Raw genomic sequence first — 115,343 nt, 5'->3', positions numbered from 1 at the left:
TACAGGTTGGTTGTGGTAGTAAGTAATAGTAATTGGCTCTCCTTCATTATTAGGAAGATATGTCTTCTGATGGAAGTTACCATCTTTATCATAATAGTTATGATGATAGAACTTTCTATAGAGGTAATTGTAAGATTCACCATTTGTTGGAATTTTATTAGAAAGATTCTTGCCCGGTGATTTGGTTTGAGTTACATCAGGATCTGGAGTAACCCAATCAGTAATAGTTGGGTTTATCTGTCCATCAAAGATAATAATAGAATTCATATTACCTTTATTATCTGTCATCCCATCAGGAATACCAGAAGCTACATTATACGATCTTTGAACCGTTTCATAACTCACATAGTGATGACCATCTTTTTCTAAATTAAAGTTATTTACCACTGGATTATTTTTAGAACTGGTTACATTTGAATGACCTTCCTGGATCACATCTGGAGAAGCAACACTATCAGAACCGGTTAGACCATATTTTACATAATGAATAGTGCGTGAAGTTATTACCCAATATGGTTCATTATAAAGGCGAGTTTCGGTTCCCAAATTGATAGTGTAGGTACCTCCATTTGTTAATGGAGCATTCGATAATGAATCAATCTCTACAGTGTAACCCGCAAAAGGATAATTCTTTTCTTTATTTTTACGCCAATCGTCATAGGCTAATTTCATACTAGGATCAGTGATACTGTCTTCAGTATTTCCACTTAAATAATCTCCCGAATCTTTAGGCGTTGATACTAATGGGGAAACTTCATACTTTGAATTATCTGTAGTTATTAAACCTTGAATGTATTTACCTACATCTTGAAGAGTATCATCATTTTTACCTTTATAAGTAATGCTTGGAAGATTTTCTGTCTCTCCGTTTTCATTAGTCCAGTTTAAATTAATAGTAGCTGAAAGGTCATCTTGCGCTTTACTTTCAGTTAAAGCTTTAGCTGAAAGTGGAGTTGTACTAGCTAATTTGAGAGCTTGAGTTTGAATCTCTTGAGTTTCAATCCCCTTCTTATCAGAAGTTAAATCTTTGTGAGACTCAGATTTAACTTCTACTGGATTTGCCTTTTCAACTTTAGATTCACTAGTCTTATTTGCTTCACTCTTGTTTTCTAAGGAAGTCTTTTGTTCTTCTTTATTATCTGTTGCGGTAGAACCAACAGATTGGTCCTTCTTTTCTAATGATTCAGTCTTCTTATTATTAATTTCTTGAGTTGAGGTAGTTCTACCTTCCGTAGAACTCTTTGCTTCTGCAGGAGCTTGAGGTGTATGGCTAACTTCTACCCCCCAATTTGGTTTTGGGAATCTTCACTAGTAATAGCACCTGAAGCAGTAGTATCAGCGTAAGCAGTCTGACCTGCACCAAACAAGAATGTAGTACCCAGCAATACACTAGCAGTACCTACAGTTAACTTGCGAATTGAAAAACGTTGTTTTTCTTTAACGTCCCCTACGTCTAAATTGTGTAAGTCTCTTCTCATAACTATTTCTCCTTTTTAACTCCGTATGTATATCTGAACATAATATGTAATTACAGTTATTAACCATAAAAACACAAAAGAAGCTCTAGTTCTCCTATGTGAACTCAAAGCTTCTTATCTAAGTACATTATACAATGAACTACAGCTTCACAGTTCCATATATGCTCATTTATATCCTTAAATAGTGTTTTTGTTATTTTAATCCCCTACATATATTGTTACATAAGTACATTGACTATTGTATCATTGTTATTTTATAAATTAAATACCTTTTGTAATTTTATTTGCAAAAAAATAAGACTTTCTTTCTCCAGAAAGTCTTATCCTCAATATCTATTTCATTTTATTGCAATGCATCTGTTGCAAAAGATCTATTCTCAAGTGCCGTCAATAGCGCATCTGCAGTATCTAATGCCGTTAATAACGGTACATTTTGCTGAATAGCCATCTGTCTAATAATAAAGCCATCAGAATTCTTTTCAATATCATGACCCATTGTATTAATAACCAAGTCAATCTTATTGTTTCTCAATTCATTCAAGATGTTATCATCAGCTTGTTCATCTTCATGGACCTTAGTTACTAGATCTACATGTAAGTCGTTCTTTTTTAAGAAGTCAGCTGTACCCTTTGTTGCAAAGATACGATAACCAATTCTGGCAAAACGTTTAGCAATTGGCAAAATTTTATCCTTATCTCTATCTTCAATTGTAAGTAGTACATTACCATTTTCAGGTAGTTGCATCTTAGCTCCAGCAAAGGCCTTGTATAATGCCTTGGCAAAAGTATGGTCACTGCCCATTACTTCACCAGTTGACTTCATTTCTGGTCCTAAGTATGAGTCAACATCAGCTAATTTACTGAAACTGAAGACCGGTGCCTTAACCGAAATCATGTCTGGTTCTGATGCCAATCCATCACCATAACCTTGCTCCTTCAAGCTTTCACCCATAATTACTCTTGTAGCTACCTGTGCCATTTCAATTCCGGTAATCTTACTTAAGAACGGTACAGTTCTACTTGCACGTGGGTTTACTTCGATGACATAGACTTCACCGTCTCTAACAATAAATTGAATGTTCATAATTCCCACACAATTTAAAGTTAAGGCTAACTTCTTAGTCACTTCAGTAATCTTTTCTTTAATTTCATCAGTGAAAGTTTGTGGTGGATAAACTGCCATTGAGTCACCTGAGTGAACACCAGCATGTTCAATGTGCTCCATAATTCCTGGCAAGAGAACATCGTACCCGTCACTAATTGCATCAACATCACATTCACGGCCATCCAAGTAATCATCAACTAAGATTGGGTGATCTGCAGCAATATCAACGTGATCCTGCAAGTATTCTTCAAGTTCCTTCTTATTATAGACGATCTCCATTGCCTTGCCGCCTAAGACATAACTTGGACGAACCAAGACTGGATAACCCAGTTTTTCCGCAGCTTCAATAACTCCTTCATGTGTAGTTGCGGTTAACCCTTGAGGTTGGTTAAGCTTCAATTCCTTAATAATGTCATCGAACAACTTACGATCTTCTGCACGGTTAACATCCTTAACTGTGGTACCCAAGATCTTAACACCGTGTGCTTCAAGACCAGCAGCCAAGTTAATTGAAGTTTGACCACCGAATTGTACAATCACACCCTCCGGCTCTTCCAAATCGCAGACATTTAGGACATCTTCAAGCGTTAATGGTTCGAAGTAAAGCTTATCAGATACTGAAAAGTCAGTTGAAACAGTTTCTGGATTAGAGTTAATTACGATTGCTTCATAACCCATTTTTTGCAAAGCTTTGACGCAGTGTACAGTTGCATAGTCAAACTCTACCCCTTGACCTATTCTAATTGGACCAGAGCCAATAACAATAACCGACTTTTTACCTGATCGATGTGATTCATTTTCTGCATCGTAAGTTGAGTAGAAGTATGGCGTTTGTGATTCAAATTCAGCTGCACAGGTATCGACCATCTTATAAACCGGGATAATCCCATGTGCTTTTCTGAAGTCTCTTACTTCATCTGCAGTTTCACCCCATAAGTTGGCAATAGTTGGATCACTGAACCCATATTTCTTAGCTAAGCGCAAAATATCTACTTCATCTTTATTTTCTTTGAGCTCTTTTTCCATTTCAATCATGTGCTTAACGATATCTAAGAAGTAAAAATTAATCTTAGTTAATTCGTGCACATCTTCTAATGAATAGCCACGTCTAAATGCTTCTGCCAAATAGAATAAACGGTCGTCTTGGGCTTTAACCAATTTTTGTTCTAACTTATCATCGCTTGCTCGATGAGCTTCTTCAGAATAAAGATCCTTTTCATCAATTTCAAGTGATCTTACCGCCTTTTGCATTGCTTCTTCAGCTGTACGCCCAATGGCCATTACTTCACCAGTAGCCTTCATTTGTGTACCCAAAGTTCGATCGGCTTTTTGGAATTTATCAAATGGCCAGCGAGGAATCTTGCAGACGACATAATCTAATGCTGGTTCAAACTCTGCATAGGTAGTTCCAGTTACTGGATTCTTAATTTCATCAAGTGTCATCCCCACCGCAATCTTTGCAGCCATCTTAGCAATCGGATAACCTGTTGCCTTAGAAGCCAAAGCACTAGATCTGGATACTCTTGGGTTAACTTCAATTACGTCATAATCAAAGCTGTTAGGATCAAGGGCAAGTTGCACATTGCATCCCCCTTCAATCTTCAATGCTCTGATTAATTTCAACGAACAATCCCGCAACATTTGATATTCTTTATCTGACAAAGTTTGACTTGGTGAAAAGACGATAGAATCACCAGTATGAATACCAACCGGGTCAAAGTTTTCCATACAACAAACGATCATTGCATTATCATCATGATCGCGCATTACTTCAAACTCAATTTCTTTATAACCGGCAATTGATTTTTCAATCAAACATTCAGTTACTGGTGAAAGTTCCAAACCATTTTTAGCAATTTCAGCTAGTTCTTTGCGGTTATGACAGATACCACCACCGGTACCACCCATCGTGAAGGCCGGACGTACGATGATTGGATAACCAATTTCATCCCCAAATTCTACGGCAGCTTCAACTGTATTCACAGTCTTAGATGGTGGAACTGGTTCACCTAATTCTTTACATAAATTCTTAAATTGTTCACGATCTTCGGCTTGCTCAATTGACTTAAGCTTAGTTCCTAATAATTCGATGTTAAGTTCATCCAAAATGCCAGTCTTAGCCAAGGCTAAAGCCATATTTAAACCTACTTGACCGCCCAAGGTTGGTAAGATAGCGTCTGGATATTCTTGACGAATAATTCTTGAAATTGAATCAACAGTTAAAGGTTCAATATAAACCTTATCTGCAATAGTTGTATCCGTCATGATCGTAGCTGGGTTAGAGTTAACTAACACCACTTGATAACCTTCTTCTCGAAGAGCAAGACAAGCCTGGGTACCAGAATAGTCGAATTCCGCAGCCTGACCAATAATAATTGGACCAGAACCAATCACCATAATCTTATGAATATCTTTTCTCTTAGGCATGACGCTCTTCTTCCTTTCTTTGGTCAATCATTGACATAAAATCATCAAATAGTGAATCTTCATCGTGTGGTCCTGGAGTTGCATCCGGGTGAAATTGAACTGAAAAGGCTGGATATTTCTTATGACGCAATCCTTCAACGGTACCATCGTTTACTTCAACGTGGGTAATCATCAAATTATCTTTATCAATTGAATCGCCATCTACAGCATAACCGTGGTTTTGTGAAGTGAAACCAATATTACCAGTTGCGATTTCACGAACCGGATGATTGAAACCGCGGTGACCAAATTTCATCTTATAAGTTTTAGCACCGTTAGCCAGAGCAAATACTTGATGGCCCATACAAATACCAAATAGTGGGACATACTTTTCGACTTCTTGCACCATTTTTACAGCATCTTTCATTTCCTCTGGATCTCCTGGGCCGTTAGAAAGAAGCACACCATCTGGATGAAGTTCAAGAACTTCTTCAGTCGTTGCCGTATATGGCAAAACGATACAATTACAATCACGTTCAGCTAGTTCACGCAAGATACTATGCTTAATCCCAAAGTCAATCACAACGATGTTACGCTTAGAACCTGGAACTGGATATGGACTCTTAGTAGATACTCGACTAATTACACCTTGAGTAATCTTCTTCGTTTGCAAAATTTTAGCAATTTTTTCTGCATCGTTTTTAGAATTAGCAATCTTACCTCTCAAAGTTCCATGTACTCTAAGTTTTCTAACTAATTCACGAGTATCAATTCCTTGAATACCCGGGATATTTAATTGTTTTAAAAATTTCGGCAAAGTAGTTTGCATTCTCCAGCTATCTGGACGTCGAGCAACTTGATGACAGATTACTCCCTTAATTCTTGGTTCAAGAGATTCATAATCAGCTAAAGTAATGCCGTAATTACCAATCAATGGATTAGTAAAGACTAAAATTTGGTCTGCATAACTTTGATCAGTAATTGCTTCTTGATAGCCAGTCATCCCAGTCGTAAAAACAACTTCACCGCTTGTCTCACGGTCACTACCAAAGCCTTCACCGGCATAGATACTACCGTCTTCTAAAATTAAATAGCGCATTTACTTTGTCCCTCTCTGATATACAACTTTGCCATTAACCATGGTCATTACCGTCTCACCGTAGACCTTTTGCCCAGTAAACGGGGTATTAACACCCTTTGACTTGTAATCTTTTTCTTCAATTGTTGCTTCGTGCTCGATGTCAAAAATCGCAATGTCTGCATTTTTGCCTGGTTCAAGTACGCCTGCATCCTTTAAACCGAAAGCTTCAGCTGGCTTATCGCTAAGCCATGACAATAATTGTTCTAGCGTGAAGACCTTGTCTTTTTTAACAAATTTAGTATAAAGCGTACTAAAGGCTGTTTCACTACCGGTAATACCAAATGCAGCACCTTTCATTCCTCCTTGCTTTTCTTTTTTAGCATGAGGAGCATGATCGGTAGCGATTAGATCAATTGTGCCATCAAGTAACCCCACTAGTAAGGCTGCTTGATCTTCCTTATTTCTAAGCGGCGGATTCATCTTGTAGTAACCGTTGTCCTTAGGAATATCATCATCAGTCAAAAGAATATGGTGTGGGGCAACTTCACAAGTAACATTGATACCACGCGCTTTGGCCATACGTACTAGTTCAACACTGGTCTTAGTTGAGACATGGCAAATGTGATAATGGACACCAGTTTTTTGAGCTAAGAGTAAATCCCGAGCAATCTGGGTTGTTTCTGCTAATTCCGTTACAGGCGGAAGATTTAACTCTTCTGCCTTCTTTCCCTCATTTACAATACCGTGATTAAATAACGAATCATCTTGTGCATGAGTGGCAATAATCAAATTATTTGCTTTAGCTTTTTGCATTGCCAAATACATCGTTTGTGCAGTTTGTACACCATGACCGTCATTACTTAAGGCAAAAGCACCTGCTTTTTTTAAAGCTGCGTAATCTGGAATAATGTCAGTTGTTTCATCATTAGTAATTGGACCATATTGAAAAATGTGAACGATACCTTTTTCTTGGTTTTTTTAACCATCTTTTCCATTAATTCTGGCGTATTAGGCACAGGAGTAACGTTAGGCATGGCACCTACAGTGGTAAAGCCGCCGCGTGCTGCAGCTTCACTACCAGTTCGAATATCTTCTTTGTAAGTTTGACCTGGTTCACGATAGTGGACGTGAACGTCAACTAAACCAGGAGCAACTAATTTACCTGTTGCATCAAATTCCTTATCACCAGTTAAATTAGTGCCGATTACCTTAATTTTTTGATCTTCAATTAAAACATCTGCATGAATTAAGCGTCCATTTTGATAAACGGTACCGTTCTTAATTACTGTTTTCATTATTCAAGTCCTCCAAGCTTTCTTCCGCGTAATACTGCTTCAATCATAGCCATTCTCATAAAGACGCCATTTTGCATTTGACGAACAAACATACATTTCTTACTTTCAACCAAATTGCCGCTGAGTTCGACATCATGATTGATTGGGCCTGGATGCATGATAATCGTATCCGGCTTTAATTCCTCGTAGCGTTTATGATTAATACCGTATTTTTCGTGATATTCTTGAGCATCAAATGCTTTTTCATTAGGATCGTCTGCATGGCGTTCATGTTGTACTCTCAGCAGCATCATAACATCCATGTCAGGGATTAATTTATCTAATTCTTCAAACTTGCCATACTTGTCGAATTCCTTGTCGTACCAATAGCTTGGACCTGAGAAGTAAACTTTAGCACCTAATCTAGTTAAAAGTTCCATATCGCTTTTAGCTACTCTGGAATTAGTAATGTCGCCGACGATGGCTACCTTTAAATCTTTAAAATGACCGAAATGTTCATGGATCGTCATCATATCGAGCATACATTGACTCGGATGTTGGCCGCTACCATCACCTGCATTGATAATCCCCATATTTAAATGTTGATGTTCTTTTAAATCAATTAAATCGTTGTAGTATTCATTTCGTGAATGACGAATTACTTCAATATTTACGCCTAACGCATCCATGATTAAAGAAGTGTCATATAAAGTTTCACCTTTATTAACCGACGAGTGTGCAGGATCAAATGGAATAACTATTAAGCCTAACTTTCTTTCAGCCATTTCAAAACTAGTGTGTGTTCTACTAGAATCTTCAAAGAACATATTGGTAATATAAACCGGTGTAGTTAAGCGAGGGGTCGCACCGCCTTTTTTGAAGTATTCTGCTCTCTTAATTAAGGCTTCAACTTCTTCAACATCTAAATTTTCAACATTCACAAAATGTGGTAAACTGACAAGATTTAAATTTTCCATTTTTTATTCTTTCTAACAAAAAAGCCTGAAGCATTTAATTACTCCAGGCCTTTTTCCGTATTTTGGTATACGAAAAACTAAGCAACCTTTCTGGCCCTCTCTGGAGTCAATTAAATGGTTGGGTATTAAATTTTTTATTTTTACTTTGGTAAAGCCTTCAATTCGATTGAATCTTTACCATCCTTTTCAACTACATTAACAGCAACTTGCTCGTCAGAAGAAGTAGGGATATTCTTTCCGACAAAGTCCGCTCTAATTGGCAATTCACGATGCCCGCGGTCAACTAAAACTGCAACTCTGATTGAACTTGGTCGGCCAACATGCATTAAAGCGTCCATCGCAGCTCTAATCGTTCTACCGGTATAGATAACGTCATCAATTAAGACAACATGCTTGTTATCAATATTGATGCCAACGTTATCTGAGTTAATAACTGGATCTTGCTTAAGTGTTGCATCATGACGATCATCGCGGTAAAGGGTAATGTCTAGCTCACCGACTGGTACATCTACACCTTCAAGTTTCTGAATTCTGTCATGAATACGGTTAGCCAAATAAACGCCACGTGTCTTGATTCCTACTAATACTAAATTATCAGTTCCCTTATTTTGTTCGATAATTTCGTAAGTAATTCGAGTCAAGGCCCGTTTCATTGCTAATGCATCCCATAATTCTTTTGCCATTAAAGTTCCCTCCTAAATTCTTGCCCATGAAAAAAGCTCCCAGTCTACTTTGAGACTAGGAGCTTTCAGTAAAGTCAAAACTTTTATTTAAGCCTGCCTTGCTAGCCTCACGGGACTAATTTTAAAGGACATTCATTGCATTTAAAGTTACTGTAATCGGCAACGTTTGTCAAGTATTAATTAAATTTAACCTGACCAACTAAATCATTAATATCATCAATACCTAATTTTTCAAGTTCTGCTGGCAAACTATCTGCAATATGTTTAGAGGCGATACTATCATTAAAGTGTGCAGTCCCTACAGCTACTGCACTTGCACCAGCTAGCATGAACTTAATCACATCTTCGGCAGAACTAATCCCACCCATTCCGATAATTGGCAAGGTTACATTTTTGGTAAACTTGGGAAATCATTCTGATAGCAATTGGCTTAACTGCTTCACCAGAAAGTCCACCTACGTTGTGACCAAGTACCGGTCTTCTTGTTTGCACATCAATATCCATCCCTAAGACAGTATTAATCATAGATATGCCATCGGCACCACCCTTTTCTGCCGCTTGAGCAATTGCAACAATATCAGTTACGTTTGGCGTTAATTTTACGTAGATCGGCACATCAACCACGTCTTTAATTTTTTTAGTTAATTCTTCTACCACATCGGGATGCACCCCAAAACTCATACCACCTTGAGCTACATTAGGACAAGAAACATTAATTTCTAACGCATTAACTAAGTCGGAATCAGACAGTTTTTTAGCTACTTCAACATAGTCACTTTCGCTATCGCCGCCTACACTAGCCATTATTGGCAAATTGGGATATTGCTTTCTCAAAGGCACTAATTTTTCGCTAATTACTTGATCGACACCAGGGTTAGTCAAACCAACTGAATTTAAAACACCGTCATCTAAAACGGCAATCTGTGGTTGCGGATTACCGCTAGTTGCCTTAGGCGTAGTTGTCTTAATAACCATTGCTCCTAAATCATTTAAATCAAATTTCTTAGCAGCTGGCACATCACCAAAACCAAATGTGCCACTTGCTGGCATCACTGGGTTCTTTAGATCTAAGCCGGGTAATGTTATATGTGTATTTATCATAATTTTCCTCCAAAATGAATGCTCACGGACATTCGCTTATTTTTCAAAAAATGATTGTACACGCTTTTGCATTTTTTTCAAAGCAAAAAAATTATTTGTATTTCTAACTCGATGGTGTTAAACTTCACCTTGATCAAACTTTAAACGGTACAGAGAGACCGCAAGTTCACAATATTGGCTTAAATTTAGATAGTGAAAGTCTATACTTAGTGTCTCTCTGCGCTTGGTATAGACTTTTTTTGTGGAGGAAATATGGACAGACCCGTAATTGTTGCTCTAGATTTAGATAATGAAGAACAACTAAATAAGATCTTAAGTAAATTAGGCGACCCGCATGATGTTTTTGTCAAAGTTGGCATGGAACTTTTTTATAATGCAGGCATTGATGTAATCAAGAAGTTAACGCAGCAAGGCTATAAGATTTTCTTAGATTTAAAAATGCATGATATTCCAAATACTGTTTATAACGGAGCTAAAGCTTTAGCTAAACTTGGCATCACCTTTACAACGGTTCATGCACTTGGTGGTAGCCAAATGATTAAATCCGCCAAAGACGGTTTAATTGCCGGAACACCTGCTGGTCATAGTGTACCGAAATTACTTGCAGTTACTGAATTAACTTCGATCTCGGACGATGTTTTGAGAAATGAACAAAATTGCCGTTTGCCAATGGCTGAACAAGTATTGAGCTTAGCCAAGATGGCTAAGCATTCTGGAGCCGATGGGGTGATCTGCTCACCACTTGAAGTAAAAAAATTGCATGAGAATATCGGTGACGATTTCTTATATGTCACTCCAGGCATTCGTCCAGCTGGCAATGCTAAGGATGATCAATCCCGTGTGGCTACACCAAAGATGGCTAAAGAATGGGGCTCAAGCGCAATCGTGGTAGGTCGGCCCATTACTTTAGCAAGTGATCCCAAGGCAGCATATGAAGCAATTAAGAAGGAGTTTAACTAATGCATAAAGATCAAATTATTTCTAAACTTATCGAAGAAAAAATTATTACAATCTCACCAGACAAGCCATTTACTTACGCTAGTGGAATGCTTTCACCGATTTACACTGACTTGCGTCTGACAGTTTCTTATCCAGAATTACGCGATATGATTGCTAGTGACTTAGCTAATTTAATTGCTAAAGAATTTCCTGAAACAACCATTATTGGTGGTGTTGCTACAGCTGGCATCCCTCACGCTGCTTGGATTGCTGACAAGCTCCATTTGCCAATAATCTATGTACGTCCTAAGCCCAAAGATCACGGCAAGGGACGCCAAATCGAAGGTCGCTTTAATAAAAATGACAAGATTGTTTTAATCGATGATTTAATTACCACAGGTGGTTCAGTTTTAAATGCTGTTAAGGCTACTGAAAAAGATGGCGGCAATGTTATCGGTGTATCATCAATTTTTACCTACTACTTACCAGATGCAAAAGAAAACTTCACTAAGAGCGGTGTTAAATATGCGCCACTTCTTTCCTACCTAGAACTTCTTAAAAAAGAAAATGAATCAGGCCATATTTCAAGTAAACAATACGATGTATTGAAGACTTGGCACGAAGATCCATGGGCATGGGGCAAGAAGTTTGAAAAATAAAATTAATCCAATCTAAAAAGAAAGGTGAAATCTATGTTTGGTTTCACCTTTCTTTTTTCATCTAATAATTTAATACCAAGCTGGTTTATCGCCATCAGTATTTGGCTTGTTAAGTCCAATGTTACCACGGGCATCCTTACTTGGATCTTTAACCAAGTCATTGATGTAACTTGCTACACTCTTACGTGATACCTCAGTACCCTTAAATGCAGTATGTGCGCCACGAGTAACTTCATAATCTACTTCATCTTTATTAGTAAGCCATGCAGGACGAATAATTGTGTAGTCCAAATCACTAGCAGTAATCACATCGGCGGCAGCACGATAAGTGGTGAGATATGAACCTAAGATATTCTTGTTCCATTCACCAAACTTACCAGGAACTTCATCATATACACCTAATGAAGAAATCCAGATAAGACGCTTAATGCCATCTCGATCCATCGCCTTTACCACTGCTTTAGCTTGATCTTCAATGTTACCACCAGCTAAGTTAGCATATACAAGGTCGACGCCCTTAATAGCCGCAGCAACTTCATCTACTTTACTTGCATCCCCCACAATAATCTTTTCACGATTTTCATCGATTTCAGACTTGTCTAACTTGTTAGGATGACGCAAGAACAAGATCAATTCGTTATCTGCATCCTTTAAGAAAAATTCTTCTGCCAACTTAGCAATTTGTCCACTAGCACCTAATACAGCAATTTTAGTCATTTTTATTCTCCTTATTAAACCGATTATCAAAAAAACTAGCTATTTTTTAATCAGCCAAGAAGTAATTTAGCTGATTAGCGCGCAGTGCAAACTGGAATAATTTCTGTTAAAAACATCATATTCTCCTTTTATAAAAGCGTTTTCTAACTTACAAATACATAGTAACACTAACTATTTATTAGTCAATGTTTTTTGATAATTTGCTTAGCAAAATCTTATGTATATTTTTTATTGCCAAAATTAATTACGTATGATTTAATTTTAATATACATATAGGGAGTAACCGACAAATATACTTTGTATTTATGGCGTCATATCACGAAAGCAATTTCCGCTATAAATTTAAATGGTGAGACTATGCATAAACTATCTTAGTTTAGGCGTAGTCTCTTTTTTTGTTCGAAACTTGCCTAACTTATGGAGGGTCTTATGGAAAAACAGTATTATTTACAGACTAAAGATGAAGTTCTCAAAGAATTTCATACTTCTAGCGATGGTCTATCGACTAAACAAGCTGAAGAAAATTTAGCTAAATACGGCAAAAATGCCTTAGTCGAGGGGAAAAAGAAAACCACCTTCCAAGTCTTTTTAGAACAATTCAAAGACTTAATGGTGATTATTTTAATCATCGCTGCAGTTATTTCAGCCTTTACCGGTGAATTAGAAAGTACGCTGGTAATTATTGCTGTTTTAATTTTAAACGCAGTATTAGGAACTGTTCAGCACATTAAAGCTGAAAAATCACTCGAATCATTGAAGTCACTGTCTTCACCTAGTGCTAAAGTTTTGCGTAACGGTGAAAAGATCGAAATTGATTCTAAAGATGTCGTTCCTGGCGATATCATGCTTTTAGAAGCAGGTGATATGGTTACTGCCGATGGACGGATTTTAGATAACTTCTCTTTACAAGTAAATGAAAGTTCTTTAACTGGTGAATCAACCAATATCGACAAGGCTGATGTAGATTTTGATCATGAAATTCCTTTAGGCGATCGCCTTAATATGGTTTACTCTAGTTCATTAGTTACTTACGGTCGCGCCAACGTCTTAGTAACTAATACAGGAATGGATACTGAAATTGGTAAGATCGCTTCCTTAATGAATGAGACTAAGGAACGTCGTACACCTCTTCAAGTATCACTTGATAAATTCTCATCTAAGTTAGCCACTGCGATCTTGATTATTTGTGCACTTGTTCTTGGATTGCAAATTTGGCGCGGTCAACCTATTATGGATGCCTTGCTCTTTGCAGTAGCCCTTGCCGTGGCTGCAATACCTGAAGCATTAAGTTCAATTGTTACTATTGTGCAAGCAATGGGTACACAAAAGATGGCTAAAGAAAATGCCATTATTAAAAACCTAGCCGCCGTTGAATCATTAGGTTCAGTTTCTGTTATTTGTTCCGACAAAACCGGTACTTTAACTCAGAACAAGATGACCGTTGAAGAAATTTATATCGGTGGTGAAGTTTTAAAACCAAATCAACTTAACTTAGACAACCAACTCCACCGCTACCTCCTTTACGATGCAGTATTAAACAATGACTCAAGCCTAAAGGATGGCAAAAGTATTGGTGACCCTACAGAATCTGCCTTACTTGAAATGTACCGCCAAGTGCCCGGCATCGATTTAGGTAATAATCAACTTGGACTGTCTGAAAGTGACTTACGTGGTTTATTAACTCGTCAGCAGGAAGTACCATTTGATTCTGACCGAAAGTTAATGAGTACTAAGCACTTGATTCACACTGTACCAACTATTTTTGTTAAAGGTGCAATCGATGTCTTGCTTGATCGCTGCGACAATATCCGGATCGGTGACAATGTCCGTCCAATGACCACAGAAGACAAGAAGAAGATCTTGGCACAAAATGAACATTTTTCAGAAAATGGTTTACGAGTTTTAACCTTTGCCTACAAAGAAAAAGACGAAGACTTATCTCCTGAAACAGAAAATGGCTTTACTTTCATCGGTTTGGTTGCTGAAATGGATCCACCTAGAAAAGAAAGTGTTGAAGCAGTTGCCCGTGCTAAAAAGGCCGGCATCCGTACTGTCATGATTACTGGTGACCACAAGGTTACCGCTGTAGCAATCGCTAAGAAGATCGGTATCTTTACTGAAGGCGATATCGCCGTAACTGGATTAGAACTTGACAAGATGAGCGATGAAGAACTTGAACAAAAGATTGAAAAGATCGCTGTTTATGCTCGTGTATCGCCAGAAAACAAGATTCGGATTGTTAACGCATGGCAAAACAAAGATAAGATTGTTTCAATGACTGGTGACGGTGTTAACGACGCTCCAGCTTTAAAGAAAGCCGATATTGGTGTTGCAATGGGAATTACCGGTACAGAAGTATCTAAAGATGCGGCCAGCATGATTTTGGCTGATGACAACTTTGCCACAATTATTAAGGCAGTCGCAAATGGTCGTACCGTTTTTGAAAATATTAAAAATGCGATTATGTATCTGCTTTCCGGTAACTTATCTGCTATCATTACTGTGCTCTTTGCTTCAATTGGTGGTTTTTCCGTACCATTTATTGCAGTTCAGCTTTTGTTCATTAACTTAGTAACAGACTCGCTTCCAGCCTTAGCCATTGGTATGGAACCTGGTGCACCAGATGTTTTAGATAGAAAACCACGTGATCCTAAGGTAGGTATTTTAGACAGAAATTTAGTTACTAAAATAACTTTGCAAGGTATTATTATTTCTGTAGGTGTCATCACTGCTTTCATGATTGGACGCAATACCAGTCCTGCAGTTGCATGTACTATGGCTTTCTCCACTCTAACATTTGCTCGTTTGCTTCACGGTTTTAATTGCCGTTCACAACACAGTATTTTCAAGATTGGTTTTAAAAATAACTGGTACAGCTTAGCTGCTTTTGCTGTTGGAACATTATTGTTAGCTTTAATTCTTTTTGTTCCTGCATTGCACGTTTTATTCGCTGTAACTCCTTTGACTAACAGCCAATATCTCTGGATTTTACTTTTAGCACTTATGCCAACTATTCTTATTCAAATTGTTAAAATAGCTAACGAAAAAAGAAAATAATTTTTATATTGAAAACAACCCTGATTATGGGTTGTTTTTTTGTTAGTATATAAATTGTATACTATGTATGAGGATAAAAAACAATGATAAAAAGTGCTAAACAAATTCTGAGAAAACCATTTTCTAGTCAAATGTCTTATAGGCTATTTAGAGCCATTTCTGTTGGGTTAATAACCGGATTAATTGTCAGTATCTTTCGTTGGATTATTGACCATACAATGCAATTTCTTTACTTTATATATCCCAAAATGGTAGCTCAGCCTCTATGGCTTGTGCCATACGTCATCTTAATGATAATCATTTCACTTGTATTAGGGAAAATTACTAAACCATATCTTAGTGAAGTTATCGGTTCAGGTGTACCACAAGTTGAAGCTGTTTATTTAGGTGAAAATAAAATGCCTTGGTGGCCTATTCTTTGGCGTAAATTCGTGGGTGGTCTTTTGGCAATCTGTCCTGGATTAATGCTGGGTCGTGAAGGTCCATGTATTGAAATGGGTGCAATGATTGGACAAGGATTAGCCGAAAAAACATTTAAATTAGATTCTGAACAGTCAACCGAATTATTGGAATGTGGCGTAGCCGCAGGGCTTTCTGCTGCTTTTAGTGCTCCAATGGCTGGAGCAATGTTCTTAGTAGAAGAAATTTCTTTTAGCTTCAGACCCAAAAAAGTAGTAGCAGTTTTGGCTGCAAGCTTCTCCGCTGACTTTATGACAATTTTATTCTTTGGCAATAGACCTTGTTTATACCTACCTGTTCGTGGTTACTTTCCTATATATGCTTACTGGACATTACCACTAATCGGTATTTTACTTGGATTACTTGCCTATGTTTACCAATATGTATTACTCAGCTTAAAACCGTGGTTTAGCAAGATAAAAAAAATACCTGCTGCTTACCACAGTATTATTCCCTTTCTCTTGATTATTCCAATTGGTCTTTGGAATGCACAATTGCTTGGGGGCTCTCACGTTTTAATTACCGATTTATTTAATCACAAAGCTGATATGCAATTACTTCTTGGACCATGGAGTCTTGTATTAATTCCAATTATTTTATTTGGAGTTAGATTTGTATTTTCAATGCTATCTTATGGTTCATCAGTACCTGGTGGTATTTTTATGCCTATTCTAGTTCTAGGCGCATTATTAGGAATGATCTGTGCTAATGCAATGATTAAAACACATATTATTCCATCAATGTACTTCGTTCATGTTTTAGTTATTTCAATGGCTGCCTACTTTGGTGCAATCGAAAAAGCGCCATTTACCGCAATCATGCTTTTAACTGAAATGGTTGGTACTGTACAACAAACTTTGCCATTAATCATTGTAACGTTTGTTTCTTATTATGTTCTTGACTTACTCGGCGGTAAGCCTATCTATGAAGCACTGCGCTTGCAGATGAATTACAAAAAAATAAACAGTTAGAACCAAAAATATTATCTCAAGATTTTGAGATAATATTTTTTTGTTAAAACTAAATAATTAATTTAACTATTTTTATAAATAAGAAGTATATTTAATTCAACTTAAAGAAAGTAGATATATATATGAAAAAACATAAATTCTTAAAGAAAATAATCATTTTAACCATGTTACTAGGAGGCTTTGCCAATAGCGCACCAGTAATTACTTCCAGTTCAACGGCAGAAGCTGCAACTAAAGTTAAAACGAAAAAGAAGACAACCAAGAAATCAACTCAAAAGAAAACTAAGATAAAAGTTGATTCTAACCGAAAAAAGAAAAATAGAGCTGTCAAATTTGTCAAAAAGACAACTAAAAACCAAATTCCAACTGCCAGCATCTTTATCTATATCAACCAGAATGATCCTAATTATCAAACAGTTCAAGATGCAATCAAAGCTTGGAATGCCACAAAAGTAATCAAATTTAAGCAAGCTTTTAATTATCAAAAAGCTCAGATCATCGTAACTGCACATGACTACGGAGACACTTCTTGGGCAGGATTAACAGAAATACCTGACACACCACGTGGTTATCTTTACGGCTCAGTTGTTTATTTAAACAACTTTTACCTTCGTCAATCTACTCCTCAAGTTGCATTATCTGTAGCAGAACATGAACTGGGCCATGCAATCGGCTTGCAACACAATGATACTCAACCTTCAGTAATGAATTCTTCAGTTACTGAGCAAAATGCTTACACGATTCAACCATGCGATATCGCAGCCGTTAAAGCAATTTATAATGAAAAATAATTTTTAAAGTAAATGGACAATAATTGTCATCGATATTGATACAATTATTGCCCTTTTTTATTTTTTAGCCACAAAAAAAGGCTCGAGCCTTTCGATTCGAGTCTTCAAAATTAATTATTTGTCTTCTTTTCTACGCTTCTTGACACCTGCAAGTCCGATTAAACCAAGTGAGACTGCTGCGCCACCTAAAAGTGCTGCTGCAACATCATTAGTTTGATCATCGCCTGTTTGTGGCAATTTAGTGTAGTGAGCTTTACCATTTTGATCAACATAACCAACGACTCTATTATCAGAAGTTACAATGTTACCCCTTTGATCGACATGTTGACCATGAGGAGCTGTCCAATTATTACCAGATTGACCATGTGAAACCACCTTTGGATTGTCATTATTCTTTTGAACAATGCTTTCGCCATGAGGTTTTACATTATTATTTTCTGGTTCTGGAGTTGGGGTTACATTATCTGGAATATCTGGAGTTGGAGTTGGTGTATTTGGTTCAACTGGAGTATTCTCCGGCTTTGGTTCCGGACTAGGTGTTGGAGTTGGTGTCGGTACAGCCGGAACATTTGGTGTGTAAGTTACTGTTACTGTCTTATGTAAGTCATTAGGAGTTACAGTAGTGCCTCCAGCAGTTGTCTTATCAGCATGGTAGCCATCAATTACAGGAGTTGCTTCAGAACCAAATGTATGACTGGTTACATTCCAACCAGAATCATTAATAATCTTACCAGTTACATTATCAAAGGTAATTTGCTTAGTAAATTCGAAGCTTTGAGTATTATCCTTTGGAGTCTTATCACCTGCACCAATGTAATGGATAGTTTGTGTACCAGTTACCTTTAAGTTATTTTCACCGGTACCTTCTGGATACTTAGGACCATCTGGATTATTAGGATCAATTGGATCACCAGGTTTGCCCGGTTTATCTGGAGTAACAGTAGTTGTACCGTGCTTTACATTAATTACCACACGTTGATCACCATCTGTAAATTTAGTTGGAATTGTTGGTAATTCACCATCAAGAACATAGCCTTTGCTTTCCAAGGCCGGTAAATCTTTAGCATTAGGATTATAGCTAAAGCTTGTACCCTCATCTTCCTTAATCCGACTCTGACCATATCCTGGAATATCTACATTATCAGTAGTGTCATGGTAAATAATCTCAATTGTTCCTTGCTTTACAGGAGTTGGAACATTGTTCTTATTGTAAGTTACAGTTACTTCTACATTACCTGAATCTGGAGTAATGTTATTGATTTCCTTAACATTCTTATTTCCATCATCATAACCAGATTGAACACTTGGAGTATAACCTTCAAGAGTTGGAGTTACCACTACTGCAAACTTATTACCATTTTCAGCAGTCCAAGTAACATTCTTAGATTGATCTGATAATTCATTACCGTTTGCATCAGTCCACTTCTTAGTTACTGAATCATAATAAGCTGTACCAGTAAATTTCAAACTAGTTGTTTTATCTGCTGGAGCTTCAGTAGCACCACCGTTTACAACATAGTGAACAGTTTCGGTAACCGTCTTATTAAGATCGTTTTCACTTAATCCATTGCCTGGCTTATCTGGAGTTACTGGAATCACATTATGATCTACATAGATAACAATATGTTGATCAATATTAGATACCTTAGTTGGAATATCAACATTAGGATTAATTACCTTGTAACCTTTGTTCTCAAGATCAGTAATTGTAGTGGTTTTATCATAAGTAAAGCTTGTACCAGTATTTTGTTTGCCACTATCTTTATCATAGCCTGGAACATCTTGGTTAGTCTTTACATCATGAACAGTTACTTTAATTGAACCTTGCTCTGGAACTGGAGTTGGTACATCTGGTTTCTTAGTCAAAGTAATAATAATTGTACTATTTTGACTATTTGGAGTAATTGTTTCACCAGCTACCGCACCTGTATTTGTATCTACATTAGCTGTAGTGTTATTTTCACTAACATTTGAAATGTAGTAACCATCGTGATCAATTGCATCGATTGCATCGAAGTTATGACTGTCTGCATTCCAAGTAATCTTACCTGCACCAGTGATCTTGCCGTTTTCAACAGTTACTAATTGACCTGTCACAAGATCAATTACACCGTTACCGTTAAAGGTAAATGTTTGATGTACTGGAGCACTAGCTTGACTACCATCTGCATAAACATAAGTTACATCACGAGTTACAGTATGAGTCAAAGTTTGTGGTACAAAGTTGGCAGGAATAGTGTGTGGGTGTTCTGGATCATTTGGATTTGGAACTTCTTGACCTGGCTTACCCGGATTTTCAGGGGTAATTGGTGTAGTCGCATGTACCAAATGAACTTCAAACTTGTTGTCACCTTGTTTGAATGTTTCGTTGCCATCAGTGAAGTTGTTGGATACAACATCATAACCCTTGTTTACGTAATTAATAATTCTATCCGCAGTAGTGTAATTGATCTTTTGTCCAACACTACCACTGAAACCAGCGCTTTCAAGAGTTGTTCCAGTAGTATCATCATAATACGTAATTGAACCATTTGCTGGAATTGGAGTTTCTGGTTTGTTTGCCAAAGTGATGACAACTGCACTATTTTGACTATTTGGAGTAATTGTTTCACTAGCTACTACACCAGTATCTCTGTCAACATTGGCAGTAGTATTACGTTCGTTAATACCTACAATTTGATACTTAGTTGTATCAATTGCTTTAGTTGCACCGAAGGTTTGACTTTCATTATTCCAAGTAGTCTTTTCAGATCCAGTTACTTTATCACTAGTAGTTTTACCAGTAAATGTAATTGTTTGTTGTACTGGAGTATCAGCCTGACTACCATCTTCGTAAACATAAGTTACATCACGAGTAATAGTCTTAGTTGCATCCTTAGTTTCAGTCACATGAGTTAAATGAACTTCAAACTTATTTTCACCTTGTTTGAATGTTTGGCTGCCATCGGTGAAGTTGTTAGATACAAGCTTGTAGCCTTTACCTTGATAGTAACTAATTCTATCTGCAGTAGTGTAGTCAATCTTAGCACCAACAGTACCACCGAAAGTAGCATTCTCAAGGTTATTACCAGTAGTGTCATCAATGTAAACAATTGAACCATTTGCTGGAACTGGAGTTACTGGAGTCTTAACATAAACAACTCTAATTGTTGAACTTGGAGTATCTTTAGTAACTGTTTGTTGACCAACTGTACCATCTTGACCAACTGTGAAGCCTGAAATTCCATTGCCGCTTACAGAAGATACATGGTAACCTTCAATATTCTTTGCACCAATTTGGTCAAATGTTGAATCTTGATCTGGAGTCCAAGTTAAGCCTTGAGCCAAGCCAGTGATCTTACCATTTTCAACAGTTACCCACTTGCCTGTTACATTATCTAAGTAACCTGAACCTTGGTAATGTGCTTCCTGATGTACTGGAGCAGCAGCTTGGCTACCATCTTCGTAAACATAAGTTACATCACGAGTAATTGTACGATCAAGGTAATCCTTAGTAAAACCATCTTTATCATCTGGATGATCAGGATTTACTGGAGTTACACCATGAACTAAGTTAATTACCCATTTTTGACTAATGCCATTCTTATCATCAGTGTTGTCATAATTACCAAAGTTAATACCAGCATAGTTAGTAGCTTCTAAGTTAGTACCGTTATATGAAGCACCATCCCAAACGTAACCTTTGTTCAATAAGTTTTGAACAAATTCTTGAGCACTACTAAAGCTAATTGTATCGCCTTCAAGACCAGGTTGAGTGTAATTACCTAAATCCATTTCTTGACCAGGAGTTACATCTCGAACAGTCAATTGAGCATTTTGTTGAGTCTTAGCTGGTGTTTCATCCTTAGTTAAGTAGATAGCAAATTGTTGATCACTATTATTTGTAGTTGCAAAGTTACCAAAGTTTAACTCATTGTATGACTTACCAGTCATTTCTTTATTGTTGGTTACATCTTGAGCGTGATCAAATTTGTAACCATTAGAAATGTAAGCCGCAACAATATCAGAAGCACTACTGAAGTTAATAGCAGTATCCTTAGCACCAGTTACACTCGCAGTACCTACTTGATTTCCATTTGCATAAATAGTTAATCCAGCCTTGTGAGTTTCAACTGGGTTTGCCTTGTAGTAAACAGTAGCTTCTACGTTACCGTGATCGTAAGCAACATTTTGGATTTCCTTAATGTCATTACCATCAGCTAATTCACTTGGTGTAGTCTTAGCAGCATCAATTGTGTAACCAGCAATAGTTGGTGAAGTTACTTTTTGCAAAGTAGTCGGAGTTGACCAAGCAAAGTCACTTAACTTAGCACTACTGATATCAATTTCATTGGCTACATTGTAATCATAAGTAATTTGACCATTTTCAATGCTCTTGATCTTAAGCATCTTACCAGTTACCTTATCAACTCTACCTTGACCCTTAAATGTAAGAGTATTGGTGTAATCAGTTGCAACAGGCTTATTAGTAGCTTCATCAATGTAGTGAACAGTTTCAGTTACTGTTTGAGTTAAATCAGTTCTACCATAGGCATTTTCTGGATTAATTGGAGCGTAATCGTGTTCTACATATACATAGAATGATTGATCTACACCAGGTTTATCGTCAAACATCCATTGACTAGCAGCACTTGAATATTCAGTGCCATATTTAGTTGGGTTATTAGGATCACTAGTTGCTTGAACAATGCTGTTAACTTTATAACCACCCTTGATCAAGGCATCGACAGTAGTTTGTGCGCCATTGAAGTTAATTGCAGCATTATCATCACCAGAATCATTAAAGTTAGCAATTTCTTTGTTGTTATCGCTAAGGTCAATAATATGTAAGTTAGCATTTTCAGCTTGCTTTACAGCATCCTTAGCATATACAACATTGACAGTGTAATCGGAACCAGTGTGGCTAACATTAGATGAAGCAACATTAGTACCATCAGCATCTTTATCAACACTTACTACATGATAGCCTGGAATCTTTGGACTATTTACACCATTAAATGTTTGATCTTCTGACCAAGTTAATGGAGTAATCCATTCACCAGTTACCTTGTCAAGTACGCCCTTAGCAGTGAAGTGTACTGGTTGCTTAACATCATTTGGAGTGTATTCATCAGCACCTGAATAATGAACAGTACGAGTAATGTCCTTAGTAAGGTCAGTTTCACTAGTACCAGTTGGATACTTAGGTTGTTCACTTCGTGGACGTGGATCGTTAGGGTTGATTGGCTTATCTGGAGTACCTGGATTGTCTGGGGTTACTGGAACGGTGTCATGTACCAAGTGAACTTCAAAGCTGTTCTTAGAAGCATCCTTATTAAAGATTTCCTTACCATCAGTGAAGTTGTTAGATACTAACTTGTACCCCATGTTGATGTAATTACTGATCTTATCTTGAGTAGTGTAATCAATATTAGCATCAACATTACCACTAAGCGAATCAGTCCTTAAAGTATTCTTAGTAGTATCATCGATGTAAGCTACTTTTCCAGTTGTAGCATCTGGAGTTGGAGCAGCATCTTTTGCATACTTAACAGTTACTGTGTAATCAGCCCCTGTGTGGCTAATCTTAGCACTATCAACGTTTTGATTATCAGTTGTATCCTTATCAACACTTTCTACATGGTAGCCTGGAATTTTTGGACTATTTACACCATTAAATGTTTGATCTTCTGACCAAGCTAATGGAGTAATCCATTCACCAGTTACCTTGTCAAGCACGCCCTTAGCAGTGAAGTGTACTGGTTGCTTAACATCATTTGGAGTATATTGATCGGCACCTTCGTAATGAACAATACGAGTAATAGTCTTATCAATAGAAGCCTTATCAGTTCCTGTTGGATACTTAGGACCATTTGGATCTGGATCGTTAGGGTTAATTGGTTGATCTGGAGTACCTGGATTGTCTGGAGTTACTGGAACAGTACCATGTTTTACGTGGATAGTTACAGTAGTGGTCCCCTTAACAATTGATGAAGGAATATTACCATCAGTTGATACATAAACATAACCCTTATTTTCAAGATTAGTTAAATCAGTACTTGGATTGTAAGTGACTTGAGTACCAACATCTTGAGTACCAGTATCAGTACCTACACCTGTCAAATCCTTGTTATCAGTATCATCATGGAACTTAACAATTAAGTTACCTTGTTCAGCAACAATTGGGTTGTATTGAACTACCACGTTAATATTGTCGCTTGTATGAGTAATACCAGTGTAGCTCTTAACATTACCGTTACCATCGTCAGCACCGTTAGTCACAACCTTGGAAGTGTAACCATCAATATGCTTAGTTGGAACTAAGTTAAAACTACCTTCATCCTTAGTACCATCGGTAATCGTCCAAGTAATCCCCTTAGTTTGATCACTTAATTTCTTACCATTTGCATCAGTCCACTTACCAGTTACCTTGTCTAAGTAACCTGTACCTTGGAAGTGAAGAGTATCAGTTACAGGACTTGGAGTTTGGTTGCCAGCACCTTCGTAAGTAACAGTACGAGTTACATCTTTAGTTAAGCTAGTTTGATCAGTGCCTGATGGGTATTTAGGACCATCTGGATTATCAGGATTGATTGGTTGATCTGGAGTACCTGGAGTTGTTGGCGTCACAGGTTGAATACCATGCTTAAAGGTTACATAGAATGTTTGAGTATTACCGTTAACATTGTCAAAGCTTGGCTTAGTACCATTTGCATCAAAGCCGTTTGATACTAATACGTAACCTTGTTTTTCGTATTCATCAATCTTATTAGCAGTGCTGTAGTTAATGCTATAGCCTGCTTGACCAGTTAATTGATCACTTTGACCTAAATCAACCGGATGAGCTGGATCATTTACGTCTTGGTAAACAACCAAAGCATTTTGTCGATCTGGAGTTGGAGCATCCTTAGTGTAAACAACATTTACAACTTGGTTAACACCACGTTCTGGAGTAGCAAATTTTACAGTCTTAGTACCTGGAGTGTACCCAGTTACTGTTGGTGAATCAACATCAGTAAAAGCATTCTTATCAGAAGACCAAGTACCTTCATTTATAGTTGCACCAGTTACTCGGTCAACAGTGTTAGTCTGCGTCCAGTTAATAGTTTGAATTGCACTATCATCAGGAGCCTTAGTACCATCTGCCATGATGTAGTGAACATGAGCAGTAGTAGTTGCAGTTGCAGTCTTATTAGCAGTTGCGTGTTTCAAGTAAATCTTGAAGCTTTGGTTAGATTGAGAATCATTATCAAAGCTTGGGTAAGTGAAGCCATTTTGGGCATCCCCACTCATACCTTGACCTTCATACTTTTCAAATGTATAACCATTGTTCAAGTAAGTTTGAAGTTGAGTGTTTGAACCATCAAAGCTAATTTGCTTACCTGATTCGCCACCTGCTGAGTAAGTTGCCAATACACGTTGGTTTTGTGGATCATTGTCGTCAATGATTTGTAAATCAGCAGCTTGAGCAGAACGGTTGTAAACAACAGTTACACGTTGGTTTACATTACGCTCTGGAGCATTAAATTGAACATTTTCAAGACTCGGAGTGTAACCATCTTTAGAAAGATCTGGTGATTTTACATCAGTAAAGACACTCTTATCAGCTTGCCAAGTACCTTCATTTACAGTTGCGCCAGTTACCTTATCAACTCTATTAGTTCTAGTGTAAGTAATAGTTTGAAGATCACTATCTGCTGGAGCTTGTACACCATTATCAGCAACAACATAGTGAACTTGAGCAGTTGCTGTAGCAGTTTCAGTCTTATCTGCAATATCGTGAATCAAGTAAATCTTGAAGTCTTGCGTAGTATTACCGTAAGTAGGGTAAGTGTAGCCACTTTGAGCATCTCCACTAAGGTTACCAGCAGTCTTTTGAACCTTGTAGCCTTGGCTTAAGTAACTTTGAAGGATTTCATTTGAGTTAGCGAAGTTAATTTGATCTTCACTCTTACCTTCATTACTGAATGAAGCTAATTGCTTAGGTGCGTTAGTATCGTTGTTATCGATAATTTCAAGAGTGGCCTTTTGAGTAACTTCAGGTGACTTGTTCTTAGTGTAAGTGACAGTTACATCGTTAATTTTTTGACCTGGGTAAACAGTTACGCCCCCAACAGTTGAAATGTCAACCTTGTCATAGCCTACTTCACTAGGAGTCTTAGAAGCTACAGAATCCATGTTTTGGGTTGTTGGCGTCCAAGCACGGTCCTTATCAGTTATAGTTACATTAGTAGTGCCATCAGTACTGTAGCCCAAAATTTGACCAGTTACCTTATCGATCACGGCATTACGTTCAAAGGAAACGGTTTGAGTATAAGTATTCTTACCATCTGGTGAGCCATTTACTGGAGTAGTAGTTCCGTCTTCATTCACACCAACATAGTTAATGTGACGAGTTACTTCAGTAGTTAAAGCTTCCTTAGTTAAACCATCTGGGTAAACTGATGGCTTATTACGTGGATCATTAGGGTTAATACTTCCACCAGGATTATGTGGAGTCTTTGGTGTAATTACTTCAGTTTGGTGACCGTAGTAAACATTAACCACAGCATCCTTAGTGTTTGCATCAACAGTTACTTGATCAGCTTGAGCTAAATCTGGAGCAGTGTACCCTGCGTTTGAAAGATCTGGTGAAGTTACTTGAGCCCAGTCACCAGTGTTCCAACCATCAACAGTTGTCGCTTTAGTAAATGTCTTACCATCAGCACTAACAGTCCCATAGCCCATGTCTTGACCAGTTGATGAAACAACATGAGTACGTGATAAAGTTACGTTTTGAGTTGTTGGATTATCACTAATTAAGTTAGCTGGAATCTTTTCACCAGTTACCTTGTCATAGTAGTTGATTGTACGAGTTACAGTCTTATTCTCGGTAGTACCCGTGTAAGTTGGTGCTTCTGGAGTCTTAGGATTGTAAGTAACAACAGTTGTTGGGTTTTGATTTGGATCTGGAGTTGGTGCTGGAACATTAGTCTTATCTGGAGTGTATCCATCAAGATTTGGCGTTGGTACATCCGTATAGTTGTCCGGAGTAGTCCAGTTTCCAGTTGGAGTTGTTACACCTGTGACCTTATCCTTAGTTCCTGGACGAGTCCAAGTAATCGTTTGAGTATTATCAGATGGTGGGTTAGTCTTACCATCTGAAACAACGTAGTGAACAGTTGAAGTAGTAGTCTTCTTATCTGTTACGTTTTCAGTATCGTGAACTAAGTACAACTTAAAGTGTTGGTCACTAGCACTATTATTATCGAAGTTACTGAAACTGATTTGATCATATGAAGTTGGGTTAGAAGTTTGGTTTTGATCATTTACAAAACTATCAATCTTGTAACCTTTAGCAATTAAGTCAGCAACGTAATTTGCAGAACCACTAAATGAAATTTGAGTACCAGTTTTACCACTATTATCGAAGTTGTTAAGTTCCTTATTATTATCAGTCTTGTCATAAACAACTAGGTCAGCTTTTTGAGCAACTTCTGGATTTGGATTATATACAACAGTTACTACTTGATCACGGTTAGGCTGTGGTGTAGTAAAGTTAGCAACAGCTTGATCTGGAGTGTAATTAGTAAGATCAGGTGAAGTTACACTAGTAAAACCGTTCTTGTCTGGAGTCCAAGTTCCTTCAGTAGTTGCACCAGTAACCTTGTCAGTAGTGTTAGTTCTGGTCCAGTTGATTGTTTGAGTTGGACTATCTGCCGGAGCAGCTGGCTTATTAGCTTCGTTGCCTGCTACAACATAGTGAACATGAGCATTAGTCGTTGCCTTTTCAGTCTTAGTATCAGTTCCGTGAACCAAATAAATGTTAAAGCTTTGAACATTGCCATCAACACTATCAAAGTTTCCAAAGGTAATGTTTGAGGCAGTACCAATTGAATTACCATTGGCATCAGTTGCACTATCAAATACGTAGCCTGAATTTAAGTAAGCTTGAAGGGTTTGTGGTTCACCGTCAAAGCTGATTGCACTACCCTTTGTACCATTGTTATTTTCAAAATTAGATAATTGCTTATTATTTTCAGTCTTATCGTAAATAGTAACCTTAGCTTTTTGTGGAGTATCTGGAGTCTTAGCATCTGGAGTGTAAACAACAGTTACATCAATATCGCCAGAATCTGGGTTTACCGTAACGGCATTCGCACTACCATCAGCGTTAGCATTTACGTTACCAGTAATGTGGTAGCCGGCAACAGTTTGACCAGCAACTTGAGCTAATGTACCAGTCGATGGAGTCCAAACAGTATCACCGGTCTTGCCAGTTACTAAGTCCTTAGTAGCAGTTCCAGTAAAGGTTACTTTTTGATCTGCTTGAGGAGTTAAATGGCTTTCTGGCGTAGTGCCATCAGTAAAGATGTAGTGGAAACGACGCGTTACATCTTCATTAGTAGTTACTTGTTGAGTTTGGTGACCGTAGTAAACATTGTAAACGAGATCTTGAGTAGTTGGAGTCACTTCATGAGCTGCTACAATGCTTGCATTAGTTCCATCTTGGAATTCAGGAGCAGTGTAGTTATATGCACTAAGATCACTTGAACGCTTAGCATCAAATTGAGTACTACTTTCACCAGCAGCAGTATGCCAATCTTGATTTCTAAATGATTTACCATCAGTTGAAATAGTACCGTAACCTACAACCTTACCATCTTGATCCAAAACTTGAGTACGAGTGAAAGTTACTGAATCAGTAACTGGGTTTTGTGAAATTAAGTTAGATGGAATCTTTTCACCAGTTACCTTATCATAGTAGTTAATTGTACGATTGATGGTCTTAGATTCCTCAGTACCTTGGCGGTAAGTAGTAGTTTGTACTGGGTTCTTAAAGTGAACAACAAATGCTTGGTTGGTGTTGTCATCGTTATCGTAAGCTGGAAAACCAACACTAGTAAAGCTACCACCAGCTGATCCATTAGTTACGCCATTACCAGTTGTACCGTTGTAAACGTAACCTTGGCTAATCAAGTTAGTAACAGTAGTACCTGCATTGTCAAAGGTGATTTGACTACCTGCATCCCCACTAGAATTTTGTTGTGGACTTAAACTTGCACCAGTATCATCGTTAACGAAAGTAATGTTAGCATTTTGCTTGTTTGCTTCAGCATTATATAGAAAGATAATATCACGATTGCCTGGGCGAGTACCATTGTAGAAGGCCCCTGAACCACTAGTGTCACCAGCACCCATAACTGTTTGGCCTGGAGCAACATCAGCTTGACTTAATCCAGTATTCAAGTTACCTCTAGTAGAACCTGGATCAAAAGTATAAGTGTTTAAATCAATAGTTCCGTCAGTCTTTGTTTGGAGACGCATATATGCGCGCGTTCCTTGAAAATTAGTAATAGAACCTTTAATATTACCAATTCGACCATCACGTAAAGTTCCTTTAAGAGGAGTAGATAGAACATCACCAATAGTAATTGGTAAACCATTATTAGTAGCTAATTGCTTATTTAAAATATCACTAAAGTCACTTGGATCATAAAGCCCATCAGAGCCTCTATCAATTAACTGATAAGCTTTACCGTCTTTACTAATTGTTTTCACGCCATTATCAGTTGAATCATAACTAGAGCCATTGAAAGCTTCGTCACTAGTCTTATGACTAAGAACTTTACCTGTTTCAGCATCAACATACCAAATATTTTGAGTAACTTTATCTGGGATGTTGGAACCTGCACTATTCCAAGTCTTTCCTGAAACAATACCTTCTATTGGAAGACCTTGATCCCAAGTAGGTGTAATTCGATGAGAATTATCGGTTACAAAAGCACCTGTACCATTGTCTACTGGAGAATTACTACTACCAGCAGTAATGTCAATACGCCCAATCTTCAAATTACCAATTCCAGGAAAGTTTACAGTGTCTGTTTGGTTAAGAGACCAGTTATAGGTACCGCCCTTATATGTTGAATTACTTGCAACACCAGCAGTGGTAAAAGTACCTTGTAAACTTGGTCTATTTTTTACTACACTACCACTTGCATTGGTCTGGGTATCTCTGGTCATTTGGTAAACAAGTTGAGCACTACCATTTCTAACATTGTAGAATCTAATATTGTTACCAATATTATTACGATCTGTTGTAACTACAATCTTTTGACCAGTACTTACTACTTCATAAGATTGAAATGCATATTGATCAGCCGGAATTGCTGCAAAATATTGCTGATAGGCTGGATTTTCGGTGAGATTAAAGTCAGGCTTATATGTATCAATATTTACTGCACCGTTATTACCTGTTCCAGTGTTTTGTGTTGCAATAAATGAAGCAGCAAATAATTGAGCAGCACGTAAGCCACTAACTTGGTTAACATTAACTTCATTACTGTTAGAGTTGTTATTATAAGATTTAATCAACTCACTTACAGGCAAATCAGTAGTTTCCGGAATCTTATTAGTTTCAATTCCCTTTAAGCCAATATTACTCAAATCAGCAGTATCGTTATTAGCCTTTTTATCATTAGTTGAATTATTAGCTTCAACTTGAGTAGTAGAGTTAATTGCCTGATTTTGTGTTAAATCAGCATTGGAACTAACTTGATTAGCAGAAGAAGCTGCACTGCTCTGTTGAGTAGACTTTGCTGTATCTGCATTACTTTTAGCAGCTACATTTGATTCTGCTTTTTCTGTATTTACTGTATTGTTATTTAAAGTAGAATTTTGAGCTGTTTTAGCTGATTTTTGCTCAGTTGATTCACTCTTTTTTACTTCATCTGATGACTTAACAGTAGATTGAACAGATGCATCTTTATTATCAACAGTTAATCCCTTGCTAGTATCTTCTGAAGCAGTTACTTCATTATTAGTATCATTAGTTTCTGCTCCATTATTACCAGCATTTACATCGTTAGAAGAAGTTATATTGCTGTTTGATTCAACAACTACTTTTGTATCATCATTAATGCTCGGCGTTTCAGTATTGCTCTCTGTAGCTTCATGTGCATCATTGTCACTGTTATCAATATTCTCAGCATGCACACTACTTGTATTTACACTCATCCAAAGTGTTGTACTCAAAAGAACAGAAGCAGCACCAATCGTTAATTTACGAATACTAAAATGTGGTTGGCGCTCTGCAACATTTTCCATTTGCTTTGCACGATTATTTTTTGAAACCATATTTTTCAGCCCCTTAAGTCTTAATAATCACTTTATCGTTTAGTTCAACTATAACTTCCCATAGTCGTCCCTATTCAACGTATTTAGTCTACCATGTTCTTTTAAAAAAAGTATCAAAAAAGACATTATTTTATAAAAGTTATGTAGAATGAGTACCATTATAAAAAAACACTGCATTTTAAGTTCACCCACCGTCGGGTACTGATATTATAAAGATAAAAAAGGTTTAAATAACATTTTAAAAATGTGATTTAAGTTTTTTAATAACAAAAAGTTTCATCTGTACTCAGCAATTATAAGCGCTATAAATTTAACTCATATGCCAATCGTTTGGGATCACCTTTTTCATCAACCATGATAATACCGCGATACTTAAAACCATTTTCTTTCGCCAAAGCTTGCATTGGTTTATTCAAACGATGCGTATCAACCCGAAAGTTTCTAATACCATTTACGTATTGCAAACTGATAATATCTGACAAAAAGATTTTGCCTAGACCTTGTCCTTGATAATTTGCACTTAAACAAATACGGTGAATTGTCGTATAAAGATCATCTTTATTCCAACTACCATCAATTTCTTGATAAGTTGGCTCAACACCAGTAATTGCCGCAGTATAACCAGCCACCTTTTCTCCTGCAATCAATACATAAGCATTCTTATTTTTAATATCATCTAAGATAACTTCTTCATTTGGGTAGCCACCTTGCCATTGCGTACTTCCTGATGCTTTCAAAAATTTCTTAGCATCCCCTATAATCGCCATAATCTCAGTTAAATCATTTTCGTTCGCTAATCTAGTGTATTTTTGCATTAATAAACCCTTCCTTTTAACTTAAATAAAAACGAATTTGCAAGATAGTTATGCAAATTCGTTTTTATGAGTTATTTTTTCATGTAAGGTTCGATGATGTCAAGCAGCTCTTGCAATGCTTCCCAATCTGATATATCTTGTACGGAAAACGGTTTACCTGGCTCTGCCGGTGTACCATTATCCAAAAACAAGTATGCATATCCTTTAAAAATATCGATATTCACACCAAAACTATTTGCGCTCGTATTAGTTTGACGCAACATCAATGCTGGATATCCTAACTTATCCTTTAAGTGATGATATACACTCCAATTTTCTGATTCTTTGACGCTTTGTTCAATCTTTTGAACAATTTTTTTATCTTCCATCGTTCTCTTCCTTTTCTTTAAACTACGTCAAAATATACTTTTTACTACTTTTATCATACCATTCTTAATCATTGACAGACTGAATTAAGATTCAAATTTTTATTGACATCATTAAAATGAAGTTATAAATTTATTGCAATAATTAAAAAATCTTGATGAACAGAGTAACTAAAAATACTTTTTTCAGAGAATTGCTGGTTGGTGTGAAGCAAGAAAAAGCTTTTAGTGAAAATGGGTTCAAAATGATTGTACTGGTGATATTTAGCCAATAACGGGGTTGCGCTCGTTAACAACGCAAACTATTGTTAGATAGTTCAAAGGTTATTTGCGTGAGCAGATAATGAATAAAGGTGGTAACACGAAGCACTCGTCCTTTTTTGGACGGGTGCTTTTTTAATTGCAAAGGAGAAAAATATGAGAAAACGAAGACGCCGTAATGAAATTATACTTAGTTCATGTACCTTGTTAATTTTAATCGCTGGATATTTCAGCTTTTTCTACTCTCCCACTAATCGCGGTCCCCAAGTAGTTAAAGTGGGGATCGTTGGTGCAAGTAAAGGTGATATTGCGATTTGGAAAAGCGTTGCTAAAACTGTTAAGCAAAAATACGGAGTAATTGTAAAGACTTCCAGCTTCGACGGCTACGATCAGCCTGATAAAGCTCTAAAATCTGGAGATGTACAGCTTAATGCTTTTCAACACTATGCCTTTTTAAAAGAATGGAACAAGGCTAATCATGGTGGTATTAGCGCAATTGGTAAAACTTACATCGCCCCAATTCGTCTATATAGTAAAAAATATCATCATCTTAATGACTTGCCTGAAGGGGCTACTATTGTAGTTCCTAGCGATTCAACCAACGAATCACGCGCCCTTTTTGTTTTAAAAAATGCTGGCTTAATCAAACTTAAGCCCAATAAAGTCTTAGTCTCGGTTGCCGATATTACTGACAATCCTAACCACTTCAAGATCAAAGAAGTAGCTTCTGAACAGACGAGCCGTGTAATCAATGACGTCGATGCTGCCGTAGTCAACAACGACTTCGCAGCTCCAGCTGGCCTGGGCGATAAACAAACTATCTTCGTTGAACCACTGAACAAAGATTCTAAACAATGGATCAACATTATCTGTGCTCGCACTAAGGATAAAAACAAAAAGATTTATCGCGAAATCGTGAAAACTTACCAAACTAAGAAAACTAAACAAATTTATAAAAAGTACTATGGTAATAAACAAATTGCCGCATGGGATGTTACTTTGAAATAGAAAAAGCAGCTTAGCATAATGCTAGGCTGCTTTTCCATTAGAATAATCTAGTCATGTAGTCGCTCACTGCACGTTGTTGCATTTCCTGCCAATTTTCAAATTTGGTTTCCTTTTTTACAAAATTATCAATCACGTCTTGAGCTACACTTTCAATATCTTGAAATTCTTTTAAGCCAAGTTCTTTTACAAAAACATCAATAGTAGTAAAGTTAGTGTTTTTTTGCATAAACATTGGATTGAATAAATCAACGTAAGATACGGCTTGTTGGTTGCCACGCTCTTCAGCTACTTTTTCCAAATTTCGCTTTAATTTATCTTTTTCATTAGTCATCTGCTTTATCCTTTTCTAAAACTTCTGTAATTCTTTGCCACTAAATTATACTGAAAAGATGCTAAAAGAAAAACTACTGTTCAGTAATTATAATCACCTTATTTTTTTAACAAATTAATGTTAATTGAACATAATCCGTTATAATTAGAAACAAGAATAAATATAGGGGAATTTATGATGGAGAATCGTTATAAAAGCGTTTTTGATATAATCGGTCCGGTCATGGTAGGGCCATCTAGCTCTCATACTGCCGGTGCTGTAGCAATTGGTCGTGAAGGAAATAAACTTTTTGGTGGTGTTCCTAAAAAAGTCACGGTTCATTACTACGGATCATTTGCTCAAACGCATCGCGGCCATGGCACTGACTATGCCATTGCTGCAGGAATTTTAGGTTTTAATACTGATGACTTGCGTGTGCCTAAAGCACCTGAAATTGCTAAAAAACGTGGAATCGATATTCGCTTTGTCGAAGAAGAAGGCGAAAGTCCAATTCATCACCCTAACACAGCCATTTTAGACATGACAGATGGCACTAAGAAAGTTCAACTATCTGGCTGTTCAATCGGCGGTGGAGCAATTGAAGTACGCAATATTGTTTTACATGGTATTAATATTGAGCCAGCCGGTTCTCTACCTATTGTTATCTTGGTTGACTATGAGAGAAAATTAAATCATGAACAATCATTAAGTGATTTTTTAAAGTTAAAGGCACCTTTTATGCAAAAGCATATCTATAAATCACCAACTTGTTACATCTATGAATATGACATTAATAACTACTTCAAACCATCATTAGTCGGTGAATTGAAAAAGAAGTATAAGAACATTATTTGTTTATAGGTAGGAAGATATTATGTATAACCATATTAAAGAAATCGTTGCCGACTCTGAAAAAACTGGCAAACCAATCTCCGAATTGATTATTGAACAAGAATGCAAAATGTCTGGGCAGCCCCGTGAAAAGATCTGGAATAGAATGAAATATAATTTGGAAACTATGCGTGAAGCGGTAAAAAAAGGCCGCACAGGCAACGGAGTTTATTCCAGCACCGGTCTGACTGGCGGTGAAGCGGTAAAAATTAAAAAGTATCGTGAAAAAGGCCACACCCTTTCTGGTGATACAATAATGTCTGCTGTACAAAATGCAGTAGCAACCAATGAAGTTAATGCCGCAATGGGCGTTATTTGTGCAACACCTACAGCCGGATCATCCGGAACCTTACCCGGTGTATTATTCATGCTAGAAAAACGGCTAAATCTTACTGAAGAACAAATGATTCGCTTTCTTTTTACTGCGGGAGGCTTTGGCATGGTGATTGCTAACAATGCTGAAATTGCTGGCGCAACCGGTGGCTGTCAAGCTGAAGTAGGTTCGGCTTCAGCTATGGGGGCTGCTGCTGCAGTTGAAGTAGCCGGTGGAACAGCCGAGCAAAGCGCACAAGCATTATCAATTGCCATGTCTAATTTACTTGGATTAGTTTGTGATCCAATCGCTGGTTTAGTTGAAGTACCTTGTGTAAAAAGAAATGCGATTGGTGCTAGTAATGCATTAGTTGCTGCAGATATGGCGCTTGCGGGATGCACTAGTGTAATTCCAGCAGACGAATGTATCGATGCAATGAAAAAAGTTGGCCACCAGATGCCCGCATCCCTACGTGAAACAGGAATTGGCGGCTTGGCTGGCACACCAACTGGTCAGGCAATTAAAGCAAAAATTTTTGGTGAAGATGCTTAAGGTGAAAATATGCGCGATAGTGAAACAATCAAAAATGATATCATTGCACAACTTGCTACAGTGATTGATCCTGAGTTAAATGTCGATGTAGTCAACTTAGGCTTAATCTATGAAATCGATCTTGATGAAGATGGTATTTGTTTAATCAACATGACGTTAACTACCCCAGCCTGTCCATTAACCGAAGTCTTGATTAGTGGAATTACTGAAGCTGTTAAAAAAGTTGATGAAGTTAAAAATGTAGATGTAGAATTCGTCTGGTATCCTGTTTGGTCACCAGATCGCATGAGTGATGCGGCTAAGAAATATTTTGGATATAAGTAAGAAAGAAGAAACTAATTAAAGGGAGTTATATGAGTATTTTTTATGAAATTGGAATCTTTGTAGGGTTAATTTGCATTGGCTTAGCACTGCACATCTTTAAGAGATGCCGCAAAAGTGGCTACCCTTCTAATATAATTAATTTTACTTTTTCAATCTCGATCTCAACAATTGGAATTTTTATCATTATTGCTAGCCTTGCAGCAATCCAGCCACACAATTGGTACACCAGTAGTCAACTTTGGAAGATGCTGTTAGTTGGCTAAAAAGACTTAAAAACACTCACTTAAGTGAGTGTTTTTTATTTATCAAAACTCTATTTGGCATAACCCACCTTATACCAAACACTGTTAGCAACTGCTGGCTTGAGTGAATAGTTAACTAATTTATTATTTACAGCTTGAATTGCATATGAATTAGTAAGCGGCACAATATAAGCTTCATCATTCATATATTGTTGCCATTTATGGAAAGCAGCGACTCTGTATTTATGGTTGAACGCCTTAGTAGAGTCAATCTTGTCAAGCAACTTATTATTTTCTTTAGTAGCAAATCTTGAATCGTTCATCGGATTAGTTTCACTATACATTCCTCTTGGTGAAGGTTTAGTTGAAAGTGACCATGCAGCCATAAACATATCAATTCCCTTATCATCGTGATCCAACTTATCATAGAAGGAATTGAATTCTATTAATCTGCCACCAGCTAAATTAACATGTAAACCAATCTTTCTCCATTGTTGAATGTAGTTCTGAACGATTGGCTCTTGAACTGCACTACCACTCATTGCCAAGAAGTGAATGTGGAGAGGCTTACCATTTGGTTGGACTCTCCATTTTCCCTTCTTCTTGTAGCCAGCTTTATCAAGCAATTCATTGGCTTTTTTCAAATTATATGGGAAACCTTTGGTATTTTTATCAAAATAATCCCCAAATTGAGCTGGAATTAAAGTTGGCACTCTGAAAGTTAAACCTTGAGTGTACCTCTTTTCAACTTGGTTGATATTCATGGCATAAGCCATTGCTTGCCGTAAAGACTTATTGTTCATCTTGGAATTCTTGTCCATTACATTCTTGCCATTTTCCCACTTACCAACTTTAAAGCCTAAATAACTATAAGCTAGTGGAATTCTAGCTACGAAGTTAACATTTTTAGCGTCTTTAACCGCTTGCCACTGTGAATTTACCACATCGGCAATATCAAACTTATGGCTCTTAATTGCTTGTGAAGCAGAATTCGTTGAGACAACTTGCGCCACCATTTTACTTAGCTTTGGTGTACCTCTCCAAGAGTACTTGTTTGGCACCCAGGTTACTGATTGCCCTCTTACTACTTTACTTACCTTGTATGGCCCAAAGAAAAGCGGATCTTTTCTAATTTGATCAGAAGAAACTAATTTGCTAAAAGGAACATCTTTTAAGTAGTGGTAAGGTGCTGCAGTTTCAATGAAGTAATCATTACCTGATTGGAGCATCCCCGGCTTCATTGATAAGAAGTGGATGACAATAGTTCTACCGTTTTCTCCATCAGGGTAAGTAATTCCAGAAATCGTCTTAGCCTTGCCAGCGTGGTATTCTTTCATCCCTACAATATTTGCTAGTGAATCTGAATATCTCAAACTATTAGTTGCTTTGTTAGCAGTCATTTCATATGGATATTCAAGATATTTAGCAACAACCTGCTTGCCATCTGACCATTTAACACCCTTTTTGATTGTAATCGTAGCTGTTTTTTTCTTTAAATTAAGCTTAAAAGTTGCCGGGCCTTTATTAGTAATCTTGTAGCTATTGTCAGTATCAAATAATGCTTCATTACCAAATTGCATTACATCAGAATCAACTTGATCAACAGACAATTGACTGTCAAAAATTCCTTTGAATGGAGTATCTGTTTCAATAGCATAATTTAAAGTACCACCATTTTTAGCCGTCTTTTGGGGCGTTTGTTCTGGGAATTTTTCTGCACTCTTAGTATCAGATTTAGTATTTTGACCACAAGCAGCTAAACTTAAGGCTGCACCAATAATTAAACTTGCTGAACTTACTAACTTCATTGACTTCATAGCTTTTACTCTCTTTTCAATAAAAAAAGACCCACATCCCAATTAGGGATGTGAGTCCTTGCTTAATAATCGTTCAATTAATTATTTAACAAAAATCGCCGCACACCATAATTTAGAATCACAAAATAGACCATCATTTTGGTGGCGGCGTCGTAATTCTACTGTTAATACGCTTTGTGATTCTAACATGATATGTAGCTCCTTTCTTAAATAAATTTAATATTATGCTAATCTTACTAATGAAGTTTGTCAACAAGAAATTTTATTTTTTAAAATCTAGCTAAACCTAAGGCATGTTGTGCGGCTAAGTTGAGTAAGCTCCATTGGCGGTCAAATCCGGGTTGGAAGAAGAAATCTTGCTCAGCCAAATCTTCAAGAGTCATTTTATGACTGATTGCCAAAGCCAAAACATTGCCTTGAGCAGTAACGTCATATTTAGAAAGAACAGCACCACCCAAAATTTGATGGTTATATGGATTGAAAGTTAAACTTACATAAACCTTAGGATTATCCTTTTCTGGAATATAAGCTGGACGCATTGAATCTTCATAAAAACTAGTTCCATATGGAATATCATTCTTTTCAGCTGAGAATTGATTCAAACCTGCTGTAGCAAAATGATAATCAAATACGCTTAATGCAGAAGCACCAATTACACCTTTGAATACTTGATCAGGTTTAGCTTCAAATAAGTGATCGACTAAATATTGTGCTTCACGACGAGCAGTTGTTGCTAATGCAATTGGCATTGGTTTACCTGCAGGAATTGAATATGGCAAAATAGCATCTCCAATTGCATAAACATCTTTAACATTAGTTCTCAAGTATGGATCAGTCTTAATCCAGCCTCTTTGATCAAGATCAACAGTGCCCTTTAACCAATCAGTGTTAGGACTTACACCAGCAGAAACCACAACTAAGTCAGCAGATACATCACCGTTGTCTGTCTTGACACTTTCAACTTTATCAGTGCCATTAAATCCCTCAATCTTAACGCCCATTTTAAGATCCATATGATCCTTAAATGTTGGTTCTAAGATATCCAATAATTCAGGATTAAGGTAAGTTCCTAAAGGACGATCAATCATATCCATCAAGGTTACATGCTTGCCTGCTTTGGCAAATACTTCGCTAGCTTCAGTACCAATGTAACCTGCACCAATGATAGCTACGTTCTTAATTGCTGGATCAGTGGTTGCCGCTTTTAACTTAGAAGCCCAGTCACGTCCACGCATTAAGTAGATATTCTTTAAATCACTACCTGGAACAGGCAAAACTTTTGGCGTTACACCAGAAGATAAAATTAATTTATCATAACTAACTTCTTCTTCAGAATCATTAGTTAAGTCTTTTACAGTAACTGTCTTCTTGTCGGGATGAACAGCAGTCACTTCATGATTGGCATAAACATGACCGCCTTTTTTCTCAATATCTTCAGGTGCAAAGTTTCTTACATCATCTTCTGCAGTAACTTTATTTTCAAGGAATAATTGCATCCCGCATGACATGAATGAAATGAAGTCACCGGCTTCGTAAATAGTTACGTCAACGTCATCGTACTTGTCTAATAACTCAATTGCTGATTCATGACCACCATGTGAAGCACCAACAATAATTACTTTTCTCTTATCCAAAATTCCAAACCTCCTGTTTATTACTTAACAGTTCTATTGTAACCTCTTTCATAAATTGATACAGTTTTAACGCTTGAATAAAATCAGTAAAATATGCATTTATTACTACTTATTATGCTAATTATTCCCTATATATTAAGTTATTTGGATAAAAAAATTTATTGATCTTATTGTGATTTAATTTTCTTTTATTATCGGTTAAAGATATTATCAACATACAAAACTATAAATAAAAGACCCTCGGTTACTAATTAACTGAGGATCTTCTATTTATGATATTTCTTTAAACTATTTTGATTTGGAAACAATCGATCATGTGAGCCGACTCGCACACCAACTGCAATTAATTCATTACGTTCTACGTACCAAATCACTAATACATCATTAATATCGTTTGGGTGCTTTCCGTGAGGGGTATCACGAACATGAAATTCTCGATATCCAGCTAGCCGTCGCTTAAGTGGATGATCGTCATACTCATCAGGTAATACGCCATTTTCTAATAATTCATCAATCGCTGCTCGTACATCATCAATAATAGTTGGATCAAGACGTCCTAAGCGTTTTAAATCAGCGTTGAAAGTAGCACGTGGCCTAAATTGTAATCTTGCCATTATTTAAACTGCTCCCAATAATCATCATTCGATTTTACAACAGGATCATCTGGTAATACATGACGTTGAATTAATTGATCACGAGCAATAGCATAATCTAAAGAATCCTCCTTAGCTTGCAACGCTTTTTCCATCCAATATAATTTTTCCTGAGAAAGGACAGCAACTGAGCGGCTATTAGATCTAGCAACATATACTACTTCATCATCGTCATTTACTTGATCTAAATATTTTTTTATGTGAGCTCTAAAATCACTTTGTGTTAATGCTAAGGTCATATTAATTACCTCCCTATATTCTTGTACTTAATATTGTACTTAATTTTGTTAATTAATCAACGAATATTATTTAAGCCTGACTTAAAGCATCATCAATTGGCGTATCACCTTCACGCATCTTGATGATCTTATGGCTCGTGTTTTCGTATTTCAAAATATCAGCCAAAGTTTTGGCAACATCTTCAGCGGGATTATAACCAAACTTACCTTCATCAATAGTAATCTTGCCAGTGCCAGGCTTGTCGGTCATCACCGTTAGTTGCAAAATCGTGTAATTCAAATCAGTATCATGAATTAAATAATTATCAGCAAAAAACTTAGCAATATTGTAATCAGTTAATCCATCGAGGCCTTTAACAGCTCTCCACTTAGTTGGTTCAAGTAAAAACAATGCACTAAGCATCATGAATCGCTTGATACCATCCTTTTCAGCAGCTTGCATCAACTTAACTGCACCAAAAGCGTCAACTTGGAGTAAATCTTTTGCACCCGAACCTGCAGTAAAGCAAATTACATCGGCACCTTTAATAGCTTCAGCCATTTCTGCGACGCTTTCGTGAAGATCAAACTTAACTGAAGTGACGTGATCATTCTTTTCTATTCTCTCAGGATGACGAGCTCCAGCGATAATTTCATGTCTATCGTCTAGTAAGTCTTTAGTTAAAAGTGTGCCTACACGTCCAGTTGCACCTGCAATAAAAATCCTCACCTTTTTCATACCACCTATTCATTTAACGTTTCTATTGAAATTATAGGTGTTACGGTTAATTTGAAAAATTACTAATTTTTGATATGGGTATACGGGGAATGCATAGTGAAAATATTTATATGATATTGGTTACTTTTCTTCAAACTTTACCAAAAAATAAAAGCCTATATACTGTATTTAAAGCAGACCAGTAATAGGCTTTATAAAAGACTACTCAAATAAGAGCAGTCTTTTTATTTATATGTTAATGCGATTTTTTCAAGAGCTTCTTCCAAAAAAGCTTTCGGAACGCTACCGACTTTGCTGTATTCACGAGCCACTGATGAAGAATCTATAGTTCGTTCTTGCGACAATAATACTTGTCCATGAACAGGTAGACCATCAGGCAATTTCATATTTAATGGAAATTCTTTAATTTCGCTAGTAATTGCTACAACTTTAATTAATCCACCACATAACTCATTAAAGTCATCATTTGAGACTACCAAAGCTGGTCTAAAACCTCTCTGTTCATGACCTCTCGTAGGGTTGAAGTCCATCTTGATTAAATCCCCTTGATAAAATCTTCTTGCCAAATCATCACCTCATTTCAAAGAAGATTTCACAACTAAGCTAAAATAATTCTCTTCCTACTAGTTCATCAGAATCAATTTCTTTAGATTGATTTGGATGTTCTTTTTCCCAGTCAGACCAATATTTTTTTATAATCAAAACCGTCAAAAAGTTCCTTTAAGCTTTCAGGCTTTTTTGTTTTTTTAAAACTATTTCATTATCTTTATTAACTTCAATATCAAATTTGGTTGGCAACATCCTAAGATAAACAAAAATGCTGATAATCTCTGCTTAGTAAGCTTTGATACATCAGCATTTTTAATCTAATTTTTTCTTTTTCTCTTTGGCGTATAAATTAACGGTTGCACTTCTGATTCAAATTCTTTCATGCTAATTGGCTTGATAAGATCATCGTCGACATTGAAGAGCTTTAGCTGGCCTTTCACATGAATTGGCTTAATCACATCGGCAAGTTCAATATGCCAATAGTAAAGATCTTCCCATGAAGAATATTGGATATCCATTAAATTCACGACACAAATTGCATAACCGGCTGCAGCACCTGCCACTTTCTTGGCAGTTGAACACATCAGAAGCGGCCCGCGGTAATTCGTCTTCCACGTTCTATATTCAATTTTCTTTTTACCTGCAATCATGTCCATAATGTAATCGCCACGCACCGATAATGCCTTCATTGTTGCCTCCGTTAATTCATTACTTAACAGGAATACGAATAACTGTCTTCAAATTTTCTATCTTTGTTCTGCGCGGATCAGACAAGTAAATCTCGTGATGACTGCGCTTTTCAGAATAATCTGGCACCACACCATTTTGCTTCGCAAATTCTTTCATTTTCTCAATCGTAGCTGGCTCATCATCATAAGCCCCCACATGCATCACTTGAACGCACTTACCTTCTTCCAAAGTAATTAATTTAACCTTAGAAAAATCGCTATCTTTCTTTTCACTAGCTTCTTTGATCGCCCAGTCAAGTACATCTTGAGTAACGAAATCCGGCACCCGAATCATAGAAATAAACTCGAACTTTTCCTTATGCGTATAGTCAACTCCATTATTGCCATCTTGCCACCAAAGACCTTCAAGTGGCGGCACCACAAAGTCAAAATAATCTTTGATCTTATGTGTTCCCTTTTTGCTCATCTTAATGGTATAAGCAATACCGTACAAAAGTTGAATCGTCCTTTTATACTCACTATCGTCAACATTTGGGTTACCCTTGCCACGTACTACAATATACGTCATTTTTGGGACATCAATCAGTTCCGGCTTTTTGCCTGGTTTATAAAATTGTTTTTGTTCTTTTTTGAAATCGTACGTCATAAGAATTCACTTTCTATTAAATCGCTTTCTTTTAATTGTATCTTAATTGCTATTTTTTTAGTATTCTTTTTAAATTCCTTATAAATACATATATGTGATTAACGAATATACTATAGTTTTAGATGATTGGTAATAGAATTTTCTAAATCGAAAATTTATATTATTTATTAATTAATCATTTGCTAGTTATTTTTTTGATGCTTATGTACCTTACGTGGTTTCCTTATTTTAATTACTTCCCAGATAATTGCAACAATAGCAATAACCAAAACAATGCCACTTATTAGTATTACTGGCAAATTATTACTTTTTTGTTTTACCTTAGTTTTATCTACTTTGGCTTTAGTTGTTTTCTTTGGTTTAGCTTCATTTTTAGTGAAATTTGACTTTGGTTCAACCGATGAAGATGAGGCTGAGGACGATTCTTTGATTGAATTCGAGGAATCTTCAGATGAACTAGATGTATTTGAAGATTTCTGGCTTTGATTAGCATTTGACGTTGCGTGATTACGTCTCAGCTCTTCTTGAGAAGAATAATGTGCAGAATTATGAACTGAAGAACTACTATGATCATTTTGATATGAAGCAACAGATTTTTTCATTGCATAAACTTTCATTTCAGTTATTCCACTCGGATTGTTCCAATCAACGGAGACCACCGGTGCATTCGAAGTATAATCATAACCAGCAATCTGGGGCAATTGACTATAACTAAACATTCTCTGTGGACTATCTGTATAGCCATTTTCTATATCAAGTAAATATCTACCTAAAAAGCGTCCCGTTGACTGATCGTAAACATTCGCATAGAGCTTTTGCACACTGACTGTTCGATTAGTATCGGTATTTTGATCAGAATTTTCTACTGCTCTAACATAAGTTGGGTGACAATATTGACTAAGTGAAATAGGCGTTGCTAACGCTGCCGTAATAATCATTGCATTAATAAATTTTCTATTATTTTTAAACATGATTACTTTCTTCTTTTCATGAAATCAAAAATAAGTTATCTATTATCTCTATTTTATTATTTAAAGATAGGATGGGCCTAATTTTATTAGTATTAAAATTATTGTTTTATAGACAACTTAATTAAATTCTCGCTTTATTGTCTCAATCAATTTCTGACATAATTCACTAGAATCAGGACGATAGTACAAACCATAATCAATCTTCAAATCCCAATCTACTTTTTTAACCAAATTAGGATTAGCTAATGTACCTAAATAATCAGGAACTACCAAAATTTCATCTCTTATTTGTGCATTATTTACCACAGCAGTAGTCAAAGAATTGTATTTTTCTAATTTGATATTTGAAATTTTATCCTGTAAAAATTTTTCTATCTCATGCATGGATTTATATGCTGAATCATCAGGAATAACTACTTGTCTTTCCTTAAGATCTGAAATTCTTAATTCATTCCTTTTAACTAGAGGATCACTTGGTGGCATAATTGCTACTAGCTTTGATGTAGTGCATTTACAAAAAGAAAATCCTTGTCGCAGAAATGGCTTTTCAGCATAGCATCCCTCAAATAAATCAATATTCCTCGACAAATTTTCATAATCTGCTATTTCTATAAAATCTATCCTGCTTTTAGGATTTATTTTCAAAAATTGATGCCAAATTTTCTTAATTAAAATCGGTGGATTCAAAAATCCTGATCCTACAAAAATAGTATTTTTATATCTAGCTAAATTCTGATCAATCTGTTCAGATAATTCCAATATTTTTTGTGCTTCTTCTACAAAAACTCGTCCCGCATTTGTCAAAGTCACTCCATGAGTCGTCCGATTAAACAGTGTTAAGTCCAAATGTGATTCCAATAAGTTAATCTGTTGCATTACTGCATTTTTAGAAACATACATTTCCTTAGCTGCACCAGAAAAACTCCCATTCTTAGCTACTAATAAAAATGTATTTAATTCATTGTTATACATATTTTTTCTCCGAGTTAAGTCAGTCCTTCACGCTGTATCTCTATAATAGCACAAGCACTAATAGCGCTTACAGTTATAATTTAAAGTAAAAGAAAGAAGGTATCCTCAATGAAATATACTAAAGGAACTTACTCTAGCTCAGCTAAAGGTCACAGCTCAAATGTTAACTTAACCGTAAATTTTGATTCTGACAAAATAAAAAATGTTTCTATTAATGTCGAAGGTGAAACTAGCCAACGTAATAAAGATGTAGTTTCCCAACTGAGCGCACAAATTTTAAAAAAGCAAGATGATTCACTTGATGCAGTTACTGGTGCAACTGAAACTAGTAACGCAGTAAGACGTGCACTCACTGATTGTATTAAGCAAGCTACTGGTGACACGGAAAACCAAACTAAAACCCCATTAAAAGATGGTACTTATACAGAAACTGTTCCATCTTACAGCCTTATTGCTCCAATGACAGGTGAAGTTACTATCAAAAACAATAAAATCAAAAATATAAAAATTACTTCTGAAAAAGATTCCCAAACTTCACCTTGGTTCCATGTAGCTGAAAAGAAATTTATTCCCAGACTAATTGAATCTCAATCACTTGATACTGATGCAGTTACAGGTGCCAGTGTATCTTCAGGTGCTATTAAATCAATCGCTGAAAAAGCTATCAAAGATGCTGGCGGAAATAACGATGAATGGCACACTCCTGTAACTAAAAAGAATGATACTGTTGAAAAGAAAGACTTTGATGTTATCGTTGTGGGCCTTGGAGGTTCTGGTATTTTAAGTTACTGTGCTGCCGCAAAGTCCGGTGCTAAAGTATTTGGCTTAGATATAGCCGCTGGAATCGGTGGTAACTCCATCTCAACTTCAGGTCCAATGGTTGTTAACTCAAAGATTCAATCTAAGAAATACAACGATGGTAAAGACAATATCGATCCTGAAGATCTTTATAATACTTGGATCGACTACGTCAAAACTGATAAGAAGGCTGCAGTAATCAAAAAAGCCATCTACGAAGATGGCCCTGCACTAGATTATTACATGAAGAATTTTGGTTTTAGCTTCGATAGCCCTGCCTTTGGCATGCCAGCTGGTTACTTCCCTTCATTTGTAAGACAAGATTGGACAAAAGAATGGGCGGTTTATACGGCTAAGGACAATAAGTGGTATTCTGCTGGTCAGCCTGTACATATTGATCAATATCAAAACGCCCTTGATAAGGCAAAAGGCATGAATCCTGTTAACGATTACCAATTGGAATTAGCCGCTAAGGACTTTATCAAAGATGATAGCGGTAAAGTCATAGGCGTTAAAGCAGTTTCATATGATGGCACTACCTATAACATTTATGGTAGGGCAGTTATTCTAGCTAGTGGCGGCTTTGTTGGGAATAATCAAATGATGAAGGATGTTTATGGTCATACTTGCCACACCTTTGGTTCTACTACAGCTAAAGGTCAAGGAATCAAGATGGGACAAAGCATTGGCGGTAATACTTACGCATTAAGAACTTTGCCGATGATTCATATTTCTCAAGTACCAAATATTATCCGTGATGATTCATTAACCCCAGATCAAAAAGCCACTCTTTCAGCACTTGCCATCACTTCTGATGCTAAGCAAATTGATGAAACTGGGAACATTTTAGGCAGTAAAGATGAAAGCGGTATTGAAGAATCTAAGTTAACAGTCGGTATTGCTTATGCTCCTGGATTCCACTACTTCAATGCTTATACTAAGGAAGACTTGGATAAGATGAAGAATGAAGGAGTATCTGAAACCACTTCTAAAGTTGTAGTAATTATTCTTGATCAAGGTGGTAAGGTTCCTGCTGCTCATACTCCAATTAAGGATATTGATAAAATTGTTGACGAAGCCATTAAGCATGGGGATGCATGGAAAGGCACTCCTAGTGAGTTAGCTAAACAATTGAACATGGATGAAGCAAAGTTAACCAAATCATTGGGTGATCCAAACAAAGAATACTACCTCTTTGAAGCTGCTGGTTATGCATATGCTACATGTGGCGGTCTTGATGTTGATGAAGATATGAACGTATTACGTCAAGACGGTAGCAAGATTGAAAACGTCTTTGCGGTTGGTCAAGATTCAGAAGGTGTAGAAAACCGTAATGATGAAGCCTACACGCCATGGGGTGGTCAGGCTCAAGCCTGGACTTTCGTTTCAGGCAAAATCGCTGGTGAAAATGCGGCGAAGATTTAGTAAATTATAGTGAATATAACGAAAAAGGGATGCAATCCGCATCCCTTTTAATTTGGCCAATAAACTAAATATTCAAAAACATTTTGTTAATAATATGTATGATCAGACCGAGTAACAATGCAATATTAGCACTAATCATATATTTTTGTACTTTTTTATCTAGATGTTGTTTAGGATAAAAGTTATTCATTTTTGTTTTTCCTTTATTTTATATATCTGCTAAAAAATAGTAGTTTACAAACCACCCTAAAAACCATTTCTATTCTTTTGTGTTAATCTTTTACACTCAAGAAGCTCTTGTTTTTTATGTTCATCTTTATCAAATACTACATAAACTTGATCAAAATCTTTATTTTTGTTTACGCTTTTTCTGCACTCTGTTAATTCATATACTTTATCCATCGTAGCTCGAATTCTTGTATCATGATTAACTAACTCTAATTCCGTAGCTAGACAGACTAATATAGTTTAATTTTACTCTGAACTATTATTTTAAAACAAGTGTCGTCCTACACCTATCACTTTTCTATTTCTATATAGTTTTAATCTCAAACGTCATTTAATAAAAATTAAAATTATATTAATCTAGCAATTATGGTTATTCAAATATATTTTTTGTTTTCCAATAATAGCTAGTTATTTATCATCAGTCCAAAATAACAACGCTAATCAACTACCATTTTCTTCATTGTTATTTTACGTACCCTATTTTTACAAAATTATGAAGCAAGCCTTAAAATCGAGAACTATTTTCCTTACAAAAATGCTGGATATCCAAAAAAAGTGTATAGTTTATCTCTGAAAAAATTATATTTATATACATTAAACAACATTTTTTATTAATAAATTTAAGAAATGAGGTTTTAAACCGTGTTTTTTCAAGTCTTAAGCTCAATTTTATTTCTTCCATTTTTAGTTATGAGCATGATAATTGCTCAAGTCCACTTGGAAGGATATTGGGATTCTAAAATTACCAAGTGGCGAGGAAGACAATGGTCTGTTTTTTATATTATATTTTTATACATAGTTCAAGAAATATGTATCATGGAACTAACGCTACTAAATTTGAACATTATGGCTTTTATTTATGTTATCCCCATCACAATGATTTTAAGAAATAAACATCAAATTTGGTGGGGCCTTTTTGCTCTGACCCCTGTTTTAGCATGGATGTTAGATGCATATTTAAAACGATATCAATTTATAAATTTAAGAGCGACTTTATTACAACTTGCCCTAATTGGCCTAGTTTGTTGGTCTGTCTTACATAATAAGAGACTTTCCTACTATTATAAGTATACAATAGCTTTATACAGTAACTGCTTTATTCATATGTTACATTTATATCTTGAACATCAGCTTCAACTTGATTTCACAGTTAGTATACTAGCAGGAACTTTTTTCATTATCATAGCTGAAAATTCAAGAATGTATTATGAACAAAAGCAAAAAGAAGAAATTGAAAAACTACATTACGAAAGTGTCCGTGACGACCTAACGGGTTTACTCAACTATCGAGCCTTTGATGAAGAAATGCAGGGATTATCAAAAGACGAGAGCAACATGCCTATTTTTATTGCAGTTCTTGATATTGATCACTTTAAGCAGGTTAATGATACTTATGGTCATCTAAATGGCAATACCGTTTTGAGTACTTTTTCTAAAAAATTAAAATTAGATATTCACCATAACTTTGATCCTCATTGTGCTGTATATCGCTTTGGCGGTGAAGAATTCACCATCTTAATTAAAACTAAAGATAATACTAAAATTATTAAAATCCTTAATAGTATCAATAAATATTACTCAAAGCATCCCGTTATAACAGATGAAGGACAAAAAATCTTTTTCTCTTTCTCAGGTGGTTTAACCGAGCATCATAATAATGAAAAGTTCACTAAAACCCTTGAAAGAGCCGATGAGTTAGTTTATCAAGCAAAAAAGACAGGTCGAGCAAAAATCCTAATTGGTTAACCAAAATGATTATTCTATCGAACTAACAGATTTCAATTATAATAGATTATAAAGATACGACTAAGTTTACTTTTAGGTAAAATAATATTCATAGGATCTTGCTCACCTTAAGTAATTGAAAGGAGAAAAAATGTATAAGTGGCATAATGTGTTTCAACCTATTTTTCAGATAGATCAAAACATGAATCATAAAGTTGACCACTACGAGATGTTATTACGTGATGAAAACGACCAATTCCCTAATCATGATTTTTTCAGAATCATTAGTACTGAGGAAGATAATCAAAAATGGATCCAAATAGAAGAAAAGTCATTAAAAAATCTATTTTCCCTTCATCCCAATATTCATGTAAATTTAAATGTTGAACCCATTCAATTCGCTTATCCAAGCGTATGGGAATTCTTAAGACGAATTTATGATAAATATGGTCAAAAGGTAATTATTGAAATTACTGAGCGTCAATTACAAGCTGGAAATATTGGGAATCGCCAATTCGATTGCGCTTTTCAAAGAATTAATGATATTGGATTTAAAATTGCTTTAGACGATGTTGATTCCGGTAGTAATAGTTTTAGTTTTGTCAATCATCATGTTAATCAGATCAGTGTGATTAAACTTTCATTACTTATCTTCGATAATGTTTCTTCAGGAACTACCATTAGTTTTATTGATTCTTGGGCAGCCTTTGCTAAAGAAAAACACTTAGATTTAGTGATAGAAGCTGTTAGATCAAAAGAAATTGCTAAGCGTTTTGCCGGCAACAAGCATATTTTCCAACAAGGCTATTACTGGGAAAAAGCACTCAAATTAGAAGACATTTATTAATATAACAAGAAAGAGTCCGGGAAAAATTCCCAGACTCTTATTTAATTTGTTGTGGCTTTTGATAATGATAACCTTGACGATAATTTACCTTCAATTGCTTGGCTAAGGTAGCTTGATTTTCATCTTCGATTCTTGCCAGTACGTCTTTGACACTATACTTTTTTAATTTTCTTTGCCATTGAGCTAAGGTGACGTCAATCCAATGATCATTAGATTTATTAAAGGCAGATGCATTAAACTTAATATAATCTACCCAAGGTAAATATTTAATCAATTTTTTATAATGATATTTTGACGAATTTACCCCTTCAATCGTAACTTGAATATTAGGATAATTGCGTGCCAAAATCTCTAAATCTTTCATTAAGCGTCGTCGTCGCCATAAATTAGAATTCAATACGTCATTAATATCCAACTCAAGCACAATAATCTTATTGGGGAGAACACCCATCACCCAATTCAAAAAATTTCCAGCCCGATAATCGGCTAATTGACTGACTGTCATATTAATCGTTAACATTCCAACATCATCAGCAAATTGATGATGTTGTTTTTCAACAGCTTCAGCTACTAAATTCAAAGGGAAATTATTTACATCTTTAGGTAATTGCCACTGCTTTTCTTGATAATTATATTCTCGCAATAATAATTCATAAGCTGTTAATTTATCATTCTTATCATAAATTTTTTGAACAAAATATTTATAATTATTAGTATAATTTTTATCTTCATCTATGCCTGTTTTTTGTCGATAACGAAAATAAGCTTCAATACAAAATAGAATACAAATAATCGTGAAGATAATAAAGACAATCGTTAAAATAGATATTAATTTAACCATTAATCTACCTTCCGCTTAGGACTAATCCACTTACCGCTTCCATGCCCCATAATTGTTTGAACAGCTCTAACAAAAGTTGTCACAATAGTTAACGGATTAACTATCCAAGTAAAGATCAGATAAATCGGAGCAAATAACAAATACTTAAATTTAACGCCATTAAAGTCCAAAATCAGTGCTGCTAATACTTGCAATATACCTGCAATCATTTGGAAATTAACATATATCAGGGACATAACTATGCCATGATAAACTCTCTCCCAATTACCTGCGACTGCAAAGCAAATCATAGAAATAATAAAGATAATTGTTGTAATCCAGAAAAAAACGACCAAACAATCGATAAAGTTGTATCCGTCATCATCGGAATAACAAATCTATTTTTCCAGGGGTGTTTTAATACCTTAGCAAAGTTGGTCAGCCATACTTCTGTTCCACCTTGAGCCCACCGTTTTCTTTGGTGATATAAGTCGATTAATCCTTCCGGCACATTCATATGAAAAACAATATCAGGTGCAAATTTGGGCGTTAAATTATTAAAAGTATGATCCCAAGCAATACTAATGTCCTCCGTTGCTCTATCTTGTCTAAATCCGCCAACTGAAATTAAAAAATCGCGTCGATACATAGTATTAGCACCACTATAAGCATACATAGTATCATTAACCGCAGTTTGACTTCGTTTAATAATCCCTACAATACTAGAAAATTCCACAGTTTGAGATTTGCCTAAAATGCTTGAACGATTGTAAACATCCATGTTAGCTGTAATTGCTGCATAGTTTAAACCCTTGGGACTAGTAAAATAGAGCATATATTTATTCAGAACATCACTTTCTGGCACAGTATCTGCATCATTACTTAAAATATATTCGCCTTTTGCGAAAAACATTCCAATATTAAAAGCATGTGCTTTACCCGAATTTTTCTCAACTCGAATGACCCGCAATTTTGAATATTGCTCTTGCATTCTATGTAAAATTTCTGGCGTCTTATCAGTACTACCATCATCCATTACTAGAACTTCATAATTGTGATAATTAAGCTTGGTTAATAAATATGTCAGCGTATTTTCAATCACTATTTCTTCATTATGAGCCGGGACCATAATTGTAATGAAAGGTTCATGATCCAGTTTCTTATCCTTGGGTAATTCATCTTTACGCCGAAAAATCACATAAGCCACAGCTCCCCAGAACCAAAACATCGCCCCAAGAATTGGATATAAACTTAAAATTGTAATTATAATTACTTCAGTCGTATTAAGAAAACTCACTTTTTATCATCTTCTTTATTAATTACATCTTTTAATTGAGACTTACCCAAATTTTGTTCAGGCTCTACTTCATAATATCTAACATTCTGTCTTAGCTGAGGTTCACCAAAACGTTCGGTCATAAAATTTTCAGCATTCTGTCTTTTATTTTTATTTTCAGAAATATCATACATGGGCCATTTAGTAACTAATCCCTTTGCACGCTGATATTGCACGTAACTAAACGAAATACAAAAAACGGCTATCATTGCTAAGGCAAATATTAGTAAGATTATTACTAAATTTATCATGTCAAATCCTTCACTGTAATACCAAAAATAGTGACCATATCGTCCACGTGTCAGATATGCTAGATAGGTTGATATTGTTATCACACAAGGCGTAAAGAAAAAAATCCATCCTATAATTAGCACGATAGTTTGCCAGATTTTTAATAATATATGGCCTGATTCAAAATAAGCATCACGATAATTTTGATTAGTTCCTTCGACATCTTTATCTATGTTCACTTTTTTAATAACACATCCTATTTTTTATAATTCCTTATTTTTGGATACCCTCTATTATAGTAAAAAAATTCAAGCTGAGCTGCTAATTTAAGAATATCTATAAAAAAACAGTTCTGAAAATTTCTTCAGAACTGTGCTTAATTCTTTAGTTTTTTATTTACTTCATTTCATCACTATCAACATAAGTCATTTCAGACCAGGCACCTGGCTTTGTGTGGAGTGATTTAATATTTTCATCACCTGTAAGTGGATTGCCAACTCTGGCTGCTGAAAAATTGTCAATCATTCCTTGAGTCATACCATTTTTCTTAGTCTGCTCAATCGTAATTTTATCGATGATTTCATCTTCATGACCAGTCAGAATCTTTTCGGCAAATAATGGATCAATGATATTTTCACGTCCAACCGCTACTAAGTCAGTGTACTTCATTGCATCCCTAGCCTTTTGAGGACTATCAACACCACCAACAATAATTTCCTTGGTGCCTTCGCCTAAAACAGGCCTAAACAATTCCGCAAAAGTCTTGTCACTATCCTCTGGCTTTTGATCATAAGCTGGCAAAGATAAGTAAATATAATCAAGATCAAATTTATCTGTAATTGCCTTAATCAATTGCGTCGACTCATGCCAAGTGTAGCCAACACTATTTGGATTGATTTCTTCAGGACTAATGCGGTAGCCCACAATAAAGTCCTTGGGTGCATACTTCTTAACGGCATTTACGACAGATTCAACTACAGCAAGCGGGAAGTTCATTCTCTTTTCCAAACTGCCACCCCAATGATCTGTTCGCTGATTTGAATAAGCTGAGAAGAATTGCTGGATCAAGTAATGGTTTGCACCATGGATTTCTACACCATCAAATCCGGCTTTAACTGCACGTTTAACGGCTCTACCAAAGCCTTTTATCACATTATGGATTTGCTCATCGCTATATTCATGTACTTTATACGGTAAAAATGGGAAGTCCATAGCAGTTGGAGCATATACAGGCTTGCCATAAAGGGCTACGCGACCACTCGCCTCACGACCAGTATCAGCAATCTGCATAATTGCCTTGTTGCCGCTGCTCTTCATTGCAGCAGCTACTTTCTTAAGTTGCGGTACGAATTTATCATCATAAACAGCAAGTTGCGTACGATCTTTTGCCCAAGAAATTGCGGGGCCACCTTCAGGAGTAACATAAATATATAGTTAGAAAAAATGTATTAATTGCTATCACTTTGTTTCATTTGATCTAATTATGCTACACTTTTGCCTTAATGCAACCAGGTTTTAAAGTAAACTAAATATATTTTAAAACATATGTTCTTTTTGCCTTCCTTTTGATATAATTATTTCAAAAAGGAGGCGAACAAATGGTCAAGAATGGAACAGTTTCTAGAAATGGTACCCAATATGAGCAGCTTGCCAGTGAATATCTGATTCCAGCTGCGCCTTTATTGGATGAAGCGGCTACTCAGGCACATAATCTGTACAACCGTGCCCTGTATGACGTTCGATAAGCTTTCTTTAAGCGTCAGTACATTAACAGTTTTACCGACTTGAATACTCTGTTTAAGAAACGCTATGAATCAAAGGAAAATATGCTTTATCACAAGCTGGGCTACGTTCAAAGCGCTCAACAGACTTTGCGAGAAGTGATGACTATCTGGCAAGCCTGGTTTAAGGCACTAAAAGCTTACCGCAAGAATCCGGCTAGGTTTACTGGCAGACCCAGAATGCCCAGATACCTGCACAAAAGTCAGCGCCACACTTTTTATGTGACCAATCAGAATGCCCAGATCGTTAGAAAAGATGAACAGGACAAGGGCTACTTGGTTATTAAAAAGCTAGGTATTAAAATCAAGCTGGCATCGGCAGATATTAAAAAGATTGGCAGAGTGGCCTTTAAGCCGGTAGCTAATGGTTATAAGGTAATCGTACCATATAAAACTAAGCAAAAAATTAAGTATCTGCCTGATAACGGCAAATATCTTGGCATCGACCCTGGCATTGATAATGCTTTTGCTTGCGTAAGCAATACTGGCGCTCGCCCTTTGCTTATCAACGGTCGTGGAATTAAATCAGTCAACCAGTACTACAACAAAAAGCGTAGCGAGCTAAAGCGACTGCAAGCTAAGTATCATCAGTTAGAAAAGCTGATTAGTACTAAGCAAGGCTTAAAGCCAGTTTATCAAGAGACCAAAGCCATGAAAAGAATTACTGCTTGGCGTAATGACAAGATTAGACAGTTTGCCCACAAAGCATCCAAACGTATAGTAGATTATGCGTTAAGCTGTGACGCAAACACGATTGTCATTGGCAAGAACAAGTCTTGGAAAAGGTCATTCGAGATGGGTAAGCGAAACAACCAGAACTTTATCGGTATTCCGCATCAGGTGATGATTGACATGATTAAGTATAAGGCTAATCTGGCAGGTATTACCGTGATTCAGACTAACGAGTCCTATACTAGTCAAATTAGCGCACTAGATCATGAACAGCCTTGTTGGAACAATGGCAATAAGAGCCGTAAAAAACAAAGAAAAAGCCCTGTCAATCGCAGAATTAAGCGCGGCCTGTTTAAAGCAGACAACGGCACTTTAATCAATGCGGATATAAACGGAGCTTTACAAATAATTAAAAAAGTATTCCCGAATTTTTCATTAGATGACGGGATAGTGGGCGCAGTGTTGCGACCTTTTAAATGGAGTCCGACCATTTAGGAGGGTACCAGCTAAGTATAAACTCTCATTTGAGTCTATAATTAGTAAATGAATATGAGCTTTATCCTTGCGCAGTTGGTTGAAGCAATCGTAAAGTTGTCCTGTCAGTATCGAAAGAGATTATTCTTTTTTGGTGCGTTATAAAGCAGGTTGAGGCGAATATTGACGAAAAAGCGAGGATAAAAGTGTAGTAAATGTCTTCAAGTGGATAGATATGGATACATTTACCTAATATTTTCTAACATTCAGTAATTAACATACCACCCGACTTTGAGTGATGTCTCCAATAATTAATTGTGTCTTCACTTGCTTCGCCATCGATACCACTGTTTGTCAACATCGGCGGTTGAACGAAGCGGTTAGAGATTTTTGCGCCATGTTTAAAAGTCAAAGAATCGTTTAATTCAGCCATATCAGTTTCTTCTTACTTTTTATCAGTTAAATCACTCATATTATATCACTAATAAAAAGTAAGAACTAAAATCATTAACTAATTAATAATAGCTAACCTTTTTTATTTTTCTATCTAATCTACAACCTTAGCACCCAAACAAGTCTTAAAATGATTCAATGCCCACTTATGACCATTTTGATCAAAGCTAGCTACGCCATTTTCATGTACAACCAAGTTATAGCAATGATTATAAGCATCCATTGCAGTATGCAAAACACAAATATCAGTGCAGACACCAGTCAAATGCAAAGTATCGATCTTACGCTCACGCAAAAGCAGATCAAGTGACGTACCAGCAAAAGCAGAATAGCGAGTTTTATCCATCAAAATTACATGATTATTATCTTTGTGAGCTTCATACCACTTTCCTACTTTCCCATATAATTCGCGTCCCCAGGTATTAGGCAAATTATGTGGTGGAAAAAGCTTCGTTTCAGGATGATATGGATTATCCTTAAAGTGCTTGTCAGTTGGAAAGATCACCCACTTGTCCTCTTTTAAAAATTTATCAGCCAAATTGGCAATAGTATCGTCTAATTCTTGTGCTGGCTTGCCACAAGTGAGTGCACCCTTGTCGTCTACGAAATCGTTAGTATAATCGATGATTAATAAAGCTTCATTTGTCATATTTATTTCCTTTGTAAAATCAAATTACGTTTTCATTCATTGTACAAAAAAGAATCAAACCATCCAAATGATTGAATTTGATTCCTTCTAATTTAATCTAGCGGTCCAACGCCGCGGTCATCGCTTGCGTCATCTTTATTTACTTCATCATCTAATTTTTTACCAACAAATAAAGCGAACAGACTAACAAGCAAGGCACTCACGCCTAATTTAGTAGTTCTTTTCATTTAGATCACCTACTGATTCTTTATTAATTAATTTAACAAATAATCAATAAATACTAAATAAATCTGCTTATTCTTTTTATAATGCGGCTTTATCTTTGCGCTCACGATATGCATAATATACCCAAGCTACAATACCAAATGCAACTGGACCAATTGCAGTCCAGAATGATGTTTGATAATCTCCTGTAAATAAAGGTTCAATACAAGTAAAGATAATACCAATTGCGACGACTAACCAAACAACAATAGTGGTTGCCCAAACCTTCTTTTTGCCTTCAATGAAAACAAATGGACGATCAATATCCTTTTTTGCCTTAAAGAATGGATAAGCTGCAATCAAGAATAAATATGGCGCAGATGAAGATACATTCATCATATCCATCAAGATTGTGTAGAATTGATTGGCAGCATTACCACCAAATGAAATAAACAAAATAATTACACTAACAATAATTGCTTGTAGCCACATTGAACGTTCTGGCATCCCGTGCTTATTAAGTTCAACCAATTTTTTAGGTAAAAGTCGTGGATCACAACCTTCAATAAATGACTTAATTGGTGAGTAAACCATCAAAAATGCAGCAGCGATACCTGATAAAACATCAGCAATACCAGCAAAGTGTGAAAATGCTGAACCGATTGCCAAAGATGCTGAATGAGACAAGCCTAAGCTCTTACCAGTGACCACACCAAGATTGTTAATCAAAACATATTCAACGTTAGCAAGGTCAACACCTTTAACACCTAAGTCCTTATTCCAGTTAACAGCTACCCCACACATAAAAATATTTACAACATAAAGTGCAGTCATCATAATCATCGCAATGATCAACCCCTTAGGGTAAGTCTTTTCAGGTTTATCAACTGAGTCAATCACACCAGAAGTAGTTTCAAGACCACCATAAGCAAATAATGCATAAACAATGAATGAAACAACTGCAATTGGGGATTGGAATGATGGATTTGGTGAATGAACCAAATTCTGGGAAGTAATAGGTTCAGCCAATTGGCCATGATTTAAAAAGAACACCAGCAATGAAACAACTGTAAAACCAATAGCAATCGCCAAAGTAAAAATCCCACCAATATTATTGATCGCCTTTATTTTGTCGATTCCCTTTGCGGCACAAAAAGTAACAACTGCTAAAAAGATAACTTCAAGAATCCCTAATAATTGTGTTGAAGTTAATCCTCCCAAATGCCAACTTTGAGTAGTATCATGTCCGAATATAGCGGTTGAAACCGATACCAAGAAAAACTGAGTAGAAGATACCAGCCAGACAACCCAGGCAGATAGCCAAATAAACGTTCCGATAAATGCTACCTTTTCATTAGTAGAACCTTCAAGCCAAGAAAAGATACCACCTTTAATCCCCTTAAAAGCTGCACCGTATTCCGCAAAGATAAGTGCGGATGGCAAGAAGAACAAAACGGCAGTTACAATATACCAAATGATACTTGAATATCCCATCTGGTAAAAGGCCGTCAATGAATTACTAAATCCAAAAATAGAAGAGAAAATCATTAAGACTAAACTGCCTAGTTTAATCTTAACGTGATTATCTTGCTTCATAAATATAAAACAACTCCTTTAAAAAAACAGACAGTATTTATTATGAACTTTTAGAAGAACTTTTTCAAAAGAACATAAAAAAAGACCTAATTCCGCAATATATCAGAATTAAGTCTTTAAATACAATAGATTATTTCCACAAGAAGTTGGAAATTGCTTGGTTTACTTCATTATTATTGTGCAACTTACTATGTTGTGCATTGCTGCCGCGAATCATCAATTCACGGTATGACTTTGCACGACCATTTAACAAGTAACGTAATGATCTTGATGATGCATTAGAAACTGAACCATCAGAATTAGTACCATTTTCTAAGTTGCCATAGATGTTTAACACACGCGTATTTCTTGGGAATGTTTTTCTAAGTGATAATAAACCGCGATATTCTGGTTGCATGCGGCTTGGCTTACCAGTCTTAGAATTAATTTTCAATTGGTTAGCCTTATCGTTCATGCCAAGAATACCATCATAGTGACCAGCGATGGAAACAAAGTGTTCTACTGGAATTTCATTACCGTAGTTTTTAAAGAAATAGGCCGTTTCAAGATTACCCATTGAATGAGCCACGATGTTTACTTTGCTGAAGCCACACTTTCTGTTAACAGTTCTAATAGCATTTCTAACATAGCGTGCGCCGGCTGTCTCATAACCACGAACATAATCATTACCGTAGTCGCTTAACTTATTATCATCAAAATTTACTTCAATAATTGGATTTTGGGCATTCTTTTTAAACTTCCCATGCAAGATAACCTCACCACTCCTAGTTACGTTAACACGAATTACACTGTTAGTAATACCAGCATTTCTAATTGCTTGCACCATCTTTTCTTCAGCGTGATAGCTACTGCCCCAGCCATGGAAGAAGTAAGTTGGGGGTACTTCTTGATACCACTTTTATCGGCTTAATATCTTGCACTCTTTCATCACGTTGCTTATTAATAAAAAATGAACCAAGCGTAGCAAGTAAGACAACAATAACTGTACCTGCACTGATCAACAGACTTTTCTTTTTCATGAATATCCCCTTCTCGTCATTTATTGATTATTAATTTACCACGTTTGATTTTTGAAGTGAAATACTTATTATATGTAAGTTCAATACTTATAAAGCATTAAAAAACTCGCCGATGTATTACACATTGACGAGTTTCTTCATTAATAGATTAGTTATTAACGATTAAATTCTTAATATCATCTGGTAAGTTAAGTGGTGAGTACTTAACATTGGTTACTTTTACAGCAGTTGATTTAAGATATCTCTTCTTACCAATATATACATATCTACTCTTACCATTCTTAACAATCATTGATGACTTATATTTCTTGCCATATTTGATCTTCTTATTGGTTGCTTTGAAGACAATCTTCTTTGATTTTGCGCTCTTTTTATAAGCGTAATAGATTTTGGCGCCCTTTTTGGATTTTGGAGTGACAGTAATGGACTTGATAGTTCTATTTGCATAAGCATCTTGAATAGTTTTAGCATCATTTTCAGCCGTCTTTTGGAATTCTTCTGCTGTTGGCACAGTTGAAGCTGGTGTTACAGAAGTTGATGGAATAAGTATCATACAACTCTTGCCATCTACTGTTCTATTTTCAAGGAAGTAGAAAGTAACGTTTTGGCTTGTACCATTAGCAGTAGATGTAGCAGTAATAGCATAGTAAACTGGAATAGTTTGACCTTTTACATATGTTGAATCAAGAGCCTTAACAAACTTATTAGTAGATGGATCATATGCAATAAGTTGAGGCTTATCAGAATTTACTGTAGCAGTTACTGATCTACGTCTAATACTGATTGAACTACCGGATTGAGTAGCAGCTTGTGCTGGTTGGTTTGTCATTGCAGTACCCACACCAGCTAAACCTGTAGAAAGCATTACAGCCGCTGCCATTGAAGTAATTAATTTTCTTGTATTCATTTTTAATATCTCCTAAAAACTAACTATTATGCTTTAATTATAACATCTTTTATCTATTTTTTATGGATAGACATGCTTATGTATAAGTCTATTTTTATTTTACTTTTGAGCAAAAAGTTGACCAATTGTAGCTAAATCTTCAGCATTAATAGTGAAGTTAATTCTTGGATTTTCTACTACATCTTCAATTTCAAACAATGGAACAATACCCTTTTGACTGAAATAGCGCATGACTAATTCGACAGAGCTGGTACCATAATGACTAGCAATTTCAGCTAAAGCATTAATATCACCATGAACTGGAATTTCTACTTGAATTCTATTTTCACGAGCTAAGTTAATTAATCCTTGATCTTCATAACTAATTTGCGCTACACATGGTCTAACCTGAGTATGATTTAATAATTCATTCAATGCATCGACGCTGATATTAATAACACCAATATTTTTAATCCAGCCTTGAATTTTTAATTGCTCTAATTCTTGCCAAATCTGACCATTTTTTTCCTTATTATCACTTAGCTTCAATAAGCACAGATCAGCATGATGGTCTATAATATCTTGTCTAATCTTTTTAAAATCATCACGAGTAATCACATCTTCTGGGACCTGAACTTCCACATATAGTTGCGGATTTTCAGCTTTCAATTTTGTTTTTTGATCAAGGCTGCAGTCAATTAATCTATAACCTGCTTTAATTGCATCATCTGCTGGTTTATTACCTACAACAACACCAACTTTTGGCATCAAACTACCATCATTCAATACAACGGCTTCATCTAATAAAGTCATTCTTTCACCTCTTAGGTTAATTCTACATAAATTTTTATTGCTTCTTTAATAGTTTGGTAAATCGTAGATACATGTAAAACATGAGCTAAAAACTCTTCTTTTTCTTCCTTTGACATTTCTGAGTCAAAAGAGACTTCAATTCTCATCTCAGTAACTACTGATTTACCATAACCCATTTTTTCAGTCTTGGCATAATTTTTTACATTAAAATTCTTTACATCTAATTGATGTGCTTTAGTGATCATTCCTGCTGACATTACAATACAAGAATTTACACTTCCACATAAATATTCAACCGGATTAGGACCAGCATCGTACTTTTTATCATTAGCATCACAAATAAAGTTGTGATCACGGACATGATTAGAAATTTGCCATTCTTTATTTTCTAGTTGAGATTTTACTAAATAATCACTCATCGAATTTCTACCTTTCTTTAATGGTGATCTATCGCACCATTCAATCTCTTGCGCCAAATAAAGTAAACTAAAAGTATAAATGGAATTAAGATTAATTCGATCGGATAAAACCATTTAATAGGAAAAGTACTGTCAATTACACCACTAATCATAGGACCAAAAGCCATAGCAATATCCAATCCTAAATAAAAAGTTGAGCTAGCTAATCCCTGTTCTTCAATTGGTGCAAGAAGTAAAGCGGTTGATTGTAAAACTGAATAAATAATGCCGTACCCCATGGCCATCCCAGCAGCTGCTAAGGCCATTTGCCAATTATTATTCATAACCGCCAGCAAAATAATATAAGCAGCTGTTGACACCAAGCTAATCCAGAACCACACGCCAAAGCGCACAGTATCAAAGTAGCGTTTGAATCCAATTCTAATAATTAAGAGTACAATTGCATAAATCAAGAAATATGATCCTACTGCAACACTTAAATGCATTTGTTCAACATAAGTTACAATATCTGCTTGGGTAACAAAATATGGTATTGCAAATAAAGTGGTTAAAATAGCTACCGGTAAAACATTTACTTGAATAATCTTAAAGTGCTTTTTAGCAGCTCTTTGGCACATTTCTGCATTAGGCTTAGCATGATTACCTACAAATTGAATAGAGATAACCATCAATAAAGCTGAAATAGCCGATGCAATCAGACTTTCACGATAACCAATTTTTTGATAAATATTAATTGAAAGTGCTGGTGCTAATGCCATTGCCAAGGCATTCATTAAGCCATAGAAACCCATTGCTTCACCAACGTGTTGCCGTGGAACCAAAAATGCCAGCCAAGTTGTCATACAAACAGTACATAAAACATACCCCGTACCATTAATCAGTCTAAATAACAGCAACCAACCGCTTGAAGGAGTAAGGATATATCCTACTATTCCGATTAATATTAAAATTCCACCAATAAAGGATAAACGATACTTAGAAAATTTATCAGTTAAATTACCAGCAACGGGGCGTAAAAACATAGCGGCCACACTCATAATACCTACGATAATTCCTGCAAAAGCACTACTTGCTCCTAAATTTTTGGCATAGCCATTAATCAACGGATTAACAAACATAGTACTGAACATGAAAAAGAAGGACGCTGCCATAACTAAAATAACGTCTTTAGTATAAATTGATTTTCTTTTTGCCAAAATAATTCCTCGATTCTTTAATTGAAATTATACAACTATCAAGAACATCTATTTGACAATTTTTAGACTAACACTAAAAACGATATTTTCTTCTCTATGATTTACTGAAATTTTACCGTGGAAAGTATGAATTAATTCTTGAGCCATAGCTAATCCAATACCAAAGCCACCTTTTTTAGAATTGTGAGATTCATCTTCACGATAAAAACGATCAAAGAAGTGCGTATAGTCTTTATTTTTTCCTTCCTTATAAGTATTAATTACTCGTAAAATTGCATTTTTACTTAGCGTACTTTTGACTAACTCTACTTTTACTCTGCCATGTGGATCACAATATTTTCTAGCATTATCAAGTAAAATATTGACCACTTCAGTTAAAGAATGCTTTTCTGCAATTACATTAATCCCCTCACGAATGGAAACCTGATACACTAAATCATTTTGCTTCATAACCGATTTAAAATTTTGTGTCACATCTTCAACAATCTGTGAAAAATCCACTTTACTTAAAGCAACTTCACCATTTTCACCAGTTCTAGCCAAAGAAATTAGACGATTAATTAACTCAGATAATTTTTCAACTTGCTCTTTTGTACTTTCATTCCATTCAGAATTATTGCCTAGCATCTCTTCCATTTCAGTATTAGCTGAAATAACCGCTAGTGGTGTCTTTAATTCATGACCCGCGTTGGTAATAAATTCTTGTTGCTTATGATATGTATCAACAATCGGCTTAATTGCTTTACCAGAAACCAAGATTAAAACTGCTGCAAAGATCAATAATGCAAATGCTCCTAAAACAAGTGACACTCTAAATAACAACCAGAATCGATTAAAAATAAGTGTTTCATTCAAGAAAACGATCATTGTCTGTCCAGCAGCGTTTTTATCAACTCTATATGCGTATCGGTTCTGCCCAATTTTTACATCTCCAAATTGATCTCGATTAGCTAGAGCTCTTTTTGTAACACTCTTTATTTCAGTATTATTAATCTTATAAACATTATTATCATTAATCACATTTATTCGCTGCGTAGGATCTACAGTTACTGCAAAATAACGGTACTGATACACAGCCTCCGGATTATATTGTCCGCCTAAAAAATTACGATTAATAATATCTTTTTGATTACCAAAAGCTGGTTGTGCATTACGCGGCGATAAATGACCTTCATTTTTTACCAATGCTGTCAGCACGCGATTAACTTCATTTTGGCTTTGAACACGAGTAATACCGACCAATCCGCCTAAAGTAATTATCAAAACTAGTAGTAATGCTGCAACAGAAGCTCCAATAAACTTCCAGCGAAATTTCTGAATCATCCTTATCACCTACTCAACTAATTCATAATTACCACCTTTTTCACCCTCAATTTTTACCGAGCTGCGAATTGATTGTAATTTTTGTCGCAAATACGATACATAAATCCAAACAACATCTGAATTAGCATCCTCATCATTTTTCCAAACATGATTCAATAATTCATCAGTTGAAAGTTCTTTACCTTCATTTAATAAAAAGTAATTCATTAGTTGCGTTTCTTGACCGCTTAATCTGATTGAATTGTGACTCGCTAATTCTTGCTCAGAAACGTTCAGTGAAACATCACCTACTTTTAATTCATTAGGTGTAAAGTCTTCTTCACGTCGCTCTTTTGAGCGCAATCTTGCTAATAATTCTTTTAATGAAAAAGGCTTAGTAAGATAATCGTCAGCTCCACTATCCAATCCAGTTACACGATCATCAATTTCAGCTTTCGCTGTTAACATTAAAATATAAGTCTTATCACCACTTTCTCTAATTTGTTTAAGAGCGGTAATTCCATCCATGACGGGCATCATGATATCCAAAATGATCACGTCATAGCAATTTTTTTTGGCATGTTCCACAGCCTTTAAGCCATTATCAACTGGATCAACCTCATATCCTGCTTTTTGCATAGCAACTGTTAATACACGTAGTAGCTGCGGTTCATCTTCTGCCACTAAAATCTTCATTATTTTTTCAATCCTCTTCTCTAATTAGCTGACGGATAGTTTGCATACTTACATCACAAGAAGCTAATTCATCAGCTACCCGCTTTAATTCTCGTCCAATCATTTCTGGATTTTTAATTTGATGCTTGTATTTCATTTCATGTTCCAAACTTGCCCACGTATCCATTGCAATTGTCCTAAGCTGAACTTCAACGAAATAATGACCGGGTACATTACCGTCAACATCTTCATCCATTACAGTAACATCCAAAATCATATGATAAGAACGATAACCATTAGGCTTAGCATTAGTAATGTAATCTTTCTCTTTAACAATAGTTACATCATCCCAACTTCTAATATAAGCAATAAACTTATAAATATCGTCAATAAAGTTGCAGATAACTCGCAGCCCTATACTATCGCGATTATCTCTTAAAGCAGATCGCGGCGTTAAGGGCAAATTCTTTCTTTTACATTTTTGTTCCATGCTGGCTTCACTTTTAACTCGACCACGCAAGTGTTCATATAAACGTTCATGATGAACTTGTTCATAATTTTTATTCAATTCATCGAAACGATTAAGCAACTGGTTGAGTATCCTATCCAGTGCTGGGGCGTATTTTCCGTAAATATTCAACATTGTCCTTTCTTTCGTTTACGCCATTATAGCAATGATTTTTGATTTTTCTTTGAAAGTAACAGGAATATTATAAAAGTTATAACTTGCTATAAAATTATTTTAAAATTGTAAAAATCACGTTTACTTAATGAAACATATGACAACATGTCATATGTTTTTAAATTTATAAGTTATTGCGTTATAATCTATTTGTAAGCGATTGCATTTTTGCAAAAGGAGAAATTATGAAAAAGATAATTAATGATCCACATAATGTTGTTCCCGAAATGGTCATGGGAATGACTCGTTCTTATCCTCAATTTATTGAAAAAATTCCTGACACAGAAGCTGTCGTAAGAGCCGATAAAGATTCTATGAAAGGAAAAGTTGGTATTGTCAGTGGTGGTGGTTCAGGTCATGAACCAACCCACGCAGGCTATGTTGGTAAAGGAATGCTTAGCGCCGCTGTTTGCGGTCAAGTCTTTACTTCTCCTACTCCAGATCAAATTTATGCTGCAATTAAGGCAGTAGATCAAGGAAAAGGCGTTTTTCTGGTAGTTAAAAATTATTCTGGCGATGTAATGAACTTTGATATGGCTAAAGATTTAGCGGAAATGGAAGATATTCCTGTTAAGTCAATCGTTGTTGACGATGACATTGCTGTAGAAAATAGCCTTTACACTCAAGGACGTCGCGGAGTAGCAGGAACTTTATTTATGCATAAAATTTTAGGTGCTGCAGCTCAAGAAGGCGCAAGCCTAGATGAACTTGAAAAGTTAGCTAAAAAAGTTTTGCCAAATATTAAGACTCTTGCCGTTGCCTTATCTGCAGCAACTAACCCAGAAGTTGGTAAGCCCGGTTTTCTTCTAAAAGAAGATGAAATTGAATATGGTGTTGGTATTCATAGTGAACCAGGTTATCGCCGCGAAAAGATTAAGCCTTCTAAGGAATTAGTTGAAGAATTAATTGGTAAGTTAAACGACGAAATGAATTTAGATGGCAATAAAAAATATGCTTGTCTCATTAACGGGATGGGCGCAACTCCATTGATGGAACAATATGTTTTTGCTAACGACGTTTTAAATAAACTTGAAGAATTTAACATTAAGCCTAGCTTTATGAAGGTCGGCAACTATATGACTTCAATCGATATGGCCGGTATTTCCTTAACTCTTTTTGAAATTAAAGAAGACAAATGGCTAGACTATCTAAATTACCCTGTTCAAACAATTGCATGGTAGAAAGGATTAAAGATGACTTTAACTGTTGATACATTAACAACTTGGATGAATAATTTTGCGGATAAAGTTGAAACAAATAAGCAATATTTAAGTGATCTGGATACGCCAATTGGTGATGGTGATCACGGTTTTAACATGAGTCGCGGGATGCAAGCTGTTAAAGAAAAATTAGCTACTAAACCAGCCGATGTTCCAAGTGCATTAAAAACAATTGCTATGGCACTTATTTCTACTGTAGGTGGAGCTTCTGGTCCTTTATATGGAACTGCCTTTTTAGAAATGGCTAAAAAGAGTAGCTCAACTGATAATGTAGGTGAATTACTTGATGCTGCACTTGCTGGGATCCAAAAACGTGGCGGTGCAGAACCCGGCGATAAGACAATGGTTGACGTTTGGTATAAGTTGGTTCCTGATATAAAAGATGGCAGTCTATCCGAAGATAAAATCAAAGATGCTGTTGAAGCAACTAAAGATATGATTGCCAAAAAAGGTCGTGCAAGTTACTTAGGTGAACGTTCTAAAGGTCATATCGACCCAGGTTCTGAATCAAGCGGCTATCTTTTTGAGACGCTGCTTGAAACGGAGGGTTTATTATGAATCTAGGAATTACTCTTGTTTCACACGTACCAGAAATCGCCGAAGGTTTACCCCAATTATTAAATCAGGTAGCTAAAGACGTGCCAATTACCAAGGCTGGCGGTACTAATGATAATGATATTGGCACCAGCATGGAAAAGATTATGCAAGCTTTTGCAGATAATCAAGCTGATGAAATTTTGGCTTTTTATGATCTGGGAAGCGCAAAAATGAACCTTGAAATGGCGATAGAAATGAGCGATAAGAAAGTTCACTTATATGACACTGCCTTTTTGGAAGGAGCTTATACCGCGGCTTCCTTAATTCAAGCAGGAGTTAACTTAGAAGATATTGAAAAACAACTAAAACCATTAACAATTAAAGATTAACTAGAAAGAGGCCCATCATGTCAGGTTTCATTGGTGAGTTCCTAGGAACTATGGTATTAATCGTTTTAGGAACCGGATGTGGCGCAGCGATTAACTTGAATAAATCCTACGCCAAAGGTTCCCACTGGCTATACGTAACCATTGCTTGGGGTATGGCCGTTACATTTGGTGTTTATGTTGCTGCAAACTTTGGCTCACAAGGTCACTTAAATCCAGCTGTCACAATTGGGTTTGCGGCTTTCGGATTTTTCCCTTGGAGCGGAGTCTTACCTTATTTATTAGGTCAGTTTTTAGGTGCTTTTGTCGGTGCAGTACTTGTAATTATTCAATACTACCCTCACTTTAAAGCAACCAAAACTACCGAAGAAGGTAATCAAGTAGGTATTTTCGCTACAGCACCGGCTATTAAGAATAATTTATTCAACTTCCTAAGTGAAACAATCGCAACATTTATTTTTATCTTTGCTTTACTTAACTTAGGTGATTTTGATAAAGGTCTTAAGCCATTAATTGTTGGTTTATTGATTATGGTAGTTGGACAAGGTCTAGGTGCTACTACTGGATTTGCTTTAAACCCCGCTCGTGATTGGTCACCAAGACTTGCTTATACAATCTTGCCTGTACCGAATAAATCAAGTGCTAATTGGCAATACGCATGGGTACCAATGTGTGGTCCTATCGTTGGTGGTCTTTTAGCTTCAGCATTACAATACTTCTTAAAATAATATCTAATCAAAAAGCGTCTGGGAAAAAATAATTCTCAGACCATGAAAAAAACGATGAACTTCGTTATGAAGATCATCGTTCTTTTTGTATACTTCAAAACCATTCCTTGATATTCACCACACAAAAACAATAGAACGAAAAAACACAGGAATTCACTAAAAATAATGAATTTCTGTGTTTTTATATCTGGACTAAAAATCTAGTTTTTTCCCAGACACATTTTTTATATACAGTTGATACTGTTTATTTAAAAGTTAATAACCTCATTATTTACAGTCACTTGATAAGTTAAATTTTTTAAATTAATAACAGCTCTTGCTTTTCGAGTTTTATCTTTATTCATACGAGTTATTTGAATCACGTTTTCATTAGGCGTAGTGATTTCAATGGATCCATCAAGATCAAAAGCTGCTTCATTGTTTCTAAAATTAAACAATTTCAAGAGTGCTGCTACTAAAGGTCTTTTAGTTTCTTCAGCTACTTCTTCTCTGCCATAGTAATGACGATTAATGTTTCTACCTTCTTTAGTCTTTTCGAGGAGTTCGATATCGTTTTTACCAGCCAGCATTCCTACATAATAGACTTGCGGAATACCAGGCGCAAACATTTGAATAAGTCTCGCAATAAAGTATTTTTTATCATCATTGCCTAAAGCAGAATAATAAGTTGTATTAATTTGGTAGATATCTAAATTATGATATTCGGCACTAGAATATTTCTTTTTAACATTAGCTCCAACTTTATACAATTCATTACTTGTGTATTTAATTTCGTCAGGGGAGAGAATATCACGAGCATCAACAACACCGATACCATCATGTGTATCTAAGGTAGTGAACTGTTTCATTGGACATTTCTTAAGCCAATCAGCTAAGCGATTGGACTTACCTGAATAAAGTGAATATAAAGTTACCATTGGTAAAGCAAAGTCATAGATATAATATCCATGCTTTGAAATCTTAAATGGCATTGAATAGTGTTCATGTATTTCTGGTAGAATCATTGCACCTTTATCAGAAATATCATCTTGTACTTGTTTTAGTAAATCCCAAATTTCTGGCTCTACAAAGAAATCATTAGTATCTAACTTCTTTACAGCATACGCAAAAGCATCTAACCGAATAATATCAGCACCATGATCAATTAATGCTCTCAACGTATCTTTAATAAACTTCTGTGTCACCTCCTTTCGAACATCCATATCGATTTGCTCTTCACCAAAAGTATTCCATAATTTTTCTTTACTGCCATCTGTAAAAGTAATTTCTTGATATGGAGCACGATCTTTTCGTTTATAAATTAAATCAATATCTTTTCGAGTTGGACGACCTTCCGGCCAAAATTTGTCCCAGCTCAAAAATAAATCGGCATACTTACTTTTATCTTTCTTTTGTTTGAAATCTTTATAAAATTTTGATTGACGAGAAATATGATTAATCATAAAATCAAACATCAAATAATATTTCTTACCTATTTTTTCAATGTCTGACCAATCACCAAACTTAGGATCTACTTCTGTATATCCAGTCGGAGCAAATCCACGGTCACCAGTTGATGGGAAGAATGGCAATAAGTGAATACCGCCTACAGCCCCCTTCAAGTCTTCACTTAAAATTTCATCTAATTCTTTTAAATTTTTACCCAAACTGTCTGGATAAGTAATTAACATTACTTTATTTTCAATTGGCATAATTGTCTCCTAATTGATAGCCTTAAAATGATACATTTTGGCTTTAAAATCACCACGTTCAATAGGATCATAAAAGCCAAGGTGCATTAGCTCGTCGCCACCAAAAACTTCATCAGTTTCTAAATTCTTGTATCGTTTATCTGGATCAAGACCAGCTAATTTTGTCTTCGTACAATATGGTTGAGCGTGAGCCATTACATTGACGACAGTTACAACTGCTTCATTCTTATTAGAATCAACCATCATCCATGCACATTGATTGCTTGCTGAAGCCTTTAAACGATAAAGCGTACCAAACTGGGTAACTTCTCTAATTTTCTTATATTCTGTGACTTGTTTAACAACTTGATCACTTTCTTCATCACTCATCTTGGTTAAATCAAGTTCATAGCCTAAGTCGCCCCACATTGCTACAGCCCCACGTGTATTAAATGGAGTAATTCTTCCATTCTGTTCATTAGGTGATACTGAAACATGTGATGTCATCATTGATTGCGGATAAACAAGGCTAGTACCGTATTGAATCTTTAATCTTTCAATAGCATCAGTATTGTCACTAGCCCAAATTTGTGGTGTGTAATAAGCTTGTCCGACATCAAATCTACCGCCACCACCAGAGCATCCTTCAAATAAAATATCAGGATATCTAGTTACCAATTTATTTAATAAATCGTAATAACCTAATACATAACGATGATATGCTTCTCCTTGTTGATCAGCAGGTAAATCCGATTCATAAATATCAGACAAACTACGGTTCATATCCCATTTAATATAATCAATCTTTTTACTATCTAGGATTTTTACCATCTGCTCAAAGATATTATCACGAACTTCTTTACGACCAAGTTCTAGGACATATTGATTTCTTGACGGACACGGCTTTCTACCAGGTACATGCATTAAATAATCTGGATGTTCTTTATATAGATTTGATTCATATGAGATCATTTCTGGTTCAAACCATAGTCCAAACTTTAATCCTTGTTCATGAACATAATCTGCAAAATGTCCTAATCCATTAGGAAACTTCTTCTTATAAACTTTCCAATCTCCTAAAGAACTGTTGTCATCGTCACGATGACCAAACCAACCATCATCTAAGACAAACATTTCTAGGCCTAATTTCTTAGCCTTATCGACAATAGTTTTTAATTTATCTTCATTGAAATCAAAATAAGTTGCTTCCCAGTTGTTAACCAGAACAGGTCTAATTTGATCCTTAAATTTACTACGCATAATACGTTCATGGATCAAGCTATGAAATGCCTGACTCATTTTATTTAATCCTTGATCAGAATAAACCATCAAAACTTCTGGAGTTTGAAATTCTTCATTTGGATTCAATTTCCATTTAAAATTGTAATCATTAATTCCGGTATTCACGTGGATTTGACCAAATTGATCACGTTCAACTTCAAATTTATGATTACCGGAATATGCTAGTGCAAAACCATAAGCTTCACCCATAAATTCATTGGTATCATGATCTACTAATGCCATGAAAGGATTCATTTGGTGACTTGATGTGCCACGATAACTAGAAAACACTTTAATTCCTTGACCAATATTTTCTCTTTGCACACGCCTCTCATTTGCATGAGCACCCGGTAAAGTAATGACTTCAAAATCCTTATCTACATAATCCATTTGCATAGAAGCAACTTTTTCGAGATATACTGCTTCTTCACCATGATTATGAACTTGAACTGAACGTACAATTACAGGACGATCTCGATAAATTGTATATAATAAGTCATATTCTAGCTTGCTTACCTTATCTTCAAGAGTAACTATTAACGTTTGCGCTTCGTCATCTTCTTTTGTCCAAGAGTGTGGTAATCCCTTTAAATCTGGCTTACCATCTTCGATTTTGTATGACTTATAAGCTAAAAACAAAGCATTTGAGCCATCTGGATTACGTACTATTGTAGCAGGAGTATGAAAGTCCATTTCACCAGCACTACTATATTCTTTTGGAAGTGAATCACGTGAAAATGTACGATCAAGCGATTCAGGCAAATTTCCTGAAAATCCGCGGTCTAATCTAGGATACTTTAATTGATTATTGTAATTTTTAACAGCTCCACCAAAGTATAAATGACTTAATGTGCCACCATCTTCAATAGAAAGCAAATATGATATTTGCTTGTTATGTAAATGAAATACTTTATTTTGATCATCAAATTTAATTAAGTTACTGGTCATAATTCATTTCCTTAATTCTCAACAACTTTTTCTGTTTCTGGATCGAAAAAGTGAGCCTTGTTCATTTCAAATCCCATTCGTACTTCAGTACCTGGCTTAGTGAAGTCACGAGCATCAACCTTTGAAACTAATTCAGTATCGCCTACTTTGGTGTAAAGTTGAGTTTCTGCGCCTAAAAGTTCTGAAACGACGACTTTAGCAGTAACAACTTGATCAGGGAAACTTTCCAAAAATACTTCTTCAGTATGAACATCTTCAGGACGGATACCAAAGATTAATTCTTTACCATTGTAGCCTTTGTCCTTCAAAACTTTTAATTTACCTTCTGGAACGGGGATTTCAAAGTCATGGTGTTCTTTATCGATGATCTTTCCATCTTTTAAAATTACACGGAAGAAGTTCATAGCTGGTGAACCAATAAAACCAGCGACAAAGACATTAGCAGGTTTGTTGTAAACTTCTAGAGGAGTACCAACTTGTTGTTGAATACCATCTTTAATAATTACGATGCGGTCTGCTAAAGTCATAGCTTCAGTTTGATCGTGAGTTACGTAAATAGTAGTAGTCTTCAATTGTTGATGTAATTTAGCAATTTCGGCACGCATCGTTACACGAAGCTTAGCATCAAGGTTGGATAGTGGTTCGTCCATTAAGAAAATAGGTGCATCCCGCACAATTGCACGACCTAAGGCAACACGCTGTCTTTGACCACCAGAAAGTGCAGCTGGCTTACGCTTCAAGTAATCTGACAAGCCCAAAATTTTGGCAGCTCTTTTTACCTTTTTATCAATCTCCTCTTTTGTTGTATGACGTAGTTTTAATCCAAAAGCCATGTTGTCATATACACTCATATGGGGGTACAAAGCATAGTTCTGGAATACCATGGCAATATCACGATTCTTAGGAGCTATATCGTTCATTACCTTACCGCCAATTTTCAACGTTCCTTTGGAGATATCTTCAAGTCCAGCAATCATCCTTAAAGTAGTTGACTTACCACAACCTGATGGACCAACGAAAACGATAAATTCTTCATCTTTAATATGTAAATTAAAATCTGTAACTGAATTCTTATCATTACCGTCATACTTTTTGTAAACGTGATCTAAATCTACTCTAACCATCTTTTATTACCTCAATTATTAATTATTCTAATTACTTAACAGCACCGTTACTCATACCAGCAATAATATTCTTTTGGAAGATCAAATATACAATTGTGATAGTGATAATACCGATTACGTATGATGCGAAACTTGGACCATAGTCATTGAAGTATTGACCTGTGTAGTTGTATTGGAATAATGGTAAAGTCCACATCTTTGAGTCTTTGTTCAAAATCAATAATGGAAGCATGAAATCGTTCCAGAACCACATTGCATTAATAATTAAAGTTGTGGCATGCATTGGTTTTAATAATGGGAAGATAATTTTAAAATAAGTGGTAATCTTATTAGCACCGTCAATTTCTGCAGCTTCATCCAAACTATCAGGCACACTTTGCTTAATGTAGCTAACGTATAAGAACAATGTCTGTGGTACCGCATATGTTAAGTACAGGATGATCAACCCCCACATATTAGCTAGGCCGATTTTACTCATCATAACTGTAATAGGAATCATGATAACTTGGAATGGAACAAAGATACCTATAATTAATAGAATGTACATCCAGTTGAAAGCTGTCCTTTTAGACATATTTCTTGCAATAGCATACGCAGCCATTGGTACGAAGATCATTACTAAAACAATTGAAAGAACTGTGATGATAATTGAATTACCGAAGTAATTCATTACTCCGTCAGCAAATAACCTCTTAAAGTTTGCTGTTGTCCAAGGATTAGGCCAAGCAAAGAAATGTTCCATAATTTGCTTAGTTGTCTTAAATGAACTTAAAAATGTATAAAGTAAGGGAATTAATATGGGGATTCCGCCTACAATTAATAAAGCGTAATTCCAAAATTTCTTTGATTTATTTTCTTTCTCCATCATTGTTCTCCTTTAATCAACAGCATACTTATTTGAAATCTTAATTTGAATGAACGAAATAATTGCAATTAATAAGAACAATACAATTGCGATCGCATTAGCATAACCAAATGAGTTATTGTTAAATGCATAATTATAAACAAGCAAACCTAATGATGTAGTTGAATTGTTAGGCCCACCACTAGTCATGGCGAAGATTTGGTCAAATGCTGTTAAGCCTGACTTAAGAGCCAAGATAAATACCATTGAAATACTTGGTAACATGTAAGGGAGTTCAATCTTCCAGAAAATTTGACGATTATTAGCACCATCTACTTCTGCAGCTTCCTTAATTTCATCTGGAATACTTTGAAGACCCGCCAAGAAGATAATGATTGGCATAGCAACACCTTGCCATAAAAGAACAAAGATTGTGGCAATAACTGCACCTATATCAGTACCAAGCAAACTAGTTTGAAGCCAACTAATGTGTAATGCATTACCAATTGCTGGTAAGCCATAGTTAAATACTTGCTTGAAGATCAAAGCAACAGTTAATCCTGATAAAACAGCTGGGAAGAAAAACCAAGCCCTAAAGAAAGTTCTACCTTTGATTTTGGCATTTAAAGCTCTTGCGACTAAAATACCAATCGCAATTTCACCTATAATTAGCGACAGTGTCAAAATGATCGTAAAGCCAATCGATTTTGCAAAGTTTTGATCCATGAATAATAATTTATAGTTATTCAAACCAACAAATTTGTAATTATAAGTTAATCCTGTCCAATTAGTAAAACTGTAAAAAGCACCTTGAACTAATGGGAAATAGAAAAATACGATTTGTAAAATAATTGGAACAATTAGGAATAGCCAGCCCCAATATTTTTCAATAAAATTCTTTGATTTCATTTTTGTATCCTTCCTAGTCAGCAGCCTTCATTGGGTTAAAGAAAGTATTCATATCATTAACCATTTGTTGTTTATTACCTGTCATCAAGTAACTGGCAGTTAAGTTGAAGAAATCATTTTCACTTGTCCAGTCTTGTGCCAACCAAACCATGTCGTGCTTAGTAAATGCTAAGCTTGATAAACCACCTAATTGAGAGTCAACTCCTTTTTGCTTTACTCCTTTAACTGCAACTGGACTACCATCTACGTTGTAGTATTTTTGCATTGCAGCTGGTGTAGTCATGTAGGCAACAAACTTTTCGGCAGCCTTTTTATGTTTACTCTTAGAAGAGATTGACAACGCAAGATCACCAGAACCGACGGTCATTTCATGTCCTGCCTTTGCAGCTGGGAATGCGAAGGTTCTTACCTTAAATTTAGGTTTTTGTTGGTTAATCAGTGGCAAAGCCCATGAACCGTTTGGCATAATCAAACTCTTACCAGTAGCAAATGAAACAACAGCATCGTTGTAACTAGCACCACGCCAGTTATTTTGTGCATTTTCACGAAGTAAATTCAAACGAGTAAAATCTTTTTGAATATAAGGATTATTTACCTTAATTCCGTTTGGAGCTGAGTATCTAAGTAACTTGTTAGCTTGCTTGGCACCACCGGTTACAGTTGCTAAAGATAATTGATGGTAACCATTTAAAGTCCAAGGTTCAGTTCCTGCTACAGCAAATGGTGATTTTCCACTAGCCTTTATTTTCTTAACTACTTGCTTGAATTCATCCCAAGTCTTGGGTGGTTTAATACCTAACTTTTCAAATTCTGTCGCATTGTAGAAAAAACCGTAAACATTAGCACTAAGCGGTGCACTATAAATTTTGCCGTTTACTTTAAATGAATCCGCATAATTATTTTTAATGTTCTTTATGTATGGCGCCTTAGTCATATCTTCAAAATATCCAGCTTTGGCCCATTCTTGGAAGTCGATATTTTGCGGATAAATATTCATTACATCAGGTACATCCCCTGATAGAATTCTAGTTTTCAACACTGTACCAGCAGTTGGTACATCGACTTCTTTTACATGAATGTCAGGATTCTTTTTTTCGAAATCTTTAATAATTTCCTTTAAAGTACCTGCCATCTCCTTCTTTTGATTAAAATACTCAATAGTAACTTTTTTGCCTGAGCTACTATTTTGCTTATCACCACAAGCTGATAAACTTATCACTGTAGCCATCATGACTCCAATTAGAGTTATATTTTTCAGCCATCTCTTCATAAGATCACTCCTCAATAACTAAATAAATAGCATTCAATTTTAAGCGCTTTCATAAATTACATATTTAATTATTGCGTATTCTATGTATGTAAACCATAGTATTTTCATTAGCATTATTGTCATTTGGCCTTATAAACATTTTGACATATTTAATTTACTAATCGGTGTATTGTAAGCAATAAAAGCAAATGTTAGAATACATGATGACATATATTACATGATATTTTTTATATAAGGAGTTCTATGGAAGGCGAATATAGAGCATTAAATGATATTAGCTTAGAAAGCAACGTTCTATTTTTTGGAAAAGAAAGTTGTTTACCGAATTATTTCTATCCGGGCAATAACGTTAGAAAAAATTATGTTATTCACTACATTCTAAAAGGAAAAGGCACTTTCTCATCTGCCAACCATCCTTCAATTGAACTAAAAGCTGGTGACATATTTATTTTGCCTAAAGGGATACCTTGTTTTTATAAAGCAGATGGTAAAGAGCCTTGGACCTATCTTTGGATTGGATTTTCAGGATTAAAAATTAAAAACATTTTATCAAGATCTCTTCTACTCTCTCAGCGTTACTTGCATCAAGTACAAAATTCACACTTCACTGATAGCTTATTAAAACTTTTTGATGCATTACACAATCCAGATACTTCTACTAATAATGATCTTTTAATTGAATCACTTATCTATCAAACTTTTTATTACTTAAATTCAGAATATCCTGCTCAAAATAAAACTAATATTAAAAGCTCAATTCGATTAAAAACTGCTACAAAATATTTGTATGATAATTTTACTGATAATAATTGCTCAATCTATTTATTATGTAACAAACTAGGTGTTTCCAGAAGTTATTTATATAACATCTTTAAAGAAGGGATGAACTTATCACCACAACAGTTTTCAATTAAACTGCGAATGGAAGAAGCAAAAAACAAGTTAAAAAATAGTCAAAATTCTATTCAAGAAATTTCAACTTCAGTTGGCTATACAGATACTTTTACTTTTTCAAAAGCCTTTAAAAAATATTCAGGATTTAGTCCTAAAAATTATCGTCAAATAAAAAGCAGTGAAAATTAAAAGCGAAGTTCTTTAAAAACATGAACTTCGCTTTTTTTATATTTCGATAACTATATCTTATTCTAATTCAAAATGACTACCATTTTCATCAACAATGCCTATTACTTCAGCCTTTTTATCTCCTAATACCACCTCACCCATTTTCATCTTGCCGTAAGCTTTTTCTTCATCAGTAATTTCCACATCATCAAAAGCATCATGCAACAATCTGCGTCCAATCATACTTTTAACGCGAACTTCTTTTGACTTCTTAACAGCAGCTTCTAGTGTATAACCAGCATCAAGTTGATCTTTAATAAAAGCAATTAAATATACCGTTGCCAAACTATAATGTCGTACGCCGGATTCTTCATTGATCGGTTTAATATATCCTTTTTTCTCCCAGTATCTTAATTGACGTTGAGAAACACCGATACTGCTACTTACGCCGCCGATTCCAATTTCCAAATTTTCAAAAAGCTGGTGTAATTTATTTTTCTTTATATTTTCCATTATCTCTGCCTCACTAATTAAAATTAATTATATTAATTTATGTTAAATTTTTCAACTTTAGTGTCATATTATGTATCATATTTGTAAGATTATTTGACACAGATTAAAATTAGGACTATATTAGTTAACGATCTTAATTTTCACAAAAGGGGGATGACACATGAATAAACAACCTGTTGATATTCATGGTAAACACTACAATCGTAACTTATTGGTACTAGTATTGATCGTCGGCTCATTTTGTACGGTATTAAACGGGACACTTTTGTCAACCGCATTGCCTTCAATCATGAAAGATTTCAATATTAGTACAGCCACTGCGGAATGGCTTTCTACAGCATTCTTATTAGTTAATGGTGTAATGATTCCAATTTCTGCTTGGTTAATCAACCGCTTTGGTTCCAAAAAGATGTATCTGACGGCAATGTCTACATTCTTTATTGGCACTTTAACTGCCGCTCTAGCACCCAACTTTCAAACGCTTTTAGCCGGCAGAATTATTCAAGGGCTTGGAGTCGGGGTTACTATGCCACTTCTTCAAACAATTATGTTATCAATTTTCCCAGCAGATAAGCGTGGCGCTGCCATGGGGACAGTCGGCATCGTTATCGGCTTAGCACCAGCTATTGGTCCAACATTATCCGGTTGGGTAGTTGATAATCTTTCTTGGCGTTACCTTTTCAGTATTATCGCTCCAATTGCCGGAATTGTTGTAATACTTGCAGCATTTTTGGTAAAAGATGTCCTACCAACTAAAGATGAAAAGATTGATATTTTCTCTGTTGCTACTTCAACTATTGGATTCGGCTCTCTTCTCTATGGCTTTTCAGAAGCTGGTAACAAAGGCTGGACTAATCCTGAAATTTTAGCATTTATTTTCGTTGGAATTATCTTCGTAATCCTCTTTGGTATTCGTCAATTGAAGATGGACGATCCATTCCTTGATATCACTGTATTCAAGCACTTCGAATTCTCACTTGCTGCTATTCTTTCAGGTGTTACTAACTTGGCAATGGTTGGAATCGAAATGGTTTTACCACTTTATATTCAAAATTTGCGTGGTGAGTCTGCATTTCACTCTGGTTTGATTCTTTTACCAGGTGCCTTGATGATCGGTATCATGTCGCCTATTACTGGTCGAATTTTTGATCGTTATGGTGCAAGAAAGATGGCCATCACAGGTATGACCCTTCTTACTTTAGGTACTGTTCCATTTATGTTTTTAACTGAAAACAGTTCCTTCTTAATGATTATTATTCTCTACGCAATCAGAATGGTGGGGGTAGCCCTTGTTATGATGAATGTTACTACTTCGGGGATGAACTCTCTTCCATTGGATAAGATTTCACACGGTACTGCAGTTAACAATACTTTCAGACAAGTTTTATCATCAATTGGTACTGCTATTCTTGTTTCAGTATTGACTACAACTACTAAGAACAATATGCCAGAAAAGTCAGTACTTAAGACTTTACCACTCCAGTATAAGACTGGTGCAATTAACGCTACACTTGATGGTTTCCATGCTGCATTTGCAATTAGTATCATTTTTGCATTGATCGCCTTAGTTCTCTCCTTCTTCTTAAAGAAAGGCAATCGTGCACGCGAACGTACAGAGAAGGTGGACAGTTAATGATTTTAATTATCTTAATCTTGGCAGTTATTGCCTTTATCTATTTCAACGTAATTCCTAAAAAGGGTCACATGCCAATAGCGATTATTTCTTTGATCATCGCTGCTTTAAGTATCGTAGGAATCGTTGCTCACGATTATAATCACTTTGGTATGAAAACCCAGACAACTACTGTTAAAAAAGAATTAGTATCTTCTGCATCCCCACAATTACCGATCCTTTTATATCAACCACTTGGTAATGGAGCTGAAAAAATCTACCTATATAAAACCAACAATGCAGCTAAAAAGCCTACTCCAATTAAAACTAATAAAACTCATGCTAGTGTAAAAACTGCAAACAAAGCCTCTGTAACTATCAAAACAGAACGCTACATTTTCCGTAATAATATAGACAAGTTCTTGTATGATTGGTTTGGCCACAACAATGAATTAAAGCATCGTGAATACACATTCAATGTACCAAAGAATTGGAAGGTCTTATCTGTTAAAGAAGCTAAGGCTTTACAAAAGAAAATGGCTAAGCAAGCCGCACTAATGAAGAAAATGCAGCAAATGAAACAAGCACAGATGAAAAAATAAAAAGAATTCGCAATTTGCGAATTCTTTTTTGTGCAATTACATCACTATTATCACTCGCCCAGATTTGTGACATGTAATAAGTCATTCCAAGATCGAAACGACCACCACCTGAACAAATTTCAAACAAGATATTTGGATATCTAGTTACAAGTCTTTTATCAAATCATAGAGCCCTAAGATAAAACGGTGATATGCTTATCCTTTAATCTTATGTTTTATGCTGTTTAATTTTTAGTTATTACTTTTATTATTTAAGAAGTCAATGCTAGAAAGTTGGAAAAAATCTTTCCACTTGTCACAAAAAATATTAAAATTAAGCTCTATAAATTGTTCAATCTTTTTTAAATCTTTATTAGGAATATCTGCTCTATTATAAGCTAACTCACATGTTCCATCCCTTAGTAACCAAAACTTTGCTGAAGATTTGCTCGGCCTTTTTTCGGCTACATGAACATGAATTGGTTCAATACCATCCCCCGCATAAAAATATAATAAATAATCTTTAAATTTAAAGTAATTAGGCACTAGTTTTTTCCTCTTTTGCACATTCAGTAATTAATGGTGCATTTCTTTTCAGAATGTCTAAATTATTTTTAGTTTCAGTTTTTGTAAAATCATAGTTATATATTTCTTTAAAGTCAGGTAAAGAATATCTTGCTTCTTTAAAACCGAAATCAGTTGGCTTTTCAAAATGAACTAGAATCTTTTCTCCTGTTTTCATACTTGGGTCTTTAATTACTTGTGAGTAAGTAACAGATAGTTCACCTGGGAATTCTGCATATGGATATAACATTTTTAATTTTCTCCTTTAGTACGGTTATCAGCATGCTTCTACAATAAATTATCTTCTTTCAATTAATAATAATATCGACGCTACTAAAAAGCAAAATATACAGTCAATATTATCATCAAGCACTAATCCCACCAACCAGGTAGATTTTCAAACTGTTTAGCCAAATCAGCCCAATCTTGTGTTAGAACATCTTGTCTAACTGCATTTAATTGTGTACAAACCTTGCGCCAATCTGCATTCCAGCTCCAATGAGCATAGTTCTTGCACCAAATTCTAAATATTGTTGGCAAAGCCTGTTGAACATTAGGATTTTCCTTGATCCAATTAGCTATTTTATTTCCTAGTTCCTTTTCTTCTTCAGCCATTTCTTTTTTCATAATTTGTTTTTCTTCCTCAGAAGGATCAAGAATGGGATCTCTACCCTCTTCGTCCAAAGTAACTTTTCCATCACTTTCCAATGCTTTCTCAAAACTGTAGTTAAACCAATCCTTTAGAGCTTTTTCGTATTCTGGGGTGTTAGTTTTTTCATAATATGTTTTCCCCATTGAATCTAAGTAGTCAAGCAACTGATCGATCTCAGCAGCCATCTCTTCATCAAACAGCTTAATAAACACAGTTGCAAACCATTCATAATCATAAAAACAGCATTGTGAAACAATCAACTTAGCTTGATATAACGATAAATTTGGCTTTGCTGCTTGAATAACTTTAGCTAATTCTAAAGTATCATGCTTATTAAATGTTGCACCTAATAATTTGCGCCATTTTTTCACATAGGCATCATGTTGAAATGCTGCTTTCAAAGCTTCATTTTTTATTTTTTCATCTTTATCTGAGAAACTAAGCTTAGCCCAATCTTTAAGAAAACCTTTTTACAAAGCTACTGTCATCAATATTCTCCTTTTTAAACATATGTTCTTACAAACTGATGTTTTAATTATAAGTGAAGATGATAATTTTAGCAAACAAATTTTCGAAAAAATAAACTTACCAACAATTTTGTCAGTAAGTTTATTTGAAATATTTTATTTTCCAAGTGAGTAAGTAATTGTTACATTGCCATTGCCTAAAGCGCGGTGCATTTCATTTGCGCTAACATTTTTGATTCGAGCAATGCGAGTAAAGTTCCAAGAATTTTGTCCATAGTACAAAACTACGTATTTACCTTGATACAAAATCACATCCCCTGCTTGAGTAGTAATTTGCTTATCACTTCGTGGTAAAGACCAAGGCACGTTTTTAATGCTAGTTACACAAAAGATCCGCATCCCGTTGGCTTAAAACTTAAAAATATAAAAGTTGGCTCAAGCGGTGCCCTTTGGGTAATATACAAGCCTATTTATAAGTAAATACCTCATATAAAAACATGACTACAACAAGTATGTCATGTTTTTTATATTATTAACGTTTTTCTTGATAATAATTATTGGATTGTCAACACTACCGGCGTAATGCCTGTATTGGGAACTTTTTAATGTCTGGTCCAAAAATATAATAATTTGTTCCCTTTATTCTCCAAAACGATTTAGAAGAATGTTGGAAAGACCTATCTACAACCACTTTTTGTCCCGGCTTATAAGGCAAAATAGTTTTAGTAATTTTCCCATTCATATTTCTAGCATAGTATTTTCCATCTTTAGTCGTTGCTTTTCCCATTGTAACTGTAGCTTCAGTTGTAAATAACTGCCTACCGTTTATGTAACCGATATTAGTTGCTCTAATATATTTATTATTTGCAATTTTATAATATTCTTTTCCATTAATAATATGATATTTTACCGACAATACACTATATTTTACCCATAACATACCTTCATGCGTACGTTGAATCGCCATATTATAGTAATAAAACTTAGGTAAATTCTTTTCTGTTTCGATTTTTTCGTTTAATTTATCTACATAATTAATTGCTGTGCCTTTTCTAAGTACAGTATTTTTTTCAACTCTTTTACCAGTCTTATCATAAATATACGAATCACGATATATACTCAACGTTCCTTTATCATTAAGCGAAGCAACATTATAGCCTAAGAGATAACGATTACCACCAATATTATAAAACGATGCTTTTTTATGACCACGCCAGACCATGTATTTGGGTTCACCATAATATTCAGCAACTGTTCCCTCTTTTAGAACTATATTTTTATCTCTAGCATCAACTATTGCATTTCCATTTTTGTTATATACTTTTGCACCACGTGAACGAATAGTAATTGTATTTTGTACTGCATGAACATGATTTGCAGTTTGAATGGAAACTATAATTCCTGAACAAGCAGCTATTAAAAATGTTGTTCCAATAACTAATCTCTTAAATTTCATTACCGACACCTTCTTCCCTTAATTAATAACCCTTAACTAATATAATTATAATATATTTATGAAAGCGTTTTCTGATATCGCGCTAAATTTTAATAAATATTAACTAAAAAAAGAGGGAATAAATCCCTCAATAAAACATAACCTGTAAAAATCTTTTTTATTCAAATTTCCAATCAACAGTACGCTTAAATTTTTCAAATGGTAAAAGCGTAATTTGTCCTAAATCATTACCTTCTGCAGGTGGACATTGTGCTTCAAAAGTAATTCCATCATATTGACCAATGTTATTTACGATACCTGTATGGTTAAAATGATTTCCTGCATAAAGAACCAACGCTGGTGCATTAGTTTTTACAATAAGACGATGTTTATTAGAACTCAATAGCGCAGCAGGGTTGTTACCATTCAAAATAAATGGATGATCAAGTCCATTGCGCAATTTAATCTGTGAGTCATCACTATTAAGTGCATCCCCAATTCGCTTAGTCTTTCTAAAATCAAAAGCAGTTCCAGCTACTTCGGCCATTCCGCGATCAGGCAAGCCTGCTTCATCAACTGGCAAATAATAATCCGCATTCATCTGTAAATTCAAATCTTCAGCACGCTCACCCAAATTAAAGTAAGTGTGGTTAACCGGATTAAAAATTGTCAACTTATCACTAACTGCTTCAAGCAGATAATGCAAATTATTCTCATTATCTAATTCATATCTAGCATGTAGCTTTAAATTACCTGGATAATCATTATTTCCATCTGGATCAAATAAAGTTAGATCTACTCTAGCATGTTCACTATCGCAAGACGGTCTAAAATCCCACACGTGCATATCTGTACCAATACCACCGTGAATATGATTATCACCATCATTCAATGGCAATTGATGTATTTCATTGCCATGCTTCCATTGTCCAGCACGAACGCGACCAGCAATTCTACCAACTGTGCCGCCCAAAAAATTCCGCTCTTTAGAATAATCTTCTGGCGAATTAAGTGACAGAATCATATTTTCACCATCAAGTAATACTTTTTCTAGCGTAGCTCCATAATTTAGGACTTTAACAGCCATTCCAGCATCATTTTCAAGTGTAATTTCACAAAGATCTTTATTATCTTTGCGTTCATATTTTACAAAATTAGTTTTCATTTTAATCCACTTTTTCAACTAAAGCTGAAATAAATTTATCCCAGCCTTGATCACCGTCTTCATTATTCTTAAATACACCGGCATCTTGTAAAACTTGTTCGAATACTTCAACCAAAGCTTGTTGCATCACTTGATCAACATTCTCTTGAGAGATATTTTCTTCAGACTTAATTCGGTCAGCCCATTCTTTATGACTGTCGGCTATCTTATTTTCTTCACCCAGCCAATATTTCTTTACTTCTTCAAGCTCACTTTTAAGTCGACCTGGCAAAATTGCCCGCCCCATTACTTCAATTAAACCAATATTTTCCTTTTTAATATGCCACAATTGCTTGTGTGGGTGGAAAATACCAAGCGGATAATCTGCACTTGTATTGTTATCACGTAAAACAAGATCAAGAATAAATTTCTTACCTTCACGGTGCATAATTGGAGTAACTGTGTGATGACGAGTATTGTCAGTAAATGCTCTAATATCACGAGCGGGGTCAGAGTATTGATTCCAGAATCTGATAATTTTGCTACCTAAATCAATTAAATCAAGCGAATTTTCACTACTTAAGCGTAAATCACTCATTGGCCAATCAACAATTCCGGCTTTAACGTCAGGATACGCATCAAAGGATACGTCTTTCTTAATCTTAGCCTTCATCATTGGGAATGTATGACGACCACCTTGATAGTGTTCATGCGATAGCATTGAGCCACCAACAATTGGTAAATCTGCATTTGAGCCAACGAAATACTGTGGTAATGTTTTTTCGATTTCTACCAAATTAATCAACGTTTGTTGATTAATTTCCATTGGGATATGCTCTTGATCTAAAAAGATACAGTGTTCATTAAAGTAAGCATATGGTGAATATTGAAAGCCCCATGGTCTGCCTGCAATACTCATTCGGATAATTCTCAAATTACTTCTGGCATTTTTGCCATAGCCACCTAAGTAGCCTTCATTTTCAAGACAAAGTGCACATTGAGGATACTTCTTTCCTGTAGCATGAGCTGCCGCAGCAATAGCCTTAGGATCTTTTTCAGGTTTAGATAAGTTAATCGTAATTTCTAAACCATGACCTTTGGAACTAGTTCCCGAAAAGACTACATTCTTAGCAATTGCTTCTTCTTTTACATAATCATCGTTTACGCAGAGCTGATAGAACCAATCGGTAGCTTTTTTAGGAGAGTTTTGCATTTTTTGCCAGAAAATATTATTGGTCTTCGAAGGAGTTGGCGTCATTAGATCATATAATTGATCATTCAACACTTCTTTTGAAGTTACATCATCTGGGATTTTTTCATTTTCTACAGCAATATCAACTAATTGTTTAACTGCAGGCTTATCATTTTCTTCTTCATCATGATCACCTACCAAACTGCGAATTTTATTAATTACGTATACTCGATCAAGTGGTTCATACGCACCGCTATTAACTACTTGATCTGCAAACTTTTCGATAACTTTCATTACTTATTCCTCAACACAATTAGATTTTCTTAGTACCATCAACAATTTCAGCATCATAAAAACTAGCATCATAACCAATCTTGTCACGATAAATTTTACCGACATTCTGCTTAAAGTTTTCAGCTTCACTCTTTTTTACGATAGCGATTGCACTACCACCGAAGCCACCACCAATCATTCTTGCGCCTAAAACTCCTGGCTGCTTCCATGAAGCTTCAGCTAAAGTGTCAAGTTCATCACCAGTTACCTCGCAGTCATAATGAAGTGAGACGTGAGAAGCATCGATCAAGCGACCAAGTTTTTCTAAATCACCATCTTGCATAGCCTTAGTAGCACGCAAAGTTCTTTGGTTTTCACTTACAGCATGACGAGCGCGTTTTAATTCAGTTTCATCATTAATAAGATAAGAATATTCATCTAAAGTATCATTATCAAGTTCACCCAATGACTTAACATCAAGCTTTTGTTGTAATTTTTCAAGTGCATCATGACATTCACGAACACGATCATTATATGCGGAATCAGCTAAAGTATGTGGCTTGTTAGTGGCCATAATGATGATCTCATAATCGCCTAAGGCAAGTGGCTTATATTCATATTCCAAAGTATTACAGTCAAGGAAAATTGCACTATCCTTTTTACCCATAATGCAGGCGAATTGATCCATGATACCTGAGTTCAAGCCTACAAATTCATTTTCAGTTCTTTGTCCCATTTTAGCTAATGCAATGCGATCAACATCGAGGTTAAATTCGTCTTTAAGAATGATACCCATGAGCATTTCAATAGCTGCACTTGACGAAAGATCAGAACCAGATGGCAAGTTAGCTTTGATATATAAGTTAAAGCCGTGGTTGATGTTGTCGTACTTTTCACGTAAGTAAGTGATCATTCCCTTGAAGTAATTTGCCCAGAAGCGGTCATCTTTTTCAACAGTTGTATCATTGATATCAAACTCAACAACATCACCGTCAACATCGCCAGAATATAAGCGGACCTTCGTATCATCTCTTGGTCCATATACACCATAGACACCCAAGCTAATTGCAGCTGGAAAAACATGACCACCATTATAGTCAGTATGTTCACCAATTACATTAATTCTTCCAGGTGAGAAAAAGACGTCTTGGCCGTTTTCATTAAATGTTTTTTCGTATTCAGTGAGAAGTTCTTCTTTATTCATCGTTTTTACCTCAATTTTTACTGTAATCGTTTTCAGATAATAGTATATACTCTTATTTGTTTTTGGTAAATGGTTTACTCAAATAAATAAATTATTTAATTTTATATAATAAAAAAGGAAACATTCTGTAAGAATATTTTCTTTTTTAAACTAATTATTTTAAATTTTGTCCATTTTCTTTTATCACATCACGATACCAATAGAACTTTAAACCCACTATTTATGATCCTTCTTGTTTTTTATAATAACCATTAATCTTTTAAATTTTAAAATAGATATTACTCCGCCAATCATTACAGCACTTTTTAGTGGCGCGACAGCAACAGAATTATTTACATTCTTTTCTTCACTAATCCCATCTTTCTTATTTTGCGTAATAGTATTCGCACTATAAATTACGGTTTCTTCTCTATTTTGTTTATCAAGGAAATTTTTACTATCAACCGTAACCTCATCAGGACCAACCATCGGCTTATCTGCTGTATATCCAATAATAACTGGGCTAGGCAAAGCTTCAAAAGTTTGAGTCAGCGACCATTTACTATCCCAAATTTCTTTACCATTAGTCAAATCCCTCTTACCTGACTGTGTAAATATTAATGACACAACATGATCATCATGTGCAACCGCCCCATCTTCATATCTATAATGAATAGTTTGCGTTACTACCTGCGTCCGTTTAATTGGTTCTATATCATGTGCATATACAACTTTATGAACTTTAAGAAGAGGATTTTTAAAAGTATCATCCGTTACTTCAACATCATACGCACTTACTTCATTTATCTCTGGATTTACTAAATGATGATTTCTTACCACGGGATGTTCTACAGCACTAAAAGTTGCCGTAGTCTTTGGTAACCAATTGCTATTCCATGTCTGCTTACCAGTAACATTATCCAGAATTCCTGTTTGTTCAAAAATTAAACTAGCCGTGTAATCATCATAAACCGGTCTTTCATCTTCATCTACATAGTGAATCATCTGTGTAACCTTTTGAGTACGATGACTCATCTTTTTAGTTTGGTTTATTTTAGGAGTTTGCACAGCAGCAGCCTTCGTCGTTTCAGTATCAGCTCTCTTCAAACTTTCAACTTCAACAATTTCATCTTCTCGTTTACCAGTTGCTTTAACTCTACGATTACTTGAATTCATTACAATTCCAGTACTTACAATCACAGAAGCTACACTAGCAGTAATTTTTTGTACATTAGATTTCGTATTTTTATGTGGCATTTTAAATGGCCTCCATTAGTATATATTCGTCCATCTTTTATACATTTAATACCTAAATCTTATCTTAGAGCTAAATTAATACAAAGTGATATACTGTCACTTTATAAAAACTTAAGCGTTTTCATAATTGCTACAAAAAATAAGAAAATCATTAATATCTTGTCTTAGAATCCATGAGTCGAAATATCATATGGTGAATTCAAAATCATTTGTTTCATCAATTTCTTTGTTTCTTTCAATGTCATCTCGTCTGTATATTCTAACCATGCGAACAATGGTCCTAAAAAAGATAATGCGTATCTTCTAGCAAGTAATGTCAACTTCAATTTATCTTTTTTCAAAATATATTCCTGATTGTACAAATGAAAATAGTAAACAATTAATTTTTTAACAGTATTGGTAGTTACACCAACTATTTGATTTTTAAAACCTGGATCACCATTTTCAGAAATAAGCGACTGTAACATATCCTTATGTTTATTAAAATAATTAATTAGTTCATTAATATTGCTGTCAATCAATCTACTTATGTCTTTTTTACTTGGTGCATGATTTACAGTCCCCCAGTTTTTACTATCCATGCTTAATGCAATCCTAAATTCAGAAAACAAAGAATTTTCTAAATCCCGTAACACTTCACTTTTATCAGAATAATATTTGTAATAACTAGATGACGATACCTGTGCTTTTTGAATAATATCTTTATCTTTAATTTTGTATAGCGGCATGCTGTTTATTGCTACTATCAAACCTGATTGAATTCTATTTTTAGTATTAACAATTCTAATATCCATATTTATCCCATTTACTTTCCTTTTACCTTAAACAAAATACTCAAATACAAATAAGGCCGGACATTTTCGTTCGACCTTATTTATTTGATCTACGGGGGAAAAATAAATTATTGTGTAAGAACTAATTTCTCAATACTTGAACATCCCAACCTTTCATATCTTTATGAGCTTTTTCACCAGTTAAAATATCTTCATAACCTGTGAACTTGCTTGGTAACGTTCTTTCTTCATTACTCATATTAAGCACAAAGTAAAGTTCCTTACCATCTTCAGTAACACGCTTAGTTATTTCTAGTTTATGACTATCGCAAACCAGTGATTCAACACCCGTTTCAAAAATAATATGATTGAATAATTGAGTTAACCCTTGATGTTCAAGCCTTGTACCAATATACCAAGCCCTACCTTTGCCATATTGATTTTCGGTAACAGCTGGCGTACCTGCATAAAATTCACTCGCATAAGTTGCCAAAATCTTAGCGTCATTTGGATGAATCAAGTTACAGATCAGACCAGTATCATAATCCTTACCATTCATTAAGACCTTAATCTTTTGTCCTGGGACTACTGCATCACTTTCTTCAACCCAAATGCCTGTAACTTCCTTCAATGGACCAGGATAGCCACCAAGATATACATTATCTGATGAGTTCACCATGCCTGACATATAAGTAGTGACAAAGTTACCACCGTTTTCAACATAGTCGTTGATCTTCTTATCAAGACCATGTTTAACCATATAAAGCACAGGCGCTACAACCAAATCATAGTTGCTAAAGTCATCGTCTACACCAATGATGTCAGTTGGAATATTGCGTTCATAGAACTGACGGTAGTAATCAAGAATAGAATCTACATAGTTCAAATCTTGAGTAATTCCGTCCACATACTCATACGACCAGAAGTTACTCCAATCAAAGACAATTGCGACCTTTGCCTTAGTCTTTGACCCTAAAATCGTTGGTCCAGCATTCTTTAATTTCTTCCCTAAATCAGCTAGTTCTTTAAATACTCTAGTATCGGTTCTTTGCGAATGAGCAATAACTGCACTGTGGAATTTTTCGGAGCCACCAACTGCTTGTTTTAATTGGAAGAATTGTACCGTATCAGCACCATGGGCTACAGCTTGAAATTCAGTTGCTTCCATTTGTCCAGGCCGCTTAAGCGGACTATATGGTTGCCAGTTAACTTGTGAAGGCGCAGATTCCATTAACATAAATGGCTGATGTTTCAAGCTTCGCATTAAGTCATACAAGAATGCCGCTTTATATGCAGGAGCATCATAAGTTGGATAACTATCATATGAAATAATATCTTGACCTTTTGCCCACTTTTGATAATCAACCATCTTGTTAGGCAAACCATGGAAATTAGTCGTTACAGGAGTTTCCGGATCATATTTTTTAATAATCTTCTTTTCCATCTTGAAAAGATTTTGCATACTTTCAGATTGAAAACGCAGATAATCAATTGAAAGACCAGCTACAATAGTTTCACTACCTTCTATTCCCCATACATCCCCTAACTCATTAGGAACAACAATTTCATCCCAGTCATAAATCGTATGGCTCCATACATTCATATTCCATGCCTTGTTAAGACCTTCAACGGTCTTATATTTATTCTTCAACCATTTTCTAAAAGCGTTTTGACAATTCTCACAATAACAGTTGCCACCATATTCATTGTTTATGTGCCAAACTACGATATGCTTATTATCCTTGTAGCGTTCAACTAACTGCTTTACTAATTCACCAGCTAATCTTTGATAATTTGAGCTATTAGGACAGAAGTTATGCCGCTGACCAAATACATGACGTCTGTCTTGATAATCTACTCTGGCAATATCGGGATATTTTTTAAACATCCAAGCTGGCATCGCTGCTGTGGCTGTTCCCATCACAATATCAAAGTTAGCATCAGATAATTGTTGTACAACTTTATCTAATTTTGAGAAATTATATTTTCCTTCTCTTGGTTCAAGCAATGCCCAAGAAAAAATGTTAATCGTTGCCGAATTAATATCCGCCTTTTTAAATACGTGAATATCTTTCGACCATGTTTCTTCTGGCCATTGGTCAGGATTATAATCACCACCATAAAGAAAACGTGATAATTGTGTCATTTTATTTCCTCTATCTAAATTTAACTTCTACAACTTTTTCACCGTGCTCAACAGTTGTACCGGCTTGAATTTCACTAGTCTCCTGAATTCGACGAGGCTGCGTATAGAACGTAACTATTGTGTCTTTATATCCATTATTCAGTGCTAAGTCTCGATCAAATTCTAGTAACAAGTCACCCTTCTTAACGTGTTGCCCATCGTCATAATAAGTTTCAAATCCTTGTCCACGCAAGTTAACTGTTCCCAGACCAACATGAACGATTACTTGTAAGCCATCATTTGAAATAATTTCAAATGCATGCTTTGTACCAAAAGTAAATTTAATCTCACCATCAAATGGTGCATAAATTTTACCTGTACTTGGCTTAATTGCAAATCCCTTACCTGGAAAAGGACGACCGTCCTCATCAATTACCGAAGACATATTCATTAATTTACCATCTGCTGGAGCATAGATTGTTACTTCTTTCGGACGAGCTGCTTCCGTATCGGCTTTTTCAAGCTTTCCTTCAGCAAGTTTATCCTTTAATTCTTCAACAACCTGTGCGTGTTTCTTTTCACTCAAGTTTACTTTAGTCATGAATACCACAATTGAAATTGCAGCTAAAACTAATGGAATATATAAAGCCATAGTATTAAAAGTGCTAATATCATGTGCAGTCATATCCGCAGCTGTAGCCGTTCCCGTCATTCCTGCAGCAATAGCTACATAACCAACCAAAGCGTTAGAAACAGCGCCAGTAAATTTATCAACCATCGGACGGACAGCCAAAACAACGGCTTCATTTCTTTGACCACTCTTAAGTTGGCCATATTCAATGGCATCAGTTAAAGTCAAAACAGTAACTAATTGTGCAAAGTTAATGTTGAACAGGATCAAACCTAAGTCCATCAATACAACATTATCACGACAGAAAATGAATAAAAGATATGCACAAATCATACAAGTTTGACCTGCAATGAATAGCCATTTTCTTGGAATATATTTGTTTAAAATTGGAAACATTGGACTAACGCAAAATCCAATAATAGTAGCTATAAGCCCTACTACCCAGAATTCTCCTGGTTTACCAATTACGAATTTATATAGATAGAATAAAACACCGTTGGTAATTGTATTGGCAAGTGAAAATACTAAGTAAGCTAGACTTGGCCAAAGTATTTGATCATTATGAAAAATAGCACTGAAAACTTGACGTAAAGTAGTTTTTTGCTTAGCCGAATTTCTAATTAAGTTATGCTTTTCTTTAGTACCGAAACATACAATGATGGCACAAATAATCGCCAAAGCTGAAATTACGGCCGCAAAAGCGAGCCAGCCAGGAGCTCCCTCTTCATTTTTACCAGTCACTGCATAAGTAACTCCAGTTACTAAAGGAACTACGATAATTGCTAATCCATTCCAGCCAATAGCACCTGAAAAAGCACCTAGAGAAGTATAAATACCACGCTCATGTGAATCTTCACTTAAAGCCGGTACCATCCCCCAATATGAAACATCAGATAATGAATAGAAGACATCAAATCCAATATAGATAATTACGAAAAGGATTGCAAAAAGAATCCAATTACTTTGTGCTAAACCGAAAATCCCAGTAAACAAGATTAATAATAATACTGCACTAACCATGGTTCCAATGAATATCCATGGTTTAAATTTACCCCATTTTGTTTTTGTATTATCAACAATATTGCCTAAAATTGGATCAATTACTAGTTCTACGATTCTTATTAAAACCATTAATCCGGTGATTAGACCGATTAGTTTGTCAGCTACCGATTGCTCTAATCCACTAAACATTCCACTAGTAATAAAAATAATAAAGTATGTGCTCATTACACCATAAAAGGCTGCGTGTCCTAAGTTGCCCAGACAGAATGATGCATAGGAAATTATTTGTTTCCCCGAAGTTTTATGACCATTTGCCATAATATTCCTGCTATATAAAACATGGAAATATGTAGAAGAAGACGAATTTTCTACATATCAGAAAGATATATTTTTCCTTTCTTTGTTTCACTTACTGTCGTCTTCACTAGTATTCTGATATTCCACTTGGGAGTAATCACATTGACCAGCTCTTACAGTTTAAGGGCTTAGCCAGCCCCGTTGTCTTTATTTCTTTTTATCTTGCTAAAGCTAAAAGATTTAAAACCGCATTTTTATCTCGATCGTTCTTGTAGCCACACTCATAACAGATATATTCATTATGTTTGGTACCATGCTTTTTGTTACCTTGCAAAGTGATCTTTTCCTCGCCTTTTTTGACATAACCGCACGCAGCACATCTTTGAGTTGATGGGTATGTTTTATCAGCTAAGATCAATTCTTTGCCATACCAATTACACTTATAAGTTAATATCTGCCTAAATCTACTAAACAGCGATCTCTGCATTCCTTTGGAAGCTACATGGGTCATCATCATTTGCTTTACTGCTAAGTCTTCAATTACAATTTGGTCGTAATTATCTACAAGCTTAGTAGTGAACTGCTGTAAAAGATCATTTTGGATATTAGCTACCTTGCGATAATCTCTTTGCAATTTGGTTCTCACTGCAAAGTAATTATTTGATTTTGTAGCTAACTTACCGTTAACTTCTCTTTTACGAGCTAACATTCTTTGATAATGCTTGATGCGCTTATAAAGCTTTTGCAATTTAGCAGGCAAAACATTGATTTTGCCATCTGTGTAATTAAAGTGACCGACATTGACATCTACTGCTGTCTTTTGATGATTTTTAGCCTTACTTGAAATCTCTTCTTCATAAGGCAAAGCCGCATAATAAGCTCCTTTTTCTTTGAAGATACTTATTACTTTGACTTCATTCATCTTTAGAGCTTCATAGCTTTTTAAATCAAACCAATCTGCTTTTGAAATGCTTCTTGGACGATCAAGGCGAAGCTTGCCATTAACAATCTTAGCCCTATCAGTTTTAAAGCCTTGTCTGGGAGCTTTCTTTGATTTAAAACTAGGTATTCCCCAATCAGGTTGAGCCTTATCAAAGAAATTCTTCCAAGCATTAGCTAAGTCTTTAATCGCTAATTGTAAACATCTAGCAGACAAATCATATTGCCAGTCAGCTTTATTTGCGACTAGTTCATCGCGGACTCTGCGTTCGTTAGGACTGGGATTATCTTTTTTATTTAATGTATGAGCTTCATACATTAATTGCCAAGTTTCTAAGCCTTTATTCCAGCAGTATCGCCGATAGTCACATAAAGCATCAAGATGCTTTTGTATGGTCTTATTAACTTTTAGCTTTACTACTTGTGTTTTAATCATTGCTTCACCTCCCAGAATGCAAACATAAGTTTATCTAAGAAGACGAAGCAAAACAAGTAAATATTGAATCAAAGCTTATTTTCCATGTTTAACTTTCTAAATAAGCTTAATCTTTTGTTTTCATCTATAAATTTCTACATATTTCTATATTTTTATTAACTGTTAACCAGCTCCTCAAATGTTATTAACTGTAACCGTTTACAGAATCGAGTATACTCTCGATACTTTATTTAGTAAATGATTTATTTATATTAACTAAATAATTTACTTTTGGTAAAAACAAAAAAGAACACTATAATCAAGCATTCTTTTTGAGGAATATTAGAAATAATTTTTTTATTTACTAAAAAATTTACTCACCTTTAGGAACAAAACTTTTACGTACTACTAAGTCCGTATTCATATTTACATCAATATGAGCACGATCAGGTTGAATAATTAAATTGGTTAGCATCGTTAATGCCAAATCAATCATTTCTTGTTGGTTAATATTGTACGAAGAAAGCGGTGGTGACACATATTTAACCACATTACTGTTATTAATACTTAAAATTGCCGTATCTTTTGGCACATTAACATTTTCTTCATTAAAGGCCTGCAATACACCAACACTCAAAGTATCCGAAGCAATTAAGAAAGCATCTGGTAAATTATCTTCACATTCTTTTACTACTTCTTTACCCAACTCATATCCATTTTCCACACTAAATGGTCCTGACACAAACATATAGTTAGTATCTTTATTTCGAACCTTCATATATTCCGCAAATGCTACGGCACGTGGATCATTTTCTTGGATATGATCATGCTTAGGTCCAACACCACCGATAAAGCCAATGGTTTTGCAGTCATTTTTAATAAATAAATCAATTGCATTTTTAACTGTTAAGGATAAATTAGGTCGAATAGAATCAAATAATTCAGGAGCAGGATTAGTATCAACAAATACGCCATTAGGTAAAACTTTATGCAATTCAAGTAGTTCCGCATTCTCAATTGGTGCCGCACCTACCCCAATAAAACCCTGAAATAATGAAGCATTTTCGATCAAGTCTTTTACATTATAGAAAGTCTTCATCTTCATAGACTTTTGTTTTACGGTTTCTACTAAGGCTTGCTTTAAAGAAGTAAAGTATTCATCTTGCAATTGCTCTTTATGATTAGTGCGATAAAGGAGTGCAATTGTTGGCTTAATTTCCTTTTCTTGATGATCTTTCCAATAACCAAGCTTGTTAGCTATTTCTAAAATTTTATTTTTAGTATCTGCTGTGATTGATAAATTAGGGTCATTATTAAGTAGCCGCGAAACTGTGGCAGGTGAATAACCCGATTTTTGTGCAATCTCTTTAATAGTTGTCATAGTTAATTTCTTTTCTTTTTAAAAAACTTACTTACGTTTATTATACAAAATATTTACTCAATTCCAATAAATATTAATTTTAGCAAAAACAAATTTTTTAAGAATCTTCGTAATAAATATTTTACTGTTTTTAGATAAATATTTTATTTTATTGGTTAATTTTTTATTTGGTGATATAATAAAAGCGTTTTCAAAAATAATTTATTATAGAAATCAGGTATTAGTATGCAAGCAAACATAAAATGGCTTGATGACCCTGAAATTTTTAGAGTCAATCAATTGCCAGCTCATAGCGATCATCCTTTTTTTAAGAATTATCGTGAATGGCAAAATAATCACAGTAGTTTTAAGCAAAGTTTAAATGGAATGTGGCAATTCAAATTTTCTAAAGATCCCCAAAGCCGTCCCGTTGACTTCTACAAAAAGGACTTTAACACTTCATCTTTCACCACAATCCCAGTTCCTAGTGAAATTGAATTAAACAATTTTGCACAAAATCAATACATTAATACTCTTTATCCCTGGGAAGGGAAAATTTTCCGTCGTCCTGCTTACGCATTAAATAAATCTGATGCTGAAGAAGGTTCTTTCAGTGAAGGTAAAGATAACACCGTCGGTTCATACATAAAACATTTTGACCTAAATCCAGAATTAAGGGATCATGATATTCATATCGTATTCGAAGGTGCCGAACGAGCCATGTATGTTTGGTTAAACGGCCATTTCATTGGATATGCCGAAGATAGCTTTACTCCTTCGGAATTTGATTTAACCAAGTATATTAAAGAAAAAGACAATATCTTAGCTGTTGAAGTTTTTAAACACAGTACGGCTTCTTGGCTTGAAGATCAAGACATGTTCAGATTTTCTGGTCTATTTAGATCCGTTGAATTACTAGCATTTCCTGAAACACATTTAGTTGATTTGGATCTTAAACCTACTGTTTGTGACAACTATCAAGATGGTATTTTCAATGCTGAATTAAAATTTACTGGTTCACTCAATGGTCATGTTCACTTATCCGTAGAAGACGTCAACGGCTCAGCTATTTTAGAACAAGATGTCCCACTTGACTCCGAAGTTGAATTTACTAGCTCAACTTTGGAAAATATTCATTTATGGGACAATCATCATCCTTACTTGTATCAGTTATTGATTGAAGTCCATGATGAAAATGGTCACCTAGTTGAATTAATTCCTTACCAATTTGGCTTTAGACGAATTGAAATTAATCAAGACAAGGTAATTTTACTCAACGGCAAATGCCTAATTATTAACGGAGTTAATCGCCATGAATGGAATGCCAAAACTGGCCGTAGCATTACCCTGAACGATATGGAAAAAGATATCGATACTTTCAAAGAAAACAATATCAACGCTGTTAGAACTTGCCATTATCCCAACCAAATCCCATGGTATTATCTTTGCGATCAAAACGGCATTTATATGATGGCAGAAAACAACCTGGAATCTCATGGTACCTGGCAAAAGATGGGGCAAGTTGAACCATCTGATAATGTACCTGGTTCTGTTCCTGAATGGCGTGAAGCAGTAATCGATCGCGCCCGCAATAATTATGAGACTTTCAAAAATCATACATCCATCCTATTCTGGTCATTAGGAAACGAATCTTATGCCGGTAGTAATATCGTTGCAATGAACGAATTTTACAAAGAACATGATTCTTCTCGTCTAGTTCACTACGAAGGTGTCGTTCATAGACCAGAATTAAAAGATCAAATTTCTGATATTGAAAGCCATATGTATCTACCACCTAAAGAGGTCGCAGAATACTTAAGAAATAACCCACAAAAACCATTTATGGAGTGTGAATACATGCATGACATGGGTAATTCTGATGGTGGTATGGGCAGCTATATTAAATTAATTGATGAATACCCACAATATGTAGGAGGATTTATTTGGGACTTTATTGATCAAGCGCTCTTAGTCTACGATCCTATCAGTAAACAAAACGTTCTCCGTTATGGTGGCGATTTTGATGATCGTCACTCAGACTATGAATTTTCTGGTGATGGGTTAATGTTTGCAGATAGAACACCAAAGCCAGCAATGCAGGAGGTTAGATATTACTATGGCTTACACAAATAATTTACAAATCATCTATGGTGATGCCACTTTAGGAATCACTGGTAAAAACTTCCATTATCTTTTCAGCTACGAACGAGGTGGGTTAGAATCACTCAACATCAATAACAAAGAATGGTTATATCGTGTGCCGACCCCTACTTTCTGGCGAGCTACTACCGATAATGATCGAGGTAATGGCTTTAATTTAAAGGCATCTCAATGGCTCGGTGCTGATATGTTTACTAAATGCACTAAAATCGAATTAAAGGTAGATGACCGACAATTCGACGAACTTCCAATTGCTCCAATTAATAATCAATTCAGTAATCATGAATATGCTGACCATGTTCAAATTGCGTTTTGGTATCAAACTCTAACTAATCCAGCAACTGACGTTAAAATCATTTATAATATTGATAATACTGGTTGTATTAATATAGTCATGCATTATTTTGGTAAAAAAGGATTGCCACCATTACCAGTGATTGGAATGCGTTTCATCATGCCAACTGCTGCAACTGGCTTTGACTACGAAGGACTTTCGGGGGAAACTTATCCTGACCGAATGGCTGGTGCAAAAGAAGGAAAATTCCATGTTGATGGCTTACCAGTAACTAAATATTTAGTACCACAAGAAAACGGGATGCATATGCAAACTAAGGCACTCAAAATCACTCGTTCTTCTACTTTAAATAATGCTGATCAAGAAAGTGAATTTAGTCTAAAGCTTAAGCAAGATAAACAACCGTTTAATTTTAGTTGTTTACCCTACACTGCTGAAGAATTAGAAAATGCTACTCATCTCGAGGAATTACCACTTGCTCGCAGAACTGTGTTAGTTATTGCTGGAGCTGTGCGCGGCGTTGGTGGTATCGACAGCTGGGGTGCTGATGTTGAAAAGCAATATCACATTAATCCTGAAAAAGACTACGAATTTTCTTTCAATCTTAATTAAATATTTTATCAATAATAGTAAATGTTTTACTGATTTATGTGTTATAATGTAATCGATTTCAAGAAAACAAAGGAGTAAACAATGAAAGTTTTAGTTGTAGGTGGTGCGGGCTACATTGGCTCACATGCCGTTCGTGAATTAGTCAAAGAAGGTAATGATGTCGTTGTACTCGACTCTTTATACACCGGTCACAGAAAGGCTGTCGATCCTAAAGCAAAGTTTTATCAAGGCGACATCGAGGATACTTTCTTAGTATCAAAGATTTTACGTGATGAAAAAATTGACGCTGTAATGCATTTTGCAGCTTATTCATTAGTACCCGAATCAGTTAAAAAACCACTTAAATACTACGATAACAATGTTTCTGGTATGATTTCATTATTAAAAGCAATGAATGATGCAGATGTGAAATATTTAGTATTCTCAAGTTCTGCAGCTACTTACGGTATTCCTAAGAAGTTGCCAATTACTGAAGATACTCCACTTGATCCAATTAACCCATATGGTGAAACTAAGATGATGATGGAAAAGATCATGGCTTGGGCTGACAAAGCTGACGGTATTAAATATACTGCTCTTCGTTACTTCAATGTAGCTGGTGCTTCAAGCGATGGTACTATTGGTGAAGATCACGGTCCCGAAACTCACCTTATTCCAAATATTTTGAAGAGTGCCATTTCAGGTGATGGTAAGTTTACTATCTTCGGCGATGATTACAATACCAAGGATGGTACTAACGTCCGTGATTATGTTCAAGTTGAAGACTTAATTGATGCTCACATTTTAGCATTGAAGCATATGATGAAGACTAATAAATCTGACGTATTCAATTTAGGTACCGCACAAGGTTACTCTAACTTAGAAATCTTAGAAAGTGCTAAAAAAGTTACTGGTATTGATATTCCGTATACAATGGGGCCTCGCCGTGGCGGTGATCCTGATTCACTAGTTGCCGACTCAACTAAGGCAAGAACTATTTTAGGCTGGAAGCCAAAACATGAAAATGTTGATGAAGTAATCGAAACCGCTTGGAAGTGGCACAAGAGTCACCCAAAGGGCTACGAAGACAAGTAAGATCTTTTTAAATTATTTATCTATTATCCATTGCACGCTAGAAGTTCTAGCGTGTTTTTCATATGCAATCAAAAAACTCCGTTTAATAATAACGGAGTCTTTATATTATTCTTCAGTTAATAACATTGCTTGATATGGTCTTCTTGGTAAGTGGAACTTTTCATTATTTGTGATTTCACCATCAAAATCTTCAATAGTTTCATCCCACGCATTAATTAATTTAGCACTATACTTCTTGCCATCAGGTAAAAAGCTAAACAATTCAAATTCTGGTTGATTGTCGCCAAAATAAACTAACCATTTCTTTTCATCTGGTGTTGAACCAGCAGCTAATTCCCAAGTTGGACCGCTTGTTGCTTGGGGTTTAACCCAAGTAAAGCCGTTGTCTTTTAATAAATCATACAAGAAATTGATCTTCTTTTGACTTTCACCATAGAGCTTGCCACCATGAGCCCACCAAATTGGACGATCGGTATTTGGCTTATCAATGTAAGTTTCACCATGACTACAACCACCGCCACGTAAAATTACACGCCAGAAGTTATCCATCATACCATGAGCTGTATTATCACCCCAACCAAATTCGATATTTCCTTCATAACGACATTCATCATCAACAACAGGTTTTTGATATTCTTCGATCCACTTAGGAACAAGGAAGACATTATCTGATTGAACGCTTAAGTGTGTAATCCATGGTTTAGTGTGGTCATACCAATTTTTAATAGTATCTTTATGTTGTGGTGGATCATAGAAATTATGAATAGATTCAAGGTGTTGAGAAGGATCTTTTTCATGTACAAATTGACCAATTCTATCCCAATCTTTTAATGGAATTTGTCCAACCAAATCCATCAAATCATATTCATTAGCAAGTGCCCACCAGGCATTCTTGTATGATGCAAGTCTAGCAATAATATATTTTAAGTATTGCAGATTATTTTCCATTCCCATTCTAGCAAATCCCCAACGGTCATATGGACTGAAAAGAATTAAATCTGCTTCAACACCTAATTTATCCAACCGTTCAATATTATTTTCCAAGTTTTGGAAATATTCAGGAACAGGACGAGTAAAATCAAAGCCCGTATCACTTGCATCAAAGATCCAATCTGTACCACCACGTTTTACTTTTGGAGCACCTTCAAACGGATAAATTGCTGGTTCGTTAGTGTTATAGTCATAACTCTTGGGAAAGACAAGCATTCTAATCTTATTAAATTTATTTTCCTTTAAAGTTTCTAAAGTTTGTTCTTGTACTTCCTTAGGTTGAACCGTCCAAGCATAGGCAGTTGTACCAAATGGAATATATCCTGTTCCATCTGCATAGGCAAAATGAGTTTTACCTGATACTCTAACTGGACCGTGGTTATTTTCTTGAGCTGATGTAACGTTAAATTCATCGGTTATACCGTCTAACTCAGAAACATTGGAATAAGTTGTAACAGTATAATCACCTTCTACTTCAGGCATATAACGAACTTTATAAATTCCATTACCATCATAAAAGCCATCTACTGTTATAGGATGATTGTTATGATCAAATATTGCTGTTAATTGAACATCTCTAAATGGATTGCCACCTGTAGGTCCAGGTAAAGTCAATTCATATCTTTTCCATTTTTCTATTGTTTGCATATTTAATCTCCTAATATTTAATCTACTTTAGTAACTGTATTAACTTTCTTGTGAGTAACAGCCATTGCAAAGAATACAATTGTAATTACTAATAAAATTCCTGCACTTATTCTCATCTGATCCACAGGAGTAGATAAATGACATACATTACTTAAGAATGCGATGACATATGGGGATGCGAAAGCACCTAAGTTGTTACATACTTGTGCAATCGAAATAATCAAATTACTAATAGATGAATCAACATCGCTTAAAATAGTGTCATATACATATGGAATAATTAATGAACTTACAAACATTAATAACAATCCCACAAAGAAAATTGCCATATTACTTGCTTGTGAACATACTATAAATCCGAGAGCTCCACAGATAGTAGTAATTACTGGTGTGTAATTATGGAATAATTTATATATTCTACTGTATCCCATTGAAATTACAGCACCAATTAATCCTGCAACGGCTATTTCAGTAGATAATACTCCTTGGTTAGCAAGTTGGTTTTGTTGAATTACTAAAGCTGACGCTGTTGCTTCGACCATAAATGCTGAAAAGTATAGAAACAGCATGAAGAATGCAATATAAATTCTGCCAGGAATTTTAGCATGGCTTTTTTCTTTGGTATTTGCTTTAGTATCATTCTTTTCAACAGTAGTTTGCTTTTCCATTTTTCTTGTATATCCCATCATAAATAAAATTAAGAAAGGAATTACGAGAAGCATATAAAGGAATGTAGTTTGCCAATTAATCCCTAAAAGTAAACCAGAAATAAAAGTACATGCACTGTTTCCTAAAGTTCCCATTGCCCCTTGGATACCAATTAAAGTCTTTTGTTCATCACCACTGAAGCAATCACCGATAAGTGATACAGCTAATGAAGTAAACAAACCGATACCGGCACCAACTAATAATCTACTAAATACAATTAATGGAAAGTTATTGATAAAGAATGGCATTACACCACCGATAGTTGTGGCAATCATACCAATAATAACTGTGTTACGCTTACCTACCCATTTAATAACCGCATTACTAAATAAAATAAAAAGCATAATAGTAAACGATGGAATCGTAAACAAAGCTTGAATCGAAGTTACTGATTCTTTTGGAAACGATTTAGCAATCATTGGAATTGCTGCCAAGTTAGAGCCCGCAACTTGTAAGAATAAAGATATTCCTAGAATTCCAATTTTTAATTTCCAATTATGCTTATTGGATTTTTTTAGTTCTTCAACGTTCATAAGTTTTCCTCCTAACGTTTCTCGCATCTCACTTGATTTATTACATTCTCATCATAATATGTAACCGGTTACATTACAATGTAAATTTGCTTAATTAGTGCTAAACTAATAATTATCATTAATCGCTGTATAATAGTAATGTAATCCGTTACATTTATAAAGAAGGAACTAAACTTATGACTACAATTAGGGATATTGCTAAACTATCAGGAGTATCTGTAGCAACCGTATCTAGAATTATTAACCATTCCGGTAAAGTAAGTGAGACTACGAAACAGAAAGTAGAAAAGATAATTTCTCAAACGCACTATCAGCCAAATCAAGTTGCTAGAACTCTCTACCAGAAAAAATCTAAAATGATTGGTATTATTATTCCTGATCTAAACAATAGATTTTATGCTCAAATAATTGATGGGATTCAAGAAGTTATTCAAAAAGAGGGCTACACTGCACTTATTTCATTTAGTACTAATTCTGATGTAAAAAAATATCAGAATGCTATCATCAATTTTGAAAATAATAATGTAGATGGCATTATTACTTCTGCTTTCACTATTCCACCCAATTTTCATTTAAATACTCCATTAGTTATGTATGATAGTGCAAACATTAATGACGATATTGTGCGTATTGTGTCAAATAACACCAAAGGTGGAAAAGAAAGTATTAAATTATTAAGCAAGAAAATTGAGAAGGTACTTATTCAACATTGGCCATTATCCTTACCTACTATTCGTGAACGTATAGAAGCAATGACAGCAGAAGCTTCTAAATTAAAAATTGACTATTTACTTGAAGAAACACCAGAAAATAATCCCTATATTTCTGCTCAAAGTGCATTAAATAAGTCTAACCAGTTCGATGCTATTATTACTGTTAATGATCTATACGCTGCTGAAATAATAAAAGAAGCCAAAAGACGGAATCTAAAAATACCTGATGATTTTCAGTTAGTAGGCTATGACAACAATATTTTATGTGGATATACATCCCCTACTATTTCTACAATTGATCAAAACCCTAAATTAATCGGTCAAACTGCTGCACATAGATTGCTAGATTTAATGTCTGGTAATAACTCAACCAGGAATAGTATTATTGATGTTTTGCCGATTAAAAGAGATTCAACTTTATAAAAATTGTTTTATGTAATATATCAACAAGCTGATTTTTTTCTTCCTGTGAAATTTCTTCGAAATCAAGCAATTCATCTATTTTTTTATTAATAAATATACTTCTGGTATTTCCCATTCTTTTTACTTTCTGCAAGATCTTTTCATCAATTTGATCAATTCTTTTCACAAGATCGTTATTATCTAAAATATCAACAAGCTTACTATTTAAATCATAATAATTTAAGTAGCTCTTAGTTGGAATATAACTAATATCGTATTTCCCATATTCTAATTTAACAATACCTATCTTTTCTTTTCCGTTAATCAAATATTTAGCAGATCTAGGCAACTTAACCTTCATTTTCACTCCAAATGGTATGACTAAATTCATTCTTATCAAATGCTTTTCATTGGTCTCCAAATGATATTCCACTTTAATCTTCCCATATGTTGAATCAAACTCTGAATATATATCTTTTAATCGACAATCAAATTTAGGTGCAAAGTAAATTTCTTTAAATCCAGCATCAAATTGATTTAAACCTACTACACATTGATACATCCACATCATCACAGCGCCAAAACTATAATGATTTAATGAATTCATCCCTTCAGGATTCATCTTACCATCAGGTAATACCGAATTCCAACGTTCCCATATTGTGGTTGCTCCCATATTTACTTCATAAAGCCAACTTGGGCAATCTTCTTGCATAAAAATATCCATAGCCAAATGATGCTGATTATTATTTGATAATACCGACAATAAAAATGGTGTCCCAACAAATCCAGTCTGTAAATGCTTATTGTCATCTTTTACTTTTTTCACTAAATCAGCTACAACCTGTGACTTTTGATAATCATGCACTAATCCGAAATGTAACGCTGAAACCAATGCTGTCTGAGTATCAATGGCTATCCTACCTTTTTCAGTAACAAATTCATTTAAAATATTTGTCTTTATATTTCTAGCCAAATTTTCATAATAGTCTGACTCCATATCGTAATGAAGCAATCTAGCTGCTTTAGATACTATGCTTGCAGAAACAAAATAATAAATAGATGCAATATAATCTTCGTTAGTTTTGCCCTGAGGATTAGCCCCATTATCCAAGGAAAGCCAATCTCCTAATTGCATTTGTCCAATCCATAAGTATTTGGTTTTAGTATTTTGGGTAATCCAATCAACCCAATTTTTCATTTGAGAATAATTTTGCTTCAAAACTCCTAAATCGTCAAAAAATCGATAAGTAACCCAAGGAATGATGGTAGCAGCATCACTCCAAATTGCCATTCCAGTACTTTTTTGTTTTAAACTAGGTACAATAATAGGAAGCATTCCTTTGTTATCTTCTTGTTCAACAAGCATATCTTTAGCATACTTCTTGTAAAACTCATAAGTATTCATATTGAAACTGGCAGTTGGTGCAAATATTTCAGCGTCTCCTGTCCACCCCAGCCGCTCATCCCTTTGCGGACAATCAGTTGGCACATCCATGAAATTACTTTTTTGTCCCCAAATTACATTCTTAAAAAGACGATTTACTTTATCATTATTAGTTTTAATAAATCCAGTTTGTTTTAGATCAGAATATAATACCCACGATTCAAAATCATCCTTATTCACATCAGTTACTCCAGAGATTTTTACATACCTAAATCCAAAATACGTAAAATGTGGTCGTATTAATTTTTCTTCACCATCTGAAATATAAGTAAATGCTGCACGAGCTAACCTAAGATTTTTGTTATAAAAATTACCATCTTGTAGTATTTCCCCCATTTGTAACGTAATTTTCTTTCCACGTGCAAGTCGGTTAATAAATACAGGCCATCCAGCATGATTTTGGCCAAAATCTAATACTATTTCATTCTTAGGAGTATGAATGATTTCTTTAACCTTCAATACCTCTTTTTTCATTATTGGTAAACTTAAGCGATCTCTAACAATACTAGTAGATTTATTAAGAATGACTACCGATGACCAGTCTAAAATATCTTTTGTATCATCAATATCCTCACCATAATAAATTGATGATTTAATTATTTTTCCTTCAGTTGTTAACCAACTTGAATCTGTACTAATGACTTGTTCACTATTATCAGTATACGTAACATGAAGTTCTGCTAAAATTGATTTTTTATCACCATAGATATTAGTTTGGCCGCCATCAAAGCCTAGATTTCCTTTATACCAACCATCTCCAACAGAAAATACCAATTCATTATTACTATTTTTTGTTACTAATTTTGTAACATCATAAGTTTGCAATTGTACGATTTTGTCATAATTAGTAAAACCAGGCGCCAAGAATTCATTTCCAACTTTTACTCCATTTAAATCAACTTCATACACCCCTAATGTGGTTGAATATAATCTTGCACTTTTTATCTGCTTATTTGCTAACTCAAAATCTTTTTTAAATAATGTATTTTCTACGTCTTTTTTATTGGTTATCCACTTTCCATAAAACTTTTCATCCATTTTCCCTGTTTCAAACCAAGTATTACTAGACGTAACTTCGTTATCATTTCTTACTCCGATTTTTACCCAATACTTAGTACGAGGCTCTAACTCCATGTTTATTTTAAAAGCGTTATTCTCGTATAATTCATCAGGCTCAAAATAAATCGGCTGTTCAGATTCAACTTTACCGACAGATATATTCTTATAAACGTTTCCTATTATATTTTCCATCTCTGTCAATTCAAAAGTAATCCTTAAATTACTCAAATCAAAGCCTAGAGGATGTTCCATTTGGTTAACTAAAATATTTGTAATTTTCATAAACTCACCTATTTACGTTCACTATATCTTACAAGCTGAACATTATTTTTTATAATACAGTTTTTAGCCTCTTGACTCATCCATGCAGCAGCTTCTTTTACTCTCGGAATAATGAGACTAGAATGATCTATCATATACTTATCAATATATCCAGCATGAGAAATAATCATTGGAATAACATCGCCATCACTTTCAGAAACTACCTTTGCTAATAAATCCAAAGGATTATAATTTTCATCAATTTGATTATTCTTATATCCTCCTAATACTGGATGAAACTTTGTTTCTTTCTTAAATAGAACTATCTTTTTTATAGGAAAATCTAAAAAAGGAACATGATATTTTTGTGCCATGAAGTGGGCCGTAAAAGTTAGACACTTTTACGGCTTTTACTATGTCCAAATTAAACAAAAAACAAAGACTTAAAATTTATAATGATTGGAGAAATGGAAATAAATCCTTATCTGTAATCGCTTCTGAAATAAAATTAAATCGTTCTACCCTACAATATATGGTTAATTTAATAGATCGTCATGGGATCGAAATCTATGATAAATCTAAGGAATTGTTTACCAAAGAATTTAAGGAAAAAGCCATTGTTAGATCATTAACTGGTAATAATTCAATTAATCAGTTGTCTTTAGATCTGGGACTAAGAAGCAACGGTATCTTGTATAATTGGATTCGCGAATATAAGAAAAATGGGTATAATGTCGTTATCAAGAAGAAAGGACGGCATTCCGTTCATGAGTCAGAAGAAGCAATCCCAAACATCGCGCAAAGATTTAGAGAAGCAGATCCAGCAACTCAAAGAAGAAAACTTGAAATTGCGTATCGTCAATGCCTACGTAAAAAAACTAAACGCCTTGGATCAGAAACATCACAAGAAATAGCTCAGGCAGTCACTGAACTAAGGCAAGAATTCAAGGTTAGCTTGGACTATATATTTACAGTCTTGGCTCAAAATAAAGATCTGCCTTTAATAGCTCGCAGTACTTACTACAACATTATCAAGCCTAAAGATAAGCCTAAGAGAAAGAAACCAGGTTTCTTATCCAGAATGAAAGAAATCTTCGATTATCATCAAAGACGTTATGGCTATCGTCGTGTAGCTATGCAATTGCGAAAAGAAGGCTATGCCGTTACAGATCGAGCAGTTCGATACTGGATGCACAAACTTAAGCTCAAAGGTCGAAGACGCAACAAGCGTAAGTATTCCAGTTATAAAGGTACGATTGGTAAGATAGCTCCAAATCTGATTCATCGAGGCTTCTTTGCCATACGACCAAATATGAAGTGGTATACAGACATCACTGAATTTCACTTAAATGGTCAGAAACTTTACTTATCGCCAATTCTTGACGGCTGTGGTGGTGATATAGTTTCTTATTCAATCTCACGTCATCCGGATATGAATTTAGTTATGTCCATGCTCAATAAGGCTTTTGCCAAGCATAAGGCACTTAATGCCTGTATTTTTCACACAGATCAGGGCTGTCAATATCAGAGCAGAGTTTATCAGCGAGCCTTAAAGCTTCATGGCATCACGCAAAGCATGTCTCGTAAAGGTAATTCCATGGATGATGGTCTAATGGAAAACTTCTTTGGCCTGCTCAAAACAGAAATGTTCTATGATCAGGAGTACAAGTATCACAATCTTGAAGAATTAACACAAGCAATCGAAGAATATATCAAATACTATAACAACGAAAGGATAAAGAGCAGACTAAAAGGCTTAACCCCGATTGAATATCGAGATCAAGCCTTAGTCAGCTAGAACAAATATTTGTCTAATTTTTACGTCTCAGTACACCACAATCCTTAGTCCTTTTTCGAAATTATCACTCATTACTGCGTGTCCTTCAAAATAGTCTGGCTTTCTACCAACTAATTCAATAAATTTTTTATATTGTGCTTCAATTTCAGCAACTACATCATTTAAAGCGATAATATCTTTTTTACCGTCAACATAATTTTTACGATATTCCTTTGAACTTCTAAAATTACCATTGTCACCTACTAACGAAGGTACCTCATTAGAAGACAAAATAGGAGCTCCATTTGAAATATTAGTATGTAAGCCGAAATCAATATTTTCATTTTTCAATAAATCTAAACCCATTTGTGTTTCAGGCATATTCACCATAACACCTACATTATTGATAATTCCTTGATGAACTGAATCATATATCCCATAATTCACACTTCTAGCATATCCTAGATCATCTGCTCTAATAAGTAATCTTTTCATAATTTAAATTCCACCTTTTAAGACAAAAGACCTGACTGCAACATCAGGTCTTTTATCTAAAATAAGTTAATTAATTTATTTTCCGTTAACCATCCTAAGTATAATCGCTTCCAACTTGAAGCCTGTTTATTACTCTGGCTACGGTCTTTTTTACTATCAGTTCTAAGATCAGCTAATGCCAAACCATGTTTACCTTTTTGGAAAATATGAAGCTCAAAAGGTACCATTTTTTCTTCAAGTTGACTAGCAAATCTTAATGCACTAGCTACTGGAACGTATGGATCTTCCATAGTATGCCAAATAAAAGTAGGTGGCACATCTTTAGTTACCTTATCAATCATATTAACCATTTGTATTCTCTCTAATGATTGATCTGTTCCTAAAGTAGCATAATCAATTAATTTATGACCTCCGAAACTCTTAGTTTGCTTATAATGGTCTTTTTCTACTTCTTTTGCCATATGTGGCGCACCATATGCTAAGCAAATTGAATTTGGTTGATAACTTTTTCTAGACTTATTAACCAATTTTTCAAGCCAGTCTGTATTCCAATACACACCTAATTGTGCTGTTAAATTACCACCAGCAGAAAACCCTATAACATTTATACTTTCAGAATCCAGAGACCAATCTTCCACATGTTCTCTTACATAAGCTATAGTCTTAGACAAATCGACTAATGGATTTGGAAAAGCAGAGACCGGTTCTTTCGAATAATCTTGATTTTCCTTATAAAAATCCAATCCCTCAGTAGCGTATTCTGCGACAACACATGAAAATCCTTTACTCAAGAATTCTAATGCAATCGGTTCCTCTTCTCTCCATGAAGTCCACATATATGCACCTCCAGGAACTATAATTAGGACTGGAGATTTACGATTAATATCTATTTCTTTATTAGGTTCTTGAAGATAAAATGTTGCCTTTGCACCATTTTCTCCAATTTCTTTCTTAAAATATTTCATCTTTACGCCTTTGCAATAGAAGAATCCTGTACATTTACGTCTTGTTCAACAGTTGCCATTAATAATTGGTCACCGAAGTTTACTTTATCACCATTCTTCTTTTCACTAATAACATCATCAAAATTATTAGAATTAGTGACTACAATAGGAACAACTGTATCATACCCTGCTTCTTGAATGGCCTGAACATCAAATTTTTCAATCAGATCGCCCTTTTTAATTTCTTGACCATCTTTAACCATAGAATCAAAGTATTTTCCTTGTAAGTTGACTGTATCTATACCTAAGTGGATTAACAATTCAACACCATTTTCTGATTTCAAACCTATTGCGTGTTTTGTTGGAAATACTGAAATAACTTTTCCATCAAACGGAGCGCGAACTTCATTATTAGTTGGCTTTACGGCTATACCTTTACCAATGGTACCAGCTGAAAATACCGGGTCTTTAACATCTTTTAATTCAACTACAGTTCCTTCAAGTGGTGAATAAATTGCTTGATCTTTAAATTCAGCTTTCTTTACTTGCACCTTAGCCTTAGGGGCGGATGGTACTACTGTATCTCCAAAAATCATTGTAAGTACAAAACTTACTACTATAGCAACAAGCAATGAAATTAAAAATCCATAGAATTGCATATTAATACCCTTAGGATTAATAAATGCTGGGATGCCAAAGATACCACCACCTGGCATTGTGTACATACCTGCATGACATGCAGCAGCAATTGCACCACCAAATGCTGAACCAACTGAAGCAAATGCGAAAGCTTTCTTATGAGGTAAAGTAACACCATAAATAATAGGTTCTGTAATTCCGACTAATCCTGAAATAGCTGCAGGAATAGCGATTTCCTTAAAATTCTTATCTTTTGCTTTAAGTCCCATTGCAAAACATGCACCAACTTGACCAAATAAAGTACAGTACATAATACCGTTAATAGGATCAAAGTGATTGGTCATTAAGTTATTCATTAATACTGGAATAAATGCCCAGTGCAATCCTAAGATAACAGCACCTTGCCAAATACCACCAATAATAAAACCAGCAGCTACAGGTAAAATACCATAAATCCAAAGACTAGCTTCAGACAACCATTGGCTCAAAGTTTGCATAATTGGTCCAATAATAATGTAAGCTAATGGCACTACAATCATCAAATCAAGTAAAGGTACAAATAAATTCCTTACAGAACTAGGTATTATTTTCTTTGTCCCTTTTTCTAGCCATGACATACCCCAAATTGCAATAACAATTGGTAACATTGTTTGGCTATAATTCATTAAGTTTACTGGAATTCCCAAAAATGTGATTGCTTTATGTGCAGTAGCAGCTGCAACCATGCTTGGGTAAACAAGAGCACCACCAGTAACAGCACCTACAAAAGGATTTATTTTAAAAGTCTTTCCTGCTGTAAATCCTAATAAGATAGGTAAAAAGTAAAATAAAGCATCGGCGGCAGCATTAAGAATCATGTAAGTGCCAGTCCCCTGTTTTACCCATCCTAAAACTCCGAATAAAACTAACAGACCTTTTAACATACCAGCGCCTGTCATGACGCCAAGTAATGGCATAAACAATGAAGAAATTAAAGCAACTAATCTACTAAAAATATTGCCTTCTTTTTCATCATCTTGTGTAACTTCTTGTTCTGAACTTAATCCTAGAAGTGGCATTACTTGATCATAAATATCTGTAACATTATTACCAATGATCACTTGATACTGGCCACCAGCATGAGCCACTCCCATTACACCATGAAGGTTTTTAATCGCTTCATCATCCGCTTTACTTTCATCTTTCAACTTAAAACGTAGACGCGTTACGCAGTGAATTAAGCTATTGACGTTTTCTTTTCCCCCAACTAACTTAACAATTTGCTCAGCCAGTTGCTTGTCTTTATCACTTGACTTGGACATTTTTATATTCCCTTTCTTAGCTTTACTAAAATCTTTATCTTCATTTATACATTTCATTAACGCTTTATAATATTTGTTTACATCACTACCTATTAATATTTGCAACTGATTATTTTCAAATTTAAAATCATAAATATTAGAATTCTTTTGAAGAATAGTTTTATTTAATTGGGTTGAATCTTTTAAATAAAATCTAAGTCTAGCTACACAATGAAAAACTTCTTCTATATTGTCTTTTCCTCCAACAGCAGTAATAATATCTTGAACTGTTTCATCATAACTATTCATTGTAGTCACCTGTTGATACATTTATTCGATGAATATGTATAGTAAGAAACATCACTTCATCTTCTGACACTTCATAATTAAAATCATGTAATACAATACCTGCAATTCTTTGAGCAATAATGTATTCTTTGTGATAACTATGGATAACCATGTCATATAAATCTTTATCTGCTTTAAACTTTTGGCTCTGCTGTTTTTTAATACGCTGAATAAAGAATTTAAGATGTGTAATTAAACGATAATATGATACTGAATTAGAGTTTATGTTCTTTCCTAACATTTCACTTATTATCTTTAAGAAACGATTTATCAATTCAATCGTTCCCTCAGTATTTTCCAAAGAATCTCCTTCTTCAGCGGTAATTAAGTGCATTGCAATATTTGTCGCTTCATCATCAGGAAAATCTAATCCCGTTTTTTCTGATAGATACTTTAAAACACGTTTCCCTAACTGAAATTCATCTGGATATGTTTGCATTGTCTCGACAGTTAATTTATTTTGAATCAAAATGCCATTCTTAACTCTCTCAACAGCAAACTGTAAATGATCAGGTAAAGATACATAAATATCATCTGATAATTTTTTACCTGAACTTGTGATAGCTTCTGAAATAATACGATCGGACAACTCAATATATTTAGGATCAATCTGTGATAAAGTTTCACTAATTGAATTTGTTGCATCTTCATCCTTGGGATAAAAAATCTTTTCTATTTTATCTTTTGGGATAATATGCCCTGCTTTTTGTTGAAAAGCAATACCACTGCCTAATGCAACCAAAGTTCGATTAAGTTCATCTTTTGCAACGACAGCATTGTTGTTGAGTACTCTTTTTATTACGATCATGATCTTCATACCTTTCAACAAAAAAATAGCAAGACCTAATAAGCTTAAAAATAACTTATTTATGGTCTTGCCAACCTAATGTAACAATCCGATTTCTTATTTCATATTTTAGTATAGCAAATATGTAAGCGATTGCAATAATAAAAAGTGAATTACTAAATTAGTTTAGTCTAATTTAGTAATTATAATTTTACTTTCCTACAATTACTAATTCGTCTTCAATAACAGATGACATTTGTAAAACATTATTTTCAACTTTACCTTGAATAATTCGACGCTTATCAAGATCCATTATCTTACATTCATTAACCTTAATTCCTAAATCATCAAAATTAATAATTCCTGAAGTTGGTAAATAAATAAAAATATACTTATCATTTTGAGCAGCTCTAATTTCTGGATTATCTTTAACTGGATCATTAATTGGATTTAATCCATTAGAAGCATACTCACTGATAAAATCTTTAATAAATCCCACATCTTTTGCACCACGGAAAGTCAAACAATCTCGCCAATCATATGGTACTAACTGTACATTAAAGTTAGAATCTAACTTTTCTTCAGGACGTACAGTATCTTTCCATGGCCAAATACCAAAACTGCCATATCCTAATCCGGCATCTGCACCAGAAAGTACTGCACGCCAAGCAGCCCTTCTAACATCAAAAGCACTATATCGTTCAGCAGTCGGAGCCTTCATTTTAGTTAGTCCTTCATAACAAAGTTCTGCATCAATGATTGGGCCTCCATAGTTATCTTTACGCATTTTTTGTGGGATTGTATATGCTGTAGATTGACCAGTATATCCATGGCCTGATTGATAGAAAAAGAAATCTGTCTTCTTGAATAATTCATCTGGAACTTCAGTTGATTCACCATTGATATGAAAAGTATATAAATCTTCTGGATCAATCTCTTGGGCAGTTTTAATTACTTCACGATAGTATTTAATCGCAGGATCTTTCTTTTGTCCTTTCATATCTGTAAAACCAACATCCCCACTAACAATCCAAATCGGATTAAATCTCTTAAATTTATTCACTACATAAGTAACATATGATTTGATTTGTTCAAAAGGCATAATATTATTCTTAATAAATCTACTCATCCATGTATTTGGAACAAAATTACCCCATAAAAGAACTAAAGCCGGAACCATATCTCTTTTTTGCATTTCTTCCAACATCTTAACTGCATTGTCAAAGTATGATTCATTAATTTTATTAAAATCATATTCATAAGTACCATCTTCATGATTAGTAATAGCAAACGGCTCTCTGATTGGTAAGCTTGAATCCCATTGACGCAAAACATTGATTTGAATCGTGTTAAAACCTGCAGCTTTACGCGAATCAAGATAATAGCGCCAATCCGGCATATCAATACTACCGAAAGCACCCCAACATGTATCTGCTAAATAAAAGAATCTTTTTCCATCTTTATATAAATATTTATCTTTAGTTGTGAGCATTATTTTCCTCCTAAAAAACAAGGCCAAATAAGCCATAATACTTGCCTATTTGGTCTTGCCAACTCAATGTAACAATCCGTTTTATTTAATTAAATCACTTTTTAGTAAGCGTATTTATAGAAGCCAAAAATATTACTTATCATAAACCTGCTTCTTAAATTCGCTAACATTCTTTTTCGTAATAATTTTTACTGGAACTTTATCATTTTTTGGAACTTTTTTATTTTGATAGTAATCATAAACCATTTGAACTGACTGTTGACCTATCTTATTCCATTGTTGACCTACAGTAGCAGTAATTTGACCCTTTTGAATCAAATTCAAACAAGCAAGCGCCCCATCAAAACCAATAATAGTTATTTTCTTATTAGCAGCTTTCACAGCACGAGCAGCACCAACTGCTTCTTCATCATTTTGAGCAAAAATACCTTTAATGTTTCTATGTGCTTGCAAAATATTTTCAGTTACTGTTAAAGCTTTTGCACGATCAAATTGAGCTGTCTGCTTTGTTACAATATCTAATTTCTTATCGCCAATACTATCAAAACCTTTACCACGTTCTCGTGTAGCAGATGCTCCTGGAATACCTTGAATTTCCGCTACTTTAGCATTCTCTCCTAATGTCTTAACTAACCAATTTGCTGCCATTTTACCACCAGCAACATTATCTGAAGCAACCGTTGAGATCACTTTACCTGAGTCCGCACTACGGTCTACACATACTACAGGAATATTCGCTTCGTTAGCTTTTTTAACAACTGCAGAAATTGCGGATGAATCACATGGATTAATAATTAATGCATCCACTCTTTGTGTTATCAAATCTTCTACATCATTATTTTGCTTTGATGTATCATTATTTGCATCATCGACAATAACTTTTGAGCCATGTTTCTTGGCATAATTACTAATTACATTTTTCAAATTAACGAATGCAGGATTGGTTAATGTTGAAACAGATACACCAATTTTTAAATTTTTTGGTGCTTTCTTCGTCACTTTATCAGACGATCCTGATCCATTACTTAAACCTGTAGAACCACAACCTCCTAGAATTCCACCTGCTAAAACTAAAATCGACGCAACTGTAGTAATTTTCAAAAAACGTTTAAAATTCATTTTTCTTTCTCCTCAATTTATACTACTTTTCATTCACGATTTCTTTGAGTTTGAGAATCTATCATAACAGCAATTAAAATTACAACACCTTTAACAATTTGCTGGTAAAAACTATTAATACCTAATAAATTCATACCATTACTTAAAGAAGCAATAAGTAAAGCACCAACTAA

At 35.0% G+C, this 115,343-nt stretch carries 92 protein-coding genes, 8 pseudogenes and 1 other annotated feature (2 of these 101 running past the window's edge); of the genes and pseudogenes, 25 read left to right on the top strand and 75 right to left on the bottom strand.

The annotated features are described in order from the left end of the window. The 8 genes and pseudogenes from SO785_RS02015 to SO785_RS01980 form a co-directional block, all read right to left on the bottom strand. On the bottom strand, positions 1-672 hold the start of the coding sequence (locus tag SO785_RS02015) for a mucin-binding protein (protein ID WP_021874110.1). 2,382 nt of this gene lie to the left of the window's left edge; 672 of the gene's 3,054 nt are visible here — the first part of the coding sequence; it begins with the start codon at positions 670-672; its stop codon lies off the left edge, out of view. Between the two features lie 605 nt (positions 673-1,277). Beyond that, entirely contained in the window at positions 1,278-1,478 is a 201-nt protein-coding gene (locus tag SO785_RS02010) for a YSIRK-type signal peptide-containing protein (RefSeq protein ID WP_003548022.1), read from the bottom strand. A gap of 343 nt (positions 1,479-1,821) precedes the next feature. Beyond that, complete coding sequence (gene carB / locus SO785_RS02005) at positions 1,822-5,010, bottom strand: carbamoyl-phosphate synthase large subunit (protein ID WP_011254441.1); 3,189 nt, start codon at positions 5,008-5,010, stop codon at positions 1,822-1,824. Then, entirely contained in the window at positions 5,003-6,088 is a 1,086-nt protein-coding gene (carA, locus tag SO785_RS02000) for a glutamine-hydrolyzing carbamoyl-phosphate synthase small subunit (protein ID WP_003548026.1), read from the bottom strand. Before carA ends, carB begins: the two co-directional genes overlap by 8 nt. After that, positions 6,089-7,365: pseudogene (locus SO785_RS01995) on the bottom strand (dihydroorotase). It abuts the gene before it with no gap. Continuing rightward, entirely contained in the window at positions 7,365-8,321 is a 957-nt protein-coding gene (locus SO785_RS01990; RefSeq protein WP_003548032.1) for an aspartate carbamoyltransferase catalytic subunit, read from the bottom strand. Before SO785_RS01990 ends, SO785_RS01995 begins: the two are co-directional and overlap by 1 nt. Before the next feature lie 140 nt (positions 8,322-8,461). Next, a complete protein-coding gene (gene pyrR, locus SO785_RS01985; protein ID WP_003548034.1) occupies positions 8,462-9,004 on the bottom strand; it encodes a bifunctional pyr operon transcriptional regulator/uracil phosphoribosyltransferase PyrR in 543 nt (180 codons plus the stop codon). A gap of 176 nt (positions 9,005-9,180) precedes the next feature. Further along, a pseudogene (locus SO785_RS01980) lies at positions 9,181-10,105 on the bottom strand (dihydroorotate dehydrogenase). Positions 10,106-10,357: 252 nt separating this feature from the next. On the opposite strand from SO785_RS01980, the gene pyrF reads away from it, so the two are divergent. After that, positions 10,358-11,065: an orotidine-5'-phosphate decarboxylase gene (pyrF, locus tag SO785_RS01975; protein ID WP_003548039.1), complete on the top strand. Its 708-nt coding sequence runs from the start codon at positions 10,358-10,360 to the stop codon at positions 11,063-11,065. Further along, positions 11,065-11,703 carry an orotate phosphoribosyltransferase gene (gene pyrE, locus SO785_RS01970; RefSeq protein WP_021874113.1) on the top strand — a complete coding sequence of 213 codons (639 nt, stop codon included), beginning with the start codon at positions 11,065-11,067 and terminating at the stop codon, positions 11,701-11,703. The genes pyrF and pyrE overlap by 1 nt, the downstream gene beginning before the upstream one ends. A 69-nt stretch (positions 11,704-11,772) precedes the next feature. Here the strand turns inward: pyrE and SO785_RS01965 are convergent, their stop codons facing one another. Beyond that, positions 11,773-12,420 carry an NAD(P)H-binding protein gene (locus SO785_RS01965; RefSeq protein WP_011254444.1) on the bottom strand — a complete coding sequence of 216 codons (648 nt, stop codon included), beginning with the start codon at positions 12,418-12,420 and terminating at the stop codon, positions 11,773-11,775. A gap of 417 nt (positions 12,421-12,837) precedes the next feature. Here SO785_RS01965 and SO785_RS01960 point away from each other — a divergent pair, with 417 nt between their 5' ends. From SO785_RS01960 to SO785_RS01950, 3 genes are all read left to right on the top strand, one after another. After that, positions 12,838-15,477: a cation-translocating P-type ATPase gene (locus tag SO785_RS01960; RefSeq protein ID WP_003548042.1), complete on the top strand. Its 2,640-nt coding sequence runs from the start codon at positions 12,838-12,840 to the stop codon at positions 15,475-15,477. Between the two features lie 83 nt (positions 15,478-15,560). Then, positions 15,561-16,907 carry a ClC family H(+)/Cl(-) exchange transporter gene (locus SO785_RS01955; protein ID WP_011254446.1) on the top strand — a complete coding sequence of 449 codons (1,347 nt, stop codon included), beginning with the start codon at positions 15,561-15,563 and terminating at the stop codon, positions 16,905-16,907. Positions 16,908-17,029: 122 nt separating this feature from the next. Beyond that, complete coding sequence (locus tag SO785_RS01950; protein WP_003548046.1) at positions 17,030-17,698, top strand: M57 family metalloprotease; 669 nt, start codon at positions 17,030-17,032, stop codon at positions 17,696-17,698. Between the two features lie 114 nt (positions 17,699-17,812). On the opposite strand, the gene SO785_RS01945 is transcribed toward SO785_RS01950, so the two are convergent. The 3 genes from SO785_RS01945 to SO785_RS01935 form a co-directional block, all read right to left on the bottom strand. Beyond that, on the bottom strand, positions 17,813-30,793 hold the full coding sequence (locus SO785_RS01945) for a mucin-binding protein (RefSeq protein ID WP_021874114.1): 12,981 nt from the start codon (positions 30,791-30,793) through the stop codon (positions 17,813-17,815). A gap of 302 nt (positions 30,794-31,095) precedes the next feature. Next, on the bottom strand, positions 31,096-31,608 hold the full coding sequence (locus tag SO785_RS01940; RefSeq protein WP_011254447.1) for a GNAT family N-acetyltransferase: 513 nt from the start codon (positions 31,606-31,608) through the stop codon (positions 31,096-31,098). A 71-nt stretch (positions 31,609-31,679) separates the two neighbouring features. Continuing rightward, a complete protein-coding gene (locus tag SO785_RS01935; RefSeq protein ID WP_003548053.1) occupies positions 31,680-31,976 on the bottom strand; it encodes a hypothetical protein in 297 nt (98 codons plus the stop codon). Positions 31,977-32,119: 143 nt separating this feature from the next. Further along, positions 32,120-32,354, top strand: a binding site (T-box leader). Between the two features lie 36 nt (positions 32,355-32,390). Here SO785_RS01935 and SO785_RS01930 point away from each other — a divergent pair. Continuing rightward, complete coding sequence (locus SO785_RS01930; protein ID WP_011254448.1) at positions 32,391-33,242, top strand: lipoprotein; 852 nt, start codon at positions 32,391-32,393, stop codon at positions 33,240-33,242. A 37-nt stretch (positions 33,243-33,279) separates the two neighbouring features. Here SO785_RS01930 and SO785_RS01925 read toward each other — a convergent pair whose 3' ends face one another. After that, a complete protein-coding gene (locus tag SO785_RS01925; protein ID WP_003548058.1) occupies positions 33,280-33,573 on the bottom strand; it encodes a hypothetical protein in 294 nt (97 codons plus the stop codon). 177 nt (positions 33,574-33,750) lie between these two features. On the opposite strand from SO785_RS01925, the gene SO785_RS01920 reads away from it, so the two are divergent. From SO785_RS01920 to SO785_RS01910, 3 genes are read left to right on the top strand one after another with little or no spacing between them, the layout of a single operon-like run. Next, a complete protein-coding gene (locus tag SO785_RS01920; RefSeq protein ID WP_011254449.1) occupies positions 33,751-34,413 on the top strand; it encodes a serine dehydratase beta chain in 663 nt (220 codons plus the stop codon). Between the two features lie 13 nt (positions 34,414-34,426). After that, the gene (gene sdaAA, locus SO785_RS01915; RefSeq protein WP_003548060.1) at positions 34,427-35,308 is read left to right on the top strand and encodes an L-serine ammonia-lyase, iron-sulfur-dependent, subunit alpha; all 882 of its coding nucleotides are present in this window, start codon (positions 34,427-34,429) and stop codon (positions 35,306-35,308) included. Positions 35,309-35,317: 9 nt separating this feature from the next. After that, positions 35,318-35,632, top strand: a complete 315-nt coding sequence (locus SO785_RS01910; RefSeq protein WP_003548061.1) for a metal-sulfur cluster assembly factor — start codon at positions 35,318-35,320, stop codon at positions 35,630-35,632. A gap of 313 nt (positions 35,633-35,945) precedes the next feature. Here SO785_RS01910 and SO785_RS01905 read toward each other — a convergent pair whose 3' ends face one another. The 11 genes and pseudogenes from SO785_RS01905 to SO785_RS01855 all read right to left on the bottom strand — a co-directional run bounded on the left by SO785_RS01905 (position 35,946) and on the right by SO785_RS01855 (position 44,762). Continuing rightward, the gene (locus tag SO785_RS01905; RefSeq protein ID WP_011254450.1) at positions 35,946-37,691 is read right to left on the bottom strand and encodes an oligopeptide ABC transporter substrate-binding protein; all 1,746 of its coding nucleotides are present in this window, start codon (positions 37,689-37,691) and stop codon (positions 35,946-35,948) included. Positions 37,692-37,960: 269 nt separating this feature from the next. Further along, positions 37,961-39,325 (bottom strand): FAD-dependent oxidoreductase, encoded by a 1,365-nt coding sequence (locus SO785_RS01900; RefSeq protein ID WP_003548063.1) that lies wholly within the window; start codon positions 39,323-39,325, stop codon positions 37,961-37,963. Between the two features lie 266 nt (positions 39,326-39,591). After that, positions 39,592-39,939, bottom strand: a complete 348-nt coding sequence (locus SO785_RS01895; RefSeq protein WP_003548064.1) for a type II toxin-antitoxin system YafQ family toxin — start codon at positions 39,937-39,939, stop codon at positions 39,592-39,594. Then, positions 39,939-40,217, bottom strand: a complete 279-nt coding sequence (locus tag SO785_RS01890; RefSeq protein ID WP_003548066.1) for a type II toxin-antitoxin system Phd/YefM family antitoxin — start codon at positions 40,215-40,217, stop codon at positions 39,939-39,941. The genes SO785_RS01895 and SO785_RS01890 overlap by 1 nt, the downstream gene beginning before the upstream one ends. Before the next feature lie 70 nt (positions 40,218-40,287). Then, entirely contained in the window at positions 40,288-40,935 is a 648-nt protein-coding gene (locus SO785_RS01885; protein WP_003548068.1) for an NAD(P)H-binding protein, read from the bottom strand. Positions 40,936-41,159: 224 nt separating this feature from the next. Further along, the gene (locus SO785_RS01880; protein ID WP_003548070.1) at positions 41,160-41,501 is read right to left on the bottom strand and encodes a type II toxin-antitoxin system PemK/MazF family toxin; all 342 of its coding nucleotides are present in this window, start codon (positions 41,499-41,501) and stop codon (positions 41,160-41,162) included. A 37-nt stretch (positions 41,502-41,538) separates the two neighbouring features. Beyond that, positions 41,539-41,736: pseudogene (locus tag SO785_RS01875) on the bottom strand (AbrB/MazE/SpoVT family DNA-binding domain-containing protein). A gap of 65 nt (positions 41,737-41,801) precedes the next feature. After that, positions 41,802-42,173: an ASCH domain-containing protein gene (locus tag SO785_RS01870; protein ID WP_003548074.1), complete on the bottom strand. Its 372-nt coding sequence runs from the start codon at positions 42,171-42,173 to the stop codon at positions 41,802-41,804. 19 nt (positions 42,174-42,192) lie between these two features. Continuing rightward, positions 42,193-42,819 carry a GyrI-like domain-containing protein gene (locus SO785_RS01865; protein ID WP_003548076.1) on the bottom strand — a complete coding sequence of 209 codons (627 nt, stop codon included), beginning with the start codon at positions 42,817-42,819 and terminating at the stop codon, positions 42,193-42,195. 182 nt (positions 42,820-43,001) lie between these two features. Beyond that, positions 43,002-43,790, bottom strand: coding sequence for a hypothetical protein (locus SO785_RS01860; protein WP_003548077.1), 789 nt, complete (start codon positions 43,788-43,790; stop codon positions 43,002-43,004). A 117-nt stretch (positions 43,791-43,907) separates the two neighbouring features. Beyond that, on the bottom strand, positions 43,908-44,762 hold the full coding sequence (locus SO785_RS01855) for a LysR family transcriptional regulator (protein ID WP_011254454.1): 855 nt from the start codon (positions 44,760-44,762) through the stop codon (positions 43,908-43,910). Positions 44,763-44,870: 108 nt separating this feature from the next. On the opposite strand from SO785_RS01855, the gene SO785_RS01850 reads away from it, so the two are divergent. Then, positions 44,871-46,985: an FMN-binding protein gene (locus SO785_RS01850; RefSeq protein ID WP_003548080.1), complete on the top strand. Its 2,115-nt coding sequence runs from the start codon at positions 44,871-44,873 to the stop codon at positions 46,983-46,985. 246 nt (positions 46,986-47,231) lie between these two features. Here SO785_RS01850 and SO785_RS01845 read toward each other — a convergent pair whose 3' ends face one another. Then, positions 47,232-47,387 (bottom strand): hypothetical protein, encoded by a 156-nt coding sequence (locus SO785_RS01845; protein WP_003548084.1) that lies wholly within the window; start codon positions 47,385-47,387, stop codon positions 47,232-47,234. 468 nt (positions 47,388-47,855) lie between these two features. Between SO785_RS01845 and SO785_RS01840 the strand changes: the two genes are divergently transcribed. Both SO785_RS01840 and SO785_RS01835 read left to right on the top strand, forming a co-directional pair. Further along, complete coding sequence (locus SO785_RS01840; RefSeq protein ID WP_011254455.1) at positions 47,856-48,959, top strand: GGDEF domain-containing protein; 1,104 nt, start codon at positions 47,856-47,858, stop codon at positions 48,957-48,959. A gap of 130 nt (positions 48,960-49,089) precedes the next feature. Continuing rightward, positions 49,090-49,785: an EAL domain-containing protein gene (locus tag SO785_RS01835; RefSeq protein WP_011254456.1), complete on the top strand. Its 696-nt coding sequence runs from the start codon at positions 49,090-49,092 to the stop codon at positions 49,783-49,785. A gap of 37 nt (positions 49,786-49,822) precedes the next feature. On the opposite strand, the gene SO785_RS01830 is transcribed toward SO785_RS01835, so the two are convergent. The 4 genes and pseudogenes from SO785_RS01830 to SO785_RS01815 all read right to left on the bottom strand — a co-directional run bounded on the left by SO785_RS01830 (position 49,823) and on the right by SO785_RS01815 (position 53,489). After that, the gene (locus SO785_RS01830; protein ID WP_003548090.1) at positions 49,823-50,626 is read right to left on the bottom strand and encodes an EAL domain-containing protein; all 804 of its coding nucleotides are present in this window, start codon (positions 50,624-50,626) and stop codon (positions 49,823-49,825) included. Next, positions 50,626-51,902: pseudogene (locus SO785_RS01825) on the bottom strand (glycosyltransferase family 2 protein). Before SO785_RS01825 ends, SO785_RS01830 begins: the two are co-directional and overlap by 1 nt. Continuing rightward, complete coding sequence (locus SO785_RS01820; protein ID WP_003548094.1) at positions 51,899-52,411, bottom strand: hypothetical protein; 513 nt, start codon at positions 52,409-52,411, stop codon at positions 51,899-51,901. Before SO785_RS01820 ends, SO785_RS01825 begins: the two are co-directional and overlap by 4 nt. A 157-nt stretch (positions 52,412-52,568) precedes the next feature. Next, on the bottom strand, positions 52,569-53,489 hold the full coding sequence (locus SO785_RS01815) for an oxidoreductase (protein WP_003548097.1): 921 nt from the start codon (positions 53,487-53,489) through the stop codon (positions 52,569-52,571). 281 nt (positions 53,490-53,770) lie between these two features. On the opposite strand from SO785_RS01815, the pseudogene SO785_RS01810 reads away from it, so the two are divergent. After that, positions 53,771-55,120, top strand: a pseudogene (locus tag SO785_RS01810) (RNA-guided endonuclease InsQ/TnpB family protein). 238 nt (positions 55,121-55,358) lie between these two features. Here SO785_RS01810 and SO785_RS01805 read toward each other — a convergent pair. The 13 genes and pseudogenes from SO785_RS01805 to SO785_RS01745 all read right to left on the bottom strand — a co-directional run bounded on the left by SO785_RS01805 (position 55,359) and on the right by SO785_RS01745 (position 64,951). Beyond that, positions 55,359-55,532, bottom strand: a complete 174-nt coding sequence (locus SO785_RS01805; RefSeq protein WP_003548102.1) for an NADH-dependent oxidoreductase — start codon at positions 55,530-55,532, stop codon at positions 55,359-55,361. A gap of 114 nt (positions 55,533-55,646) precedes the next feature. Further along, positions 55,647-56,201, bottom strand: a complete 555-nt coding sequence (locus tag SO785_RS01800) for a cysteine hydrolase family protein (RefSeq protein ID WP_011254459.1) — start codon at positions 56,199-56,201, stop codon at positions 55,647-55,649. Positions 56,202-56,293: 92 nt separating this feature from the next. After that, positions 56,294-56,428: a hypothetical protein gene (locus SO785_RS01795; RefSeq protein ID WP_003548105.1), complete on the bottom strand. Its 135-nt coding sequence runs from the start codon at positions 56,426-56,428 to the stop codon at positions 56,294-56,296. A gap of 76 nt (positions 56,429-56,504) precedes the next feature. After that, positions 56,505-58,001 (bottom strand): glutamate/gamma-aminobutyrate family transporter YjeM, encoded by a 1,497-nt coding sequence (gene yjeM, locus SO785_RS01790; RefSeq protein ID WP_003548106.1) that lies wholly within the window; start codon positions 57,999-58,001, stop codon positions 56,505-56,507. A gap of 130 nt (positions 58,002-58,131) precedes the next feature. Next, positions 58,132-58,830 (bottom strand): annotated as a pseudogene (locus SO785_RS01785) (alpha/beta hydrolase); the annotation flags it as partial. A gap of 16 nt (positions 58,831-58,846) precedes the next feature. Continuing rightward, a complete protein-coding gene (locus tag SO785_RS01780) occupies positions 58,847-59,020 on the bottom strand; it encodes a hypothetical protein (RefSeq protein WP_003548108.1) in 174 nt (57 codons plus the stop codon). A 148-nt stretch (positions 59,021-59,168) separates the two neighbouring features. Then, positions 59,169-59,927: an LBA1426 family S-layer associated protein gene (locus tag SO785_RS01775; RefSeq protein WP_003548110.1), complete on the bottom strand. Its 759-nt coding sequence runs from the start codon at positions 59,925-59,927 to the stop codon at positions 59,169-59,171. Between the two features lie 99 nt (positions 59,928-60,026). Beyond that, a complete protein-coding gene (locus SO785_RS01770; RefSeq protein ID WP_011254460.1) occupies positions 60,027-60,719 on the bottom strand; it encodes an aldo/keto reductase in 693 nt (230 codons plus the stop codon). An 11-nt stretch (positions 60,720-60,730) separates the two neighbouring features. Next, on the bottom strand, positions 60,731-61,138 hold the full coding sequence (locus SO785_RS01765; RefSeq protein ID WP_003548115.1) for an OsmC family protein: 408 nt from the start codon (positions 61,136-61,138) through the stop codon (positions 60,731-60,733). A 17-nt stretch (positions 61,139-61,155) separates the two neighbouring features. Beyond that, complete coding sequence (locus SO785_RS01760) at positions 61,156-62,334, bottom strand: MFS transporter (RefSeq protein ID WP_003548117.1); 1,179 nt, start codon at positions 62,332-62,334, stop codon at positions 61,156-61,158. Positions 62,335-62,382: 48 nt separating this feature from the next. Next, positions 62,383-63,657 (bottom strand): sensor histidine kinase, encoded by a 1,275-nt coding sequence (locus SO785_RS01755; RefSeq protein ID WP_021874117.1) that lies wholly within the window; start codon positions 63,655-63,657, stop codon positions 62,383-62,385. Between the two features lie 9 nt (positions 63,658-63,666). Continuing rightward, positions 63,667-64,332 (bottom strand): response regulator transcription factor, encoded by a 666-nt coding sequence (locus tag SO785_RS01750; protein WP_003548121.1) that lies wholly within the window; start codon positions 64,330-64,332, stop codon positions 63,667-63,669. A gap of 7 nt (positions 64,333-64,339) precedes the next feature. Further along, positions 64,340-64,951, bottom strand: a complete 612-nt coding sequence (locus SO785_RS01745) for a GTP pyrophosphokinase (protein WP_025079791.1) — start codon at positions 64,949-64,951, stop codon at positions 64,340-64,342. Positions 64,952-65,178: 227 nt separating this feature from the next. Between SO785_RS01745 and dhaK the strand changes: the two genes are divergently transcribed. Genes dhaK through SO785_RS01725 form a run of 4 tightly spaced genes read left to right on the top strand, consistent with a single transcriptional unit; the run spans position 65,179 to position 67,864 of the window. Next, a complete protein-coding gene (dhaK, locus tag SO785_RS01740) occupies positions 65,179-66,174 on the top strand; it encodes a dihydroxyacetone kinase subunit DhaK (RefSeq protein ID WP_003548125.1) in 996 nt (331 codons plus the stop codon). A gap of 12 nt (positions 66,175-66,186) precedes the next feature. After that, positions 66,187-66,771 (top strand): dihydroxyacetone kinase subunit DhaL, encoded by a 585-nt coding sequence (gene dhaL / locus SO785_RS01735; RefSeq protein WP_003548127.1) that lies wholly within the window; start codon positions 66,187-66,189, stop codon positions 66,769-66,771. Continuing rightward, entirely contained in the window at positions 66,768-67,139 is a 372-nt protein-coding gene (gene dhaM, locus SO785_RS01730) for a dihydroxyacetone kinase phosphoryl donor subunit DhaM (protein WP_003548129.1), read from the top strand. The genes dhaL and dhaM overlap by 4 nt, the downstream gene beginning before the upstream one ends. A gap of 17 nt (positions 67,140-67,156) precedes the next feature. Continuing rightward, entirely contained in the window at positions 67,157-67,864 is a 708-nt protein-coding gene (locus SO785_RS01725) for an MIP/aquaporin family protein (RefSeq protein WP_003548130.1), read from the top strand. 248 nt (positions 67,865-68,112) lie between these two features. Here SO785_RS01725 and gtfA read toward each other — a convergent pair whose 3' ends face one another. From gtfA to SO785_RS01695, 6 genes are read right to left on the bottom strand one after another with little or no spacing between them, the layout of a single operon-like run. Continuing rightward, the gene (gtfA, locus tag SO785_RS01720) at positions 68,113-69,555 is read right to left on the bottom strand and encodes a sucrose phosphorylase (RefSeq protein WP_011254462.1); all 1,443 of its coding nucleotides are present in this window, start codon (positions 69,553-69,555) and stop codon (positions 68,113-68,115) included. Positions 69,556-69,564: 9 nt separating this feature from the next. Next, positions 69,565-71,763, bottom strand: a complete 2,199-nt coding sequence (locus SO785_RS01715; RefSeq protein WP_003548136.1) for an alpha-galactosidase — start codon at positions 71,761-71,763, stop codon at positions 69,565-69,567. Between the two features lie 11 nt (positions 71,764-71,774). Beyond that, positions 71,775-72,887: an ABC transporter ATP-binding protein gene (locus tag SO785_RS01710; RefSeq protein WP_003548138.1), complete on the bottom strand. Its 1,113-nt coding sequence runs from the start codon at positions 72,885-72,887 to the stop codon at positions 71,775-71,777. Between the two features lie 31 nt (positions 72,888-72,918). After that, the gene (locus tag SO785_RS01705) at positions 72,919-73,752 is read right to left on the bottom strand and encodes a carbohydrate ABC transporter permease (protein WP_025079792.1); all 834 of its coding nucleotides are present in this window, start codon (positions 73,750-73,752) and stop codon (positions 72,919-72,921) included. A gap of 12 nt (positions 73,753-73,764) precedes the next feature. Continuing rightward, positions 73,765-74,640: a carbohydrate ABC transporter permease gene (locus SO785_RS01700; protein WP_003548142.1), complete on the bottom strand. Its 876-nt coding sequence runs from the start codon at positions 74,638-74,640 to the stop codon at positions 73,765-73,767. Between the two features lie 13 nt (positions 74,641-74,653). Further along, positions 74,654-75,910: an extracellular solute-binding protein gene (locus tag SO785_RS01695; protein ID WP_011254464.1), complete on the bottom strand. Its 1,257-nt coding sequence runs from the start codon at positions 75,908-75,910 to the stop codon at positions 74,654-74,656. A 243-nt stretch (positions 75,911-76,153) separates the two neighbouring features. Between SO785_RS01695 and SO785_RS01690 the strand changes: the two genes are divergently transcribed. Next, positions 76,154-76,993 (top strand): AraC family transcriptional regulator, encoded by an 840-nt coding sequence (locus SO785_RS01690; RefSeq protein WP_021874119.1) that lies wholly within the window; start codon positions 76,154-76,156, stop codon positions 76,991-76,993. A gap of 57 nt (positions 76,994-77,050) precedes the next feature. On the opposite strand, the gene SO785_RS01685 is transcribed toward SO785_RS01690, so the two are convergent. Further along, complete coding sequence (locus SO785_RS01685; RefSeq protein ID WP_003548149.1) at positions 77,051-77,485, bottom strand: MerR family transcriptional regulator; 435 nt, start codon at positions 77,483-77,485, stop codon at positions 77,051-77,053. A gap of 160 nt (positions 77,486-77,645) precedes the next feature. Between SO785_RS01685 and SO785_RS01680 the strand changes: the two genes are divergently transcribed. Together SO785_RS01680 and SO785_RS01675 are read left to right on the top strand one after the other, a co-directional pair. Then, the gene (locus SO785_RS01680; RefSeq protein ID WP_011254465.1) at positions 77,646-79,118 is read left to right on the top strand and encodes an MDR family MFS transporter; all 1,473 of its coding nucleotides are present in this window, start codon (positions 77,646-77,648) and stop codon (positions 79,116-79,118) included. Next, positions 79,118-79,699: a DUF4811 domain-containing protein gene (locus SO785_RS01675; protein ID WP_003548152.1), complete on the top strand. Its 582-nt coding sequence runs from the start codon at positions 79,118-79,120 to the stop codon at positions 79,697-79,699. The genes SO785_RS01680 and SO785_RS01675 overlap by 1 nt, the downstream gene beginning before the upstream one ends. Before the next feature lie 16 nt (positions 79,700-79,715). Here SO785_RS01675 and SO785_RS01670 read toward each other — a convergent pair. From SO785_RS01670 to SO785_RS01600, 15 genes and pseudogenes are all read right to left on the bottom strand, one after another. Continuing rightward, positions 79,716-79,891, bottom strand: a pseudogene (locus SO785_RS01670) (alpha-galactosidase); the annotation flags it as partial. A 39-nt stretch (positions 79,892-79,930) separates the two neighbouring features. Beyond that, positions 79,931-80,224, bottom strand: a complete 294-nt coding sequence (locus SO785_RS01665) for a DUF4160 domain-containing protein (RefSeq protein ID WP_015613391.1) — start codon at positions 80,222-80,224, stop codon at positions 79,931-79,933. Continuing rightward, positions 80,217-80,492, bottom strand: coding sequence for a hypothetical protein (locus SO785_RS01660; RefSeq protein WP_003548155.1), 276 nt, complete (start codon positions 80,490-80,492; stop codon positions 80,217-80,219). The genes SO785_RS01665 and SO785_RS01660 overlap by 8 nt, the downstream gene beginning before the upstream one ends. Positions 80,493-80,614: 122 nt before the next feature. Continuing rightward, positions 80,615-81,295 carry a hypothetical protein gene (locus SO785_RS01655; protein WP_003548156.1) on the bottom strand — a complete coding sequence of 227 codons (681 nt, stop codon included), beginning with the start codon at positions 81,293-81,295 and terminating at the stop codon, positions 80,615-80,617. A gap of 222 nt (positions 81,296-81,517) precedes the next feature. Next, positions 81,518-81,760 carry a cyclophilin-like fold protein gene (locus tag SO785_RS01650; protein WP_003548158.1) on the bottom strand — a complete coding sequence of 81 codons (243 nt, stop codon included), beginning with the start codon at positions 81,758-81,760 and terminating at the stop codon, positions 81,518-81,520. Positions 81,761-81,932: 172 nt separating this feature from the next. Next, on the bottom strand, positions 81,933-82,817 hold the full coding sequence (locus tag SO785_RS01645) for an SLAP domain-containing protein (protein WP_011254468.1): 885 nt from the start codon (positions 82,815-82,817) through the stop codon (positions 81,933-81,935). A 157-nt stretch (positions 82,818-82,974) separates the two neighbouring features. After that, the gene (locus SO785_RS01640; RefSeq protein ID WP_021874120.1) at positions 82,975-83,961 is read right to left on the bottom strand and encodes an aldose epimerase family protein; all 987 of its coding nucleotides are present in this window, start codon (positions 83,959-83,961) and stop codon (positions 82,975-82,977) included. Between the two features lies 1 nt (position 83,962). Further along, on the bottom strand, positions 83,963-85,426 hold the full coding sequence (locus SO785_RS01635; RefSeq protein WP_003548166.1) for a UDP-glucose--hexose-1-phosphate uridylyltransferase: 1,464 nt from the start codon (positions 85,424-85,426) through the stop codon (positions 83,963-83,965). Positions 85,427-85,445: 19 nt separating this feature from the next. Then, on the bottom strand, positions 85,446-86,609 hold the full coding sequence (locus SO785_RS01630) for a galactokinase (protein WP_021874121.1): 1,164 nt from the start codon (positions 86,607-86,609) through the stop codon (positions 85,446-85,448). Positions 86,610-86,825: 216 nt separating this feature from the next. After that, complete coding sequence (locus SO785_RS01625) at positions 86,826-87,845, bottom strand: mucin-binding protein (protein ID WP_003548169.1); 1,020 nt, start codon at positions 87,843-87,845, stop codon at positions 86,826-86,828. A gap of 164 nt (positions 87,846-88,009) precedes the next feature. Continuing rightward, positions 88,010-88,639, bottom strand: coding sequence for a TetR/AcrR family transcriptional regulator C-terminal domain-containing protein (locus SO785_RS01620; RefSeq protein WP_003548174.1), 630 nt, complete (start codon positions 88,637-88,639; stop codon positions 88,010-88,012). 121 nt (positions 88,640-88,760) lie between these two features. Next, on the bottom strand, positions 88,761-90,764 hold the full coding sequence (locus tag SO785_RS01615; protein ID WP_011254470.1) for a beta-galactosidase: 2,004 nt from the start codon (positions 90,762-90,764) through the stop codon (positions 88,761-88,763). 10 nt (positions 90,765-90,774) lie between these two features. Continuing rightward, positions 90,775-92,694, bottom strand: coding sequence for a PTS sugar transporter subunit IIA (locus SO785_RS01610; RefSeq protein ID WP_021874124.1), 1,920 nt, complete (start codon positions 92,692-92,694; stop codon positions 90,775-90,777). 196 nt (positions 92,695-92,890) lie between these two features. Then, on the bottom strand, positions 92,891-94,048 hold the full coding sequence (locus SO785_RS01605) for an RNA-guided endonuclease InsQ/TnpB family protein (RefSeq protein WP_107789234.1): 1,158 nt from the start codon (positions 94,046-94,048) through the stop codon (positions 92,891-92,893). A 352-nt stretch (positions 94,049-94,400) separates the two neighbouring features. After that, positions 94,401-95,408 (bottom strand): LacI family DNA-binding transcriptional regulator, encoded by a 1,008-nt coding sequence (locus SO785_RS01600; protein ID WP_003548182.1) that lies wholly within the window; start codon positions 95,406-95,408, stop codon positions 94,401-94,403. Positions 95,409-95,633: 225 nt separating this feature from the next. Between SO785_RS01600 and SO785_RS01595 the strand changes: the two genes are divergently transcribed. The 3 genes from SO785_RS01595 (at position 95,634) to galE (ending at position 99,528) form a co-directional block, all read left to right on the top strand. Continuing rightward, positions 95,634-97,520, top strand: coding sequence for a glycoside hydrolase family 2 TIM barrel-domain containing protein (locus SO785_RS01595; RefSeq protein WP_003548184.1), 1,887 nt, complete (start codon positions 95,634-95,636; stop codon positions 97,518-97,520). Next, positions 97,504-98,454, top strand: coding sequence for a beta-galactosidase small subunit (locus tag SO785_RS01590; RefSeq protein WP_011254473.1), 951 nt, complete (start codon positions 97,504-97,506; stop codon positions 98,452-98,454). Before SO785_RS01595 ends, SO785_RS01590 begins: the two co-directional genes overlap by 17 nt. Before the next feature lie 81 nt (positions 98,455-98,535). Beyond that, positions 98,536-99,528, top strand: a complete 993-nt coding sequence (gene galE / locus SO785_RS01585; RefSeq protein WP_003548187.1) for a UDP-glucose 4-epimerase GalE — start codon at positions 98,536-98,538, stop codon at positions 99,526-99,528. 105 nt (positions 99,529-99,633) lie between these two features. Here galE and SO785_RS01580 read toward each other — a convergent pair whose 3' ends face one another. Next, positions 99,634-101,166: a DUF5060 domain-containing protein gene (locus tag SO785_RS01580; RefSeq protein WP_003548190.1), complete on the bottom strand. Its 1,533-nt coding sequence runs from the start codon at positions 101,164-101,166 to the stop codon at positions 99,634-99,636. A 17-nt stretch (positions 101,167-101,183) separates the two neighbouring features. Beyond that, positions 101,184-102,407 carry an MFS transporter gene (locus tag SO785_RS01575; protein ID WP_011254474.1) on the bottom strand — a complete coding sequence of 408 codons (1,224 nt, stop codon included), beginning with the start codon at positions 102,405-102,407 and terminating at the stop codon, positions 101,184-101,186. A 176-nt stretch (positions 102,408-102,583) separates the two neighbouring features. On the opposite strand from SO785_RS01575, the gene SO785_RS01570 reads away from it, so the two are divergent. Then, positions 102,584-103,543 carry a LacI family DNA-binding transcriptional regulator gene (locus SO785_RS01570; RefSeq protein ID WP_003548202.1) on the top strand — a complete coding sequence of 320 codons (960 nt, stop codon included), beginning with the start codon at positions 102,584-102,586 and terminating at the stop codon, positions 103,541-103,543. Here the strand turns inward: SO785_RS01570 and SO785_RS01565 are convergent. Continuing rightward, positions 103,521-106,310 carry a glycoside hydrolase family 78 protein gene (locus SO785_RS01565; RefSeq protein WP_021874125.1) on the bottom strand — a complete coding sequence of 930 codons (2,790 nt, stop codon included), beginning with the start codon at positions 106,308-106,310 and terminating at the stop codon, positions 103,521-103,523. The genes SO785_RS01570 and SO785_RS01565 overlap by 23 nt on opposite strands. Positions 106,311-106,318: 8 nt before the next feature. Further along, entirely contained in the window at positions 106,319-106,663 is a 345-nt protein-coding gene (locus SO785_RS01560; protein ID WP_021874126.1) for a polysaccharide deacetylase family protein, read from the bottom strand. A gap of 41 nt (positions 106,664-106,704) precedes the next feature. On the opposite strand from SO785_RS01560, the gene SO785_RS01555 reads away from it, so the two are divergent. Further along, entirely contained in the window at positions 106,705-108,087 is a 1,383-nt protein-coding gene (locus tag SO785_RS01555; RefSeq protein WP_003550148.1) for an IS3 family transposase, read from the top strand. 27 nt (positions 108,088-108,114) lie between these two features. Here SO785_RS01555 and SO785_RS01550 read toward each other — a convergent pair whose 3' ends face one another. From SO785_RS01550 to SO785_RS01520, 7 genes and pseudogenes are all read right to left on the bottom strand, one after another. Further along, the gene (locus tag SO785_RS01550; RefSeq protein WP_011254476.1) at positions 108,115-108,561 is read right to left on the bottom strand and encodes a ChbG/HpnK family deacetylase; all 447 of its coding nucleotides are present in this window, start codon (positions 108,559-108,561) and stop codon (positions 108,115-108,117) included. 56 nt (positions 108,562-108,617) lie between these two features. Continuing rightward, on the bottom strand, positions 108,618-109,526 hold the full coding sequence (locus SO785_RS01545) for an alpha/beta hydrolase (protein WP_003548210.1): 909 nt from the start codon (positions 109,524-109,526) through the stop codon (positions 108,618-108,620). Between the two features lie 2 nt (positions 109,527-109,528). Then, positions 109,529-111,733 carry a beta-glucoside-specific PTS transporter subunit IIABC gene (locus tag SO785_RS01540; RefSeq protein WP_003548211.1) on the bottom strand — a complete coding sequence of 735 codons (2,205 nt, stop codon included), beginning with the start codon at positions 111,731-111,733 and terminating at the stop codon, positions 109,529-109,531. Next, positions 111,726-112,580 carry a PRD domain-containing protein gene (locus tag SO785_RS01535; protein ID WP_011254477.1) on the bottom strand — a complete coding sequence of 285 codons (855 nt, stop codon included), beginning with the start codon at positions 112,578-112,580 and terminating at the stop codon, positions 111,726-111,728. The genes SO785_RS01540 and SO785_RS01535 overlap by 8 nt, the downstream gene beginning before the upstream one ends. A 190-nt stretch (positions 112,581-112,770) precedes the next feature. Beyond that, the gene (locus SO785_RS01530; protein WP_011254478.1) at positions 112,771-114,051 is read right to left on the bottom strand and encodes an apiosidase-like domain-containing protein; all 1,281 of its coding nucleotides are present in this window, start codon (positions 114,049-114,051) and stop codon (positions 112,771-112,773) included. A 132-nt stretch (positions 114,052-114,183) separates the two neighbouring features. Further along, entirely contained in the window at positions 114,184-115,170 is a 987-nt protein-coding gene (locus SO785_RS01525) for a substrate-binding domain-containing protein (RefSeq protein ID WP_003548215.1), read from the bottom strand. A 29-nt stretch (positions 115,171-115,199) separates the two neighbouring features. Then, positions 115,200-115,343 (bottom strand): annotated as a pseudogene (locus SO785_RS01520) (ABC transporter permease); it runs 820 nt beyond the window's last position.

Origin of the sequence: Lactobacillus acidophilus (assembly GCF_034298135.1) — a bacterium.
GTDB lineage: Bacteria > Bacillota > Bacilli > Lactobacillales > Lactobacillaceae > Lactobacillus > Lactobacillus acidophilus.
This window is presented reverse-complemented; position numbering and strand designations above follow the sequence as displayed.

Excerpts from the sequence above, each read along its gene's own strand:
- SO785_RS01545 (WP_003548210.1), bottom strand. The coding sequence starts at position 109,526 with ATGAAATATTTTAAGAAAGAAATTGGAGAAAATGGTGCAAAGGCAACA.
- SO785_RS01775 (WP_003548110.1), bottom strand. The coding sequence starts at position 59,927 with ATGAATACAAGAAAATTAATTACTTCAATGGCAGCGGCTGTAATGCTT.
- SO785_RS01950 (WP_003548046.1), top strand. The coding sequence starts at position 17,030 with ATGAAAAAACATAAATTCTTAAAGAAAATAATCATTTTAACCATGTTA.
- SO785_RS01945 (WP_021874114.1), bottom strand. The coding sequence starts at position 30,793 with ATGGTTTCAAAAAATAATCGTGCAAAGCAAATGGAAAATGTTGCAGAG.
- SO785_RS01885 (WP_003548068.1), bottom strand. The coding sequence starts at position 40,935 with ATGAAAAAGGTGAGGATTTTTATTGCAGGTGCAACTGGACGTGTAGGC.
- SO785_RS01555 (WP_003550148.1), top strand. The coding sequence starts at position 106,705 with ATGTCCAAATTAAACAAAAAACAAAGACTTAAAATTTATAATGATTGG.
- SO785_RS01930 (WP_011254448.1), top strand. The coding sequence starts at position 32,391 with ATGAGAAAACGAAGACGCCGTAATGAAATTATACTTAGTTCATGTACC.
- SO785_RS01605 (WP_107789234.1), bottom strand. The coding sequence starts at position 94,048 with ATGATTAAAACACAAGTAGTAAAGCTAAAAGTTAATAAGACCATACAA.
- SO785_RS01565 (WP_021874125.1), bottom strand. The coding sequence starts at position 106,310 with ATGAAAATTACAAATATTTTAGTTAACCAAATGGAACATCCTCTAGGC.
- SO785_RS01595 (WP_003548184.1), top strand. The coding sequence starts at position 95,634 with ATGCAAGCAAACATAAAATGGCTTGATGACCCTGAAATTTTTAGAGTC.
- pyrF (WP_003548039.1), top strand. The coding sequence starts at position 10,358 with ATGGACAGACCCGTAATTGTTGCTCTAGATTTAGATAATGAAGAACAA.
- carB (WP_011254441.1), bottom strand. The coding sequence starts at position 5,010 with ATGCCTAAGAGAAAAGATATTCATAAGATTATGGTGATTGGTTCTGGT.
- SO785_RS01535 (WP_011254477.1), bottom strand. The coding sequence starts at position 112,580 with ATGATCGTAATAAAAAGAGTACTCAACAACAATGCTGTCGTTGCAAAA.
- SO785_RS01630 (WP_021874121.1), bottom strand. The coding sequence starts at position 86,609 with ATGAATAAAGAAGAACTTCTCACTGAATACGAAAAAACATTTAATGAA.
- galE (WP_003548187.1), top strand. The coding sequence starts at position 98,536 with ATGAAAGTTTTAGTTGTAGGTGGTGCGGGCTACATTGGCTCACATGCC.
- SO785_RS01575 (WP_011254474.1), bottom strand. The coding sequence starts at position 102,407 with ATGAACGTTGAAGAACTAAAAAAATCCAATAAGCATAATTGGAAATTA.
- SO785_RS01865 (WP_003548076.1), bottom strand. The coding sequence starts at position 42,819 with ATGACGTACGATTTCAAAAAAGAACAAAAACAATTTTATAAACCAGGC.
- SO785_RS01600 (WP_003548182.1), bottom strand. The coding sequence starts at position 95,408 with ATGACAACTATTAAAGAGATTGCACAAAAATCGGGTTATTCACCTGCC.
- pyrE (WP_021874113.1), top strand. The coding sequence starts at position 11,065 with ATGCATAAAGATCAAATTATTTCTAAACTTATCGAAGAAAAAATTATT.
- SO785_RS01710 (WP_003548138.1), bottom strand. The coding sequence starts at position 72,887 with ATGGTTAGAGTAGATTTAGATCACGTTTACAAAAAGTATGACGGTAAT.
- dhaL (WP_003548127.1), top strand. The coding sequence starts at position 66,187 with ATGACTTTAACTGTTGATACATTAACAACTTGGATGAATAATTTTGCG.
- pyrR (WP_003548034.1), bottom strand. The coding sequence starts at position 9,004 with ATGGCAAAAGAATTATGGGATGCATTAGCAATGAAACGGGCCTTGACT.
- SO785_RS01815 (WP_003548097.1), bottom strand. The coding sequence starts at position 53,489 with ATGAAGAGCAGCGGCAACAAGGCAATTATGCAGATTGCTGATACTGGT.
- SO785_RS01990 (WP_003548032.1), bottom strand. The coding sequence starts at position 8,321 with ATGGAAAATTTAAATCTTGTCAGTTTACCACATTTTGTGAATGTTGAA.
- SO785_RS01680 (WP_011254465.1), top strand. The coding sequence starts at position 77,646 with ATGAATAAACAACCTGTTGATATTCATGGTAAACACTACAATCGTAAC.
- SO785_RS01620 (WP_003548174.1), bottom strand. The coding sequence starts at position 88,639 with ATGGATATTAGAATTGTTAATACTAAAAATAGAATTCAATCAGGTTTG.
- SO785_RS01700 (WP_003548142.1), bottom strand. The coding sequence starts at position 74,640 with ATGAAATCAAAGAATTTTATTGAAAAATATTGGGGCTGGCTATTCCTA.
- SO785_RS01765 (WP_003548115.1), bottom strand. The coding sequence starts at position 61,138 with ATGAGTGATTATTTAGTAAAATCTCAACTAGAAAATAAAGAATGGCAA.
- SO785_RS01560 (WP_021874126.1), bottom strand. The coding sequence starts at position 106,663 with ATGGCACAAAAATATCATGTTCCTTTTTTAGATTTTCCTATAAAAAAG.
- SO785_RS01860 (WP_003548077.1), bottom strand. The coding sequence starts at position 43,790 with ATGTTTAAAAATAATAGAAAATTTATTAATGCAATGATTATTACGGCA.
- SO785_RS01855 (WP_011254454.1), bottom strand. The coding sequence starts at position 44,762 with ATGTATAACAATGAATTAAATACATTTTTATTAGTAGCTAAGAATGGG.
- SO785_RS01705 (WP_025079792.1), bottom strand. The coding sequence starts at position 73,752 with ATGGAGAAAGAAAATAAATCAAAGAAATTTTGGAATTACGCTTTATTA.
- SO785_RS01610 (WP_021874124.1), bottom strand. The coding sequence starts at position 92,694 with ATGGCAAATGGTCATAAAACTTCGGGGAAACAAATAATTTCCTATGCA.
- SO785_RS01940 (WP_011254447.1), bottom strand. The coding sequence starts at position 31,608 with ATGCAAAAATACACTAGATTAGCGAACGAAAATGATTTAACTGAGATT.
- SO785_RS01870 (WP_003548074.1), bottom strand. The coding sequence starts at position 42,173 with ATGAAGGCATTATCGGTGCGTGGCGATTACATTATGGACATGATTGCA.
- SO785_RS01960 (WP_003548042.1), top strand. The coding sequence starts at position 12,838 with ATGGAGGGTCTTATGGAAAAACAGTATTATTTACAGACTAAAGATGAA.
- SO785_RS01935 (WP_003548053.1), bottom strand. The coding sequence starts at position 31,976 with ATGGAAGATAAAAAAATTGTTCAAAAGATTGAACAAAGCGTCAAAGAA.
- SO785_RS01530 (WP_011254478.1), bottom strand. The coding sequence starts at position 114,051 with ATGCTCACAACTAAAGATAAATATTTATATAAAGATGGAAAAAGATTC.
- SO785_RS01525 (WP_003548215.1), bottom strand. The coding sequence starts at position 115,170 with ATGAATTTTAAACGTTTTTTGAAAATTACTACAGTTGCGTCGATTTTA.
- SO785_RS01550 (WP_011254476.1), bottom strand. The coding sequence starts at position 108,561 with ATGAAAAGATTACTTATTAGAGCAGATGATCTAGGATATGCTAGAAGT.
- dhaM (WP_003548129.1), top strand. The coding sequence starts at position 66,768 with ATGAATCTAGGAATTACTCTTGTTTCACACGTACCAGAAATCGCCGAA.
- SO785_RS01695 (WP_011254464.1), bottom strand. The coding sequence starts at position 75,910 with ATGAAGAGATGGCTGAAAAATATAACTCTAATTGGAGTCATGATGGCT.
- SO785_RS01660 (WP_003548155.1), bottom strand. The coding sequence starts at position 80,492 with ATGTTATATCCATATGCAGAATTCCCAGGTGAACTATCTGTTACTTAC.
- SO785_RS01780 (WP_003548108.1), bottom strand. The coding sequence starts at position 59,020 with ATGAAAAAGAAAAGTCTGTTGATCAGTGCAGGTACAGTTATTGTTGTC.
- SO785_RS01800 (WP_011254459.1), bottom strand. The coding sequence starts at position 56,201 with ATGACAAATGAAGCTTTATTAATCATCGATTATACTAACGATTTCGTA.
- SO785_RS01590 (WP_011254473.1), top strand. The coding sequence starts at position 97,504 with ATGGCTTACACAAATAATTTACAAATCATCTATGGTGATGCCACTTTA.
- SO785_RS01685 (WP_003548149.1), bottom strand. The coding sequence starts at position 77,485 with ATGGAAAATATAAAGAAAAATAAATTACACCAGCTTTTTGAAAATTTG.
- SO785_RS01835 (WP_011254456.1), top strand. The coding sequence starts at position 49,090 with ATGTATAAGTGGCATAATGTGTTTCAACCTATTTTTCAGATAGATCAA.
- SO785_RS01955 (WP_011254446.1), top strand. The coding sequence starts at position 15,561 with ATGATAAAAAGTGCTAAACAAATTCTGAGAAAACCATTTTCTAGTCAA.
- SO785_RS01570 (WP_003548202.1), top strand. The coding sequence starts at position 102,584 with ATGACTACAATTAGGGATATTGCTAAACTATCAGGAGTATCTGTAGCA.
- SO785_RS01755 (WP_021874117.1), bottom strand. The coding sequence starts at position 63,657 with ATGATTCAGAAATTTCGCTGGAAGTTTATTGGAGCTTCTGTTGCAGCA.
- SO785_RS01690 (WP_021874119.1), top strand. The coding sequence starts at position 76,154 with ATGGAAGGCGAATATAGAGCATTAAATGATATTAGCTTAGAAAGCAAC.
- SO785_RS01650 (WP_003548158.1), bottom strand. The coding sequence starts at position 81,760 with ATGCGGATCTTTTGTGTAACTAGCATTAAAAACGTGCCTTGGTCTTTA.
- SO785_RS01910 (WP_003548061.1), top strand. The coding sequence starts at position 35,318 with ATGCGCGATAGTGAAACAATCAAAAATGATATCATTGCACAACTTGCT.
- SO785_RS01715 (WP_003548136.1), bottom strand. The coding sequence starts at position 71,763 with ATGACCAGTAACTTAATTAAATTTGATGATCAAAATAAAGTATTTCAT.
- SO785_RS01890 (WP_003548066.1), bottom strand. The coding sequence starts at position 40,217 with ATGACCTTAGCATTAACACAAAGTGATTTTAGAGCTCACATAAAAAAA.
- SO785_RS01845 (WP_003548084.1), bottom strand. The coding sequence starts at position 47,387 with ATGGATAAAGTATATGAATTAACAGAGTGCAGAAAAAGCGTAAACAAA.
- SO785_RS01725 (WP_003548130.1), top strand. The coding sequence starts at position 67,157 with ATGTCAGGTTTCATTGGTGAGTTCCTAGGAACTATGGTATTAATCGTT.
- yjeM (WP_003548106.1), bottom strand. The coding sequence starts at position 58,001 with ATGAAGCAAGATAATCACGTTAAGATTAAACTAGGCAGTTTAGTCTTA.
- SO785_RS01895 (WP_003548064.1), bottom strand. The coding sequence starts at position 39,939 with ATGGCAAGATTACAATTTAGGCCACGTGCTACTTTCAACGCTGATTTA.
- SO785_RS01965 (WP_011254444.1), bottom strand. The coding sequence starts at position 12,420 with ATGACTAAAATTGCTGTATTAGGTGCTAGTGGACAAATTGCTAAGTTG.
- SO785_RS01830 (WP_003548090.1), bottom strand. The coding sequence starts at position 50,626 with ATGGTTAAATTAATATCTATTTTAACGATTGTCTTTATTATCTTCACG.
- gtfA (WP_011254462.1), bottom strand. The coding sequence starts at position 69,555 with ATGCCAATTGAAAATAAAGTAATGTTAATTACTTATCCAGACAGTTTG.
- SO785_RS01580 (WP_003548190.1), bottom strand. The coding sequence starts at position 101,166 with ATGCAAACAATAGAAAAATGGAAAAGATATGAATTGACTTTACCTGGA.
- SO785_RS01805 (WP_003548102.1), bottom strand. The coding sequence starts at position 55,532 with ATGGCTGAATTAAACGATTCTTTGACTTTTAAACATGGCGCAAAAATC.
- SO785_RS01635 (WP_003548166.1), bottom strand. The coding sequence starts at position 85,426 with ATGAAAGTTATCGAAAAGTTTGCAGATCAAGTAGTTAATAGCGGTGCG.
- SO785_RS01540 (WP_003548211.1), bottom strand. The coding sequence starts at position 111,733 with ATGAATAGTTATGATGAAACAGTTCAAGATATTATTACTGCTGTTGGA.
- SO785_RS02010 (WP_003548022.1), bottom strand. The coding sequence starts at position 1,478 with ATGAGAAGAGACTTACACAATTTAGACGTAGGGGACGTTAAAGAAAAA.
- SO785_RS01625 (WP_003548169.1), bottom strand. The coding sequence starts at position 87,845 with ATGCCACATAAAAATACGAAATCTAATGTACAAAAAATTACTGCTAGT.
- SO785_RS01850 (WP_003548080.1), top strand. The coding sequence starts at position 44,871 with ATGAAATATACTAAAGGAACTTACTCTAGCTCAGCTAAAGGTCACAGC.
- SO785_RS01770 (WP_011254460.1), bottom strand. The coding sequence starts at position 60,719 with ATGACTTTATTAGATGAAGCCGTTGTATTGAATGATGGTAGTTTGATG.
- SO785_RS01750 (WP_003548121.1), bottom strand. The coding sequence starts at position 64,332 with ATGAAGATTTTAGTGGCAGAAGATGAACCGCAGCTACTACGTGTATTA.
- SO785_RS01675 (WP_003548152.1), top strand. The coding sequence starts at position 79,118 with ATGATTTTAATTATCTTAATCTTGGCAGTTATTGCCTTTATCTATTTC.
- SO785_RS01795 (WP_003548105.1), bottom strand. The coding sequence starts at position 56,428 with ATGAAAAGAACTACTAAATTAGGCGTGAGTGCCTTGCTTGTTAGTCTG.
- dhaK (WP_003548125.1), top strand. The coding sequence starts at position 65,179 with ATGAAAAAGATAATTAATGATCCACATAATGTTGTTCCCGAAATGGTC.
- SO785_RS01925 (WP_003548058.1), bottom strand. The coding sequence starts at position 33,573 with ATGACTAATGAAAAAGATAAATTAAAGCGAAATTTGGAAAAAGTAGCT.
- SO785_RS01920 (WP_011254449.1), top strand. The coding sequence starts at position 33,751 with ATGGAGAATCGTTATAAAAGCGTTTTTGATATAATCGGTCCGGTCATG.
- sdaAA (WP_003548060.1), top strand. The coding sequence starts at position 34,427 with ATGTATAACCATATTAAAGAAATCGTTGCCGACTCTGAAAAAACTGGC.
- SO785_RS01645 (WP_011254468.1), bottom strand. The coding sequence starts at position 82,817 with ATGAAATTTAAGAGATTAGTTATTGGAACAACATTTTTAATAGCTGCT.
- SO785_RS01640 (WP_021874120.1), bottom strand. The coding sequence starts at position 83,961 with ATGAAAACTAATTTTGTAAAATATGAACGCAAAGATAATAAAGATCTT.
- carA (WP_003548026.1), bottom strand. The coding sequence starts at position 6,088 with ATGCGCTATTTAATTTTAGAAGACGGTAGTATCTATGCCGGTGAAGGC.
- SO785_RS01905 (WP_011254450.1), bottom strand. The coding sequence starts at position 37,691 with ATGAAGTCAATGAAGTTAGTAAGTTCAGCAAGTTTAATTATTGGTGCA.
- SO785_RS01615 (WP_011254470.1), bottom strand. The coding sequence starts at position 90,764 with ATGACACAATTATCACGTTTTCTTTATGGTGGTGATTATAATCCTGAC.